The sequence below is a fragment of the Burkholderia crassaminum genome, assembly GCF_964265005.1.
Classification (GTDB): Bacteria; Pseudomonadota; Gammaproteobacteria; order Burkholderiales; family Burkholderiaceae; genus Burkholderia.
The window spans coordinates 1,488,063-1,601,149 of record NZ_OZ183799.1 but is presented as its reverse complement, the minus strand read 5'-3'; the positions used below and the strand labels follow the sequence as shown (position 1 = coordinate 1,601,149).

General features: G+C 68.9%; 101 protein-coding genes (2 of these 101 cut by a window edge). 36 read left to right on the top strand and 65 right to left on the bottom strand.

Annotated features, from left to right (window positions below; genetic code table 11):
* From ACPTTF_RS07375 to ACPTTF_RS07355, 5 genes are all read left to right on the top strand, one after another.
* Positions 1–1,871, top strand: partial view of a bifunctional 5-dehydro-2-deoxygluconokinase/5-dehydro-2-deoxyphosphogluconate aldolase gene (locus ACPTTF_RS07375; protein ID WP_423370749.1) — the 3' portion only. 88 nt of this gene lie to the left of the window's left edge; the window shows 1,871 of its 1,959 coding nt (coding positions 89–1,959); its start codon lies beyond the left edge, outside the window; the stop codon is at positions 1,869–1,871.
* A 41-nt stretch (positions 1,872–1,912) separates the two neighbouring features.
* The gene (gene iolD / locus ACPTTF_RS07370) at positions 1,913–3,796 is read left to right on the top strand and encodes a 3D-(3,5/4)-trihydroxycyclohexane-1,2-dione acylhydrolase (decyclizing) (RefSeq protein WP_423370748.1); all 1,884 of its coding nucleotides are present in this window, start codon (positions 1,913–1,915) and stop codon (positions 3,794–3,796) included.
* 61 nt (positions 3,797–3,857) lie between these two features.
* On the top strand, positions 3,858–4,787 hold the full coding sequence (gene iolE, locus ACPTTF_RS07365; protein ID WP_423370747.1) for a myo-inosose-2 dehydratase: 930 nt from the start codon (positions 3,858–3,860) through the stop codon (positions 4,785–4,787).
* Between the two features lie 52 nt (positions 4,788–4,839).
* Positions 4,840–5,658 (top strand): 5-deoxy-glucuronate isomerase, encoded by an 819-nt coding sequence (gene iolB, locus ACPTTF_RS07360; RefSeq protein WP_423370746.1) that lies wholly within the window; start codon positions 4,840–4,842, stop codon positions 5,656–5,658.
* 82 nt (positions 5,659–5,740) lie between these two features.
* Complete coding sequence (locus ACPTTF_RS07355; protein ID WP_423370745.1) at positions 5,741–6,235, top strand: heme-degrading domain-containing protein; 495 nt, start codon at positions 5,741–5,743, stop codon at positions 6,233–6,235.
* Between the two features lie 52 nt (positions 6,236–6,287).
* Here the strand turns inward: ACPTTF_RS07355 and ACPTTF_RS07350 are convergent, their stop codons facing one another.
* The 8 genes from ACPTTF_RS07350 to ACPTTF_RS07315 form a co-directional block, all read right to left on the bottom strand.
* Entirely contained in the window at positions 6,288–7,034 is a 747-nt protein-coding gene (locus tag ACPTTF_RS07350; protein WP_423370744.1) for an SDR family NAD(P)-dependent oxidoreductase, read from the bottom strand.
* 166 nt (positions 7,035–7,200) lie between these two features.
* Entirely contained in the window at positions 7,201–7,905 is a 705-nt protein-coding gene (locus ACPTTF_RS07345) for an ABC transporter ATP-binding protein (protein ID WP_423370743.1), read from the bottom strand.
* On the bottom strand, positions 7,902–8,654 hold the full coding sequence (locus ACPTTF_RS07340) for an ABC transporter ATP-binding protein (protein WP_423370742.1): 753 nt from the start codon (positions 8,652–8,654) through the stop codon (positions 7,902–7,904). The genes ACPTTF_RS07345 and ACPTTF_RS07340 overlap by 4 nt, the downstream gene beginning before the upstream one ends.
* Complete coding sequence (locus ACPTTF_RS07335; protein WP_423370741.1) at positions 8,651–9,883, bottom strand: branched-chain amino acid ABC transporter permease; 1,233 nt, start codon at positions 9,881–9,883, stop codon at positions 8,651–8,653. Before ACPTTF_RS07335 ends, ACPTTF_RS07340 begins: the two co-directional genes overlap by 4 nt.
* Positions 9,876–10,811, bottom strand: a complete 936-nt coding sequence (locus ACPTTF_RS07330) for a branched-chain amino acid ABC transporter permease (protein ID WP_423370740.1) — start codon at positions 10,809–10,811, stop codon at positions 9,876–9,878. Before ACPTTF_RS07330 ends, ACPTTF_RS07335 begins: the two co-directional genes overlap by 8 nt.
* A 7-nt stretch (positions 10,812–10,818) precedes the next feature.
* Positions 10,819–11,256, bottom strand: coding sequence for an acyl-CoA thioesterase (locus ACPTTF_RS07325; RefSeq protein WP_423371853.1), 438 nt, complete (start codon positions 11,254–11,256; stop codon positions 10,819–10,821).
* Between the two features lie 139 nt (positions 11,257–11,395).
* Positions 11,396–11,932: an NUDIX domain-containing protein gene (locus tag ACPTTF_RS07320; protein ID WP_423370739.1), complete on the bottom strand. Its 537-nt coding sequence runs from the start codon at positions 11,930–11,932 to the stop codon at positions 11,396–11,398.
* 121 nt (positions 11,933–12,053) lie between these two features.
* Complete coding sequence (locus ACPTTF_RS07315; protein ID WP_423391155.1) at positions 12,054–13,361, bottom strand: YbfB/YjiJ family MFS transporter; 1,308 nt, start codon at positions 13,359–13,361, stop codon at positions 12,054–12,056.
* A 123-nt stretch (positions 13,362–13,484) separates the two neighbouring features.
* Between ACPTTF_RS07315 and ACPTTF_RS07310 the strand changes: the two genes are divergently transcribed.
* Positions 13,485–14,399, top strand: a complete 915-nt coding sequence (locus ACPTTF_RS07310) for a LysR family transcriptional regulator (RefSeq protein WP_423370737.1) — start codon at positions 13,485–13,487, stop codon at positions 14,397–14,399.
* 126 nt (positions 14,400–14,525) lie between these two features.
* Here ACPTTF_RS07310 and alaS read toward each other — a convergent pair whose 3' ends face one another.
* Positions 14,526–17,150, bottom strand: a complete 2,625-nt coding sequence (gene alaS, locus ACPTTF_RS07305; RefSeq protein WP_423370736.1) for an alanine--tRNA ligase — start codon at positions 17,148–17,150, stop codon at positions 14,526–14,528.
* A 250-nt stretch (positions 17,151–17,400) separates the two neighbouring features.
* Between alaS and ACPTTF_RS07300 the strand changes: the two genes are divergently transcribed.
* Positions 17,401–18,621: a CaiB/BaiF CoA transferase family protein gene (locus ACPTTF_RS07300; protein WP_423370735.1), complete on the top strand. Its 1,221-nt coding sequence runs from the start codon at positions 17,401–17,403 to the stop codon at positions 18,619–18,621.
* Between the two features lie 91 nt (positions 18,622–18,712).
* Here ACPTTF_RS07300 and ACPTTF_RS07295 read toward each other — a convergent pair whose 3' ends face one another.
* Entirely contained in the window at positions 18,713–19,267 is a 555-nt protein-coding gene (locus ACPTTF_RS07295) for an RBBP9/YdeN family alpha/beta hydrolase (protein WP_423370734.1), read from the bottom strand.
* A 178-nt stretch (positions 19,268–19,445) separates the two neighbouring features.
* Positions 19,446–19,655 (bottom strand): ornithine acetyltransferase, encoded by a 210-nt coding sequence (locus ACPTTF_RS07290; RefSeq protein WP_011351716.1) that lies wholly within the window; start codon positions 19,653–19,655, stop codon positions 19,446–19,448.
* Positions 19,656–19,899: 244 nt separating this feature from the next.
* On the opposite strand from ACPTTF_RS07290, the gene ACPTTF_RS07285 reads away from it, so the two are divergent.
* On the top strand, positions 19,900–21,609 hold the full coding sequence (locus ACPTTF_RS07285) for a glutamine--tRNA ligase/YqeY domain fusion protein (RefSeq protein WP_423370733.1): 1,710 nt from the start codon (positions 19,900–19,902) through the stop codon (positions 21,607–21,609).
* Positions 21,610–21,745: 136 nt separating this feature from the next.
* Positions 21,746–22,189, top strand: a complete 444-nt coding sequence (locus ACPTTF_RS07280; RefSeq protein WP_423370732.1) for a hypothetical protein — start codon at positions 21,746–21,748, stop codon at positions 22,187–22,189.
* Positions 22,190–22,258: 69 nt separating this feature from the next.
* On the opposite strand, the gene ACPTTF_RS07275 is transcribed toward ACPTTF_RS07280, so the two are convergent.
* The 3 genes from ACPTTF_RS07275 to ACPTTF_RS07265 all read right to left on the bottom strand — a co-directional run bounded on the left by ACPTTF_RS07275 (position 22,259) and on the right by ACPTTF_RS07265 (position 24,641).
* Entirely contained in the window at positions 22,259–22,729 is a 471-nt protein-coding gene (locus ACPTTF_RS07275) for an NUDIX hydrolase (RefSeq protein WP_423371852.1), read from the bottom strand.
* Positions 22,730–22,740: 11 nt separating this feature from the next.
* Positions 22,741–23,127, bottom strand: coding sequence for a hypothetical protein (locus ACPTTF_RS07270; RefSeq protein WP_423370731.1), 387 nt, complete (start codon positions 23,125–23,127; stop codon positions 22,741–22,743).
* A gap of 128 nt (positions 23,128–23,255) precedes the next feature.
* Positions 23,256–24,641: a cytochrome-c peroxidase gene (locus ACPTTF_RS07265; RefSeq protein WP_423370730.1), complete on the bottom strand. Its 1,386-nt coding sequence runs from the start codon at positions 24,639–24,641 to the stop codon at positions 23,256–23,258.
* 225 nt (positions 24,642–24,866) lie between these two features.
* Between ACPTTF_RS07265 and ACPTTF_RS07260 the strand changes: the two genes are divergently transcribed.
* Positions 24,867–26,453, top strand: coding sequence for an acid phosphatase (locus ACPTTF_RS07260; RefSeq protein WP_166962919.1), 1,587 nt, complete (start codon positions 24,867–24,869; stop codon positions 26,451–26,453).
* A gap of 102 nt (positions 26,454–26,555) precedes the next feature.
* On the opposite strand, the gene ACPTTF_RS07255 is transcribed toward ACPTTF_RS07260, so the two are convergent.
* The 6 genes from ACPTTF_RS07255 to ACPTTF_RS07230 all read right to left on the bottom strand — a co-directional run bounded on the left by ACPTTF_RS07255 (position 26,556) and on the right by ACPTTF_RS07230 (position 32,286).
* Entirely contained in the window at positions 26,556–28,037 is a 1,482-nt protein-coding gene (locus ACPTTF_RS07255; protein WP_423371851.1) for an alginate export family protein, read from the bottom strand.
* Positions 28,038–28,111: 74 nt separating this feature from the next.
* A complete protein-coding gene (locus ACPTTF_RS07250; RefSeq protein WP_423370729.1) occupies positions 28,112–28,807 on the bottom strand; it encodes a YoaK family protein in 696 nt (231 codons plus the stop codon).
* The gene (locus ACPTTF_RS07245) at positions 28,804–29,718 is read right to left on the bottom strand and encodes a VOC family protein (protein ID WP_423370728.1); all 915 of its coding nucleotides are present in this window, start codon (positions 29,716–29,718) and stop codon (positions 28,804–28,806) included. The genes ACPTTF_RS07250 and ACPTTF_RS07245 overlap by 4 nt, the downstream gene beginning before the upstream one ends.
* A gap of 25 nt (positions 29,719–29,743) precedes the next feature.
* Positions 29,744–30,205, bottom strand: a complete 462-nt coding sequence (locus ACPTTF_RS07240) for a DoxX family protein (protein WP_423370727.1) — start codon at positions 30,203–30,205, stop codon at positions 29,744–29,746.
* A 1-nt stretch (position 30,206) separates the two neighbouring features.
* Positions 30,207–32,099 (bottom strand): amidohydrolase, encoded by a 1,893-nt coding sequence (locus ACPTTF_RS07235; protein WP_423370726.1) that lies wholly within the window; start codon positions 32,097–32,099, stop codon positions 30,207–30,209.
* A gap of 19 nt (positions 32,100–32,118) precedes the next feature.
* On the bottom strand, positions 32,119–32,286 hold the full coding sequence (locus ACPTTF_RS07230) for a DUF1427 family protein (RefSeq protein WP_166962929.1): 168 nt from the start codon (positions 32,284–32,286) through the stop codon (positions 32,119–32,121).
* Between the two features lie 117 nt (positions 32,287–32,403).
* Between ACPTTF_RS07230 and ACPTTF_RS07225 the strand changes: the two genes are divergently transcribed.
* Entirely contained in the window at positions 32,404–33,327 is a 924-nt protein-coding gene (locus tag ACPTTF_RS07225; RefSeq protein ID WP_166962931.1) for a LysR family transcriptional regulator, read from the top strand.
* 22 nt (positions 33,328–33,349) lie between these two features.
* Here the strand turns inward: ACPTTF_RS07225 and ACPTTF_RS07220 are convergent, their stop codons facing one another.
* Positions 33,350–34,036, bottom strand: coding sequence for a hydrolase (locus ACPTTF_RS07220; protein WP_166962933.1), 687 nt, complete (start codon positions 34,034–34,036; stop codon positions 33,350–33,352).
* A 283-nt stretch (positions 34,037–34,319) separates the two neighbouring features.
* On the opposite strand from ACPTTF_RS07220, the gene ACPTTF_RS07215 reads away from it, so the two are divergent.
* Genes ACPTTF_RS07215 through ACPTTF_RS07200 form a run of 4 tightly spaced genes read left to right on the top strand, consistent with a single transcriptional unit; the run spans position 34,320 to position 37,529 of the window.
* Positions 34,320–34,580: a DUF1427 family protein gene (locus ACPTTF_RS07215; protein ID WP_166962935.1), complete on the top strand. Its 261-nt coding sequence runs from the start codon at positions 34,320–34,322 to the stop codon at positions 34,578–34,580.
* A gap of 10 nt (positions 34,581–34,590) precedes the next feature.
* Positions 34,591–36,171: a Na+/H+ antiporter gene (locus tag ACPTTF_RS07210; RefSeq protein WP_423370725.1), complete on the top strand. Its 1,581-nt coding sequence runs from the start codon at positions 34,591–34,593 to the stop codon at positions 36,169–36,171.
* Positions 36,172–36,218: 47 nt separating this feature from the next.
* Positions 36,219–36,611 carry an OsmC family protein gene (locus ACPTTF_RS07205; RefSeq protein ID WP_423370724.1) on the top strand — a complete coding sequence of 131 codons (393 nt, stop codon included), beginning with the start codon at positions 36,219–36,221 and terminating at the stop codon, positions 36,609–36,611.
* A 33-nt stretch (positions 36,612–36,644) separates the two neighbouring features.
* A complete protein-coding gene (locus tag ACPTTF_RS07200; RefSeq protein WP_423370723.1) occupies positions 36,645–37,529 on the top strand; it encodes a pirin family protein in 885 nt (294 codons plus the stop codon).
* A 54-nt stretch (positions 37,530–37,583) separates the two neighbouring features.
* On the opposite strand, the gene ACPTTF_RS07195 is transcribed toward ACPTTF_RS07200, so the two are convergent.
* Genes ACPTTF_RS07195 through bcsB form a run of 9 tightly spaced genes read right to left on the bottom strand, consistent with a single transcriptional unit; the run spans position 37,584 to position 52,271 of the window.
* Positions 37,584–37,781: a hypothetical protein gene (locus ACPTTF_RS07195; protein ID WP_423370722.1), complete on the bottom strand. Its 198-nt coding sequence runs from the start codon at positions 37,779–37,781 to the stop codon at positions 37,584–37,586.
* The gene (gene bcsG, locus ACPTTF_RS07190; protein WP_423370721.1) at positions 37,763–39,319 is read right to left on the bottom strand and encodes a cellulose biosynthesis protein BcsG; all 1,557 of its coding nucleotides are present in this window, start codon (positions 39,317–39,319) and stop codon (positions 37,763–37,765) included. Before bcsG ends, ACPTTF_RS07195 begins: the two co-directional genes overlap by 19 nt.
* 27 nt (positions 39,320–39,346) lie before the next feature.
* Positions 39,347–41,884 (bottom strand): UDP-forming cellulose synthase catalytic subunit, encoded by a 2,538-nt coding sequence (gene bcsA / locus ACPTTF_RS07185; RefSeq protein WP_166962946.1) that lies wholly within the window; start codon positions 41,882–41,884, stop codon positions 39,347–39,349.
* Positions 41,881–42,660: a cellulose biosynthesis protein BcsQ gene (gene bcsQ, locus ACPTTF_RS07180; RefSeq protein ID WP_423370720.1), complete on the bottom strand. Its 780-nt coding sequence runs from the start codon at positions 42,658–42,660 to the stop codon at positions 41,881–41,883. The genes bcsA and bcsQ overlap by 4 nt, the downstream gene beginning before the upstream one ends.
* Positions 42,657–42,884, bottom strand: coding sequence for a hypothetical protein (locus ACPTTF_RS07175; RefSeq protein WP_423370719.1), 228 nt, complete (start codon positions 42,882–42,884; stop codon positions 42,657–42,659). The genes bcsQ and ACPTTF_RS07175 overlap by 4 nt, the downstream gene beginning before the upstream one ends.
* Positions 42,881–44,848 carry a cellulose biosynthesis protein BcsE gene (gene bcsE, locus ACPTTF_RS07170; protein ID WP_423370718.1) on the bottom strand — a complete coding sequence of 656 codons (1,968 nt, stop codon included), beginning with the start codon at positions 44,846–44,848 and terminating at the stop codon, positions 42,881–42,883. Before bcsE ends, ACPTTF_RS07175 begins: the two co-directional genes overlap by 4 nt.
* Before the next feature lie 11 nt (positions 44,849–44,859).
* Positions 44,860–48,741, bottom strand: coding sequence for a cellulose synthase subunit BcsC-related outer membrane protein (locus ACPTTF_RS07165; protein ID WP_423370717.1), 3,882 nt, complete (start codon positions 48,739–48,741; stop codon positions 44,860–44,862).
* Positions 48,726–49,955 carry a cellulose synthase complex periplasmic endoglucanase BcsZ gene (gene bcsZ, locus ACPTTF_RS07160; RefSeq protein ID WP_423370716.1) on the bottom strand — a complete coding sequence of 410 codons (1,230 nt, stop codon included), beginning with the start codon at positions 49,953–49,955 and terminating at the stop codon, positions 48,726–48,728. The genes ACPTTF_RS07165 and bcsZ overlap by 16 nt, the downstream gene beginning before the upstream one ends.
* A 3-nt stretch (positions 49,956–49,958) precedes the next feature.
* On the bottom strand, positions 49,959–52,271 hold the full coding sequence (gene bcsB, locus ACPTTF_RS07155) for a cellulose biosynthesis cyclic di-GMP-binding regulatory protein BcsB (RefSeq protein WP_423370715.1): 2,313 nt from the start codon (positions 52,269–52,271) through the stop codon (positions 49,959–49,961).
* Between the two features lie 478 nt (positions 52,272–52,749).
* On the opposite strand from bcsB, the gene ACPTTF_RS07150 reads away from it, so the two are divergent.
* Positions 52,750–53,772, top strand: a complete 1,023-nt coding sequence (locus ACPTTF_RS07150) for a sensor domain-containing diguanylate cyclase (RefSeq protein ID WP_166962960.1) — start codon at positions 52,750–52,752, stop codon at positions 53,770–53,772.
* Between the two features lie 86 nt (positions 53,773–53,858).
* Here the strand turns inward: ACPTTF_RS07150 and ACPTTF_RS07145 are convergent, their stop codons facing one another.
* The 4 genes from ACPTTF_RS07145 to ACPTTF_RS07130 form a co-directional block, all read right to left on the bottom strand.
* Complete coding sequence (locus ACPTTF_RS07145) at positions 53,859–54,311, bottom strand: hypothetical protein (protein ID WP_423370714.1); 453 nt, start codon at positions 54,309–54,311, stop codon at positions 53,859–53,861.
* Entirely contained in the window at positions 54,311–55,726 is a 1,416-nt protein-coding gene (locus tag ACPTTF_RS07140) for a phosphatase PAP2/dual specificity phosphatase family protein (RefSeq protein ID WP_423370713.1), read from the bottom strand. The genes ACPTTF_RS07145 and ACPTTF_RS07140 overlap by 1 nt, the downstream gene beginning before the upstream one ends.
* Complete coding sequence (locus ACPTTF_RS07135; protein ID WP_423370712.1) at positions 55,723–57,492, bottom strand: bifunctional alpha/beta hydrolase/class I SAM-dependent methyltransferase; 1,770 nt, start codon at positions 57,490–57,492, stop codon at positions 55,723–55,725. Before ACPTTF_RS07135 ends, ACPTTF_RS07140 begins: the two co-directional genes overlap by 4 nt.
* Before the next feature lie 90 nt (positions 57,493–57,582).
* A complete protein-coding gene (locus tag ACPTTF_RS07130) occupies positions 57,583–58,188 on the bottom strand; it encodes a CDP-alcohol phosphatidyltransferase family protein (RefSeq protein ID WP_166962968.1) in 606 nt (201 codons plus the stop codon).
* A gap of 134 nt (positions 58,189–58,322) precedes the next feature.
* On the opposite strand from ACPTTF_RS07130, the gene ACPTTF_RS07125 reads away from it, so the two are divergent.
* The 3 genes from ACPTTF_RS07125 (at position 58,323) to ACPTTF_RS07115 (ending at position 60,249) form a co-directional block, all read left to right on the top strand.
* Positions 58,323–58,553, top strand: a complete 231-nt coding sequence (locus tag ACPTTF_RS07125) for a hypothetical protein (RefSeq protein ID WP_166962970.1) — start codon at positions 58,323–58,325, stop codon at positions 58,551–58,553.
* A 96-nt stretch (positions 58,554–58,649) separates the two neighbouring features.
* Positions 58,650–59,282, top strand: coding sequence for a lysophospholipid acyltransferase family protein (locus ACPTTF_RS07120; RefSeq protein ID WP_166962972.1), 633 nt, complete (start codon positions 58,650–58,652; stop codon positions 59,280–59,282).
* Positions 59,283–59,319: 37 nt separating this feature from the next.
* Positions 59,320–60,249, top strand: coding sequence for a phosphatidate cytidylyltransferase (locus tag ACPTTF_RS07115; protein ID WP_423370711.1), 930 nt, complete (start codon positions 59,320–59,322; stop codon positions 60,247–60,249).
* Between the two features lie 42 nt (positions 60,250–60,291).
* On the opposite strand, the gene ACPTTF_RS07110 is transcribed toward ACPTTF_RS07115, so the two are convergent.
* From ACPTTF_RS07110 to ACPTTF_RS07095, 4 genes are read right to left on the bottom strand one after another with little or no spacing between them, the layout of a single operon-like run.
* Positions 60,292–61,098, bottom strand: a complete 807-nt coding sequence (locus tag ACPTTF_RS07110; protein ID WP_423370710.1) for a topoisomerase IV — start codon at positions 61,096–61,098, stop codon at positions 60,292–60,294.
* A 60-nt stretch (positions 61,099–61,158) separates the two neighbouring features.
* Entirely contained in the window at positions 61,159–61,830 is a 672-nt protein-coding gene (locus tag ACPTTF_RS07105; RefSeq protein WP_208102165.1) for a DUF1266 domain-containing protein, read from the bottom strand.
* 13 nt (positions 61,831–61,843) lie between these two features.
* Entirely contained in the window at positions 61,844–63,064 is a 1,221-nt protein-coding gene (locus tag ACPTTF_RS07100; RefSeq protein WP_423370709.1) for a hypothetical protein, read from the bottom strand.
* Positions 63,061–65,412 (bottom strand): hypothetical protein, encoded by a 2,352-nt coding sequence (locus ACPTTF_RS07095; protein WP_423370708.1) that lies wholly within the window; start codon positions 65,410–65,412, stop codon positions 63,061–63,063. The genes ACPTTF_RS07100 and ACPTTF_RS07095 overlap by 4 nt, the downstream gene beginning before the upstream one ends.
* A gap of 215 nt (positions 65,413–65,627) precedes the next feature.
* Here ACPTTF_RS07095 and ACPTTF_RS07090 point away from each other — a divergent pair, with 215 nt between their 5' ends.
* Complete coding sequence (locus tag ACPTTF_RS07090) at positions 65,628–66,419, top strand: response regulator transcription factor (protein WP_423370707.1); 792 nt, start codon at positions 65,628–65,630, stop codon at positions 66,417–66,419.
* Between the two features lie 77 nt (positions 66,420–66,496).
* On the opposite strand, the gene ACPTTF_RS07085 is transcribed toward ACPTTF_RS07090, so the two are convergent.
* Entirely contained in the window at positions 66,497–68,326 is a 1,830-nt protein-coding gene (locus tag ACPTTF_RS07085; RefSeq protein WP_166962982.1) for a methyl-accepting chemotaxis protein, read from the bottom strand.
* A gap of 276 nt (positions 68,327–68,602) precedes the next feature.
* On the opposite strand from ACPTTF_RS07085, the gene ACPTTF_RS07080 reads away from it, so the two are divergent.
* A complete protein-coding gene (locus ACPTTF_RS07080; protein ID WP_423370706.1) occupies positions 68,603–69,424 on the top strand; it encodes a carbon-nitrogen hydrolase family protein in 822 nt (273 codons plus the stop codon).
* Positions 69,425–69,454: 30 nt separating this feature from the next.
* On the opposite strand, the gene ACPTTF_RS07075 is transcribed toward ACPTTF_RS07080, so the two are convergent.
* Genes ACPTTF_RS07075 through ACPTTF_RS07065 form a run of 3 tightly spaced genes read right to left on the bottom strand, consistent with a single transcriptional unit; the run spans position 69,455 to position 72,462 of the window.
* Complete coding sequence (locus ACPTTF_RS07075) at positions 69,455–69,766, bottom strand: AtuA-related protein (protein WP_423370705.1); 312 nt, start codon at positions 69,764–69,766, stop codon at positions 69,455–69,457.
* Positions 69,766–71,124, bottom strand: coding sequence for an acyclic terpene utilization AtuA family protein (locus tag ACPTTF_RS07070; protein WP_423370704.1), 1,359 nt, complete (start codon positions 71,122–71,124; stop codon positions 69,766–69,768). Before ACPTTF_RS07070 ends, ACPTTF_RS07075 begins: the two co-directional genes overlap by 1 nt.
* A gap of 39 nt (positions 71,125–71,163) precedes the next feature.
* Positions 71,164–72,462 (bottom strand): CitMHS family transporter, encoded by a 1,299-nt coding sequence (locus tag ACPTTF_RS07065; RefSeq protein ID WP_423370703.1) that lies wholly within the window; start codon positions 72,460–72,462, stop codon positions 71,164–71,166.
* A 97-nt stretch (positions 72,463–72,559) separates the two neighbouring features.
* On the opposite strand from ACPTTF_RS07065, the gene ACPTTF_RS07060 reads away from it, so the two are divergent.
* On the top strand, positions 72,560–73,456 hold the full coding sequence (locus tag ACPTTF_RS07060; RefSeq protein WP_423370702.1) for a LysR family transcriptional regulator: 897 nt from the start codon (positions 72,560–72,562) through the stop codon (positions 73,454–73,456).
* Positions 73,457–73,498: 42 nt separating this feature from the next.
* Here the strand turns inward: ACPTTF_RS07060 and ACPTTF_RS07055 are convergent, their stop codons facing one another.
* The gene (locus tag ACPTTF_RS07055; protein WP_423370701.1) at positions 73,499–74,083 is read right to left on the bottom strand and encodes a flavin reductase family protein; all 585 of its coding nucleotides are present in this window, start codon (positions 74,081–74,083) and stop codon (positions 73,499–73,501) included.
* A 132-nt stretch (positions 74,084–74,215) separates the two neighbouring features.
* Entirely contained in the window at positions 74,216–74,641 is a 426-nt protein-coding gene (locus ACPTTF_RS07050) for a VOC family protein (protein ID WP_059497887.1), read from the bottom strand.
* 112 nt (positions 74,642–74,753) lie between these two features.
* Here ACPTTF_RS07050 and ACPTTF_RS07045 point away from each other — a divergent pair, with 112 nt between their 5' ends.
* The gene (locus tag ACPTTF_RS07045) at positions 74,754–75,644 is read left to right on the top strand and encodes a LysR family transcriptional regulator (protein WP_423370700.1); all 891 of its coding nucleotides are present in this window, start codon (positions 74,754–74,756) and stop codon (positions 75,642–75,644) included.
* Positions 75,645–75,659: 15 nt separating this feature from the next.
* Here the strand turns inward: ACPTTF_RS07045 and ACPTTF_RS07040 are convergent, their stop codons facing one another.
* Genes ACPTTF_RS07040 through ACPTTF_RS07025 form a run of 4 tightly spaced genes read right to left on the bottom strand, consistent with a single transcriptional unit; the run spans position 75,660 to position 80,626 of the window.
* Positions 75,660–76,439 (bottom strand): hypothetical protein, encoded by a 780-nt coding sequence (locus ACPTTF_RS07040; protein ID WP_423370699.1) that lies wholly within the window; start codon positions 76,437–76,439, stop codon positions 75,660–75,662.
* 55 nt (positions 76,440–76,494) lie between these two features.
* Complete coding sequence (locus tag ACPTTF_RS07035) at positions 76,495–79,071, bottom strand: TonB-dependent siderophore receptor (RefSeq protein ID WP_423370698.1); 2,577 nt, start codon at positions 79,069–79,071, stop codon at positions 76,495–76,497.
* A 55-nt stretch (positions 79,072–79,126) separates the two neighbouring features.
* Positions 79,127–80,113 carry a FecR domain-containing protein gene (locus tag ACPTTF_RS07030; protein ID WP_423370697.1) on the bottom strand — a complete coding sequence of 329 codons (987 nt, stop codon included), beginning with the start codon at positions 80,111–80,113 and terminating at the stop codon, positions 79,127–79,129.
* A gap of 3 nt (positions 80,114–80,116) precedes the next feature.
* Positions 80,117–80,626, bottom strand: coding sequence for a sigma-70 family RNA polymerase sigma factor (locus ACPTTF_RS07025; RefSeq protein ID WP_166963004.1), 510 nt, complete (start codon positions 80,624–80,626; stop codon positions 80,117–80,119).
* Positions 80,627–81,190: 564 nt separating this feature from the next.
* On the opposite strand from ACPTTF_RS07025, the gene ACPTTF_RS07020 reads away from it, so the two are divergent.
* From ACPTTF_RS07020 to ACPTTF_RS07010, 3 genes are all read left to right on the top strand, one after another.
* Complete coding sequence (locus tag ACPTTF_RS07020) at positions 81,191–82,351, top strand: porin (protein WP_423370696.1); 1,161 nt, start codon at positions 81,191–81,193, stop codon at positions 82,349–82,351.
* Between the two features lie 25 nt (positions 82,352–82,376).
* Entirely contained in the window at positions 82,377–82,673 is a 297-nt protein-coding gene (locus tag ACPTTF_RS07015) for a hypothetical protein (RefSeq protein WP_423370695.1), read from the top strand.
* 88 nt (positions 82,674–82,761) lie between these two features.
* On the top strand, positions 82,762–83,994 hold the full coding sequence (locus tag ACPTTF_RS07010; RefSeq protein ID WP_423370694.1) for a transglycosylase SLT domain-containing protein: 1,233 nt from the start codon (positions 82,762–82,764) through the stop codon (positions 83,992–83,994).
* A gap of 31 nt (positions 83,995–84,025) precedes the next feature.
* Here ACPTTF_RS07010 and ACPTTF_RS07005 read toward each other — a convergent pair whose 3' ends face one another.
* From ACPTTF_RS07005 to ACPTTF_RS06995, 3 genes are all read right to left on the bottom strand, one after another.
* Complete coding sequence (locus ACPTTF_RS07005) at positions 84,026–84,538, bottom strand: hypothetical protein (RefSeq protein WP_423370693.1); 513 nt, start codon at positions 84,536–84,538, stop codon at positions 84,026–84,028.
* Positions 84,539–84,591: 53 nt separating this feature from the next.
* Positions 84,592–84,921, bottom strand: coding sequence for a hypothetical protein (locus ACPTTF_RS07000; RefSeq protein WP_423370692.1), 330 nt, complete (start codon positions 84,919–84,921; stop codon positions 84,592–84,594).
* Between the two features lie 230 nt (positions 84,922–85,151).
* On the bottom strand, positions 85,152–85,898 hold the full coding sequence (locus ACPTTF_RS06995; protein ID WP_423370691.1) for a MipA/OmpV family protein: 747 nt from the start codon (positions 85,896–85,898) through the stop codon (positions 85,152–85,154).
* Positions 85,899–86,144: 246 nt separating this feature from the next.
* On the opposite strand from ACPTTF_RS06995, the gene ACPTTF_RS06990 reads away from it, so the two are divergent.
* The gene (locus tag ACPTTF_RS06990; RefSeq protein ID WP_166963042.1) at positions 86,145–86,870 is read left to right on the top strand and encodes a response regulator; all 726 of its coding nucleotides are present in this window, start codon (positions 86,145–86,147) and stop codon (positions 86,868–86,870) included.
* Positions 86,871–88,247 carry an ATP-binding protein gene (locus ACPTTF_RS06985; protein WP_166963044.1) on the top strand — a complete coding sequence of 459 codons (1,377 nt, stop codon included), beginning with the start codon at positions 86,871–86,873 and terminating at the stop codon, positions 88,245–88,247.
* Positions 88,248–88,502: 255 nt separating this feature from the next.
* Here the strand turns inward: ACPTTF_RS06985 and ACPTTF_RS06980 are convergent, their stop codons facing one another.
* The 6 genes from ACPTTF_RS06980 to ACPTTF_RS06955 form a co-directional block, all read right to left on the bottom strand.
* Positions 88,503–89,543 (bottom strand): FecCD family ABC transporter permease, encoded by a 1,041-nt coding sequence (locus ACPTTF_RS06980; RefSeq protein WP_423370690.1) that lies wholly within the window; start codon positions 89,541–89,543, stop codon positions 88,503–88,505.
* Positions 89,540–90,568, bottom strand: coding sequence for an ABC transporter substrate-binding protein (locus ACPTTF_RS06975; RefSeq protein ID WP_423370689.1), 1,029 nt, complete (start codon positions 90,566–90,568; stop codon positions 89,540–89,542). Before ACPTTF_RS06975 ends, ACPTTF_RS06980 begins: the two co-directional genes overlap by 4 nt.
* The gene (locus ACPTTF_RS06970; RefSeq protein WP_423370688.1) at positions 90,565–91,362 is read right to left on the bottom strand and encodes an ABC transporter ATP-binding protein; all 798 of its coding nucleotides are present in this window, start codon (positions 91,360–91,362) and stop codon (positions 90,565–90,567) included. The genes ACPTTF_RS06975 and ACPTTF_RS06970 overlap by 4 nt, the downstream gene beginning before the upstream one ends.
* On the bottom strand, positions 91,362–93,446 hold the full coding sequence (locus tag ACPTTF_RS06965) for a TonB-dependent receptor (RefSeq protein WP_423371850.1): 2,085 nt from the start codon (positions 93,444–93,446) through the stop codon (positions 91,362–91,364). The genes ACPTTF_RS06970 and ACPTTF_RS06965 overlap by 1 nt, the downstream gene beginning before the upstream one ends.
* 417 nt (positions 93,447–93,863) lie before the next feature.
* Positions 93,864–94,772, bottom strand: coding sequence for a SphA family protein (locus ACPTTF_RS06960; RefSeq protein WP_423370687.1), 909 nt, complete (start codon positions 94,770–94,772; stop codon positions 93,864–93,866).
* A 162-nt stretch (positions 94,773–94,934) separates the two neighbouring features.
* Positions 94,935–95,858 carry a LysR family transcriptional regulator gene (locus ACPTTF_RS06955; protein WP_166963053.1) on the bottom strand — a complete coding sequence of 308 codons (924 nt, stop codon included), beginning with the start codon at positions 95,856–95,858 and terminating at the stop codon, positions 94,935–94,937.
* A 118-nt stretch (positions 95,859–95,976) separates the two neighbouring features.
* Between ACPTTF_RS06955 and ACPTTF_RS06950 the strand changes: the two genes are divergently transcribed.
* Genes ACPTTF_RS06950 through ACPTTF_RS06930 form a run of 5 tightly spaced genes read left to right on the top strand, consistent with a single transcriptional unit; the run spans position 95,977 to position 101,037 of the window.
* Positions 95,977–96,858: an intradiol ring-cleavage dioxygenase gene (locus ACPTTF_RS06950; protein ID WP_423370686.1), complete on the top strand. Its 882-nt coding sequence runs from the start codon at positions 95,977–95,979 to the stop codon at positions 96,856–96,858.
* On the top strand, positions 96,855–97,157 hold the full coding sequence (locus ACPTTF_RS06945) for a Dabb family protein (protein ID WP_423370685.1): 303 nt from the start codon (positions 96,855–96,857) through the stop codon (positions 97,155–97,157). The genes ACPTTF_RS06950 and ACPTTF_RS06945 overlap by 4 nt, the downstream gene beginning before the upstream one ends.
* A 7-nt stretch (positions 97,158–97,164) precedes the next feature.
* Positions 97,165–98,232, top strand: a complete 1,068-nt coding sequence (locus ACPTTF_RS06940; RefSeq protein ID WP_423370684.1) for a maleylacetate reductase — start codon at positions 97,165–97,167, stop codon at positions 98,230–98,232.
* Positions 98,233–98,282: 50 nt separating this feature from the next.
* Positions 98,283–99,947: a bifunctional 3-(3-hydroxy-phenyl)propionate/3-hydroxycinnamic acid hydroxylase gene (locus ACPTTF_RS06935; protein ID WP_423370683.1), complete on the top strand. Its 1,665-nt coding sequence runs from the start codon at positions 98,283–98,285 to the stop codon at positions 99,945–99,947.
* A gap of 13 nt (positions 99,948–99,960) precedes the next feature.
* Entirely contained in the window at positions 99,961–101,037 is a 1,077-nt protein-coding gene (locus tag ACPTTF_RS06930) for an alpha/beta hydrolase family protein (RefSeq protein WP_423370682.1), read from the top strand.
* A gap of 55 nt (positions 101,038–101,092) precedes the next feature.
* On the opposite strand, the gene ACPTTF_RS06925 is transcribed toward ACPTTF_RS06930, so the two are convergent.
* Both ACPTTF_RS06925 and ACPTTF_RS06920 read right to left on the bottom strand, forming a co-directional pair.
* Entirely contained in the window at positions 101,093–101,824 is a 732-nt protein-coding gene (locus tag ACPTTF_RS06925) for a transporter substrate-binding domain-containing protein (protein ID WP_423370681.1), read from the bottom strand.
* Positions 101,825–101,880: 56 nt separating this feature from the next.
* A complete protein-coding gene (locus ACPTTF_RS06920; protein ID WP_423370680.1) occupies positions 101,881–103,041 on the bottom strand; it encodes a pyridoxal phosphate-dependent aminotransferase in 1,161 nt (386 codons plus the stop codon).
* 167 nt (positions 103,042–103,208) lie between these two features.
* Between ACPTTF_RS06920 and ACPTTF_RS06915 the strand changes: the two genes are divergently transcribed.
* Positions 103,209–104,642 (top strand): PLP-dependent aminotransferase family protein, encoded by a 1,434-nt coding sequence (locus ACPTTF_RS06915; protein WP_423370679.1) that lies wholly within the window; start codon positions 103,209–103,211, stop codon positions 104,640–104,642.
* Positions 104,643–104,680: 38 nt separating this feature from the next.
* On the opposite strand, the gene ACPTTF_RS06910 is transcribed toward ACPTTF_RS06915, so the two are convergent.
* Positions 104,681–105,121: a nuclear transport factor 2 family protein gene (locus ACPTTF_RS06910; protein ID WP_423370678.1), complete on the bottom strand. Its 441-nt coding sequence runs from the start codon at positions 105,119–105,121 to the stop codon at positions 104,681–104,683.
* 43 nt (positions 105,122–105,164) lie between these two features.
* Positions 105,165–107,189, bottom strand: a complete 2,025-nt coding sequence (locus ACPTTF_RS06905; protein ID WP_423370677.1) for an FAD-dependent oxidoreductase — start codon at positions 107,187–107,189, stop codon at positions 105,165–105,167.
* Positions 107,190–107,339: 150 nt separating this feature from the next.
* On the opposite strand from ACPTTF_RS06905, the gene ACPTTF_RS06900 reads away from it, so the two are divergent.
* Positions 107,340–107,876, top strand: a complete 537-nt coding sequence (locus tag ACPTTF_RS06900) for a PadR family transcriptional regulator (protein ID WP_208102168.1) — start codon at positions 107,340–107,342, stop codon at positions 107,874–107,876.
* 105 nt (positions 107,877–107,981) lie between these two features.
* Here ACPTTF_RS06900 and ACPTTF_RS06895 read toward each other — a convergent pair whose 3' ends face one another.
* Both ACPTTF_RS06895 and ACPTTF_RS06890 read right to left on the bottom strand, forming a co-directional pair.
* Positions 107,982–108,398 (bottom strand): DoxX family protein, encoded by a 417-nt coding sequence (locus ACPTTF_RS06895; protein WP_166963074.1) that lies wholly within the window; start codon positions 108,396–108,398, stop codon positions 107,982–107,984.
* A gap of 50 nt (positions 108,399–108,448) precedes the next feature.
* Complete coding sequence (locus ACPTTF_RS06890) at positions 108,449–109,147, bottom strand: pirin family protein (protein ID WP_423370676.1); 699 nt, start codon at positions 109,145–109,147, stop codon at positions 108,449–108,451.
* A 179-nt stretch (positions 109,148–109,326) separates the two neighbouring features.
* Here ACPTTF_RS06890 and ACPTTF_RS06885 point away from each other — a divergent pair, with 179 nt between their 5' ends.
* Complete coding sequence (locus tag ACPTTF_RS06885; protein ID WP_423370675.1) at positions 109,327–110,244, top strand: LysR substrate-binding domain-containing protein; 918 nt, start codon at positions 109,327–109,329, stop codon at positions 110,242–110,244.
* A 78-nt stretch (positions 110,245–110,322) separates the two neighbouring features.
* Here the strand turns inward: ACPTTF_RS06885 and ACPTTF_RS06880 are convergent, their stop codons facing one another.
* Together ACPTTF_RS06880 and ACPTTF_RS06875 are read right to left on the bottom strand one after the other, a co-directional pair.
* Positions 110,323–111,303, bottom strand: a complete 981-nt coding sequence (locus tag ACPTTF_RS06880; RefSeq protein WP_423370674.1) for an NADPH:quinone oxidoreductase family protein — start codon at positions 111,301–111,303, stop codon at positions 110,323–110,325.
* Between the two features lie 148 nt (positions 111,304–111,451).
* A protein-coding gene (locus tag ACPTTF_RS06875; RefSeq protein ID WP_423370673.1) for an acyl-CoA dehydrogenase crosses the window boundary here: on the bottom strand, positions 111,452–113,087 show its 3' portion. 194 nt of this gene lie beyond the right edge of the window; the window shows 1,636 of its 1,830 coding nt (coding positions 195–1,830); the start codon falls outside the window, past its right edge; it ends in the stop codon at positions 111,452–111,454.

Here is a 113,087-nt window from a genome sequence, read left to right as displayed (position 1 = left end):
GCAGCCGCCTGGAAGACGCGCGCAGCTTCCAGATGTATCTCGGCGGCTCGTCCGGCAACGTCGCGTTCGGCGTGGCGCGGCTCGGGCTGAAGACCGCGATGATCTCGCGCGTCGGCGACGAGCAGATGGGGCGCTTCCTGCGCGAGACGCTCGAGCGCGAAGGCTGCGACACGAGCCAGCTGCAGACCGACCGCGAACGCCTCACCGCGCTGGTGCTGCTCGGGCTGAAGGATCGCGACACGTTCCCGCTGCTGTTCGTGCGTGAGAACTGTGCGGACATGGCCGTGCGCGCCGACGAGATCAGCGAGGACTTCATCGCCGGCTGCCGGGCGCTCGCGATCACCGGCACACACCTGTCGACGCCGGGCACGCGCGAGGCGTCGCTGACCGCGCTCGGTTATGCACGCCGCCATGGCGTCGTACGGATACTCGACATCGACTACCGGCCCGTGCTGTGGGGGTTGACCGCGCGTGGCGCGGGCGAGAACCGCTACGTGCCGGACGCGCAGGTGACGCGTCAGCTGCAGCAGGTGCTCGGCGAGTTCGACCTGCTGGTCGGCACCGAGGAGGAATTCCTGATCGCGGGCGGCGTGCCGCACGACGTGATCGGGTCGTTGCAGGCGGTGCGCGCCATCACGAACGCGACGCTGGTCGTCAAGCGCGGCGCGCTGGGCTGCTGCGTGATCGAGGGCGAGATTCCCGCCCGCATCGACGATGCGCCGACCTTCCTCGGCGAACGCGTCGAGGTGCTCAACGTGCTCGGCGCGGGCGACGCGTTCCTGTCGGGCCTGCTGTCGGGGCTGCTGCGCGGGAGCGACTGGGCCGAGTCGACGCGCATCGCGAACGCGTGCGGCGCGATCGTCGTATCGCGCCACGCGTGCTCCGCTGCGATGCCGACGCCGGCCGAGCTCGCACACTGGTTCGACGGCAGCCGCAATCCGGTGGTCGATGCCGATCACACGCTCGCGCACCTGCACCGCGTGACGGTGCCGCGGCGCGAATGGGACGACCTGTGCGTGATGGCGTTCGACCATCGCAGCCAGTTCTACGAACTCGCGGTGCAGGCCGGTGCGGACGAAGCGCGCATCAGGACGCTGAAGCGCCTGCTCGTGCGCGCGGTCGAGCAGGTCGAGCGCGATCGTCATATCGAAGGCCATGTCGGCGTGCTGATCGACGGCGGCGGCTACGGCAGCGATGCGCTTGCGTCGGCCACCGGACGCGGCTGGTGGGTCGGCCGCCCGGTCGAACTGCCGGGCTCGCGGCCGCTGCGTTTCGACGAAACGCGCTCGGTCGGCTCGTCGCTCACGCACTGGCCGACCGAACAGGTCGTGAAGTGCCTCGTTCACTATCACCCCGACGATCAGGTCGACCTGCGCGTCGAACAGGAGCAGCGCGTGCTGGAACTGTGGGAAGCCACGCGCGCCAGCGGCAACGAACTGCTGCTGGAAATGATTCCGCCGCGCGCGGTCACGCCGGCCGGCACCGAGGACGACGCGGTGCTGCGCACGATCGCGCGCTTCTACAACCTCGGCGTGATGCCCGATTGGTGGAAGCTCACGCCGCTGAGCGCCGACGGCTGGGCGCGGCTCGCCGCGCTGATCGCCGAGCGCGACCCGCACTGCCGTGGCGCGGTGATCCTCGGGCTGAACCAGCCGCTGCAATACCTCGTCGACAGCTTCCGCTCGGCGACCAACCCGATCGTCAAGGGTTTCATGGTCGGGCGCACGCTGTGGGCCGATGCATCGCTGAACTGGTTCGCCGGCCGGATCGACGACCAGGCGCTGATCGACGAAGTCGCCGGCAACTTCGCGCAGCTCGTGGATGCGTGGCTCGGCCGCCGTGCGGCCGCGGCCCGCGCCGCCGCGGCATGACGCGACGCGACGATCCACCCGAATCTTCTTCACCGACCGACATGACCTCTACCGTAAGACTGACCGTCAGCCAGGCGCTCGTGCGCTACCTGGCCGCCCTGCGTGCCGAAGTCGTCCAGCCCGACGGCCGCATCGAGATCCTGCCCTACTGCGGCGGCGTGTTCGCGATCTTCGGCCACGGCAACGTGGCCGGGCTCGGCGAGGCGCTGCACGCTGAAAAAGACCGGCTGCCGACGTTCCGCGCGCACAACGAACAAGGGATGGCCAATGCGGCCGTCGCGTTCGCGAAAGCGAATTTCCGTCAGCGGATGATGGCCGCGACGTCGAGCATCGGCCCCGGCGCGACCAACATGCTGACCTCCGCCGCGCTCGCGCACGTCGGCCGGCTGCCGCTGCTGCTGCTGCCCGGCGACGTGTTCGTGTCGCGGCTGCCCGACCCGGTGCTGCAGCAGGTCGAGGATTTCGAACAGGGCGACGTCAGCGCGAACGACTGCTTCCGGCCGGTGACCCGCTACTTCGACCGGATCACGTCGCCCGAGCAGCTGCTCGTCGCGCTGCCGCGTGCGATCCAGGTGATGACCGACCCCGCGCAGTGCGGCCCGGTATGTCTCGCGCTGCCGCAGGACGTGCAGACCTTCGCGTACGACTGGCCCGAGGATTTCTTCGCGCCGCCGGTGATCCGGATGCGCCGGCCGCCGGCCGATGCGCTCGAGCTCGCCGATGCGCTCGACGTGCTGAAGGCCGCGAAGAAGCCGCTGATCGTCGCGGGCGGTGGCGTGCTGTACAGCCAGGCGTGGGACGCGCTGCGGGCATTCGCCGACACGCACGGCGTGCCGGTGGCGGAATCGCAGGCCGGCAAGGGCAGCCTCGCGTGGGACCACCCGCTGAACCTCGGGTCGATCGGCGTGACGGGCTCGCCTGCCGCGAACCGCGCGGCCGCGCAGGCCGACGTGGTGTTCGCGGTCGGCACGCGGCTGCAGGATTTCACGACCGGCTCGCATGCGCTCTACGGCAACGCGACGCTGCTGAGCCTGAACGTGCAGCCGTTCGACGCGGGCAAGAAGCGCGGCCGGCAACTCGTGGCCGACGCGCGCACGGGCCTCGGCCAGCTGTCGGCCGCACTGGCCGGCTGGCACGCCGATCCGGCATGGACGGCAAGCAACCGCGACCAGGCCGCCGCGTGGAACGCGCGCGTGACCGAACTCACGACGCACGTGCCGAACGACACGCTGCCGTACGACGCGGAAGTGATCGGCGCGGTGCGCGACTCCGCGGCCGACGCGGGCCGCGACAGCGCGCGCGACGATCTCGTCGTGTGCGCGGCCGGCACGCTGCCGGCCGAGTTGCACAAGCTGTGGCGCAGCGGCGTGCCGGGCAACTACCACATGGACTATGCGTACTCGTGCATGGGCTACGAGGTCGCGGGCGGCCTCGGCGCGAAGCTCGCGCGGCCCGAGCGCGAAGTGATCGTGATTGTCGGCGACGGTTCGTACATGATGCTCAACGCGGAGCTCGCGACGTCCGTGATGCTCGGCCGCAAGATCATCGTCGTGATCCTCGACAACCGCGGCTACGGCTGCATCGAGCGGCTGCAGCTGAACTGCGGCGGTGCGAGCTTCAACAACATGCTCGACGACTGCGTGCCCGAAGGCGGCGCGCGCTCGACGATCGACTTCGCGATGCATGCACGCGCAATGGGTGCCGACGCCGTGCACGTGCGCGACGTCGGCGAACTGCGCAGCGAAATGACGCGCGCCCGCGCGGCGAAGACGAGCCAGGTACTCGTGATCGACACCACGCACAAGCGCACGACCGACGACGGCGGCGCATGGTGGGAAGTCGCCGTGCCGCAAGTGTCCGAGCGCGCCGGCGTCGAAGGCGCGCACCGCGCGTATCTCGACGCGAAGCTGCGGCAGCGGCGCTGATGGCGCGCGCTGCCCACGAACCCTCCCCACGAAAAACACATTCGAACCAAGGAAGCCCGTCATGAGCTGGAACGTCCGCATCGGTATCAATCCCCTGTCGTGGATGAACGACGACCTGCCGTCGCTCGGCGGCGAGACGCCGCTCGAAACGGCGCTGAAGGAAGGCGCCGAAATCGGCTACGCGGGCTTCGAGCTCGGCAACAAGTTTCCGAAGACGGGCCCCGAGCTGAAGGCGAAGCTCGCCGAGTTCGGACTCGCGTGCGTGTCGGGCTGGTATTCGGGCTTCCTCGCGGAAGTCGCGCCGGGCATGAGCGACGCCGATGCGGTCGCCGCCGAGATCGAGCGCTGCCGCGCGCACATGACGAAGCTGCAGTACAACGACGTGAACGTGGTCGTCTACGGCGAATGCGCGGGCACGATCCAGGGCAACATCGACACGCCGGTCGCGAAGCGGCCGCGCTTCGTCGACGACGCCGCATGGCGGCGCTACGCGGCACGCCTCGACGCATTCGGCGCGCACCTGCTCGACACGTACGGCATCAAGCTCGCCTACCATCACCACATGGGCGCGTACGTCGAGTCGCCCGACGACGTCGACCGGCTGATGGCGCTGACCGATCCGGCGAAGGTGTTCCTGCTGTTCGATACCGGCCACGCGTATTTCGGCGGCGCGGCCGACCCGGTGACGCTGCTGAAGAAGCATGTCTCGCGCGTGGTCCACGTGCATTGCAAGGACGTGCGGCCGCAGGTCGTCACGCAGGCGCGCAACGACGGCTGGAGCTTCCTGAACGGCGTGATCAACGGCACCTTCACGGTGCCCGGCGACGGTGCACTCGACTACGAGGCGACGCTGCACACGCTGAAGGAGGCCGGCTACGAAGGCTGGCTCGTCGTCGAGGCCGAGCAGGACCCGGCCGTCGCGCCGAGCTATGCGTATGCGAAGAAGGGCTATGAATCGCTGCGCGCGATCGTCGACCGGTTGAGCATGTGAGCGCGTGAGCGCCGGAACGCGTGAGCCCTACCCTATTGCGGAGCCCCACCCCATGACGATTTCTCCCCTGCTGGTCAAAGCGTCGCCTGAGCGCGAAATCTGCAACGTCACGCCGGAATCGGCCGGCTGGAAGCACGTCGGCTTCCGTGCGCTGCGCCTGAAGGCCGGCGACACCGAAACGCTCGACACCGGCACGCGCGAGCTGTGCGTCGTCGTGCTCACGGGCACGGTGCGCGCGGACATCGACGGCACAACCTACGATGCGCTCGGCACGCGCGACAGCGTATTCGAGGATGTCTCGCCGGACGCGCTGTACGTGCCGGGCGGCAAGACGCTCACGCTGATCGCGACGCGCGATGCGGAAATCGCGCTGTGCACCGCGCCGTACGCGAGCGGCGACAAGCCCGTGCAACGCCTCGACGGCGAACGGATGCGCCGCTCGGTACGCGGGCAAGGCACCAACACGCGCTACGTGTGCGACATCCTGATGGGCGACAACCCGGCGGCCGAGCGCCTCCTCGTGGTGGAAGTCGTCACGCCGGCCAGCCATTCGAGCAGCTATCCGCCGCACAAGCACGACCGCGACGCGGCGCCCGACGAAACCTCGCTCGAGGAAACCTATTACCACCGGATCGATCCGCCGCAGGGTTTCGCGTTCCAGCGCGTGTACACGGACGACCGCAGCCTCGACGAAGCGTGCGCCGTCGAGAACCACGACGTCGTGATGGTGCCGCGCGGCTACCACCCGGTGGTCGCGCCGCACGGCTACAACCTGTACTACCTGAACGTGATGGCCGGGCCGAGCCGCGCGTGGGCGTTCAAGAACGATCCCGCGCACGAATGGATGCTCGACGCGGCGCCGAAGCGCTGAACGGAAGACGGGCCCGCGCGCGGCCCGTGACGATGCGACGCCCGGCACGCGCACCCAGAGCCGGGAACGCCACGGAGCCGCCATGGTGACGACCCTCTTTCGCCTCGACCCCCATCCCTTCGACGACGACGCGTCGAACCCGGCGCTGCCGCGCTTCGATGCGGCGCTCGCGCGCCGGATGGGTGAGATCGCGGTCAACCTCGCGTCGCGCCGCGGGCTGCCGATCGCGGTAAGCATCGTCGGCGAGCAGGCGCCGCTGTTCTACTGCGCGCTCGACGGCAGCCACGCCAACGACAGTGACGCGATCCGCCGGCGACAGAACACGGTGTTGCGCTTCGGCCTCAGTTCGCTCGCGGTCGGCGAACGCTTTCGTCGCGCCGGCTGGTCGCTGGAGTCGCAGGGGCTGTCGGATGACGACTATGCGCTCGACGGCGGCGGCGTGCCGTTGCGGATCGCCGGGGCCGGCATCGTCGGCGCGATGACGATCGCGGGGCTCGACTCGGAACACAATCACGCGCTCGTGGTCGAGACCCTGCAGTGGCACGTCGGCCGTTACGCGCTGGCGATGCACGCGTAACGGCACGGGCGGCGCGGCCGGCGCGAACGCGCCGATGCACCGCCCCGCACGATCACTTCAACCCGCCGCTCACGACGAGATGCTCGCCGGTGATCCAGCGTGCATCGTCCGACGCGAGGAACACGGCAACCGACGCAATGTCGTCCGGCTCGCCGAGGCGGCCGAGCGGCGTCTCGCTACGCATCTGCTTGTCGATATCCGAACCGATAATGCCCGCGCTGTGCGTGCCCTCGGTCACGATCATCCCCGGGTTGATCGCGTTCACGCGAATCCTGCGCGGGCCGAGTTCGAGCGCGAGCACACCGGTGATCGCGTCGACCGCGCCCTTGGTGCCGCTGTAGACGGCACTGGCCGGCGGCGTGATGCTGGTCACCACCGAGCTGATGTTGACGATGCTTGCGCCTTCGCCGAGATGCTTGACGGCTGCCTGCGTCATCAGCAGCACGCCGAACACGTTCGTGTCGAAGTGCCGGCGATAGTGTTCCTCGGTGATCGCCTCGATCGCCCCGAATTCGTACACGCCGGAATTGTTGACGAGCACGTCGAGACGGCCGTACGTGTCGATCGCCGTATCGACGATGCGCTGCGCGTCAGCTGCCTTCGACACGTCGCCGCCGACCGCGACCGCGCGGCCGCCCGCTTCGACGATTGCGCCGACGACTGCATCGGCGCCCGCCTTGCTGCTCGCGTAGTTGACGACGACCGACGCACCTTCCGCGGCCAGTGCCTTCGCGATCGCCGCGCCGATGCCCTTCGATCCGCCCGTGACGATCGCGACCTTGCCTGCCAGCTTGCTCATGATTTCATTCCTCAGTCTAAGACTCTCGATGGATGGCGCCGGTTGCCACGCGGTGCGTTGATACGGCGACCGGCATGACTGGCAATTTACTGAGCGGTGCGGCAGCGATAAAGCGGCTCGGCACGAATTGACTGGCGGCGTTTTCCGAACAATCGCCCGCGCGCCGTCAGCCGGCGCTGAGCCATGCGTTCGCGACCTCGCCGCCCAGGCCGTCGAGCGCGCCGTCGTAGACGATCCGTCCGCGCCCCATCACCGCGACCCGCCGCGCGAGCCGCGGCGCGAACTGCAGCCGCTGCTCGATCAGCAGGATCGCGACGCCGTCGGCCTGCAGCGCGGCGAGGCACGCGCCGACCTCGTCGACCGCGAGCGGCGCGAGCCCTTCAGCCGGTTCGTCGACGATCAGCACGCGCGGGCGGCCCGCCAGCGCACGCACCAGCGCGAGCACCTGCTGCTCGCCGCCCGACAGCCGCGCCGCCTTCACGTCCGCGCGCGCGGCCAGCAGCGGAAAGCGGTCGAACAGCCGTTCGAGCGCCGCGCGTTCGGCCGCACCGCCGGCACCGCGCAGCCCGAGCCGCAGGTTGTCGCGTACCGTCAGCAGCGGGAACACGTCGCGGCTTTCGGCAACGTAAGCGACACCGCGCCGCGCGATCTCGAACGTGCGCGCGCCCACGCATTCGGCGCCGGCGATGCGCACCGAGCCGGCCGTGCGCACGAGCCCCATCACGGCCTTCGCGAGCGTCGAGCGCCCCGAGCCATTGCGGCCGAGCAGCGCGAGCGTCTCGCCCGGCGCAAGCGCAAGATCGACGCCGTCGAGCACGGGTTGCAGGCCGTACCCCGCGCGCAGGTCGCGAATGTCGAGCAACGCGCTCACCGGCCGCCCTCGCCCAGGTAGGCGGCACGCACGGCCGGATCGGTGCGGATCGCATCGGGTGCGCCGGTCGCGACCACCGTGCCGCGCACGAGCACCGTGATGCGTTCGGCGAAGCCGAACACCGTATCCATGTCGTGCTCGATCAGCAGTACCGTTCGCCCCTGCGTCGTCGCACGAATCAGCGCGATCATCCGCGCCGCCTGCGCACGGCTCATGCCGGCCGTCGGCTCGTCGAGCAGCAGCGTGCGTGCACCGCTCGCGAGGGCGATGCCGAGATCGAGCGCGCGCTGTTCCGCATAGCTCAGCTCGGCGGCCGGCGTGTCGCGGTGCGCGTCGAGGCCGATGTCGTGCAGCACGCGCCCGGCCGCAAGATCGACCGACGCCGATTCGCGCAGCCGGTTCCACCAGCGCCGCCGTTCGGCAGGCGCATGCAGCGCCGCACAACGCAGGTTGTCGAACACGGTCAGCCGCGCGAACGCGCTCGTCTGCTGGAAACTGCGGCCGATGCCGAGCCGGCTCGCGACGACCGGCCCGCGCCCGCGCAGGTCGACGCCGTGCAGCACGACGCGCCCGCGCGTGGGCCGCGCCGCACCGGCGATCACGCCGAACAGCGTCGACTTGCCCGCGCCGTTCGGCCCGATCAGCGCATGGCGCTCGCCGGCCGCGATGCTCAGATCGACGCCGTCGAGCACCGTCTGCGCGCCGAAGCGCTGCACGACGCCATGAAGCGCGATTGCGTTGCCGTTCAACGCCCGTCCTCCCGCTTGCCGGCCTGCCCGCCCGCCACGAACCGCGCGCGCCAGCCCCACAGCAGCGTGCCGATGCCGGCCGCCGAGCACGCGACGGCCCAGCCGGCCGGCGTATCGGTGTCGATGCTCCATGCGCCGAACGCGAAGCCTGCGCCGTCGTCCTGCGCGAAGCGCCACGCATAACCGAGCTCGGCCGCGCAGACGATCGCGACGCCCCAGAACACGCACGCGCCGACCGCGCACAGCATGCGCCAGCGCTCGGCCGCCGGCGCGGCGCGCCGCGATGCATGCGCGAGCGCCTGCACGATCCCGGCGATCCCGCGCGGCGCGGCCACGACGATCGCGACGAACAGCACGCCGAGATACAGCGCCCACGCCCGCGACACGCCCGCGACGACGATGCTCAGCGCGGTCAGCACCGCGGCACCGGCCGCCGGCCCGAAGAACGCACCGGTGCCACCGATCACCGCGGCGATCAGCACGGTCGCCGAACGCGCCATCGACACGCTGTCGGGCGTCGCGATTTCGACGTCGATCAGCGTCAGCGTGCCGGCGACGCCCGCGAAGAACGACGCACAGGTGACCATCGCGAGCCGCACGCGGCGCGGATCGGTGCCGAGCGCGGCGACGCGCGCGGGGTTGTCGCGCACCGCATTCGCGAGCCGCGCGAACGGCGTGCGCGTCAGCGCGTGCATGGCCCACACCGACGCGATGCACCACGCGGCGATCACCGCATAAGCCTGCGCCGGTGCGCCGAAATGCCAGCCGCCCCACGGCGTGCCGCTCGCGCGGTCGATCGGCACGCCGCCGATCCCGCCGAACCAGGCGGGCACGCTCCACGCGGCGGCCGCGACGCATTCGCCGAGCCCGAGCGTGATCATCGCGAACGCGGTGCCCGAACGGCGCGTCGCGAGCAGCCCGGCGGCGAAGCCGAAACCGGCGCCGGCCATGCCGCCGACGAGCGGCAACAGCGGCAGCGGGCCGCCCATATGGTTGAACCAGTGCGCGGCCGCGAACGCGCCGAGGCCCGCGAACGCCGCGTGCCCGAACGACAGCAGCCCGGTCGTGCCGAGCTGCAGGTTGTACGACAGCGCGAGCACGACGAGCGCGGCCGTCTGCGCGAGATAGCCCAGCACCGCGCCATGCGGCCACAGCCACGCGGGCAGCACGACGCACGCGGCGAACAGCGACCAGCGCGCCAGACCGGCGGCGAGCGTGCGGCTACGCATCGGCGCGCTCGCCGAACAGCCCGCGCGGCCGCGCGACCACCACCGCGACGAGCAGCAGGTACGGCACCAGCGGCGCAAGCTGCGCGATCGACACCGCGGCCACGCTGTCGGGCAGCGCGATGCCGGCCCATAGCGCGAGGTCGCGCAGCGACGTATCGCTCGCGGCCGCGAAGGTCTGCGCGAAACCGACCGCGAGCGACGCCGCGAACGCGCCGCCGAGCGAACCGAGCCCGCCGATCACGACGACCGCGAACACGACCGACCCGACGGTTTCGGCGAGCGCGGGTTCGATCACCGCGAGCGGCGCGCCGATCACGCCGGCCAGCGCCGCCAGCGCGGTACCCGCGCCGAACAGCGCCGTCATCACGCGCGGCACGTCGTAGCCGAGCGCCTCGACGGCCGCACGGTGCGTGAGTGCCGCGCGCACCACGAGCCCGATGCGCGACGCGCGCAACAACGCGCCGAGCGCGACCAGCATCGCCGCGGACATCCCCATCATGAACAGCCGGTAGCGCGGCAGCGCGAGGCCGAATACGGTCACGGGTGCGCCGTCGAACAGCGCCGGCACCGGAGCCGGCAGCGGCGCCAGGCCCCACACGAGTTTCGCGCCTTCGCCGATCAGGTACGCGAGGCCGAAGGTCAGCAGCAGTTCGCTCGTATGGCCGCGTGCCTGAACGCGGCGCAGCAGCGTGCGCTCGCAGCCGGCGCCGAGCAGCCCGACCGCGAGCGGCGCGAGGACCAGCGCGGGCCAGAAGCCCGCACTGGCCGCGATGCTGTAGCCGACATACGCGCCCAGCATGTAGAAGCTCGCATGCGCGAAGTTGAGCACGCCCTGCACGCTGAAGATCAGCGTGAGGCCGGCCGACAGCATGAACAGCAGCAGGCCGTAGCTGAGGCCGTTGAAAGCCTGGAGCGCGAATGCGTGCACGGCGAAGTCAGGCCGCGAGCGGCTCGAGCGCGGCGCGCAGCGCGTCGGGCAGCGGCACCGGCCGGCGCGTGCCGCGATCGACGTACACGTGCACGAAATGCCCCTGTGCGGCGGGCGACGCGTCGCCCTGCGCAAACAGCCCGACCTCGTAGCGCACGCTCGACGTGCCGAGCTTCACGACGCGCAACCCCGCGTCGACCGATTGCGGAAACACCAGCGGCGCGAAGTAGTTGCACTGCGTCTCGACCACGAGGCCGATCGTCCGCCCGTGCTCGACGTCGAGCACGCCGGCGCGGATCAGGTATTCGTTCACGACCGTGTCGAAGTAGCTGTAGTAGACGACGTTGTTCACGTGCCCGTAGACGTCGTTGTCCATCCAGCGGGTCGTGATCGGCAGGAAGTGGCGATAGGCGTCGCGCGGACGCGGTTGCGGCTTGTCGGACATGGCGATGGCGGTCAGGACGATGAAAGCGCTGAGGAAGAAGCGCGGCGGCCGCATGACACGGCACACCGGCAAGAAGCCGGGCGCCGTGCCGCGATCGCGCGCGGCACGGCGGGCGGCTGCAACCCTGCCGGCCGGCCCGTCACTGCCCTGGCCGGTCGACGAATTCGAAATCGAGGCCGCGCGCGCGCATCCAGTCGGCGAGCGCGACGCCCGTGCCGGCGCGCCACGGGCGCAGCAGCGGCGGATCGACGAGCTTGTATTCGAGCAGTTCCGGCGACAGCGCGACCGTGCCCGACGCACGCACGTGGTACGCGATGATCAGCTCGTTCTTGCGGATGAACTCGTAGACGCCGACGAGCGACACGTGCTCGGCCTTCAGGGCCGTTTCCTCGAACACCTCGCGCGCGATGCCGTCCTCGGGCGTCTCGCCGTTCTCGAGGAAGCCGGTGATCAGCGCGAACATGCCTTCCGGCCAGGCCGCGTTGCGCGCGAGCAGGATCTTGCCGTCGAGCTCGACGATCGCGGCGACGACGGGCAGCGGGTTGTTCCAGTGGACATAACCGCAGCTGTCGTCGGGGCATGCCTGGCGAATGCGGCCGCCTTCATGGTCGGGATCGGTGCGCTCGGTGAGCGGGCTCGCGCAGCGCGGGCAAAAGCGGTAATCGGCGGTGGTCATCGATGGGGATCTGGCGGACGCCGGACGGCCGCCAGCCGGCTGCCCGCGCACCCGCTCGGCGCGGGAAAGGCTTCATTCTAGCGAGTTTGCCCGTGCCGCAGACGATCCGGCCCCGCCGAAATCAGGGTTGCAGGCGCCCGCGTGCGGCGGTCGCCGCGAAGCCGGCGGCGCCCAGCAGCAGCGCGGCCACCGCGACCCACAGCGCGGGGGAAAACGACCCGAAGCGCGCGGCCAGCGGTGCGGCGACGAGCGGGCCGAGAATCTGCCCGACCCCGTACGACGCGGTCGCATAGCCCATCAGCCCGGCTGCCCGCTCACCGCGCAAACGCCGTGCCTCGCGCATCGCGAACAGCGTGATCGCGGTAAACGGCAGGCCGAGCAGCGCGCTGCCGACCGAGAAGCCGGCCGCGTTCGGCCACACGATCCCGGCGGCAATGCCGAGCGCCTGGGTCGCGCAACCGGCGGCCAGCAGCAGCCGGTTGTCCCAGTGGCCGGGCAGTCGCGCGGCGGTGATCGCGCCGACGATCAGCGCCGCGCCGAACATCGGCCAGAACAGGTCGGGCCACGGCGAACCGGCCGGCAACGCGGCGCGCGCGATCACGGGCAGGAACGTCGCGGTGATGATGTAGCCGAAGCCCGGCATGCCGTACAGCACGACGAGCCATGCGGCGTCCGCGCGATGACGGCGCGAGTCGGCCTGCGCCACGGAGGGTGCGGAAGCTGCGGAAGCTGCGGAAGCTGCGGAAGCTGCGGAAGCTGCGGAAGCTGCGGAAGCTGCGGCGGCAGCATACGGCGCGGCACCGCCCGACGGCACGGCTTGTGCCGGGGCGGTCGCAAACGTGCGCCAGATCGCGATCGACAGCACGGCCGACAGCGCCGCGAAACCGAGCCAGCCCGACGCCGCGCGCTGGCCGGCCAGCGCACTGCCGATCAGCCCCGTCACCACGATGCCGACGCCGGGGCCCGCATAGATCACCCCGCTCCACTCCGGCGCGTACAGTTCGGCCAGCCGCCGCAGCCCCCATTGCGACACGAATACGAAGGTCCATGCGCTGACGACGCCCGCGACGAAGCGCACCGCGAGCCACACGGGCAGCAGGTGGCCGACACCCATCGCGGCAGTGAGCAACACGGTGGCCACGAGCCCGAAGCGCACCATGCGCGCGGGCGCCACACGCAGCGCCGCGCAACTGACCGCGCCGACGAAGTAACCCGCGTAGTTCGCCGAGGCGAGCCAGCCGCCGGCCTTCAGGCCGATCGAGCCGTCCGCGAGCATCAGCGGCAACAGCGGCGTGAACGCGAAGCGGCCGACGCCGAGCACGACCGCGAGGCCGACCATGCAGGCCAGCGCGGCCGCGCGGGCGCGGCGGTCGGCGTCGGCGGCACGAGGCGCGCCGGCGGCGGCGGTCGAGACATCGAAACGGGACATGGCGGCATGGGCCGGCGTTCAACGCGCCGGCCGGATCGGAAATCGGAACGCTTCCATCGTAGCTTGACCAAACGTTCTCGAAAAATGAATAATTGAGAATCCACTCATCGCTCGGAGAGAATCATGGATCTGGCGGCGCTGGCGATTTTCCGGGCCGTGGTGCGCGAGAACGGCGTGACGCGCGCGGCGGCCAAGCTCAATCGCGTGCAGTCGAACGTCACGACGCGCATCAAGCAACTCGAGGAAGAACTCGGTGCGGCGCTGTTCGTGCGCGACGGCCGCCGGCTCGTGCTGACGCCGGCCGGGCACACGCTGCTGCCCTATGCGGAGCGCCTGCTCGCGCTCGCCGACGAGGCGCGCGACGCGGTGCGTGAGGACACGCCGCGCGGGCGGTTGCGGCTCGGCACGATGGAGAGCACGGCCGCGAGCCGCCTGCCGACCGTGCTCGCGCGCTATCACCACGCGTGGCCCGACGTGTCGCTCGAACTGCTGACGGGCACGACGGGCTGGCTGATCGACCGCGTGCGCGACTTCGAGATCGACGCCGCGCTGTTCGCGCGCCCGCCCGCACCGGACACGCTGCCCGACACGTTCGAGACCGTGCCGATCTTCCGCGAGGACCTGGTGCTGCTCACCCCGCGCGGCCATCCGCCGGTGCGCACGCCGCGCGACGTGATCCTGCCGACGCTGATCGCATTCGAGCGCGGCTGCACGTATCGCAAGTACGTCGAACAATGGTACGCGGCGCACGGCGTCAAGCCGGCGCGCGTGCTCGAACTCGGGTCGTATCACGCAATCGTCGCGTGCGTCGCGGCAGGTGCCGGCATCGCGGTCGCGCCGCGTTCGGTGCTCGACCTGCAGCCCCAGACCGGCAACATCGCCGCACACGTGATTCCCGAACTGGAGGGCATCGACACGCTCCTCGCATGGCGGCAAGGTTATGCGTCGGCGGCGTTGGCCGCGTTGCGCGATGCGCTCACCGAGGCCGCACGGCAGCCGGACGGTGCGACGAAGCCGCCGGTAAGCGTGCCCGCCTGAATCGTCGGGCGACCGGCACACGTTGCGCCAGCGTATCAACAAAAAAACCCGACCGGCATGTGCCGATCGGGTCTTTGTCATTTCACGCGATGCCGCAACGGGACGGCATCGCATCGGTCGTGACGATCAGAGCCGCTCTTCGACCCAGCCCTTCACGCCAGCCAGCGCGCCCGGCAGGTTCGCCGGCTCGGTGCCGCCCGCCTGCGCCATGTCCGGACGGCCGCCGCCCTTGCCGCCGACCTGCTGCGCGACGAAGTTCACGAGCTCGCCGGCCTTGACCTTCTTGCTCGCGTCCGGCGTGACGCCCGCGATCAGGCTGACCTTGCCGCCTTCGACAGCCGCCAGCACGATCGCCGCGCTCTTCAGCTTGTCCTTCAGCTTGTCGACCGTTTCGCGCAGCGTCTTCGCGTCGGCACCGTCGAGCGTCGCGGCCAGCACGTACACACCAGCGATTTCGACGGCCTGCTGCGCGAGCTCGTCGCCCTGGCTCGAGGCGAGCTTCGACTTCAGCGCGCCCAGCTCCTTCTCGAGCGACTTCACCTGGTCCTGCACCTGAGCGATACGCTGCGTGAGTTCCGACGGCTGTGCCTTCAGCGCGGCTGCCGCTTCGTTCACGCGGGCGTCGAGATCCTGCACGTAACGCACCGCGTTGTCGCCGGTGATCGCCTCGACGCGACGGATGCCGGCCGCGACGCCGCCTTCGACGACGATCTTGAAGAAGCCGATGTCGCCGCTGCGGCTCACGTGCGTGCCGCCGCACAGTTCGCGCGAGAAGCCGAGGTCGAGCACGCGCACTTCGTCGCCGTACTTCTCGCCGAACAGCGCCATCGCGCCGCCCTTCACCGCTTCGTCGTACGGCATCACGCGCACGATGCCCGGCGCGTTGGCCAAGATCTCGTTGTTGACGATCTGCTCGACGCGACGGATTTCATCGTCGGTCATCGGCGCGTTGTGCGCGAAGTCGAAACGGGTCTTTTCCGCGTCGACCAGCGAACCCTTCTGCTGCACGTGCGCGCCGAGCACTTCGCGCAGCGCCTTGTGCATCAGGTGGGTGGCCGAGTGGTTGCGCTGCGTGCGCGCACGACGGTGCGCGTCGATCTCAGCGCGCAGCACGTCGCCGACCTTCAGCGTGCCTTGTTCCAGCGTGCCGTGGTGGCCGATCACGTCGGCCTGCACCTTCAGCGTATCGGCCACCGCGAAGCGCGTCGCGGCATTCGCGAGCACGCCCTGGTCGCCGACCTGGCCGCCCGATTCCGCGTAGAACGGCGTGTGGTCGAGCACGACGACCGCGTCCTGGCCGGTCTTCACTTCATTGACCGACGAACCGTCGACGTACAGCGCGACGATCTTCGCGTCGTCGAACGCGATTTCCTCGTAACCGTGGAACGTGGTTTTCGCGCCCGTGTATTCGAGGCCCTGCGTGGCCTTGAACTTGCCGGCCGCGCGCGCCTGCTCGCGCTGGCGCGCCATCGCGTCGTCGAATGCCGGCTCGTCGACCGTCATCCCGCGCTCGCGGCACACGTCGGCCGTCAGATCCAGCGGGAAGCCGTACGTATCGTGCAGCTTGAACGCGAGTTCGCCGTCGAGCACCTTGCCGCCCTTCGCTTCGACGTCGGCCAGCGCGCCCTCGAGGATCGACATGCCGTGCTCGATCGTCTCGAAGAAGCGCTCTTCTTCCTGGCGCAGCACGTCGGTCACGCGTTGCTCGGCTTCCTTCAGTTCCGGATATGCGACACCCATCTCGGCGACGAGGTCGGCCACCAGCTTGTGGAAGAACGCGCCCTTGCGGCCGAGCTTGTAGCCGTGGCGGATCGCGCGGCGCACGATCCGGCGCAGCACGTAGCCGCGGCCTTCGTTGCCGGGGATCACGCCGTCGACGATCAGGAACGAACACGCGCGGATGTGATCGGCGATCACCTTCAGCGAGTTGTGGGTGAGGTCGCTGATTTCGGTCACGCGCGCGGCGGCCTTGATCAGGTTCTGGAACAGGTCGATCTCGTAGTTGCTGTGCACGTGCTGCAGCACCGCGGCGAGACGCTCGAGGCCCATGCCGGTGTCGACCGACTGCTTCGGCAGGCGCGTCATGTTGCCCTGCGCGTCGCGGTTGAACTGCATGAACACGAGGTTCCAGATCTCGATGTAGCGGTCGCCGTCTTCTTCAGGCGATCCCGGCGGACCGCCCCACACGTCCGGGCCGTGGTCGTAGAAGATTTCGGTACACGGGCCGCACGGGCCGGTGTCGCCCATCGTCCAGAAGTTGTCCGACGCGTAGCGCGCGCCCTTGTTGTCGCCGATCCGGATGATGCGCTCGGTCGGCACGCCGACTTCCTTCGCCCAGATGTCGTACGCCTCGTCGTCTTCCTGATAGACGGTGACCCACAGCTTGTCCTTCGGCAGCTGGTAGACCGTGGTCAGCAGCTCCCACGCGAACTTGATCGCGTCGTGCTTGAAGTAGTCGCCGAACGAGAAGTTGCCGAGCATCTCGAAGAACGTGTGGTGGCGCGCCGTGTAGCCGACGTTCTCGAGGTCGTTGTGCTTGCCGCCCGCGCGCACGCTGCGCTGCGCCGTCGTGGCGCGCGAATACGGACGCGGGTCCGTGCCGAGGAACACGTCCTTGAACTGGACCATGCCCGAGTTCGTGAACATCAGCGTGGGGTCGTTACCGGGCACGAGGCTCGACGAGCGGACGATCGTGTGGCCCTTCGATTCGAAGAATTTGAGAAATTTCTCGCGGATTTCGGCAGCTTTCATGGCGTGCGGGGACAGTCTGGCAAAGACGGCTTCAAACGCCGGCGCCCCTGGCGGGGCGCACGGCGGCATGGATTCGGAAACGATCGATTATACGGGATCGGGGCCGGCTTCCGGGCAAAGCGCCGGCAAAGCGGCTCGGCCCTCCGGCCGGGCCGGCTGGGCCACTCGCGACGCCGATTCGCCTTAAGATGCTCGGCATGCCAATTCGCCTTGCCCGCCAAGGCCAGCCATGAAAGGAGACGCTTCAACGATGGGTGCCCTGAGCCATATCCGCGTGCTGGATCTCACCCGCGTGCTCGCGGGCCCGTGGTGCGCGCAGACGCTTGCCGATTTCGGCGCAGACGTGATCAAGGTCGAGCGCCCGGGCGCCGGCGACGACACGCGCCACTGGGGGCCGCCGTACCTGAAGGACGCAGACGGCGCGGATACCGCCGAGGCCGCGTACTACCTCGCGGCGAACCGCAACAAGCGCTCGGTGACGATCGACATCGCCACGCCCGAGGGCCAGCAGATCGTGCGCGAACTCGCCGCGCAAAGCGACGTCGTGCTCGAGAACTACAAGGTCGGCCAGTTGAAGAAATACGGGCTCGATTACGACTCGCTGCGCGCGGTGAAGCCCGATCTCGTCTACTGCTCGGTCACCGGCTTCGGCCAGACGGGCCCGTACGCGCACCGCGCGGGCTACGACTTCATCGTCCAGGGGATCGGCGGCTTCATGAGCATCACCGGCGAGCGCGACGGCGAGCCGGGCGGCGGCCCGCAGAAGGCCGGCGTCGCGATCGCCGACCTCGCGACCGGCCTCTACTCGACGATCGCGGTGCTCGCCGCGCTCACACACCGCGACCGGACGGGCGAAGGCCAGTACATCGACATGGCGCTGCTCGACGTGCAGGTCGCGCTGCTCGCGAACATGAACACCAACTTTCTCGCGAGCGGCAAGCCGCCGGTGCGCTGGGGCAACGCACACCCGAACATCGTGCCGTACCAGACGTTCCAGACGAGCGACGGGTGGATCATCGTCGCGGTCGGCAACGACCGGCAGTTCCGCAAGTTCGTCGAGGCCGGCGGCCGGCCCGAGCTGGCCGACGACGAGCGCTTCGCGACGAATCCTTCGCGCGTGCGCCACCGCGACACGCTGGTGCCGATCCTCGCGGAGATGGTGAAGGCGCGCGGCAAGGCCGACTGGATCGATGCGCTCGAAGCGGCCGGCGTGCCATGCGGGCCGATCAACGATCTCGACGAGGTGTTCGACAACGAGCAGGTCGTCGCGCGCGGGATGCAAGTGTCGCTGCCGCACCCGAGCGGCGCGGACGCGAAGCTCGTGCGCAACCCGATCCGGATGAGCGCGACGCCGCCCGAAGCGCGCACCGCCCCGCCGCTGCTCGGCGCACAGACCGACGACGTGCTGCGCGACATGCTCGGCTACGACGACGCGAAGATCGCCGCGCTGCGCGCGAAACAGGCGATCTGATTACGGCGATCGGTGCGGGTGCGGGTGCGGGTGCGGGTGCGGGTGCGGGTGTTCGCAGGCAGGCTGCGGCGGCCGCAACCGCCTCGCGCCGTCAGCCGCCGCGGGCGAGCGCGTCGAGCCAGCCGCGCGCATCGGGCCAGTCGCCGAGCCCGCTGTCCGCATTGACGTGACCACGCGGGCCGATATCGTGGAATGCGCTGCCCCATACGTTCGCGCAGCCGCGCGCGAACGCGAGCGAGCCATACGGATCGTCGCTGCTGGCGACGACGCAGGTCGGAAACGGCAACCGTTCATACGGCACGGGCCCGAAGCCATGCGCATCGGCCGGAAACGCGGGGCCGCCCGGATCGGGCAGCGCGACGAGCAGCGCGCCGCGCACCTTCGCGAGCGCGGCCGGGCGCGCGTAACGCGTCGCCCACCACGCGGTGGTCAGCGTACCGAGACTGTGGCCGGCGATCAGCACCGGCCCGCGCGCGGCTTCGACCGCGCGATCGAGTGCGAGACACCAGCCGTTGCGGAACGCACGATCCCAGTCGGGCATCGCGACGCGCGAGAAACGTGCATCGGCACGCTCCCAGCGGCTCTGCCAGTGAAGCGGGCCCGAATTGGCGTAGCCCGGCAGGACGAGAACGGGGAATGAGCTCATGGAAGGTGCGTCGACGAATGAAATCGTGATGGTGCGTCGGCGCAGTGTCGCACACCCGTTCCTCCCTGATGCTGCCTGTCTGAAACCGGAAGGATGTGCGTGGGGTCGGGACGCGTTCTGGACGGTGCCTCGACCGGACGGCAAGCCGCGTTGCACGCGGCTCGCGTCATGTCATCGATCAGCGCACGTTCGCGCCGACGATACCGCCCGCCGCGGCGCCGGCAACCGTGCCGAGCGGGCCGCCCGTCACCAGGTAGCCGAGCGCGCCGCCCGCGGCCGCGCCGATGCCGGCATTGCGCTGCGTATGCGTCATGGCGCACGCGCCGAGTTGCGACAGCGCCGCGACGATCACGGCGGTACGAACGATAAACGTGGTCTTCTTCATCATGATTGTTGGCTTCCTCTCGCCGCGCGACAACGCGAACGGCGGCATTGAATCGGTGAAGCCATCATAGGCAACGCCAAACGGCCCGGGCAATCCGATTTACGTCGTGTTACAGCCGACACAATATCGAGATAAACCGTCGAAACCCGCCCCTGCCGTGCCGCCAGCCGCGCGGGACGGACCCCGGTCAGGTAGAATCACGGGATTAAACCGGCGCGACGCGCCGACACAACCTGACGCCATCCGCATGAGCACCGAACGCAACGACGCCCCCGCGGCTTCCAATTTCATCCGCAACATCATCGACGACGACAACCGCACCGGCAAATGGAGCGGCCGCGTCGAAACACGCTTCCCGCCCGAGCCGAACGGCTATCTGCACATCGGCCACGCCAAGAGCATCTGCCTGAACTTCAGCGTCGCGCGCGACTACGGCGGCGTGTGCCACCTGCGCTTCGACGATACGAACCCGGAAAAGGAAAGCGTCGAGTACGTCGACTCGATCGTCGACGCGGTGCGCTGGCTCGGTTTCGACTGGCGCAAGGACGCGGTCGATCACCAGTACTTCGCGAGCGACTACTACGACAAGCTGTACGAGTTCGCCGAGCTGCTGATCCAGCGCGGCAAGGCGTATGTCGACAGCCAGAGCGCGGAAGAGATGCGCGCGAACCGCGGCTCGCTGACGGAAGGCGGCAAGCCGTCGCCGTTCCGCGAACGCACGCCGGAAGAAAACCTCGACCTGTTCCGCCGCATGAAGGCCGGCGAGTTCAAGGAAGGCGAGCACGTGCTGCGCGCGAAGATCGACATGGCTTCGCCGAACATGAACATGCGCGACCCGGTGATCTACCGGATCCGCTACGCGCACCACTACCGCACCGGCGACGCATGGTGCGTGTATCCGATGTACGACTACACGCACTGCATCTCGGATGCGCTCGAAGGCATCACGCATTCGCTGTGCACGCTCGAATTCGAGGATCACCGCCCGCTGTACGACTGGGTGCTGAACGAACTCGCGGAAGCCGGCATGTTCACGCGCCCGCTGCCGCAACAGATCGAATTCTCGCGACTGAACCTCACGTACGCGATCACCAGCAAGCGCAAGCTGCTGCAGCTCGTCACCGAAGGCCACGTCGACGGCTGGGACGACCCGCGGATGCCGACGATCGTCGGCGTGCGCCGCCGCGGCTTCACGCCGGAGAGCATCCACCTGTTCTGCGAGCGGATCGGCGTGACGAAGATCGATTCGTGGATCGACATGAGCATCTTCGAAGGCGCGCTGCGCGACGACCTCGACGACAAGGCGGCACGCACGGTCGCCGTGCTCGATCCGCTGAAGCTCGTGATCGACAACTACCCGGAAGATCTCGAGGAAGCATGCACGGCGCCCGTGCATCCGCACCATCCGGATCGCGGCGTGCGCACGTTCCCGATCTCGCGCGAGCTGTGGATCGAGCGCGAGGACTTCGTCGAGAACCCGCCGAAGGGCTATTTCCGCCTGTTCCCGGGCAACAAGGTGCGCCTGCGCTACGGCTACGTGATCGAGTGCACGGGCTTCGACAAGGACGCCGACGGCAACGTGACGGCCGTGCACTGCAACTACTTCCCGGACAGCAAGTCGGGCACCGAAGGCGCGAACACGTACAAGGTCAAGGGCAACATCCACTGGGTCAGCGCGAAGCATGCGCAGCCGGCCGAAGTGCGGATCTACGACCGCCTGTTCAAGGAACCGCATCCGGACGCGGGCGGCGCGAACTTCCTCGAGGCGCTGAACCCCGATTCGAAGAAGATCGTCCAGGCGTACGTCGAGCCAGGCAACAGCGACATCGCACCGGAAACGCGCCTGCAGTTCGAGCGTCACGGCTACTTCGTGGCCGATCGCGTCGATTCGAAGCCGGGCAAGCCCGTGTTCAACCGGATCGTCGGGCTGCGCGACAGCTGGGGCAAGCCGGCGTGATGGCCGGGCAGGCGCGGCGCCGGTCGCCCTCGCCTGCCCCATTCTTCATGCGCACTCAACGGCTGCGCCGATGTGCGGCCCGCTCGGGCAACCGCCCGGGCGGCCTTCCCCGAACGCCACGTCAGGAACCGTCACCATGGCATATTCGCTGCAGGCCATTGTCGCCAGATCCGGCGCATTTTCGTCCGCGCCACTGCCGCAGGGGCTGCGCGTCGTTCGCCTGCGCGGCGACATCGACATGATCCCGCTCGTCACCGCGTACCGGAAAGCTCACGACATCCCGTTCTGCCCGTTGACCGACGGGGACGACACGGCGCTGCCGCCGGCGCTTCTGTCGCTGTGCGAACAGTTGAGTGTGCAATCTGCTCTGGCCTATATCGAAGCCGAAATCTTCGGCGGCAGCGGCACCCAGGCGCATGCGCGCTTCGCGGATGGCCGCGCGAGCGGCCCGCTCGTCGTGTCGATCCATGCGATCAACGAAGCGCTTCGCCATCTCGGCGTCGCCAGGGGCGAGGCGATCGACGAATTCGAAGCGATCGGCCTCGACCAGCATCGCGACACCGACCGATGGCTGACCTGACTCGCTGACAGCGCATCGGACGATCCATAAAAAAACCGGCTTTCGCCGGTTTTTTATTGCTTGCCGAGGCTACGCGCCGGTCAACCGCCGATGCAGATCCACCAGCGACAGCTTCGTGCGAAACAGCCGCGCGAGGCTACGGCTCGCATACGCGTCGATGTCGCCCGGCACGGTCCAGCGATACGCATCCATCTCGGGAATCATCGAGCCGTCGCGACGGCTCGGAAACAGCGACGTGCACGTGCACTGCGCGGGATCGATCTCGCCTTCGGCCACCCGCACCGCGAACAGGTGCAGGTCCTTGTCGTGTCGGTACGCAAAGCGGCCGAGATCGAGCAACCGGGCCGGCGCGAATACGATGCCGGTTTCTTCGAGCAGTTCGCGCAGCGCCGCGTCGACCGGCGATTCGCCCGGCTCGCCCTGCCCCTTCGGGATGTCCCAGTGCGTGGTATCCGTCGCATGCGCGAGGAACACGCGGCCGGCCGCATCGAGGATCACGACGCCGCACGACACCGTGCGCGGCGCGCCGCCCCGCTTCATCACGCGCGTGCTCAGCGCTTCTGCAGCTGCCACTTGCCCGCGTCGGTCTTGCAATAGACGGGCTTGAGCGTCATCGTCTGGCCCTTCGCGGTGATTTCGGCGGCGATTTCACGGCAGGTCTTGCCGTCCGTCTCAGTCGTGGTCGGCGTGAGCTTCGCATCGATCTGCGTGCCACGGCCGCTGCTCTGCCACGTCGTGGTCTCGCCGTCCTTGCCTTCGTCGCGCACTTGCGCAGCGGCCTTCGAGAGCGACGCGCGGTCGGTCTTGCTGAAGTAGCTGAGCGGCGTGTCGTTCAGGAAGTTCAGGTTGTTCTGTGCATGGACGGGCAGCATCGCGGCTGCGCACGCGGCACCGGCCAGCACGCGCGTGATGACGGAAAGGGATGCACGCATCGACATGTTGTTCTCCTTGGATGTTCGATCGAACGGCGCGGCGTGCAGGCCGGCGAACCGGGGGCCGGCCCTCCGGCACGCACACTGCGCCTGTCAGCGAGCGAGGATAGCATGCGTGCCGCCGGCGCCGCCTGCTAGTGGCCGGCCGGCGCGGCCGTTGGCTGATATCCGTCAGTCAGCGTGCCGAGGAATGCGATCACGTCCTTGATCTCGGCCGCGTTCAGCGCCGGCTGCTCGCCGCGCTTGCGGTCGAACGGCGCCTCGCGGTTGATGTTCGGCCAGTAGCGCTTCGGCAGGTCGTCGTAAATCTGCACCTTGCCGTGCACGACCGGGTAGAACTTCTCCGGATGGATGTCGCGCTCGACGTAGAAACGCATCACGTCCTCGAGCGTGTGATACACGCCGTTGTGGAAGAAGGTCTTGCGCAGCGTGACGTTGCGCAGCGACGGCGTGCGGAACAGCCCGCAGAATTCGTCGCGGCCCTTCAGGTCGGTCCGCTCGGGGCCGCACGCGCCGAGATCGTAGAAGCGCGGGTCGCGATTGACGGGCAGCGCGCGATTGCGCGGCACCGCGATCGCGATCAACCCGAAATCGCTGAACTGCGGCGGCGTGCCGTCGAGCGCGCGCTGGCTGATGTGGCAGCTCGCGCAGTTGCCCTTCTTCTCGTCGTTGAACAGTTGCAGACCGCGCATTTCGGCCGGCGTGAGCGGCGCTCGGCCGGCGAGATACGCGTCGTACTTGCTCGTGTACGGCGAGAACAGTTCGGGCGTCTGCTCGAACGTCTCGAGCGCGCGCAGCACGGCCTTGAATGTGGCCGCGTCGTCGTCGAGCACCTTCACGCCGAACACCGCGCGGAACTCCTCCGCATACGGCGCGGCCTTCACGGCCTGCGCGACCTTCGCGGGCGAGCTGTTCATCTCGAACGGCGACGTGAGCGGAATGCGCGCCTGCTCGGCGCCCGTGTCGACGCGGCCGTCCCACGTGAGGCCGCCCGTCGGGCCCGCATCGACGCTCTCGTCGCCTTCGTCGTCGGAATCGTGGAAGTGCTCGGTGAACTGCGGCACGCCCTGCAGGTACTTGAGCGACGGCACCGCACGAAAGCCCTGGCGCTTCATGTCGTCGCCGCCCAACTGCACGGCCAGCGCATTGGGCGGGCCGAATGCGTGATCGGGGCTGTGGCACGACGCACACGCCAGCTTGCCGGAACCTGACAGCGTAGGGTCGAAGAAAAGTTGCTTGCCGAGCGCCGTCATCCGGCGCACGCCTTCGTAAACTTGTGCCCGCGTCTGCGGCTGGTTCGTCTCGACCACCGCGCCGCTGGCGGCAACCGTTGCGGACGCAACCACGTTCGCGGCGCCCGGCGCATTCGCCGCGCTCGCGGCCTGCGCGGGCGGCGCACCCGCACCCGGCTGTCCGTCACAGCCGGCAAGGGTTACAAGCGTGGTGGCCAGCGCGAGCGCGCCGGTCAGGTGCAGCCACGAACGCGCGAACGCGCCGGCTGTCGGTTGGCGAGGCTTCATCGATTCGTCGGAAAGTGGGTTCAGGAGCGGCCGGAGTTTATGTCAGCCGCATGACCGTTACATGACGGCCGATCGACAGCTAATCGAAAGGACGCCTACACCCGGCTGTCAAATCGCACCCTCAAAATGCTTACAGCCGGACATGCCACGGTTACCCTCGCGAACCGGCGGTACACGAATGCTCCGGTTCCCCACGCGACAAGAGAGAGATAGAGAGTACAACGGATGAAAAACCACGCCTGGATTCGCATTACACCGATCGCCTTTGCCGCGGCCGCCGCCCTCACCGCCTGCGGCGGCGACGACGTCCAGCAGCAAGGCCTGTCGACGGTGAAGAACGTCGTCGTGATCTACGCGGAAAACCGCAGCTTCGACAACCTGTACGGCAATTTCCCGGGCGCGAACGGCCTGCAGAACGTGACCGCGGCCAGCGCGCAGCAGAAGGACCGCAACGGCCAGCCGCTCGCGACGCTGCCGAAGGTCTGGGGCGGCCTGACCGCGAAGGGCGTGACGCCTGCCGTGACCGAGGCGATGACGGCCAACCTGCCGAACGCACCGTTCGCGATCGACGATCCGAACGGCTTCAACACGCCGATGAGCGTGACGACGCGCGACCTGTATCACCGTTTCTACGAGAACCAGATGCAGATCAACGGCGGCAAGAACGACATGTTCGCCGCATGGGCCGATTCGGGCGGCCTCGTGATGGGCCACTACACGCCCGACGCGACGAAGCTGCCGCTGTGGAAGATCGCGCAGCAGTTCACGCTGGCCGACAACTTTTTCATGGGCGCGTTCGGCGGCTCGTTCCTGAACCACCAGTACCTGATCTGCGCGTGCGCGCCGTTCTACGCGAACGCGGACAAGAGCCCGGCCGCGGGCTCGATCTCGGCCGTCGGCGCCGACGGCAAGTCGCTGCAGCTCGCGAGCAACTCGCCGGCTTCCGCGCTCGACGGTATTCCGAAGTTCGTGAACTCGGGCAACCTGACGCCGGACTTCTACGCGATCAACACGATGCAGCCGCCGTACCAGCCGAGCGGCAACAAGGCCGCTTCGGGCGGCGACCCGAACCTCGCCGATCCGGGCGCCGCATCGACGCTGCCGCCGCAGACGCAGCAGAACATCGGCGACCTGCTGACCAACGCGGGCGTGTCGTGGGCATGGTACGGCGGTGCGTGGAACCAGGCACTGCAGGCCGCGCAAAGCGGCACGGCGAACGTGATCTACGGCCCGAACATGACGGCGCCGAACTTCCAGCCGCACCACCAGCCGTTCAACTACTACGCGGACCAGGCACCGGGCAGCACGAGCCGCGCGCAGCACTTGCTCGACGGCGGCACCGACGGCAGCGAGTTCATCAAGGCGATCGACGCGGGCACGCTGCCGCAGGTTTCGTTCTACAAGCCGCAGGGCAACCTGAACGAGCACGCAGGCTACACGGACGTGTCGAGCGGCGACCAGCACATCGCGAACCTGATCGCGCACCTGCAGGCGAGCCCGCAGTGGAAGAACATGGTCGTGGTCGTCACGTACGACGAAAACGGCGGCTTCTGGGATCACGTGTCGCCGCCGAAGGGCGATCGCTGGGGCCCGGGCACGCGCATTCCGGCGCTGATCGTGTCGCCGTTCTCGAAGAAGGGCTTCGTCGACCACACGCAGTACGACACCGCGTCGATCCTGCGCTTCATCACGCGCCGCTTCTCGCTGCCGCGCCTCACCGGCCTGCAACAGCGCGACGACGCGCTGAAGGCCAACGGCGGGCAGCCGATGGGCGACCTGACGAACGCGCTCGCGCTGTCGCCGAACCTGTAACGGCATCGCGACGGACGGGCCGGCCGCGCTGCCGGCCCGAACGAACGAAGGGCGGCCTCGCGGCCGCCCTTTTGCATGGATGCGCGTGATTGCGCGCTTTCGTCACCAGCCGTACTTCAGCTCGACCCCGACATAATCGGCGTTGTGCCCGCCCGCCTGACGGATCGCATCGCCGACCTGGAAATGCACGGCCTCGATCGCACCGATCAGGTTCGCGGCGATCGTATAGTCCGCCCGCAGCTGCACGTACATCCCCGTCCACAACCCGCCCTTGCCTGCCGTGCCCGGCACCACCGCGTTGCCCTGCTGGTAGACCGCATCGCCGGTCGTCTCGCGCCACTGGAAGCCGAGCGCACCGAGCAGCGACAGGTTCGGCGACGGCTTCAGCGTCACCGACGGCTTCACGTGGATCAGGTTCGAATACCCGGTGAAGCCGGCCAGCGTGAAGTAATAGCCGTTCGGAAACAGCGGATTGAAGGTCTCGACACGGCCGTCGTGCGGATGCCGGTCGCCCGACGCCGCGTCGAGCTGCAACGCGATGCGCGGCGACCACGGCGCGTCGAGCCGGTAGCCGGCGATCGAGCCGACCGCCCACGCGCGGATCGTGCTGCTGCCGACCGTGCCCGTCTGCAGCATCGTTTCGAGATCCCAGTCGAAGCGATCGTGCGTGCCTGAGTAACGCAGGTCCCACACGTCACGGCGCTCCGCGCCGCTCGCATCGAGAAAACGCGCGTTGCTGCGGTTGTAGCGCGACCAGTAGCCCGACAGGTCGCCGGGCCCCACCGACTGCCGCTCGAAGCGCACGCCGCTGAACGTGAGGTCGCGGTTCGACACGTCGTCGAACGCGGACACGGTGCGGTTCTGCACGGGCTGCGTCGCATACGCGATGAAGCGCCACTTCTGGTACTCGTAGTCGGCCCACACCGCATCGAACGCCTGCCGCACGTTCGGACCGTCACGCGCGGCGATGAAGCGCTGCAAGTCGAACGCCATCTCCTGCCGGCCGACGCGGAACTTGAACGTGCCGCCCCCGAGCGCGCCCGTGTAGGTCGCGAATGCCTGCTCGAGATCGAGCGGGTTCTTGTCGACCGGCGAGATCGTGTTCTTGCCGAACGCACGGTCGTCCTGCAACTGCACGAAGAACTGCCAGTGCTGGCCGAGATGCGCATCGGCGTGCACCTCGACACGCTGTATCAGATACGTATCCGATTGCGCGGAGCCGATGCCGAACAGCGGCGCGTCGTTGGTCTCGAGACGCTCGCGCAGGTTCACGCCGAGCGACAGATAGGACGCCGGATCATTGCCGAGCGGGATGTATTTCAACCCGTCGAGCGGCGCGCGCGGCACGCACGGATTCGCGAGCACCGACCAGTCTTCCTGCCAGCGGTTGAACAGCACGGTCGGCCGCTTCGCCGTGCAGGTCGCGGCGGGCGCGCCGTCGGCGGCCGCCGGTGCGCTCGCCGTATCCGCGCGCACCGCATCGGCACCCGCGAGCAGCAGCCCCGCGACGACCGACGCGCGGGCAACCCGGTCGAGGCGACCGGCTCGCGCCCTCCCCCGATGCTGCCCGCCCGTCGCGGCCATTCGTTCGCGCTCGCTCGCATCCGTGCGGCCCGCTCGCCGTTCGCAGTCGCCCCGCATCCCGCCGCGCCGCCCGTTCATGCATGCTCCTGCGTAGCCGTGCGGGCCGACATCCCCGCGCAGGCCGCCAGCACCACAAGCGCACCGGCCGGTACCAGCAGCGCCCAGAACCCGACATGGCGAAAGCCCAGCGCACCGGCCGTCGCGCCGAGCGCGAACGCGACGATCGCCGGCCACATCTTCGCGAAGCGCGCGCGCGCCGCCGTGCGCACGCTGTCGGGCGTGCCGGCGGACAGCAGGTCGACGACGTCGAGAATCGCCTGCGTGACGTTGCCGGTCATCACCGTGTTCGGCACGCCGGCACGTGCGATCACGCGCGGATGCGCGTTCTGGATGCCCATCGCGAACGTGCCGACGATGCCGGCCAGCAGCACCGGCAGGCTGTCGGATTGCGTGACGGGCGACGCCCACACGCCGGCCGCGCAGAAACCGAGCAGCAGCACGCCCTGGACCGCATGCAGCGCCCGCGCGCCCTGCCACGCGGGCCGCCCGGAAAAGGCGCGTGCGATCAGGCTGCTCGCGACGACGCCGCATACGAACGCGGGGAACACGCTGAGCTTCAGCAGGATGCCCTGGCCGAACCCCGCGGCACCCGCACCGATCAGCACGAAGTTGCCGGTCACGTGCGCGGTGAACAGCCCGAACAGCGCGACGAAGCTCAGCGTGTCGACGAAGCCGGCCACCGCGGCAAGGATCGTATCCTCGTGCTTCATCGTGCCGCGCCCGCGTGAATCTCCGCGATATAACCGCCCGGGAACCGGACCACCGCCGCGTCGCGCCCGTCCGCCGTGTACGGCGGCACGAGCACGTTGACGCCGGCCGCCTTGGCTTTCTCCAGCGTCGCAGCCAGGTCGGACACTTCGTAGCCCGTCATCTCATGCCCGTACGGATAAGGCAGGTGGCCGTCCGTCACGAGCACGGTCATCTTGCCGAAGCCCGACGTGATGCGAATGCGGCGATAGGTGTCGTTCGGCCGGCCGATCTCGATGCCGGGCGCCTTGAGATCATCGGACACCACCTTGCCGTTCGAGAACTTGACGAAGTCGTGAACGAACTTGCGCACACTCTGCGGCGACACGTACACGCGATTCTCGGGAATCGTCTGCAGTGCGTCGTATTTCGGCGCCTGCGTATGCCAGTAGAGCTGCATCTTCACGCCGCCGGTCCATGCGATCACCGCGTCGCGGCCGATCGGATCGGGGAACGTATCGACGATCACGTCCGCGCCGTGCTCGCGCGCGACCTTCATCGCGGCGTCCATGTCGGTGACGAGGTAACCCGTGCGCTCCGCACCGAACGGCCAGGGCACCGGCGTCTTGAAGCCGAACACGGAGATCGTGCCGACCGGCGTGAACACGAGCTGCGACATCGTCTGGCTCGGCGTCGGCGTGACCTGGAATACGCCCTGCTGCGACTTCTTGCCGCCGAACGTCGCGACGAAGCTGTCGGTGAAGCGATCGAAATCCTCGGGCGCCACGTACACGTGCGTCGTGTCGTATTGCGCCCCGACCGCGAGCGTCGGCGTGGCCGCCGGCGGCACGGGCGGCTTCGCGTACACGGCCGGCGCCGCGACGAGGCCGGCGGCGATCGCCAGCGCGAGCAAAGCGGAACGAATCGTATTCATGACTGGATTTCCTTGTTGTTGATCGTCATCGAGTGGTACGGCCGTCGCCGGCCGGATACTTCGCATCGGCGAGCAGCGTCGCGAGCACGAGTGCCGCGATCAGCCCGAGATGCTCGAAAAAGCTGTTGAGCGCCATGAAATGCGCGGCACCCGTCTGGTTCCAGAAGTCGTTCGCCACCCCCATCGCGACGAGCGTCAGCATGCCGAGGCTGCCGGCGCCGAGCCACGTGAAGCGGCGAAACACGATGCACAGCGAACCGCCGATTTCGACCGCGATCGCGAGCGCCGCCCACCACGCGGCCGGATGCAGGCCGAAATGCGCCTGCTCGGCGACCGCGCCATCGAAATCCAGCGCCTTCGCGACGCCGCCGATCAGGTAGGCGGACACCAGCGCGAGCCGCGCGAGCGGCAGGATCCACGGTTGCGCCAGCAGCGCGTGGACCCATGCGGGGTTGTCGAAGCCGCCGTGGCTGCTCGAGGTGGCCATGTCAGACCGCCCAGCAGGAGCAGCCGAATGCGCCCCAGAAGCCCTTCGCGTCCGACGTCGGCAATGCGCTGCCCCACGCGCCCGCATGCGCATGCTGGTGCACGTTGCAGGCATTCGCGCAGCCGCACATCGCGGCGGCCGCCGCCGCGCGTTGCAGCGGTGCGCCGCTGCGCTGCGTCGCGCCCCAGCCGCCGTAGCCGCCGTACTCGCGCACCGGCGACCAGTCCGGCATCGCCGGCGGAATCGGCGCGTCATGCGACGCGAACGGCCCCGCACCCCACACGATCCGGCCGCCGACCACCGTCAGCAGCGCGGTCGTGCCCGCGATGTCGTCCTCCGCGCACGCGAAGAAGTCGCGGTCCGGAACGACCACGTCCGCAAGTTGCCCGACCGCGATGCGCCCTTTCTTGCCGACCTCGTTCGAGAACCACGTCACGTACTCGGTCCACATGCGCAGCGCCGTCTCGCGATCCAGCAGGTTGCGCTGCGGGTACATGCGCAGCCCGCCGATCGTTTTGCCCGTCACGAGCCAGGACAGCGACACCCACGGGTTGTACGACGCCACGCGCGTCGCGTCGGTGCCGGCCGACACCTTGAGGCCCTTCGACAGCATCTTCGCGACCGGCGGCGTCGCTTCGGCCGCCTGCGCGCCGTAGCGCTCGACGAAGTATTCGCCCTGGTACGCCATCCGGTGCTGCACCGCGATGCCGCCGCCCAGCGCCGCGATACGATCCATCGATTTTTCGGTGATGGTTTCCGCGTGATCGAAGAACCAGTTCAGCCCTTCGAGCGGGATGTCCTGGTTCACCTTCTCGAACACGTCGAGTGCGCGGCTGATCGTTTCGTCGTAGGTCGCATGCATGCGCCACGGCCAGCGGTTCTGCGCGAGCACGCGCACGACGCCTTCGAGATCGTCTTCCATCTGCGCCGGCAGGTCCGGACGCGCGACGCGGAAGTCCTCGAAATCGGCGGCCGAGAACACCAGCATCTCGCCCGCGCCGTTGTTGCGGAAGTAGTCGGTGCCGTCGTGATACTTCGTGCTCTTCGTCCAGTTCACGAAGTCTTCCTTCTCCGCGTTCGGCTTCTGCGTGAACAGGTTGTACGCGATCCGGATCGTCATCTCGCCCGCGTCGTGCAGCTTGCGGATCACCTCGTAGTCGTCCGGATAGTTCTGCGAACCGCCGCCCGCGTCGATCACGCCCGTCACGCCGAGACGGTTCAGCTCGCGCATGAAGTGGCGCGTCGAGTTGTACTGGTATTCGAACGGCAGCTTCGGCCCCTTCGCGAGCGTCGCGTACAGGATCGTCGCGTTCGGGTTCGCGAGCAGCAGCCCGGTCGGGTTGCCCGCGGCATCGCGCAGGATCGTGCCGCCCGGCGGCTCGGGCGTGTCCTTCGTATAACCGACCACGCGCAGCGCGGCCGCGTTCAGCAGTGCGCGATCGTACAGGTGCAGGATGAACACCGGCGTATCGGGCGCGGCCGCGTTGAGTTCCTCGATCGTCGGCAGGCGCTTCTCGGCGAACTGGTGCTCGGTGAACCCGCCGACCACGCGCACCCATTGCGGCGCCGGCGTGATCGCCACCTGCCGCTTGAGCATGTCCATCGCGATCGCGAGCGACGGCACGCCGTCCCAGCGCAGTTCCATGTTGTAGTTCAGGCCACCGCGAATCACGTGGCAGTGGTTGTCGATCAGGCCCGGCAGCGCAGCGCGGCCACCGAGGTCGACGACCTTCGTCGCGCGGCCCGCGAGCGGCATCACGTCCGCGTCGTGGCCGACCGCGACGAAGCGGCCGTCCTTGATCGCGACAGCGGTCGCGACGGGGTTCGCACGATCGAGCGTCGTGATGCGTCCGTTATGCAGGATGAGATCGGGTTGAGTGTCGGGTGTGCTCATCAATGTGTCCTCGATGCAATCAGAAACCGAGCCAGTGACGGACCGGTGCGACGGCCGCGACACCGATCAGCATGCCGGCCAGCCCGACCAGGGCAATCAGCGGCGGTGCGGGCGAGCGCACCTTGATCACGCTGTACATGACGCCGACCAGCATGCCGGCACCCAATGAAACGACATACGATTCCATACGCTCCTCCCGACTGGATTAGAATGACCCGCATCGCCGCCCGCCCGGGCGCCATGCGCCCGCGGCGCGATCCGCTGCCGCACCACCCGCTTCGCTTGCCTGTCACGCTTTCCAGCCATGCAACATCTTCCCGATCTCGAAGCCTGGGCCATCTTCGCGCGCGTCGCCGAGACCGGTTCGTTCGCCAAGGCCGCCGACCTGCTCGGCGTCTCGCAACCGACCGTGTCGAAAGCGATCGCCCGCCTCGAAAAGCGCCTTGGCGCGATGCTGCTGTACCGCACGTCGCGCAAGCTGTCGCTTACACCGACCGGCGAACTGCTGCGCGATCGCGCGATCCGCCTGCTTGCCGATGCCGAACTGATCGAAGGCGAAGCATCCGCGCACGCGCTCGAACCGCACGGCCTCGTGCGTGTGAACGCGCCGATGTCCTACGGCCTGTGCAATCTCGCGCCGCTGTTGCCCGCGTTTCTCGAGCGTTATCCGCGCGTCGACGTCGACCTCGTGCTGACCGACAACTTCGTCGACATCGTGTCCGGCGGCTTCGACGTCGCGATCCGGATCGCCGAACTGAACGATTCGTCGCTGCGTGCGCGCCGCCTGTGCGCGGTGCGCCGGCCGCTCGTCGCATCGCCCGCGTATCTCGACCGCCACGGCCGGCCGACCCATCCGAGCGAACTCGACCAGCACGTGTGCCTGACCTACACGAACATCCCGACGCCCGAATACTGGCGCTTTCGCCATACGACGTCGGGCGAGGATTTCGGCGTGCCGGTGCGCGGGCGTATCCGCGCGAACAACGCCGACGTGCTCTGCCCCGCGCTGATCGCCGGCCAGGGCCTCGCACTGCAGCCGTCGTTCCTGGTGTGGAACGAGTTGCAAAGCGGTGTGCTCGAGGAAGTGATGCATGACTGGAAAATTCCCGATATCAACGTCAACCTCGTCACACCGCCCGGCATGCTGCGCGCCGCGCGTGTGACGGCGTTGCTCGACTTTCTCGTCGAAAACCTGTCACACGCGCCGTGGGCACTGCCGCCCGTCTGACCGGGCGGCCGCATGCGGCCGGTTACTTCGCCGGCACGGCCGGAATCGACTCGTGCGGCGTCGCGGTGCGCTGCGCGGCCTTGTGGACCATCGTGTACGCGTAGTCGACGCCCATCCCGTATGCACCCGAGTGTTCCTTCGCGATCGCCATCACCGCGTTGTAGGTGTCGCGGCGCGCCCAGTCGCGCTGCCATTCGAGCGCGACCTGTTGCCAGGTGACGGGCACGACGCCGGCCTGGATCATCCGCTGCATCGCGTAGTCGTGCGCGTCCTTCGACGTGCCGCCCGACGCGTCGGCCACCATGTAGATTTCGTAGTCGCCTTCGAGCATCGCGCAGAGCGCGAACGTCGTGTTGCAGACTTCGGTCCACAGGCCGGAGACGATGACCTTCTTGCGGCCGTTCGCGGCCAGCGCGTCGCGCACCTTCTGGTCGTCCCACGAGTTCATCGACGTGCGCTCGAGCGTCTTCTGGTTCGGGAACACGTCGAGCAGTTCGGGGTAGGTGTAACCCGAGAAGCTGTCGCTTTCGACCGTCGTGATCGTGGTCGGGATGTCGAATGCCTTCGCGGCCTTGGCGAGCCCGACGACGTTGTTCTTCAGCGTCTGGCGATCGATCGACTGCACGCCGAACGCCATCTGCGGCTGCTGGTCGATGAAGATCAACTGGCTGTTCAGGGGAGTGAGGACTTCAAGCTTGGGGTTGCTCATGGCGCGAATCATCCTTTGGACTGGAAACGTTTAAGGCTTGCCTCGACCGGAACGGCAGAGGAGCCGGCTGTGCGTTGCCCCGGACTGGTGTCTTCCGGTTGCAGCCATTTAATCGGAAAAGTCGCGGCTCGAACATCCAAGAAACGGAATCGATCGAATTCCGAAAGAGGGGTGTCTCCGAGGGCTGTCCGCCCTTTTTTTCCGCACGTAAAACCGATACGCTTCCAGCACATTGAAGGCACAGCCTTCGCGCCCGATCAGCCTACCACGAGAGGTTTTCATCATGAAACCGTATTTTCTGTCGCTGCTCGCCGGCCTCCTCGCCGGCGTCATCTACGGTGCGCTCGGCGTGAATTCGCCGGCGCCGCCGATCATCGCGCTCCTCGGCCTGCTCGGCATGCTGGCCGGCGAACAGATCCTCCCGCTCGCGCGCCGCATGCTGTCCGGCTACCGGCTCAATACCGCGTGGCGCGACGCGCAGTGCAGCCAGCACATGTTCGGCACGCTGCCGGGCGGCGCCGCGAACGACCGCAAGCCGTCGTGATGCAAGACTCATGACCAACGTCGAGCTGTTTCATTACCTGCTGCTGTTGATCTGCGGCGCCGGCGCGCTCACGTGGCTCGCCGAGCGGATTTCGATTCCGCCGGCCGTCGTGCTGCTGCTCGGCGGCTGCGTGGTCGCGGTTGCCGGCAAGCGCGTGCCCGACATGGACCCGGCGCTGCTGCTCGCGGCCGTGCTGCCGCCGCTGCTGATGTCGAGCGGGTTCTACACCGCGTGGAAGGAATTCCGGCAGGAGCTGGCATCGATCGCGTCGCTCGCGCTCGGTGCGGTGGTGTTCACGACCGTCGCGGTCGCGCTCGCCGTGCATGCCGCCAACCCGGCGCTGCCATGGGCCGCATGCTTCACGCTCGGTGCGATCGTGTCGCCGCCCGACGCGGTCGCCGCGAAGGCGATCCTGCAACGCCATCCGCTGCCCGCGCGGCTCGTCGCGGTGCTCGAAGGCGAAAGCCTCGTCAACGACGCATCGGGCCTGCTGCTGTACCAGATGGCCGTGTCGGCCGCGCTCGCGGTGTCGATCACGGCCGCGAGCGCCACCGGGCTGTTCTTCTCGCTCACGCTGATCGGCATCGCGGTCGGCCTCGCGTGCGGCCATGCGATGTGCTGGGTGCTGCCGCGCCTGCGCGACCCGATGCTCGGCATCGTCGTGACTTTCGCGATGGCGTGGGGCAGCTACGGGATCGCGGAAGCCGTCGACGGCTCGGGCGTGCTGTCGGTCGTCACCTGCGGCCTCGTGCTCGGCGTGCGTCAGCATCGCGTGTTCGATGCGGACATGCGGATCAAGGCGAAGGCGACCTGGGAAGCGATCGTGTTCGTGCTCGACGCGCTCGTGTTCATCCTGATCGGCCTCGCGCTGCACGCGATCCTCGCGCGCGTGAACCACGAAGGCGCGGTGCTGATGGCCGGCCTGCGCGTCGCGCTGCCCGCCACCGCCGCCGCGATCGCCGCGCGCATCGTGTGGGTGTTCGTCGCGATGTGGCTGCCGGGCCGCCTGCGCGCGCCGCGCGCCGGCCACGCTCCGTGGTCGTGGCGCGAGGCCGTCGTGCTCGGCTGGTCGGGCATGCGCGGTGTCGTGAGCCTCGCGGCCGCGATCGCGCTGCCCGCCAACTTCCCCGGCCGCGACCTGATCCTGTTCAGCACGTTCCTGCTGATCATCGCGACGCTCGTCGTGCAGGGCGGCACGCTCGCGCCGCTGATCCGCGTGCTGAAGCTGCGGCCGGCCGCCCGGCACACGATGTCCGAGCACGCGGTGCGCGCGCATACGTTCGGCGCGGCACTCGCCGAGCTCGACGCGCTCGAACAGCGCGGGTCGAGCCTCGAACGCCCTTCGCTCGACCGCCTGCTCGCCGAATACCGGAACCGCGTCGCCTTCAACGAACGCGCGCATCTCCAGGGCGCCGAACCGGCCAGCATGCGCTCGCGGATGCTGCGCGTCGAGCTCGAACTCGTCGGCGTGTCGCGCGGTGCGCTGCTCGACCTGCATCGCGACGGCAAGGTCGACGACACCGTGCTGCACCGGATCGAATCGGAACTCGATTTCGAGGAACTGCGCCTGCAGCGCCTGCTCGAACCTTGAAGCCCGGCCAAGCTGCCGCCTCTCCCCTTTCTCCTTATGGAACTGCAATGAGCGAACTGTCCGTCGAAGCAAGCATCGGCTCCGTCGATTACCTCGTCCACTTCACCGACGGCGTCCACCAGTGGCGCGCCGACGAGCCTGAATCGCTCGGCGGCGGCGATGCCGCGCCGACGCCCGTCGCGCTGCTGCTGTCGAGCCTCGGCGCATGCACCGCGATCACGCTGAAGATGTATGCGCAACGCAAGGGCTGGCCGCTCACCGAAGTGCACGTGAAGCTCGCGCACGAATCGGGCAGCGCGGGCAGCACGATCGTGCGCCGCATCACGCTCGACGGCGACCTGTCCGCCGAGCAGCGCGAGCGCCTGCTGCAGATCGCGAACGCATGCCCGGTGCACAAGATCCTCACGCATCCGATCACCATCGACACGGCGATCGCCTGATCGCACACCGCATCGACCACGAGAATCCCCACCATGTCCGCCTCGATCAAGACCCTGCTCACGCCGCGCGAAAGCGACATCGGCAACCTCGTCGTGCGCCGCGTGCTGCCCGCGCGTGCCGCACGCCTCGTCGGCCCGTTCATCTTCTTCGACGAGATGGGGCCGGCCGTGCTGCCGGCCGGCCGCGGCATCGACGTGCTACCGCATCCGCACATCGGCCTGGCGACCGTCACCTACCTGTTCGACGGCTCGCTGATGCATCACGACAGCCTCGGCTTCCGGCAGAAGATCGTGCCGGGCGACGTGAACTGGATGACGGCCGGCCGCGGCATCGTGCATTCGGAGCGTTCGCCCGACGAAGACCGGCCGCGCGAGCAGCCGGTGCACGGGATCCAGACCTGGGTCGCGCTGCCGGTCGAGCATGAAGACACCGCGCCCGCGTTCGTCCATCATCCAGCCGACACGCTGCCGTCGTTCACGCGCGACGGCACGAGCGTGCGCGTGATCGCGGGCACCGCGTTCGGGCTCACGTCGCCGGTCGCCGTGTTCTCGCCCACGCTCTATGCGTACGCGGAATTCGCGGCAGGCGGCACGCTCGCGCTCGATGCCGAGCATGAGGAGCGCGGCGTGTACCTCGTCGACGGCGACCTCGCCATCGACGGCACGCCGCTCGCCCCCGCGACGATGGCCGTGCTCGAACCCGGCGCGACCGTGGCGCTCGCCAGCGCGAACGGCGCACGCGTGATGCTGCTCGGCGGTGCGCACCTGCCGGGCGAGCGTTTCATCGAATGGAATTTCGTGTCGAGCGAGCGCGCGAAGATCGACGCGGCCCGCGCGGCGTGGGCCGACCAGACCTTCGGCAAGGTGCCCGGCGAAGAAAACGAATGGACGCGCCAGCCGGAACGCCGGGCGCAATAAGCAGGATCGCCCGCAAGCAAGCGACGGCCGGCACGCATGCCGGCCGTCTTCCGTTTACGGCTTCAATCCCATCAGCTTCGCGAGCGTCGGCCAGCGGTCGAGAGACTCGATGAACGCGCGGCGCGCCTGCTCGTCGACATAACGCTCGGGATCGAGCGCGGGCAGATGCCGTGCGAGGCCGAGCACGTCGTTCGGTTGCGACAGGCGATCGTCGTCGCCGTCACCGTGAAGCATTACTGTTCGTCGATCCATACGCCATCCGGAGTTTTCACCGAGTAGCCCTCGGCCGTCTGCATCGTCACCGTGCCCTCGTTCTCGCCGACCATCCGCGTGCGCGGCAGATCGGCCGCATATTGCGCGAGCGTCGTGCCGGGCTTGAACGGGCTGTTCGACACGAGGTTCGACAGCAGTTGCGCGAGCGCGAGGAAGCTGGTCGGCTGGTCGATCACGGTCGTCGCGCCGTGGTTGCCGGCAAAGCCGACGAGCCGCACACCGACCGGCCCGTGCACGATGCGCGGCGTCGGGATCTCGCGCAGGCCCGCGACCTGGTACTTGTCGCCGCGCAGCGCGGCACCGTGCTCGGGCACGAACACGATCACCGCGCGGCGGCCCGATTGCGCGATCAGGTCGGCGAGGCGGTCGAAGTCGTCCATCAGCTTCGTGGCGCGCTGCGGATACGAATCGATGCTCGTCAGCGAACTGCCGACGATCCGGTTGCCGTCATGCAGGCTGATCGTGTTGTAGTACAACGCGACCGGGCCCGGCACCGACGCGCGCTGCGCATACCAGTTCGCGAGCGTCGTGTAGTCGTCCTTGATCGCCGAGCCGTCGAACGCATGCATCGCAACGGGCGCGGCCGCGTTCGAGATCATCGGCGCATCGGCCACGCCGATGTTGTCGTGGATCACTTGCAGGAAATTGTCGAAGTGGCCGTCGTGGTTCAGCAGCGACTGCACCGAGTAACCGGCGCTCGCCAGTTGCGAGAACAGGTAGCACTGCTGCGGCGTGCTCTTGTACAGGTCGGCGTGCGCTTCCTGCCCGCAGCTCGCGCGCAGCACCCGGATCGCCGCCGGGCCGCTGTAGCTCGCGGCCGTGCTGAAGTTCGAGAACAGGTAGTCGAAATGGCTCAGCATCGGATGGTTGCGCACCTTCGCGGCATCGAGGTCGTCCCATGACAGCGAGCAGATGTGCAGCACGATCACGTCGAACTGTGCGGCCGGATCGTTACCGAGATGGCCGAACGCGACCTGGCGCTGCGATTCCTGCGTGCGGAACGTCGCGAGCGCGGCGTTGTGGTCCTCGGGCTGGCCGGCGAGCGTCGTGCCCGCCACGTTCGCCTGCTGCGGGGCCGGTGCGACGACGCGCGCCATCAGCCCGCTGCCGGCCTGCCACAGCGGCATCACGATCAGCACGGCCAGCACGAACGTCGCGACGCGCAGCCAGCGGTTGACGACGAAGTAGACGATCAGCACGCCGGCCACCGTCAACAGCAGCACCGGCGGCAGCAGGCGCGGCAGCAGCTCCATCCAGTAGTCGAGGCGGAACGTGCTGACTTCCTGCGCGGCCTCGGCGAGACGGGCAAGCGGCGGCGCATGCAGCTCGCGCGCGAGCAGCGGCACCGCGATCCCGATCGCGACGAGCTGCCGGACGATGCGCCACGCACGCCGCCGGATCGGCGCGCTCACCGCGAGCGCCACCGCGAACGCGAGGTTCGCGAGCCAGAACGGCTGCAGGTGCCCGGTCGCGAACAGCCCGAACTTCAGGATGAAATACAGATTCCAGAACGTCATCTAACCCACTCCATGATGAGCGCCGCGTCAGTCGCGCGCCCGATCGAGTTTCGGCGCCAGCATGGCCTGCAGGCCGCGCGCCGCACCCTTCCACATCCGTACATAGCCGTCCAGGCCGATGCGCAACACTTCCTTCAGCCCGCCGAGCGGCGTGTCGAGGCGCTCGCCTTCGTGCCAGTCGAGCCAAGCGTCCGCGCGCCCGAACGTGCATTGCACGAGCTGGCGCTCCTGTTCGAGCGTCAGTTCCTCGAAGCTCACGCCGACATGGGTCGGCGTCACGCGGCTCACGCGCACCGGGAACGGGAACGGCCGGTCGCCGCGCGTCACGCACACCGTCAGCGTGTCGCCGACGGCGAGCGGCAGCCCCGGCACCGCTTCGAGGCCGAGGCCGCCGGTCGAGTAGTCGCTCGTGAAGCAGGCGGCCGTCGACCCGTCGGCCAGCAGCAGCATGGCCGGCACACGCATCGCGATCCGGTGCGTGACGCGCACCTGCTTGGTCTCGCGCGCGACGGCCAGCGCCGCCCCCAGCATCGCGAGGTTGTACACGGTCCAGCCGAGCGTGATCAGGATCGTCGACGCCTCGTCGCCCTGGTCGGACACGAGCCGCCAGACGCCGGCGAGGATCGCGAGCACGTTCAGCCCGAACAGCACGAGATACGGTTTCGACGTCGACCAGTCGACGTAACCTTCGTCGATCTTGCCGCCCTTGTCGGTCACGTTGAACTTGCCGTGCTTCGGGCTGAAGAACGCGACGGTGGTCGGCAGCGCGATGTACCACGCGAGCACCGACTCGTAGACCTCGGCCCAGAACGAATGGCGGTAGCGCCCCTGCATCCGCGAGTTCGCGACGTTCGCGAGCACCAGGTACGGGATCACGTAGCTCGCGAGCGCCAGCGCCGACGCGTTGATGAAGTACAGGTGGAAGAACAGGTACGCGAGCGGGATCGTCAGGAACACGAGCCGCGGAATCCCGTAGAAGAAGTGCAGCATCGCGTTGCCGTAGCAGATCCGCTGGATGAGGCCGAGCCCGCGCCCGAGGAACGGGTTGTCGATGCGGAAGATCTGCGCCATCCCGCGCGCCCAGCGCGTGCGCTGCTTCACGTGGCCCGCGAGGCTTTCGGTCGCGAGGCCGGCCGCCTGCACGGTCGGCAGGTACGCCGACGTATAGCCGCGCCGGTGCAGCTTGAGCGCCGTGTGCGCATCCTCGGTGACGGTCTCGACCGCGACACCGCCCACCTCTTCCAGCGCGCTGCGCTTGAGCACCGCGCACGAACCGCAGAAGAACGTCGCGTTCCACAGGTCGTTGCCCGACTGCACGAGGCCGTAGAACAGGTTGCCCTCGTTCGGGATCTCGCGGAACGTGCCGAGGTTGCGCTCGAACGGATCGGGCGAGAAGAAATGGTGCGGCGTCTGCACCAGCGCGCACTTCGGGTCGCGCAGGAACACGCCCATCGTCGTCTGTAGGAACGAGCGCGTCGGCACGTGATCGCAGTCGAAGATCGCGATGTATTCGCCGTGCGTCTTCGGCAGTGCGCGGTTGATGTTGCCGGCCTTCGCGTGGCGGTTGTCGTCGCGCGTCACGTAGTCGATGCCGGCCTCGCGCGCGAACGCCTCGAATTCGGGGCGCTTGCCGTCGTCGAGCAGGTACACGCGCAGCTTGGCGCTCGGCCAGTCGATGCTCTGCGCGGCGAACACCGTCGGCTTCACGACCGACAGCGGCTCGTTGTAGGTCGGGATGTAGATGTCGACGCTCGGCCAGGTATCGGGATCGTCGGGCAGCGGCGCGATCGGCCGGTCGAGCGGCCACGCGGTCTGCACGAAGCCGAGCAGCAGGATCATCCACGTATAGGCTTCCGCGCCGTACAGCAGGTAGCCTGCGACGGCCTCGACCGGGCCCCGGAAATCGAGTGTCTGCGTGGTGCGCCACCACACGTAGCGCACGGTCGCGAGCAGCGCGAGCGATGCAAGTGCCAGCGTCGGCAGATGGCCCGGCAGGCGGCGCAGCGTGAGCGCCAGCACCGCGACGATCGCGAAGAACGCGAACTGTGCGCCGGGCATCAGCGGCGACATCCCGGCCGCGGCCCACAACAGCGCACCGGCCGTCAGCAGCAGCGGCGCGAGCCAGCGGCGCCGGCCGACGCCGTTGGCGCGCGCATCGAGCCAGCCACCCCAGCGCACCCACGGCAGGCGCTCGAGCAATGCGTTGATGCGCCGGCCGACCGCACGCCCGGCCACGTAGACGGGCACGACATACTTGTCGAACCACGCGAGCGGATCGCGCGCGGGACGGCTGTCGGCCGCGCGCGGCGCCCGCACGATCGCGCGCCACAGCCATTCGCGCGGGCTGAGCGGCTGCAGCACGCCCCACTCCTGCGCCAGCCGCAGGGACGCGACGCGCACCCAGCGGCGCACGTGATCGGGCCGGCCCGGGGGCGGTGCGTGGAAGAACAGCCGCACGAGCCAGTCGACCAGCGTGCGTTGCGCCGGCAACCCGATGCCGCGTGCGAGCCAGTCGGCCGCGCGGCGACCGAATGCGCGCAGGCGCGGCGCGATGCCCGCGTTCATCGCACTGCTCCGCGGCGACCCGCGGCACCCGCCGCCAGCCAGGTATCGACCCAGTTCGCGACGCCGTTCAGGTCGTGCGACGCCTGCGAATACGGCGCGTCGTCGAAGATCCAGCTACCGCGCGCGAGCGCTTCGGGCACGGCCGCATCGACGTGAATGCGCTGCTCGAGCATCGACGCCGGCCCCGCGACCGCGCGCAGCATCGCGAGCGCGTCGCGCTGCATGTCGCGCGCCGGATTCAGCCGGTTCACGACGATCTGCAGTTCGCCGCCGCCTGCCCGGAGCGCGCCGAGGCGCGCGGCCGTCGTCGCGCAGGCGGCCGGCTCGGGCGGCACGACGACGAGCGTCAGGTCCGCGCGGCGAATCGCCTGCTCGGCCTGCGTCGACGGATAGCGCGCGGTGTCGATCAGCACGACGCCGTCGGCCGGCAACGCGATCTCGTCGAGCGCGCGCGACAGCCACGCGGGATCGGCCGCGAGCCGCGCATCGCATGCGGCAGCGCCGGCCGCGTCGACCTGCCCGTACGGCACGAACAGCACGCCATCGGCGTTACGCCACGTATGCGCATGCCACGGCTCGGCGCCGCCGAGCACGCTCTGCGCGAGGCCGTGCTCGGCGAGCGTGTCGAGGCCGAGCGTCGCGCCCATCAGGTTCTGCGCATCGAATTCGACTGCGACGACCGGCCGGCCGCGGCGCGCCAGCAGCACCGCGAGCGCGGCCGTGAGCATCGTGCGGCCCGCGCCCCCGGTCGTCGATGTAATCGCGATCGTCTTCATCGGGCCGCCTCACTGTCACGCTCTCCGCGCCCGCCGTGCTCGGCGCCGGGCAGCAGCCGCCCACGCAGCGCAACCGGCACGAGTTCGCACGGCACCGCGTCGCGCCGGTCGATCCCGCGCGGCGCATGAAAGCCGCGACCGATGCCGAGATGCTGCGCGACGATCCACACCGGCACCGCGATCGCGATGCCGACGACGAATCCGATGACGAGTTCGGCAATCATGCGACCCCCTGCTTGCGCAGCGGCATCGCGCTGCGGATGGCGCTGCGCTTGCGCGCGGCGAGAATGACGGGCTCCGGCGCCGATGCGTCGGCCGCCGCGGCCTCCGGCGTCGCACCGATCGCCTCGAGCGCGACGATCGTGTCGATCGTATCGATCGCACCGCTCACTTCGCCCGCGTCGGGCAACGCTTCGCCGGGACCGGCGCGCACGAGCGGTGGGCGCTTGGCGCCCGCCGGCTGCGTGGCCGCGAACAAATCGCTGTAGTCGGCAATTGGCGCGCGCCGGTTCTCGGCCTTCAGCGCATTGAGTTCGGTATCGATGCTGCCCTGCCCGAGGCACACGACGCGGTCGGACAGCGTGTCGATCGGCACGTCGAAGATGCGCGCGAGCGCGTCCTCCGCGTCCACCGGTTCGCACGCGAACAGGAACACGTACAGGTGCGCGGCATCGGCGGTCACGACGTCGCCCGCGCGGCGCGGCCGGCAATGCCGCAGCGCGTCGACGTGCGACACGCCGGGCAGCAGCGCGATCTTCGCGAGCGTGTGCGGCAGCGCGAGTACGGCGCCGCGATCGAGCACCGCGCGAATCCGCAGGCAGAACGCGCCGACCGGCAGATAGCCGAGTACCGAATCGCCGAGCGCGGCCGCGAGCGCGGCGCGATAGTCGGCCGCGACGGGCCGCGCATAGAGCTGGCCGCGCAGCGCGTGCACGGCAGCCTGCATCCGCGATACCGGCAGGTCGCGCGCGATGACGCGGCTCGCGCCGACGCTCAGCACGAGCATCTCGAACTGCTGGCGCAGCACTTCGCCGCGCTCGACGATCGCGATCTTCAGCGCGCCGCCGCACTGCCGGCGCAGTGCGTGAACGTCCGCGCACAGCGCCTCGAGCTGTGCATGCGAGCGGAACACGAGCACCGCGGTCGCGGCCTGGGCATGCGCGCAGGCGGCGACGACGGCCGCGTTGTCTTCGACGATTTCCCAGCCCTCCGGCGCGCGGTTCGTGCCATCGAGCACCGCGCGGCTGACGACCACGCGATCCTCGTCGCTCGCGAGCTTCATCCGGTGCGCGGGCTCGGTCGCGCCGCCGTCGATGCTCGCCGACAGCCGGCCGCCCGGCGCAAAGCGCAGCGGCCGTACCTCGCCCGCCGCGAGCGTATCGCCCGCGCGCCAGAAATCGACGATCCACAGCAGCTCGCCGTGCGTGCGCTGCAACTGCGCGACGCCCGAGCAGATACCGTGGAAACCGCTGCGCGGCGTGCGATCCGCATCGCGCACGAGCGGTGCATCGTCGGTGCGTGCCGCGTCGCCCGCACGGGTCGCCTCGGGGTCGAGCAGCAGCACGAGCGCGATCCGGCGCGTGCGGCACCAGTCAACGAGTGCGTGCGCCTCGTCGGCGAGCGCGATCGGGTCGTCCCAGCTGAACCAGCGCTGCGCACCCTCGACGAAATACAGCGAGCGAGCGCGAAAGCCGTAACGCTTCATCGCACGCAGGCCGCCGGTCAGCCGCGCGAACGGGCCCGGCGCCGCGCGGCGCGGGGCGTCGGTCGTTGCGCCTGTGCCTGCGCCGTCACCGCCGGCCGGCTCGGCCGCCGGCGGCATCGCCAGCACGTTCAGGTTGCGCGGCCAGCCGGCCGGCTGCGCGCCGTCCGCGAAGCCGCGTGCCTGCATTTGTTCGGCGACGTGTGCCGCGTCGCGCGCGAGCACGACCGTCACGTCGCGCGTGCGCGCCTGTCGCGCGCTCTCCCACACGAGCGCATCGCAGGCCGGTGTACCGCCGGCCGCGTAGATCGCGTACAGGCCGCCGGCTTCCAGCTGTGTCCAGGCGTCGGGCAAGCCGTCGATCGCGAGCCGGCTCGCCGTGCCGGCGCGACCGCCGGCCGGCCCCGCGCCCAGCAGCGCACGCAGGCGGCCCAGCAGGCCGGCGACGCCGAGCGCGGGACGGGTGGCTTCGAATTCCGTATTCACGGCGCGTTCCCCTAGTAATCCGAATAAAGCCGCACCGGCGTCGGCGTGACGAGCCAGCTGCGTGGCGCACGCGCGTCGAACGCATAGCGCAGGTACACGAGCGCCGAACTCGGCGCGTAGTCGTGCGAGCGGTCGACTTGCAGCTGCGCGCCGACACTCAGGTGCGGGTTCACGCGGTACTCGACGATCCCGTTGATGCCGTACGAGAACGACACGCCGCGCGTCGAGCTGCCCGCGTACACGAACCCGGCCGCCACCTGCGCGGCCCGCTGGTCCGAGGACATCGGGTAATACAGCGAATCCTTCTCGTAGCTGTTCGAGATCCCGCCCGTGAAGGTCAGGTCCCACGACAACGCATCGTGCCGCCCCGCCCATTCGATCGGCACGCCGAGCGACAGGTAGCGTTGCGGGCTGTAGTAACCGCCCTGCCCGTACGTGTAATAGCGCAGGTTCTCCGCGTAATGCCACGCATTGCCGACGAGCCCGGTGCTGACCTTCATCGTCGCGCGCTCGTACACGGGCATCGTGAAGCCCGTGCGCAGCGTGACTTCCGCGTTGCGTTCGACGTTGCGGCCGGACAGCACGCCCGCGCCGAGTTCCGCGAACAGGTTCGTGCGGCCGACGTCGACCGACGCGCGCAGGTTCACGCCGTCGCGGCGCACGCCGCCCCAGACCGCGCCCGTCCACGGGTCGCGCATCCCCGAGTACGACAGCACGCTGCTCGTTTCCGGGCGCCGCGACGCGTTCACCGAGAAACTGGCCGGGCCCGCGTCGAAGCGATAGCGCACGCCCCCGACGAGGTAATGCACGGGAAAACCGAGCGGCGACGTGCCGAGATCGAAACGCCATGCGTCCGTCAGATAGCCGGTGCCGAGCGCGACGCCCGTGGCCGTCTGGTGCAGCGAGCCTGGCGGATTCGCGATCGATGCGGGCGTCAGCGCGTTCTGCGCCTTGAGCGCCGCGTAGGTGCCGAATGTCTGGAGCGAATACGCGTTCGGGTCGCTCGTATCGAGTGTGCCCGGGTCGAGATGCACGGTGTCGATCTGGGCGAACACGTGCCCGTCGTAGCGGATCGGCATCTGCACGTAGATCGGCACCTGCTGCGCGCGATACGACGAGATGCCTTCGTCACCCGACTTGTACGCGGGCGTCCAGCCGGTCTCGATCTCGGGATTGCGCCGCTGCGCGAGATCCGCGAACGCGGCCTGCGCGGGCGTCAGGCCGTCGCGGCCCGGGCTCACGCCCGTCGCGCGCTCCTGCGACTGCGACAACCGGTACAGCGACGCCGCGTCGTCATAGCGGCCCTGCACCTCGGCCACGCGTCCGGCCGCGACCGTCACGTCGGCGCGCGCCGGATACGCGGCATGCAGCCGGTCGGTCACCTGCACGGCTTCGTCCGCGCGGCGCAGCGCATTCAGCCGGCGCACGGCCGACAGTTGCGTGTCGACGTCGTCGTCCGGCGTGCGCGCGAGCACCGCCTGCACGCGCGCAAGCGCGGCGGCACGGTTGCCGCTGTCCTCGTCGATGCGTGCCAGTGCGAGCTGCGTATCCGCATCGTCCGGCGTGCGCGCGACGACCGGCGCGAGCGCATCGCGCGCCGCGTCGTAATGGCCTTGCGCGCGTTCGAGATCGGCCAGTTCGAGCGCATAGCGCTTGTCCGCGCGGCCGACCGGGCTCGCACGATCGAGCCGCTTGCGCGCCTGCGCGTAATCCTGCTGCGCGATCGCATCGTCCGTCTGCCGCAACACGAGCCGCAGCGACTGGTCGTCGATCCGCGCCGTCTGCGCGGGCGTCAGCGACGGTTCCCGGCGCAGCGTGTCGAGCCACGCGGCAAGCGCGTCGTCGCGCCCCGCACTGCCGAGCAGGTCGCCATAGCGCAGCCGCACGTCCGTATCGGCTTCGCGCGGGTGGGCGGCGATCCAGTCGTGCAACGGCGCGAGGCCGCGATCCGGCTCGCCTGCGTCGATCCACTGCGCGCCGATCGCGGCGAGCATGTCGGGATCGTCCGGCGCACTCGCCTGCGCCTGTGCGAGCGACGCGGCGAACGCCGTGCGGTCGCCGCGCGCGAGCGCACCGCGTGCGTCGGCGAGCGCGCCTTGCGCATCGAGCTTGCGCGCGAGCGCGCGCATCCCGTCCGAACGGTGCGCGTCGTCGACCGGCGCGAGCGCGGCCTGCGCACCCGCCACGTCGTCGAGCGAATTGCGATACAGCGCGGTCGCGTAGCGCATCTCGGGCGTCGCGCCTTGTGCGAGCCCGTCGTCCATCACAGTACGGCCGAGCTGCGGCAGCCCCATGTCGCGATAAAGGCGCGCGAGCGCGAAGCGCGTCCACGGGGCGTCGGGCGCCACGCGCACGGCCGCCTCGTAGCGCTGCGCGGCTGGCCCGCGTTCGCCCTTGTCCGCCAGCGCGCGCGCCTGGTCCGCGAGCAGATCCGCACGCAGGCCGTCGAGCGCACGTCGGTCGTCGCGGCCCGTCACGCGGCCTTGCAGCGCGTCGAGCAACGGGCCGATCCGGTCCGCGCGGCCGGTGTTCTGATACAGCGTGGCCGTGTCGCGCACGGCCCCGAGGGTCGGCGTACGCGCGGCCAGCAGCTCGCGCAACAACGGCTCCGCGCGCGCCCAGTCGCGCTGCGCGAGCAACGCATCGGCAAGCTGCAGCTTCGCATCCGGGCTGTTCGGCTGCATCGCGAGTGCCGCACGGGCTGCTCGCTCCGCGTCCTGCGCACGTCCCGCGGCGGCCGCCGCGCGGCCTTGCGCGAGCAGCCCCCAGAACTGCGCGGTGCGCGCGAGGCCCTGCCATTTGCCGCGCTGGTCGGGCGCGAGCGCCGCGGCGCGCGTGAACAGCGCGCGCGCTTCGTCGTGCCGCCCTTCGCGCAGGCGCAGCAGGCCGAGCCCGCCGAGCGCGTCGGCGTCGTCCGCGCGCGCTCGCGCGGCGCGTGTCAGCAGCGGATCGGCACCGGCCAGGTCGCCGCGCGCGAGCGCCTGCAGGCCGCGCTGCTGCGCGATGTAGTCGGGGTTGCGTTCGAGCCGGCGCTGCGCGTCGCGCTGGCGATCCAGTGCCGCCACGCGGTCGACGAATTCGGTGTCGTCCGGCACGAGCGCGAGATACGCATGCAGCCCGTCGAGATACGCGGGATCGTTGCCGGCCGACTGCAGCACGCGCCGCCACAGGGCCATCGCCTCGGTATGGTCGGCGTCGGCGCGTTTCGCGAGCGTCCACGCGAGCCGGTTCGCCTCCGGGCGCGTGTCGGCGCGCTGGTTCAGGAGCCGCGCGAGCGCCATCGCCGCACTCGTGTCCTGCGGGTCGGCCGCGATCGCGCGGCGCAGCGCGGCGATCGCCGGCTCGCGCCCGCCCGGCGCATTCGACACGATCTGGTAGTACTCGGCGCCGAGTGCGCCCTCCGGCGCGCCGTTCGGAAACAGCGCGACGATCCGCCGGGCCGCTTCGTCGGAACGGCCGCTGCGCGCGAGCAGACGGATCTGCGCCATCTCGCCGCGCCCGCTCGTCGCAACCTGATATTCGTCGGCGGCCCGCCGCGTGGCGGGCGCATTCGGCGACTGCGCCTGCAGGCGCGCGAGCGAGGCCTGCGCGCCTTTCGCGTCGCCGAGCCGCAGCAGCACACGAACCTGTTCGGCCAGCAGGTCGGGATCGCCCGGCGCGATCAGCAGCCCCTTGCGCAACGCATCGCGCGCGAGGTCGTCGCGATGCTTGACGCCCCACATCCGCGCGGTGTCGAGCTGACGCTGCGCATCGGCGGACGCGGAGGTCGCCGGCGTCGCGCGGGTCGCCATCGTCGCGTCCGGTGCGGTGCCCGGCGCCGCCGCGCACACCGACGACGCGAGCCACGCGAATCCCGCGACGTGCGGCGCGGCGCGCTTCAGCGGGCGGCGCACGAACGGCCTCCCCAACGGGTATCGAGCGTGCCGTCCGCGCCGAACCGGTAAAGGCCATCGCGCCAGCCGAGCCCGAACAGCGTCAGCACGCTCGTGTAGTAACCGGGCGCCGACTGGCGCGCGAGCGTATCGACACGCGCCGCCTGGGCATCCGCGAGCGCGCGCTGGCCGCGCGCGTCGAGGAACGGCACGGCGGCCGCCGAAAACCCGCCGTTGCCGTCGTTCGGCCCCGCGACGCCCGTCGTCGTATCGACCTTCTCCGGCGGCGCGCCATGCGCGGCGATGTAGTCGGCGAACGGCGCAAAACGCGCGAGCAGCGGCGCGGCGAGCGGATCGGCGCGGTCGAGCATGCCGGCCCACAGATACACGCGGATCGCGTTGTACGCGCTCTCCGCATGTGTCTCGCGATCGGGCCCGAAACCCGTGCCCGCGCGATACAACGCCCAGTCGGGTGAAAAGCCTTTCGGTGCGGTGTCGAGCAGCACGCGCCCGGTGCTGGAGGCGAGCGCGGCCCAGCGCCGGTCGTCGGGCAGCCGCGCACCGAGCGCGCGGATCACCTGCGGCGGCGAATAGCTCGGGTTCACGCGCCACTGGCCGTCGGCCAGCTTGAACCCCGTCGGCCCCGGCAGCAGCGTGAGGCCGAGGCCCGGCACGCTCGCCGTCTCGACGTCGAGCACGCGCTTCGCGAGCAACGCGCCGCGCGCCGTGTAGCTGCGCTCGTGCCACAGCCGCCCGGCCTCGACGAGTGCATACGCGATCCACAAGTCGGCGTCCGACGCCGCGTTCGCGTCGAGCACGCGCCACGCGCCGTCGGGCGCACGGCCCCACAGCCACGCCGGCAGGTGCGCGCTCAGGTCGCCCTGCGCGAGATTGTTCTCGGTCCATGCGAGGATCGTGTCGAACATGCGCCTGTCGTTCGCGACCAGCGCGAAGAAAAGTCCATACGCCTGCCCCTCCGACACCGTGCGTGAATCGGCCGAACCGACGTCGATCACGCGGCCGTCGGCCGAGATGAAATCGCGCTTGAACGCGTCCCAGCGCGGCCACGCCGCGCCGCATCCCGCGTCGGTCGCGTCGGCAGCACGGGCCCCCGCGGCCTGCGCGCGCGTGGCCATGCCGGCTCCCGCGCACGTGAGCGCCACCGCCAGCGCGAGTGCCGCGCCGACGCGCCGCGCCGGCCGCGTTGCCCGTCGCTTCGCCATAACCCGCGCCATCCGTTACATCCCCCGTCGACGCGCGGCGATTCTCTGCAGCACGCTGAACACGCCGAGCGCGAGCAGCAGCCCGGCGACGACGCCGACCGCGCCGAGCACGACCGGATGCCGCGCCGCCTGCGTCCACACGCGCGCATACCACGGCACGAAGCCGACCACGTAAGGCTCACCGACGCGCAGGCTGTCGACCTGCCCCGGCCGCACCAGCGCGAGGTCGCCCTGCAGCTGCGACACGAGCCCGGCGCTCTCGAACACGTCGAGCAGATCGCCGAGACGCGGCTGGTCGGTCGCGGTCAGCGCGACCACGCTGCGCCCCCGGCTGCCCGGCAACTCGAACCCGGCGAGCGCCGCGAGCGAGCCCGTCTGTTCGATATGCGCGCCGCCTTCGGCGAGGCCGACGCCGTTGCGCCAGCGCTCCTTCACCGAGAACGCGATGCGCGCGGCGCCTTCGCCGCCCGCGCTGCCTTGCTCGCCGATCACGAGCGGCAACGCCGAGCGCCAGTGCGCGAGCAGCGGCGACGTGGGCGAACCGTCGATCACGAGCAGATCCTTGCTGCCCGACAGCGCGGCGACGTCGCCGGGCCGCGCGACCTGCACGCGCAGGGCCGGAAACCCGGTCCATTCGCCCATGTGGCCGAGCATCGTCAGGTAGGCCTCGAGCTCCTGCGGCGACGGCCGGTCAGGCATCACGACGGCCGTCTGCGACAGGTCGGCGAAGCGCGTGAACGGGAAGCCGCTGTTGGCGAAGAACGCGAGGTTCGGCAATTGCGCGTAATGGACGAAGTGCGAGAAGTCGATCGTCGAATCGGGATCGATCGCCGCGCGCTGCGGCTCGCTCGCCGTGCTCGAGCACAGGCCCGTCTTCTGCGAGTCGAGCGTGAAGCGGAACTGCAGCTGGTTGCCGCTGCCGACCCGGAACGCCGGGATGTCGACGTCGCTCGTCACGCGCCCTTCCGGCACCGACAGCAGCGGCAGCTGCATGCGGCCGTGCGCGTCCTCGGCATGGGCCGGCCCGAGCCGGTACGACTTCACGAGCTGCTCGTTGATCTCGACGGCGAGCGTCGAGTTGTCCTGCACGGTCGGGGCCGTGTAGCGGTAGCGCAGCGTGATCGGCACGCCCGCGCCGTTCCACGAATGCAGATCGGACGGCACGCGCAGGTTCAGGCGGATTGCGTCGGGCGTCGTGCCGCGCACTTCCAGGTCGCGCGTATCGGATACGAGCTCGCGGAACGCGATCGGCCGGTTCACGGGCAGCCAGCGCGGCGCGTCGTACGGCTTGCGCGGCGCGCCGAGATCGACGTGCGCGACCGTCGCCGCCGGCCCCGACAGCGCCACGCGGCCCAGCACGAGCGTCGCGACCGCATCGTCGACCTCGGCCGCCGTGCGGCCCGTGACGACCAGCAGCTTGCGCCCCGGCGCGGCCGGGTTGTCGGCCACCGCGAGCAGCGGGCCGTTGATCGACGGCAGCGCAAGGCCGGCCGGCAGCGTCGCGGCCGTGCCGATCACCACCGCCTGGTCGTCCGCCGGCAGCCCGGACGACACCGGGAACCGCGCATGCCGGTAGTCGGCCAGCGCGCCGAACCACGACGCGAGCACGCCCGCGCTGCGCAGCGTGGCCGAATCCGGCGACGCCGGCAGCACGAACGGCAGCCGCACGCGGCCGTTGTCGCGCCGGTCGAAGAACGGCGCAGGCAGCAGCGCGAGATCGTTCGGCAGGCGCACCGGCGACTCGTCGAGGATCAGCTCGCTCTTCGGGCTCACGTCGGCCCACAGCGCCGAGTTCGTCGGGTCCTCGCAATGGTCGAGCGTGTAGTGCGCGATCAGGCGCAGGCCGATCTGGTTGAAATCCGAGAAATAGCGCGGATCGATCGGGATTTCCTGCGTGACCGTGCGACCCGCCTGTGCGGCGTCGAACGGGACGGTCGCGATCACCTCGCCGTTCACCGACACCTTCAGGTGCGACATCGGGAACACCAGCGACGGCGAATACGCGTAGGTCAGGCGCAGCCGCGCGCCGGTGACCACGCGGTCGAGCCGCACGCCCGCGTTGATCGTGCGCGCGTCGTCGGCGCCGCGCAGGCGCAGCGGATCGAACGCGCCGAGCGACGCGAACGGCAGGTGCACCGTAGTCGCCGGCTGGCCGGCGGACGGCGCGCTGGCCGCCGCAGGCGCGGCCGCGAGCACCGGCGCCGGCGCTGTGCCGGAGGCCGCAGCGGCGGCCGGCACGGCCGGGATCGGCGCGGCCGACAGCGCGGCCGCGTGAAGCGCGCCGACCATCGCGGCCGACAGGACGAGCAACGACACGGCCGGCTTCATGCGCCGCTCCGTTTCATCAGGATCATCCGGTCATCCGTCGCATCGAATCCGATGCGCGCAAAGCAGCTATGCCCGTGAGTGAACATCCCCACTGCTTCCCCTCATATCTAACTGGCCTGATTCATTTATCGAAACGATGCGGCGATTTCTTTAATCGCCTGTCACCGTGCTGCACGCGCGCCTGGCACCGGCACACGCCCATTCGTCACACTATCTCAAAAATAGGACAAAACTTACCCCGATTCGCGACGATGAAGCGAAAAAAGCCTCAATCCAGTCGGAAATGCTGCGCGAGAGGGACGAATGGTAAGAATTGCGCCGTTGTCGCCCGACGGGCCGAACGGCATACTGCTGGCGCGATACGGCTGGCCGGCGGGCGGTCCGTTGCAGACCGCCCCGGAGCGCGCTGCCGCGAAGCGGCGCGTATGCTACCGCAATCCCGCGCCGCCGGACGTGCTTTCTTTCATGGAAAACTGACTTGAATCAAATCGCCGACTCCGCCACCCCGTCCCCCGACACGCTGCTGCGCATCATCGCCGCGCAGACCGAGATCGCGAAGCTCGGCCTCGACCTCGGCAGCGTGATGGCTTATGTGGCCGAGCAGGTGCCGCAGCTCACCGGCGCGAGCGCCGCCGCGGTCGAATTCGCCGAGGGCGACGACATGGTGTACCGCGCAGCATCGGGCACCGCGGCCGGGATGCTCGGCCTGCGGCTGCGGCGCTCGGGCAGCCTGTCGGGACTGTGCGTGCAGCAAGGCGAGTTGCTGCACTGCATCGACTCGGAAACCGACCCGCGCGTCGATCGCGACGCATGCCGGCGTGTCGGCCTGCGCTCGATGCTCGTGATGCCGCTCACCCATGCGGACACGACGGTCGGCGTGCTGAAGGTGATGTCGCCGGAAGTCGACGGCTTTTCGCAAGCCGACGCCGGCACGCTGCGGCTGACGGCCGACCTGATCGCCGCCGCGATGTTCCACGCGGCGCGCAACGAGGCGAACGAACTCTACCTGCGCGCGACACACGACGCGCTCACGGGCCTGCCGAACCGCGCGCTGTTCTACGACCGCCTGCGGCAGTCGATGCACACGACGCTGCGCGCGAACGGCCGGCTCGGCATCCTCAACATCGACATGGACGGGCTGAAGCCGATCAACGACGGGTTCGGCCATCGCGCGGGCGATGCGGCGCTGCGCGAGATCGCCACGCGGATGCAGGGGGCGGTGCGGCGCTCGGACACGGTCGCGCGCATCGGCGGCGACGAATTCGCGGTGATCCTGCCGAACATCGGCAACCGCGACGATGCGCATGCGCAAAGCGCGCGGCTCGCGCGCCAGGTCGGCGAACCGTTCGAATTCGAGGGACGCCCGCTGCGGCTCGGCGTCAGCGTCGGGATCGCGCTGCTGCCCGACGACGGCACCGACATGACCGCGCTGATCGAGCATGCGGACCAGGCGATGTATGAAGTGAAGCGCACGCGGTCGCAGCGGACGGCTCACGCGTAACGCGTACTCGACGTGCTGCTGCCTTGACGGGCCGGCGGGCAGAACAACGTCCTCAACCGCCCGCGGCGGGCTTGAACGTTCGCTGACTAGCCGATCTGCGGAACGGCGATCGCGAGCCCGACCACGAGCCACTGCACGATCGCGACGAGCACAGCGGCCCGGCACAGCCCGACCGCGCCGCGCACGCGGGCGTCGAGCGCACGTCCGGCCTTCGAAGCGTCGATCCAGCCGAGATCGGTGAGCGCGCGGTCGAGCGCCGCGAGCCCGTCGTCGATCGATGCGTCGCCTGCCGCCGCGCGCGCGAGCGCGGCGAACAGCCGGCGGTCGATCTCGATCCGCACCGCATACCACAGCGCCGCGATCCCCGACCCGGTGCTGACGACGGCCAGCAGCACGCGCGCGACCGTCGCCGGCGCCCAGCCCGACGCGATCCACCCGCCCGCACCGGCCGCGGCCAGCGCGGCCGCGATCGCCCACGCGCCCGCATCGAGCGCGCCGCGCGCGGCGGCAATCCTGAATGGCGCGGACGGGTCGCGCATCACACGCCTCCCGCGCTGCGACGGCGATCGATCCAGTGCTGCAGCACGGCCACGCCGTCGTCCGACCACACCGCATGCGGCCGCACCGCGCGCACCGCGGCCAGCGCGTCGCGCGCATCGCCGAACCCGCGTCGCACCGCCAGCCACGCGGCCGCGCACAGCACACTGCGCCCGTAGCCGAGCGCGCAGCAGACGAGCACGTCGCGCCCTTCCCCGTGCAGGCGTTCGAGCGCCGCGACGGCCTGCGCGAGCTGCGCGGCCGTCGGCGCGACGAGGTCGAGCTGCGGCACGGCCGCATAGGCGAGCGACGCATCGGCCGCCGCCCAGCGGGGCATTTCGGCCGTCAGGTCGACCAGTGCCGTGAAACCGTGGCGGCGTACGTCGCGCGTGGTCGGCGTGCGGCCGATCGACACGCGTTCGTCGATCCGCACCGGCGCCGGCTGCCGGAACGTCCACAGCCGCGAATTGACGAATGCGCCGGCGATCGTCGGCGCGAGCAGCCAGCGGATGACGACCGGGAAACGCCCGTGCGCGTCCTTCTGGAATGCGCCGGGTGCGCCGCGCCGGTAGATCCACGCGACACACGCGAGCGCCAGCGCGACCCACCCGGCCGCCAGCGCCCAGCCGGGCGCGCGCGGCACGCACCAGAGCGCCACGAGCGCGACCGCCGCCGCACCGAGCGCATAGCGGCGCGCGAGCGCACGGCCGGCCGCGCCCGGTGCCCCCGGCAACGCATCGGCGAGCGGCAACCGGCCCGCGGCATCGCGCAGCGGAAACAGGAACAGCGCGAGACAGCCGACGGCCGCACCGGTCGGCACGTCGATTGCGTGATGCTGGTAGGTCGTCAGCACCGACACGCCGATCGCCACGAACCACAGGTGCAGCACGACGCGCGCGAGCCTGCCGCGCAGATGCTTCGCATAAACGGCCCACAGCACGACGAGCAGCCCGATGTGCAGCGACGGCGCCTGGTTGAACGGCTTGTCGAACCCCATCAGCAGCGTGAACAGCGCACCGGCCACGCCGCCCGCGTCGGGCCGCTCGAACCCGAAGCGCAGCGGCCACACGATGAAGCACGCGACCGATATCAGTTGCACGGTCAACAGCCGCTTCACGTGATCGAGCAGGTCGACGCGGCGCGTCCAGAAGAAGAACGACAGCGCATACAGCAGGTCGATCGACCAGTACGGCACGATCGTCCACGGCACGAACGGGATCGCGTGCTCCCAGCCGAACGCGAAGGTCGGCACCGCTGCGCGACGCGCGGCGAGCCAGTTCGCGAAGCCGTAGGTCGAGAAGAACACGGCCCCCATCACCGCGAGCCAGCCGAGGCGCAGCGCGAACGACGCGTCGCGCTCGCCGGCGGCGGCGGCCGGCTCGGCGAGGCCGCTCGCGCCGCCGTCGAGCGCGCTCATGACGCGTCGACCCGCTGCGCGAGGCTGACCGTGAAGATGCCCATTTCGTCGATCCGCTGGTCGAGCTTGCGGAAACCCGCGCGCGCGACGAGTTCGTCCATCTCGGCCTGCGAGCGGCGGCGCATCACCCAGGTCGCCTCGCCGCGGTGATTGTTCAGTGCGCGCGCGATGAATTCGAGCTGCGGATGCCACGGCTGCCCCGTATAGACGAGATAACCGCCCGGCGGCACGGCCTGCGCGAGCCCGCGCAGCGAGCGCTCGATCAGCGCGTTCTCGCCGAACAGCTCGTAGAGGCCCGACACGATCGCGAGCGTCGGACGCGGCTCGAGCGTCGCGAGCGACGCCTCGTCGAACGCGTCGCCGCGCTCGAAGCGCGCGATCGGCTCGAGCCCGCGCTGCGCGATCAGCACGCGCCCGGCCTCGACGTTCGGCGGGCTGTAGTCGCGCAGCGTGATGTCGTCGGGCGCCGCGCCGTCGCGCTCGGCGGCCGTCGCGATCGCATCCAGCACGTAGCGCCCGTGGCCGGCCGCGATGTCGACGATCCGCACCGGCGTGCCGTGGCCGCGCAAGCGGCCGATCGCCGCGCCGATCAGTTCCTGCAGATGCACCTTGCGCTGGCGGATGCCGATCCAGCCCGGCGAATCGAGATAGGTGCGGTCGATCAGCGCGCCGACGCCGAGGCGCCCCTGCGCGCGGTTGCGGTACACGTAGTCGAGCGTCGAGCCCGAATCGAAGCCGAGCCGCAGCCCGAGCGCGATACCGTCCGACAGCACGCCGCCCGCCTTCAGGCCGGCCCGCGTGAGCGCCCAGTACGCACGCGCGAACGCATTCGCGGGCGGCCGGCCGAGCGCCGCGTATTCGTCGTGGAACGCGCCGCGCCGGTCGGCTTCGGCGAGCGACACGCGCGGGCTCGGCGCATCGAATTCGCGCAGCACGAACGCACGCAGCGGCGCGAGCGCCTGCGCGCGGTCGCGTTCGCCGAGCGTGTCGTGATAGAAGCCCGGCAGCACGATGCGCTCCTTGCGCGCGGAGCCGAGGCGTTCGAAGAAGCGGTCCTGCGGGCCGCGATGCACGACCCAGTCGGCGCCCGAGATCAGCAGCTGCGTCGGCACGGTGATCGCGGCCGCATCGGCGACGATCCGCTGCGCGGTGTCGTGCAGGTCGAGCAGCATGTTGACCGCGATCGGCCGCGTGATCAGCGGATCGGACGCATAGCTCGCGATCCGCTCGGGATCGTGCGTGAGGAATTTCGGCTTCACGTAGCTGTTCACGTAGAACAGCCCGCGCAGCTTGTGCATCAGCCGCAGGCCCGGCCGCGCGAACGGCACGTAGAGCTTGATGTGGAACGCCGGCGATGCGACGACGAGCGCGCGGATCGGCGGCGCGTAGTCGTGCGCCCAGGTGGCCGCGAGCACCGCGCCGACGCTCTGGCCGACCACGGCCATGTCCTCGATCGCGATGCCGTGCGTGTCGCGGATATGTTCGACGAAGGTCTGCAGGTCGCGCACCGACGCGGCCGCGCTCGGGCTGTAGCCGCGCGCGCCGGGCGAGCGGCCGTGGCCGCGCGCATCCCACGCGAAGAACGCGAAATCGGGCAGGTCGAGCTCGTCGACGAGGTGTGCGACGCGCGCCGAATGTTCGTGGCCGCGATGCAGCAGCACGATGGCGCCGCGGCAACGCGGGCCCGTTGCGGGCCAGTGACGATAGAACAGCGTTTCGCCGTCGTGCGTGATGAAGTCGGCCTCGCGGGCCATGCGTGCGCTCATGCGTTTTCTCTCGTTTCGTTATGCGTATCTTGGTGCGCCGCCCTCCGGCGCCCGGTACCGCAACTGCCTGTCACTGCCTTTACTGCCCTTTCAACCGCCCTTTTCCGCGATGCCGGCCTGCACGCGCCGCACCACGGTCACGATCGACAGCACGATCAGCAACCGCCACAGCCAGGCGGCGAGCCCGCCGACCGGAAACCCGAGCCCGATCCACAGCGCGAACGCGCCGAGGGCGAGCGCGCGGTCGCTCTTGCCGAACGGGCCGTCGTAGCGGCGGCTCACGCCGACCAGCGGGCCGATCAGCCCCGCGCATTCGACGATTACCGCCGTCAGCGCGAACAGCCAGACGTCTGCCGGAGCGAACGCCGGGATCGCGAGAAACGGCAATACCAGGGCGACGTCGGACACGACGTCGCCGAGTTCGTTCAGGTACGCGCCAAGCGTGCTCTTCTGGTTGTGCTCGCGCGCGAGCATCCCGTCGATCGCATTGAGCGCCATCCGCGCGAACAGCCACAGCGGGATCAGCAGGAACAGCGCGCGGGCGAACACGCCGAGCCCGGCGAGCGCGCCGACGACGATCGAGCCGCCGGCCGCGAACAGCGTGACCTGGTTGGCCGTGACGCCGCGCTCGGCGAGCGAGTTCGCGAACGGGCGCAGACGGTTCTGGAATTTGGGTTTGAGTGCGTAGAGGCTCATCGTTTCGTATTCGTTCTATTCGCGCGGCACAGTCGGACACTTTTCCCGCCGCCATGCCCCAGGCGGCGAAACGGCCCTGGACGGCCTTCCATGGACGGCCCTAATCGTCGCCGAGCGGCCCCGATGCGTCAAGCATGCGCCCGGCCCGCAAGCGTGGCGCCAATCTGGCGTTTTTGACGGAAACTCGCGATAATCCGCTGGCCCGATCGCAGCACGATCCATTCGAACTGCAAACGGGCACTCGTGCAACAGCCGATTATCACGCCGCCGACCGGCGCATTCGCCGGGACGCAACAGCGTGTGGCGGCGAATCGTCCGATTATCGCGGACCTGCGACAGGCAGCCACGAATTTGAAAAAATTTAAACAAGGACCGTCCGGCGCGCATCCTGCCGCACCGGCATTCCGGGGTCCCGCCCGCCGCGCAGCGGGCCATGCAGGCAGGCAGGGGGCGCTGCGCCGATGAACATTCTCAATGTCTGGCAGCGCGATTTCCTGCTGTCCATCGTGCGGCTCGTCGCCGGCGCGTATCCGGTCTGGCATCAGGCGCCGCCATCCCCGACGCAGAAGATCTACTTCTCGAACCACACGAGCCACATCGACACGCTCGCGATTCTCGCCGCGCTGCCGCGCAACGTGCGCGCGGTCGTGCGCCCGGTCGCCGCGCGCGACTACTGGGACAGCAGCGACATGAAGCGCCACATCGCGCAGAAGCTGCTGAACGTCGTGCTGATCGATCGCCATCGCGAATCCGGTGGGGACCCGCTCGACCCGGTGCGCGACGCGCTCAAGCAGGGCCATTCGATCATCATCTTCCCGGAAGGCACGCGTGGCGCGGAGATCCTGCCGCAGCCGTTCAAGAGCGGGCTGTTCCACCTCGCGACCGAGTTTCCGGACGTCGCGCTCGCGCCCGTCTATCTCGAGAACCTGCAACGGATCATGCCGAAGGGTGCGATCTGGCCGGTGCCGCTGATCTGCAAGGTGCACTTCGGCGCGAACGATGCGCTCGGCGCCCAGGAAGACAAGCCGACGTTCCTCGCCCGCATGCGCGACGCGATCGTCGCGCTCGCGCCGCCGCAGCGGCCGGCCGGCTGAACCCCGCCCCCTCCTCTCCCTTTTTGCGGATATCCCCATGCGAACTCTTTTCTGGGAACTGGTCGCGGGCGTCACGGGCGTGCTCGTCATCGCCACCGTGATCGGCGCGATCCTCGGCGCGCGCAGCGGCGGCACGAGCGCGACCATCGTCAACCTGAACCAGCGCATCCGTGCGTGGTGGGCGATGATCGCGATCATGGTCATCGCGATCAGCCTCGGCAACAACATCACGTATCTCGTGTTCGCGGTGCTGTCCTACCTGACGCTGCGCGAATTCATCACGCTCACGCCGACGACCGCGAGCGACCACACGACGCTGTTCATCGCGTTCTTCGTCGCGATCCCCGTGCAGTACCTGCTGCTCGGGATCGACTGGTACGGGATGTATTCGATCTTCGTGCCCGTGCACCTGTTCTTCGCGATGTCGCTCGTGTCGGCGCTCACGCAGGACACGCGCGAATTCCTGAGCCGCAACGCGAAGATCAACTGGGCGCTGATGGTGTGCGTGTACGGGCTGAGCCACGCGCCGGCCGTGCTGATCCTCGACATTCCACACTACGCGGGGCAGAACGCGCTGCTGCTGTTCTTCTTCCTGTTCGTCGTGCAGGTCAGCGACGTGCTGCAGTATGTCGTCGGCAAACTGTTCGGGAAGCGCAAGATCGCACCGCAGCTGTCGCCGTCCAAGACGATCGAGGGTTTCGTCGGCGGCGGACTGCTCGCGACGCTGTGCGGCGCGTCGCTGTATCGCGTGACGCCGTTCAGTTTCGGCGCCGCGTTCGGGATCTCGCTCGCGATCGTGATCGCGGGCTTCGTCGGCGGCCTCGTGCTGTCGGCCGTCAAGCGCTCGCTCGGCACCAAGGACTGGGGTTCGATGATCGCGGGCCACGGCGGCATGCTCGATCGCGTCGACTCGGTCTGCTTCGCCGCGCCGGTGTTCTTCCACCTCGTGCGGTATCTGTACGTGTGACGCGCGGGCGGCATCGCGCCGTCCGCTCCTTCGCGCGGACGATCAGTATCCTTCGCGCAATACCTTCGGCACGACGTAGCGGCCGCGCGCCGCGTCGAACTTCACCGTGTAGCGCGCGTGGAGGTCCTTGTCGCCGCGCGAGCCCGTTTCCGTGACGGTCAACAGATAGACGTCGCCGGTGCCGGTCGTGTCGGGCACGATCGTGAACGTCCGGCTCTCGCAATGCGGTTTCGCGTTCCCGCAATCGAGCGACCCCGTGTTGTCGAGCGCTTCGTTGATGCGCGGCGCCGCTTCGACGATCGCGTTGCCGACCGGCAGCCAGATCGACCGCATCGCCATCGTATAGCCCTGCAGCGTGACGCCGTCGCCGATCGTGAAGCCGAACAGGTGCGGGCCGTACCGCTCGATGTGCACCGTACCCGGCTCGCCGCGCTTGCCGGACGCGATATCCGTCTTCTTCACCACCGGTTCGAGCGTCTTGCCGTCCGCCGCGGGCTTCAGCACGTACAGGTCGATGGTGCCCGTCGTGCCTTCCGAATCCATCCCCGGCATCCCGTTCTGCATGGCCGCCTCGGTTTCGCCGCACACCGCGAGCAGATACCGCGGGCCGTCGGCGGTCGCGACGCGCAGCGACCCACACGGCGAATAGATGAAATCGCCCGCGTCCGACTGCCAGCCCTTGCGGTCCGCGCGCCAGTTGCCGTAGCTGTCGTGGAGAAACGTGCGCAGCAGGCGGTCGGCCGCGGCCGGCTCGCCCGCGTGCGCCGCCGCGGGCAACACCGACGCCGGCACCGCGCACGCAACGGACAGCGCCAGACGTCGCAACAGGGGATGAACGGATGAAATCATGTCGGCGTCGATCGGGATGAAAAGCGGTGCAGGAAACAAACGGCAGGCGGCATCAACGCATCACCGTGGCTGCGCGACCGGCTCGGGATCGAACGCCGCCAGCCCCGGCCACGCCGCCTGCCCCCACGCACCGTCACCCGGGGCGAGCCAGCGCTGCAGCGTGGCGTCGTCGAACGCCTTGCCGAACGGATCGGCGCGAAACCCGGCCACCCACTGCTTGCGGCCCGCGACGTATGCGCTACCGAAATCCGTCCAGCTGTCGAAACAATCCTGCGCGCGCTGCGCGTTGAGCAACAACACGCGCCATGCGGTGTCCGGCTCGGTCCAGCCCATCAGCATCGCCACGCGCGCGAGGAACGCCATCCGCGCACCGGCGAACGCGAGTGCCGCGCGCGGGTCGTCGGTCGGCTGCAGCGCATGCAGGTCGGCGCGAAACCACTGCGTCTCGAGCACGCGTGCCAGGTGCGCGCGCGCATCGTCGTCCGTCGCGTCGGTGCGCAACTCCATCTGGTGCAGCATCTGCGCGCGCAGGAACTTGCGCGACGTGTCGTTCAGGTGGCTCGTATCCGCATCGTCGAAACCCGCGAACCCCGTCGCTTCCACGTACGGATGCGCGAGCAGCAGCGCCCAGCGCTTGCGGGCGGACAAGGTCGAATGGCGCGCCCCGCGCCGGCGGAAGTAGCGGACGATACGCCACAGGACGAACAAGGCAACGATCAGTTTGAATATCATGGTCTTCGCCCTGTCATTCGCCGGCACTGGCGCCACGCGGCGCGTCGTAGCCGGGCCAGCGCACGTTCTCGGTTGCAAAGGCGGGCCGTGCGCCGTCCGGTGGTGTGGACGGCACCGCGGGCGCCAGCGTCGCGCGCACCGCGTAACGCACCGAACCGGCACGCGGCGGCCGCGCCTGCAACAGTTCGGGCTGCCGCGCGGCAACCAGCCACTCGACGGTCGGCGTCGGCTCGGCGAGCCGCCCGAACAATTGCGGATGGCGTGCGACGAGCCGTGCTTGCGACGCGGCATCCGCCACGTCCTCGATCCTGCACCACCCCGATGCCGTATGGACGACACCGAGCGCGATGCAATCGGGCGGCGTGCGATCCGTCGTCCCCAGCGCATTCAGGCAGGCCAGCACGTCGTCGACATAGCGCTCGACCGGCGGCCGGTTCTGCTTGCCCTTGACCTGATCGACGTCGAGACCCCCGTCGGCACGCACCGCGACACTGATCGTGATGTGCGGCTGGCCGCTCGCATCCCGGAAGCTCAGCAGCCGCAGCGTGCGCGCCTCGATCGCTTCCGCGTAGCGCCCGCCGTAGCCGCCCGCCAGCGCTTGCCGGTCGGCGAACTGGCCGAGGCAATGGCGCATCACGTAACTCTCGAACGCCATTTCGGCGCGCAGCAGTGCGCTGTCGGGCAGGAATTCGACGAAGCGCCCGTTCGCGGTTTCACACCACGTGCGCAGCGCATCGGGCTGGCTCTCGCGCCAGCCGCGCGCGATCCGGGTCGCCATCTCGGCATGCTCGCGCTCCCACATCGCGAGCGCCTGCGGGCAATTGACGCGGTCGAGCTTGCCCTCGAGCCCGGTCCCATTGCGCGATTCGAGAAACTCGACGAGCGTGGTTTCGAGCGCGAGGAGCTGCGGATCGCCCGGGTCGACCCATACGACGGGTGCCTGCCTGCCGGCGTCGGCCTCGCCGATCGTCTTCGCGTCCGCACCGAAGCGCCGCGCGACCCACGCCGGCGGCGCGGCCTGGCCGAGTGCCTGCCGCGCATCGTCGAGCGACCCGATCGTGCGCACGGGCTCGAAGTTCGCGACGACATGCCGGTAGAAATGGTTGAGCAGCCACGCGCGCACCGCGTCGGCATCGCCTCGCGCGGTGCTGCGCGCAGCGATTGCCGCTTTCAGCGCATCGGCGTTCAACGCGTTGCGCGGCGCATAACCGACCTGCCGACCGGCGGCCGTCATTGCCAGAACTTCCACCAGCGCTTGTTCGGCGCGGCCGCCGTCGGGCCCGGCGCCGGAGGCGGCGCGCCGGCCTCGCGGATCCGCCGCTCGATCACGTCCACCTTCAGGTCGAGCGGTTCGGCGGCGTGCCGGTTGCCAGCCAGCACACGTTCGTAGAAATATTTCACGTCCGGCTGGCGGCCCAGTTCGTACGCCGCGTCGGCGACCCGGATCAGCACGTCCAGATCGCGCGACGCGTCGGCCTGCGCACGCGCGGCGTCGTACAGCGCCGACGCCTGGTCCGGGTGCGACTCCGCCATGTGGGCCGCGAACACGAGGCGGGCAACCAGTGCCTCGTCGGGCAGGCTGCCGTCGAACTGGTTGTGCTCGCGCTGCCAGCCGACGAGGCGTTCGAGCCAGATCGGCAATTCGTTGCAGCGCTCGACACGGTACAGCGCGCGTACCACGTCGCGTACGTACCAGTTCGGCTCGTGCCGGCTGTAGCCGTATTCGGCGGCGTAGTGCCACAACTGCTCGGCGGCCTCGAGCATCTCTTCGTCCTTGCCCTGACTGGCGAGCACATAGCGGACCCCGTCGTAATGCTCGGCAAACGAACTCGCCGCGATCCCGTTGCGATGCAGGACCAGCGCGTCGTCGTAACGCTCGACGCCGCGATAGAGGATCGCGAGGTTGTTGCAGAGCATCGAATACAGGTGCGCACACGCATCGTAAGGATGCCCTTTGCCCGTCTCGAAGAAGCGCTCCATGCACGCGCGGCCCTGCTCGTAGGCGGCGATCCGCAGGCGCTCGAGATCGGCGCGCACCGCCGCCTGTTCCGCGGCCGGCAGCGCGTCGATCGCCTCCTCGGCCTTGTCCTCGATGGCGCCGGAGAATACGTAGCTCCACAATCCGCTGCGCAGCGACGGCGGTGGCAGTTTCATCGCGGCAGCAACGCCCAGCGCCCGAATGCGCGCCTCGGTCAGCGTGAACGCGGTGCGGTTGTCGTGCATCTCGCCTTCCTGCGCGGCCGCGAGCAGGCGCGCGGCCTGGGTCGTCGCGTCGATGCGGCCGGTTTCGCCGTCGTACACCGCCGCGAGCCGGGCGATCCACGGATGGCCGGGCGCGCGCCGCAGTGCGACCTCGCGCGCGGCGTCGGCGATCGCGTAGCGCAACGCGTCGCCCTCGAGCGAGCCGAGCGCGGCAAAGATCTCGCCATGCGCCGGCGAACGCGCGGCCAGCGCGTCAGGCCGTTCTGCGCCGAGTTCGACGAGCCGCTCGAGCGTCGGCTGGAAACCGGCCGCGCGCATCGCGCACAACGGCCACCAGACCGACGTGTCGGTCGGCTCGGCCAGGCGCGCATGGATGATCTGCCCCACCCGGTCGAGCATGCTGCTTTCGATCTGGTACACGTGGAAGAACGCCCGGCGCCCAGCTTCGTCGAAGCGGCCCGCCTCGAGCAGCCACGGCAGTTCGTATTCGATGAAGTCGTCTGAGCCGCCCGACTCGAGGCTGTGGCTCGCCATCTCGCAACGGGCGAGCGCGCCCGCGAGATCGCCTTGCGCGTGCGCCGCCCGCGCGGCAAGCCGCGCCAGCCTCACCTCGGCTTCGCGGCGCGGCGGCAGCGCCCAGTCGGCAATGCGCGACTCGACGGCCTGGCGAATCGTGTCGTACTGCAGCGGTGCGATCTCGATCATCGCCCGGCCGATCCGCAGCCAGTCGTCGGCGTCGATGTCCTGGTCCGCGGCTGCCGACGCGATGGCAGCCACCGCGGCCTCGGCCGCCGCACGCGCGTCGTCGGCGCGGTCGAGACGCTGCAGTGCCCACGCACGCAGGCATTGCCGGTTCGCCTCGTCCCATGCGCGAAACGTGGCCCGTTCGGCAATCGCGCCGTTCAGCGCATACCGCAGTTCGATCGCGTCGAGCGCGTGCTCCGCATGGTCGTATTCCAGCGTATCGAAAATGTCTGCGCGGACGAAGTGATCGGCATCGAGCGTCGGCGACGTGCGCACGATGTCGTGCATCTGGCCGATCGCGTGCGTGACGGCGTCGTTTTCGCCCAGGTGCCGGGCGACCCGCAGCCGGTATAGCGCGAGTTGCATGCGGATATCGGCTCGCGCCTCCGGTGGCGCCGCGTCGTGCACGCCCGCGCCGTCGTCGTCGAGCACGGCGCGGGCGGCGGCCGGATCGCCGGCGTGCATCCACAGCGAATGCAGGCGCGCGATCGCATCGAGCGAATCGGCACGCAACGGCTGGGCACGCAGCCTTGCCGCAAGGTCGCTCTCGCGGCTCGAATCGCTTTCTTCGAGATCGGCTTCGAGCCGGTTCATCAGCGTGTCGAGCGGCTGGCCCGTCAGGGTCATCGTTGTCATATCGATATGGGTGTTTGTAGTTGTATTGGCGCTGGGGGTCATCGACTTCCCCATCTCGGAATCGCGATAGCTTATCAGGAGACGGTGGCCGTGCGTGGCCTCGCCATTCGGGTCGAGCGGCGTTACGATCTCGTTCTTCATTCCCGGATCCGTTCGATGCGCACGGTGCGCCAGCGCGATGCGCATCGAACGGTCCTGCCCGCCCCGGAATACGCATGAACCTCACCTTGCAGGATGTCGCATGGCACCGTTCGGTCGGGCGGCTCATCGAGTCGCTCGACCAGCCGGGCTTCTGGCTGGCGCTGATCCGGCTGATCGAGGAATACGTCGTGGTCGACAGCTGGGTCGCGCTGACGTTCGGCGACGGCCGCCCGCAGGTGTTCGCCGAATGCCCGTACGAAGGCGGCGGCCCCGACCCGCTGTTCCGCGACTACGTGCAGGGGCTGTACCAGCTCGACCCGTTCTACATCGCGAACCGCGACGCGCCGAAGAGCGGCCTGTTCCGGCTATCGGACGTCGCGCCCGAATGCTTTCGCGATACCGAGTACTACACCCGCTATTTCACGCACAACGTCGTCGAGGACGAGGTGCAGTTCAACGTCGTGCTCGACGATGCGCGCACGCTGTGCCTGTCGCTCGGCAGCAAGCGGCGCTTCAGCCCCGGGCAGGTTGCACTGCTCGACCTGATCCGGCCGTGGGTGGCCGGGCTGATGCGGCAGCGGCTCGCGTTCGAGCCCGCGTCCGCGGAACATGCGCCGCCGCGCCGGCCCGGCGCGCACGACGGCTTCGAGCAGGCGATGGCGCGGCTCGGCACGCCGCTGACCGCGCGCGAACTCGACGTGATCCGGCTGATCCTGAGCGGCCGCTCGAACAAGGAAATCGCGAACAAGCTGTCGATTTCCGCCGAAACGGTCAAGGTGCATCGCCGCAACCTCTACGGGAAGCTCGCGATCAATTCGCAATCGGAGCTGTTTTCACTGTTCCTGAAGGCGCAGACCGACGGATAGCGCGCGACGCACGTTCCGCCGGCGCGCGCTCGGCCCTGTGTGCCGCTTTCCGGCCGCCGTCGGCGGCCGCGGCCGGGTCATGCCGATGCCGTCGCGGCGCGGTGCGAACCCGCGAGCTTGAATTCGCCGACCGTCTGCGCGAGCTGCGCCGCCTGCTCGCGCAACAGCGCAGCGGCCGCGGCCGATTCCTCGACGAGGGCCGCGTTCTGCTGCGTGGAGTGATCGAGCTGCGACACGGCCTGGTTCACCTGCGCGAGCCCGGTGCTCTGCTCGTTCGCCGCGACCGTCATTTCCGCGATCACGCTGGTGATGCCGCGCACACCCTCGACGATCTCGTCCATCGTCGCGCCGGCCGTCTGCACGAGCCCCGAACCGCCTTCGATCTTCTCGACGGACGACTGGATCAACTGCTTGATTTCCCGGGCGGCCACCGCGCTGCGTTGCGCGAGCGTGCGCACCTCGCCCGCGACGACCGCGAAGCCGCGCCCGTGCTCGTGCGCGCGCGCCGCCTCGACGGCCGCATTCAGCGCGAGGATGTTGGTCTGGAACGCGATGCCGTCGATCACGCCGATGATGTTCGAGATCTCGGCCGACGCCTTCGTGATCTCGCCCATCGTCGCGACCACCTCGCTCACCACCGCGCCGCCGCGCACGGCAACGCCCGACGCCGATTCCGCCAGCCGGCTCACCTGCGTGGCCGAATCGGCCGAGTTGCGCGCCGTGCCGGCGATCTCCTCGAGCGCCGCCGCCGTCTCCTGCAGGCTCGATGCCGCATGTTCGGTGCGGCTCGACAGATCCTGGTTACCCTGCGCGATCTCCGCGCTCGCCACGCTCACGGATTCGCTGAATCCGCGTATCTGCAGCAGGATCGCACTGATCTTTTCGGCGAACAGGTTGAAGGCGCGCGCGATCTGCGCGGCCTCGTCGCCGCCGTCGGCCGGCAGCCGCTTCGTCAGGTCGCCGCTCCCGCTCGCGACGTCGGTCAGCGCGTCGCGCACGAGCAGCACGCGCTTGAATGCCGCGTTCGTCAGCGCGCCGACGAGCGCTGCCGCGATGCAGGCGACGACGAGGATCGCAATGAGCGTCGTCGTCGCGACGGCCCGCATGCCGGCCGTCACGTCCGACCGGTCGAGCGCGATGACGAGCGACCAGTCCGTCCCGGCGATCGGGCGCGCGCGGAGCAGCTTGGTCACGCCGTCCACGTCGATCGCCACCGGTTCGGTCACCGTCTGCAAGCTGGCGAGCCGCTCCGGCGTCAGTTCGGGCGACAGCTCGGCGGCCGGCTTCATGATCAGATCGGTCTTCGCGCCCGCGATCAGGCGCCCGCCCTTGTCGACGAGGAACGCGAAGCTCGACGGCGTCGGGTGCATCGATGCGACGATCGCGCTCGCGCGCTCCATGTAGAGGCTCGCCGCGAGCACGCCCTTCAGCGTGCCGCCGCGTACGATCGGTGCGGCGAACGCGAAGGCGGGCTTGCCGGTCGATGCGTCGCGGTACAACGCCGTGACGACGAGCCGGCCGGCCTCGACCGCCTGCTTGAACCACGGGCGCGCGGTCGGATCGTAGCCGGCCGCGAGCGGGACGTTCGAGTACGCCGTGCGATCCGGCAAGCCGAGCGTGAGCACCTGGAAACCACCCGATTTGCCGAGCAGCGTCAGCGCCGGCAGCGGGTCGCCTTCGCCCGGCGCCAGCGTGTCGGCGAGCGCCTGGGTCTGCTGCGCGCGGCTCGCGACCCACTCGTCGAGCGCGAGCGCGTGGCCGGTCAGCACGGATTGCAGGTTCTGGTCGATGGTCGTGTCGTTGTGTTGCTTGACGACGTAGTACACAAGGCCGCCCGTCACGGCCAAAGCCGTGACCACGATGGCGACGCAGGTCGCCAGAATCCGGGCGCGAATCGATGACAGCATGATGACAGTGGTCTCCGGTTGCCGCGTTGTTCTCGATGGGTCAAATGGGCACTCAACCGTCCTTAACGACCACCCGCGACACAACTTGAGGTTCGACTGGTCAGACCGCCCAAAAAAAGTGGCGAACCCATGCCGGCGACGGCACGCGAGATGGATACCCCCGACGGGTTAACACGCCGGCGGGATGGGAAAACCGGCGGTTCGGCGCATACTCGGGCGTTCCGACATCCATTGTTGCGGAGCCGGCCGCGCCGGTCCCACTTACCGAAACCGCCCATGAAACTGAAGCTCGACATCGTCCAGCTCGCCGGTCGCGACGGCGACACGCCCTACAACCTGCAGCGCACGCTCGACGCGATCGCGACCTGCGCACCGGGCACCGACATCGTGATGTTCCCGGAAGCGCAGCTCACCGGCTTCCTCGATCCGTCGAATCTCGCCGAATGCGCCGAGCCGCTCGACGGCCCGAGCGTCGGCGCGGTCATCGCGGCCGCACGCGCGCGTGACGTTGCCGTCGTGGTCGGGCTGATCGAGAACGACGGCGGCCGCTTCTACAACACCACCGTGTTCGTCACGCCGGGCGGCATCGCGCTGCGCTATCGCAAGACGCATCTGTGGGTGAGCGAGCACGGCGTCGTGCTGCCGGGCGACCGTTACGCGACGATCGAATGGCACGGCGTGCGGATCGGCCTGCTGATCTGCTACGACAACGAATTCCCCGAAACCGGCCGCGCGCTCGCCGAACTCGGCGCCGAGCTGATCCTCATCACCGACGGCAACATGGAGCCGTACCGCCCGGTCCACCGCACGTCGGCAACGGCGCGGGCGATGGAGAACCAGGTGTTCGCGGTGGTCGCCAACCGCGTCGGCGGCAGCACGCACGATGTCGTGTTCGCGGGCGGCAGCCTCGCGGCCGATCCGTTCGGCAACCTGATCTTCGAGGCCGGCAACACCGAATCGCGTCACGCGGTCGAACTCGATTTCGACCAGCTCGCCGCGTCGCGCGCGGTCTACGACTATCGCAGGGATCGGCGCCTGCACCTCGCCGGCGAACGTATCGAGCACGCCAACGGCCTTCGCGAACTGCTGATTCCGTAAGCGCTTGCCCGCCCGGCGCGGCGCCCTCCGTCACGCCGGGTCGGGCACCTCGATCGCCAGCAGCGCCGAACTGACCGACTTGCCGTGTGCGTCGAGCGCGAGCGAGCGCGTGACGCCGCCGCCGAGCGCCTCGCGCAGCACGAAATTGAATGCACCGAGCGCCGGCAGTTCGTAACGCACGACGTCGCCGTGCACGATGCCCGCGAGCCACGCCTTCACCGCGTCGGCATCGAGGTGCGTGCGCAGATGATCGTAATGGCGCGGATCGCGGCAAATCACCGATACGTTCAGCGTATTGCCCTTGTCGCCGGTGCGCGCATGCGCGAGTTCACGCAGTTGCATCATGCCTCCACGAATGAAAACGACGGCGTCACGGCCGTGCGCGGCAACAGCACCGACTGCACGGCGATCACCTCGCGCGTCGACTTGAACGCGCCGCCGCCGCCCGCCGGCCCGTTCGTATAGAGCGTCTCGACTTCGTTGCCGATGCGAGCCGCTTCGGCGGCGCTCGCCGCGCGGCCGGCCACCCGCACACGCACCTCGGCCGGCTCGCCGCGCACGGCCGGCGTCGCGTCGCCATACAGCGCATCGACGCCGATCAGGTCGAAGCGCAATTCGGTCGCGGCGACGCCGGTCAATGCCAGCCGCTCGCGGACGATCTCGAGCGCAAGGCGCGCGCGTTCAAGCGCGCCCGGGCCGCCGTACGAGATCTGGCCTTCGCCGATCCAGCCGTCGACGTACGCCACCGACACCTTCAGCGTGTCGGGCCGCGCCGTGCCGCGCCCGCCCGTCACGCGCACGCGGTCCGGCGCCTCCTCGGCAACGGTGACTCGCGTGAAATCCGCGACGACGTCGGGCTGCAGGTAACGCGCCGGATCGTGGATCTCGTAGAGCAGCTGTTCCTTGCAGGTCGCCGCGCTCACGCGGCCGCCCGCGTGCGGCACCTTCGTGATCACGACCGAGCCGTCGGCCGCGACTTCGCCGATCGGGAAGCCGAGCCGCGCGAGGTTCGGCACGTCCTTGTAGCCGGGGTCGGCGAAATAGCCACCCGTCACCTGCCCTGCGCATTCGAGCAGATGGCCGACGACCGTCGCAGCCCCGAGCGTGTCCCAGTCGTCCATCCGCCAGCCGAACGCGTGGATCAGCGGCGCGGCGAACAGCGACGGATCGGCGACACGCCCGGTCAGCACGACGTCCGCACCGGCCGCGAGCGCGTCGACGATCGGCGCGGCGCCGAGGTACGCGTTCGCGGACACGATGCGGTCGCGATACGCGGCGACGTCGTCGCCCGATTCCTCGAAGCGGAACGTGCCGCGCAGCACCACGTCGAGCACGTCGTCGCCTTCGACCGCCGCGACTTTCAGCCCCGCGATACCGAGCGACTGCGCGATCTGCGCGGTGCGTCGTGCGGCCGCACGCGGGTTCGCCGCGCCCATGTTCGACACGATGCGCACGCCCTTCGCCGCCGCGACCGGCAGCACGGCGCGCATCCGTGCGTCGAGCAGCGGGTCGTAGCCGAGCGACGGATCCTGGCGCCGCGCCTGCTGCGCGATCGCGATCGTGCGCTCGGCCAGGCATTCGAAGACGAGATAGTCGAGCTGCCCGTGTTCGGCCAGTTCGACCGCGGGTTCGATCCGGTCGCCCGAGTAGCCGGCGCCCGCGCCGATGCGCACGCGCCGTTCAGGTTGCTTTGCTGTCATGTCCGTACCGTCGTTTGGCGGGTGCGCCGCCGGGAAAGATCAAAAGATGCCCAGCACGACGCACGCGATCGTCATCACGATCGAGGCGCCGAACAGCAGCGGGAACGTGAATTTCTGGTGCTCGGCCAGCTCGATGCCGCACAGGCCGACGACGAGGAACGTCGCGGGCGTCAGCGGGCTGACCGGGAACCCCGTCGTCATCTGGCCGAGCAGCGCGGCCTGCCCAACCTGTACCGCTGGCACACCCAACTGGCCGGCCACCTCCGCGATCACGGGCAGCACGCCGAAGTAGAACGAATCGGGATCGAACAGCATGCTGAGCGGCATCGACGCGAAGCCGAGCGCGACCGGGATGTGGCCGGCCATCGACGGCGGCACGAAACCGACCGCCGCCTGCGCCATCGCCTTCAGCATGCCGCTGCCCTGCATGATCCCCGTGAACACACCGGCCGCGAGCAGGATGCCGGCCATCATCAGCGCCGCGCGCGCATGCGCGTCGATCCGCTTTCGCTGCATGTCGACGTCCGGATAGTTGACCATCAGCGCGATGCACAGCCCGACCATGAACATGATCGCGGGCGGGATCTTCTCGCCCATCACGACCATCGTGCCGAGCACGACGAGCGTCAGCACGAGGTTGAACCAGAACAGGTGCGGCCGGCGCAGCGCCTGCTCGTCGGGTGTCAGTTCGCGCCTCGGCAACGGAATCGACGCATCGTCGCGCGACAGGCCGAGCCGCTTCTCCTCGCGCCGCCCGAGCCAGTACGCGACGCCGAACACGAACACGAGCCCGATCGCCTGCACCGGGATCAGCGGATTGAACAGCGCCGACACCGGCAGGTGCAGCGACGCCGACGCGCGGATCATCGGCCCCGTCCACGGCAGGAAGTTGATGCCCGCGGCCATCGATACCGCGGCGGCCAGCACGCGCCGGTCCATCTTCAGCCGGTCGTACAGCGGCAGCACGGCCGGAATCGTCACGAGAAAGCAGACCGCGCCCGAGCCGTCGAGATGGATCAGCAGCGCGAGCAGCGTCGTGCCCATCACGATGCGCGTCGGCCGTGTGCCGACCGCGCGCAGGATCCGGTCGATGATCGGGTCGAGCGTGCCGGCATCGGTGATCGTGCCGAAATAGAGAATCGCGAACACGAACATCCCGACCACGGGCGCGAGCCCCTTCAGCCCGTCGATGACGAACTTGCTGGTATGCAGCCCGAAGCCGCCGATCAAAGACGCGGCGATCGGCACGATGATCAGCGCGACGAGCGGCGACATCCGCTTCGACAGAATCGCGGCCAGCAGCACGACGATCGTGCCAAGCCCGAGTAACGGCAGCATCCGTGTCTCCTACCTTGTCTTTTGTTGGAGACGAGCGTAAGGTCGGCGCAGCGATAGCACAATTGAAATGATTTGATCGCAGCAATCACGAACCGTTATGGATCTGAATCTTCGCGACATTCGCGCATTCGTCACCGTCGCGCAGGCCGGCAACTTCACGCGCGCGGCCGCGCGGCTGCACCTGTCGCAGCCGGCGCTGACCGTGCAGATCCGCCGGCTCGAGGAAATCGTCGGCGCGCGCCTGTTCGATCGCAACAGCCGCAGCGTGGCGCTCACGCAGACCGGGCGCGAGCTGCTGCCGCTGCTGCAACGCTCGCTCGACGACATGGAGCGCGTGCTGCGCGATGCGCGCGCGCTCGGCGAAGGCACGAGCGGCACGGTGCGGCTCGCGTGCCTGCCGACCTTCGCGTCCAGCGTGCTGCCGGAGCTGATCCAGTCGTTCCGGCGCGACGTGCCGCGTGCGGGCTTCGAGATCCGCGACGGCGTCGCGAGCCTCGTCACCGCGCTCGTGCGCAACGAGGAGGCCGATCTCGGCTTGACGGGCGGCGATACGTTCGATGCGTCGCTGGAGGTGCTGTATGCGGGCGCCGACCGGCTCGTTGCCGTATGCCCGAAGGATCATCCGCTCGCGCGCAAGCGCCGCGTGAGCACCGCCGACGTCGCGGCCGTGCCGCTCGTGCTCACCGCGCAGGGCACGAGCGTGCGCAGCGTCGTCGACGCCGCGCTGGACGCGGCCGGCTGCACGCCCGACATCGCGTGCGAACCGACCTACATGATGACGGCCGTTGCGATGGTGCGCGGCGGCCTCGGCGTGACGATCCTGCCGGCGACCGCGCGCGAGGTGCGCGCCGAGCCCGAGCTGGTCGCGAGGCCGATCGACGATCCCGCGTTCGTGCGGCCGATCGCGCTCGTCACGAAACGCGGGCGCACGCTGCCGCGCGTCGCGCAGGCGTTCGCCGAAACCATGCTGGCGGAATTGAAAAAGCGCGCGTGAACCGCGCGCCCGGATCGGCGGAACCGATCGCCCGCCCGACGCTTACTTCGCGTCCGGATCGACGTGCAGCGATTCGCCGATCGCATAAAAATTGCCGCCCGCGATGTAGTGCAGGCTGCGCAGCGCGGGATCGGCCGATTCGAAATACCAGTGGCCGTCGCGGAACACGCGCGTGTCGGACCACGCCCCGACCACTTCGCCGATGAACAAATCGTAGGTCTGCTGGTTGTGCGGCTCGGGAATCAGCTTGCACGCGAGCCAGCCCGAGCATCCGGCGACAAACGGCAGGTCGTGGCCGTCGACGTCGAACAGCGTGACGCCCGCTTCGCGCAGCTTGTCGGGCCGCTCGGCGAGACTGTGGCTGCCGACCGCATGCGTGAGCCGCAGCTGCGCGGCCGTCGGCACCTGGATCACGAACGTGCCGCTGCGCTCGACGAGCTCGCGCGTCTTCGCGGACTTGTCGAGCACGACCGTCAGCTTCGGCGGCAGGAAGTCCAGCGCGCACGCCCACGCGGCGGCCATCACGTTGTCGACGCCGCCGTGGCGGGCCGACACGAGCACGGTCGGCCCGTGGTTGAGAAGACGGTAGGCTTTCTTCAGCTCCACCGGAGCGATATGACTGTCCATACGGGTTCCTTGGAGAACGGCGCGCACGGACGAAGGCCATGCGGCGCGGCGCCGGCCGGTGCGCGTGCGCGCGGCCCGGCCGAAGGCCGCATTCTCGCACCCAATTTCAATCGGCGCTGACGGCCCCGTGCGTCACTTCGCGAACAGCTGGCCGATGTCGCGGAACGCCTTGAACTCGAGCGCATTGCCGCATGGATCGAACAGGAACATCGTCGCCTGTTCGCCAACCTGGCCCTGGAACCGCACGTACGGCTCGATCACGAAGGTGACGCCGAACGACCTCAGCCGCTCGGCCAGCGCTTCCCAGCTCGCCCAGTCGAGCACGATCCCGAAATGCGGCACCGGCACGTCGTGACCGTCGACCGCATTCGTATGCGCGCCTTCCTGCGACGCGGTCTTCGGATGCTCGTGGATCACGAGCTGGTGCCCGTAGAAGTCGAAGTCGACCCATTGCGCGCTCGAACGCCCCTCTTCCAGCCCGAACACACGGCCGTAGAAATCGCGCGCGGCCGCCAGATCGTAGACCGGAATCGCCAGGTGAAACGGGGAAAGACTCATGGTTGCCTCGTGAAGGAACGCTCGCGTGACGCGAGGACGGCACCATGGTAGTCAAGGTCAAGCAGAAATTAAATCAATATATAGTTGCGCCATTCACAAACGGAATTGATGAATGATCCGCGAACTGAAAACCCTCGTCGCCGTCGCCCGGGAAGGCACGTTCGCCGCGGCCGGCAACCGCATCGGGCTCACGCAGGCGGCCGTAAGCGCGCAGATGCAGCGCCTCGAAGCCGAACTCGGCTTCGCGCTGTTCGACCGGCAAGGCCGGTCGGCCCGCCTCAACGAAATGGGTCATCACGTGCTCGGTCAGGCGCAAGCGCTGATCGGCCTGTACGAGAACCTGAGCTCGACCGCGCCCGGCTCGCCGGCCGCCGTGCGCGTGACGATCGGCGCGATCGCGTCGGTCCAGAGTGCGCTGCTGCCGGCCGCGCTGGCCGATTTCCATCGCCAGCATCCCGCGTGCCGCACGCGCGTGATACCGGGGCTGTCGATCGAACTGGTCAACCGGGTCGACGCGGGCGAGATCGACATGGCCACGATCATCCGGCCGCCGTTTTCACTGCAGAGCGACCTGCACTGGACGACGCTCGCGCAGGAACCGTTCCGGCTGATCGTGCCGCGCAGCGTGAAGGGCAAGGACTGGGCCGAACTGCTCGCGAGCGAGCCGTTCGTGCGCTACGACCGCGCGTCGTTCGGCGGCCGCCAGGTCGACCGCTTTCTGAGGAAGATGCACATCGCGGTGCGCGAGACCTGTGAACTCGACGAGCTCGACGCGATCGTCAAGCTGGTCGAGCACGGCGTCGGCGTCGCGATCGTCCCGCAGACCGCCGTGTATCGCCGCTGGCCGGCCGGCGTGCGCGCGATCGATCTCGGGCATCACACGTTCCACCGCGATATCGGGCTCGTGCATCGCGCGCGGCGGACGATGTCGGAGCCGGCGCAGCAACTGGCTCAACTGATCGAAGCGGCGTCGCGGCGGCGCTTGCCGCCGCAGGTGGCATAGCGCCGAGGTCGTCGATCAGCGCCGCCCGGCCGCCCAGTCGACCGCCGCATCGAACAGCGCGACACCGGCCGGCGACAGGTTCACGAACGTGTCGTTGTCGAGGAAGAACATCACGCGGCGCGCCGGCGCGAGCGCTTCGTAGTCCATCGTCGCGCCCTTCTCGTACGCGAAGATCGCGGCCTTGTCGGGTTGGCCGTAGACGGTCGCGATCGTGATCGCGCCGAGCCCCGGCTTGCCCCAGCTCATCGGCGCCTGCTTGCCGTACACGTTGGTCGCGCCGGCCGGCAGCCCGGCCGAGATCGGGTGCGGCGCATTGACGAGCCACAGGTAGCGTTCCTTGCCCGTTTCGCCGAAGTCGACGTCATGACGCTTGCCCGTCATCGCGAGATCGTCGAGCAGGTCGTTTTCCCAGGTCACGAGCGGCTTGTCGAGCGTGCGCCAGCCGGGCCGCACGTTCTTCGACGACACCGTGGACGAAATCACGACCAGGTCGGCGTCGCGCGCCGCATCGGGCGTAGAGGACTCGTCGATCAGGCGCACCGCGTAGCCGCGTTCGCCGAGATGCTGGCCGATGCGTTCGTCGACCTTCAGGTTCGGGCCGCGCAGCTGCACGAGCATCGCGACGCGCGTGACGGCCTGCGGTGCATCGGCCGCCCACGCGGGGGCGGCCGCACCCGCGCCGAGGCCCAGGCCCGCGCCGATCGCGAGCACCGAGCCCGCGATCGCGCGCAAGGTGCGACGCCGCGCACCGGCGGCCACGGCGCGCACGGCGCCGGTCTTCATGTTCCGGTTCATCTGGATCTTCTCCGAAGCCGCGCGCCGCCGTGACGGCCGCGCGGCGATTGCGTGGTCAGAACTGCAGCGTGGTGAGCAGCGACACCTGTCGCGCATCGCCGATCGCGACGAAGTAACGGTTCGCGCTCGACGGGTAATAGGTGCGATTGAAGAGGTTCTTCACGTTGAGCTGGAACGACAGCTTCTGCTTGCCGATCCGCGTGTCGTACGTGGCGAACGCATCGGCGAGCACGTACGACGGCAGCGTGAAGCTGTTCGCCGAATCGCCGGGCCGCGCGCCGACGTAGCGCGCCGCCGCGCCGATGCGCAGGTCGTCGCCGCCTGCCACCGTGCCGAAATCGTAGACGGCCGCGAGCGACGCCGTGTGGCGCGCGACGTTCCACAGCTGGTTGCCCGCGTAAAGCGGATCCTCGGTCGTCTTCGCGTCGATGTACGCGTAGCTCGCGATCACGTTCACGCGCTCGCCGATCCTGCCCGACACGTCGAGCTCGATCCCGCGCGAACGCGCCTTGCCCGACGTGCGCCAGTCGGTCAGCTTGGTCGCGTCGTTGTACTGCGACACGAGCACGTTCTTCTTGTCGATGTTGAAGAATGCCAGCGTGCCCGTCATCCCGCCCGGCAGGTCGAGCTTGCCGCCCACTTCCCACGCGGTCGCTTCCTCCGGCGGTGTCGCACCGTCGATGATGTAGCCCGTCATCGGCGCGATCGACGACGACGGCTTCAGCGACTGCGAATAGCTGCCGTACAGCGAGAACGTGTCGGTCCACTTGTAGACGACGCCCGCGCGCGGCAGCCACTTCGAGCCGCTGAGATCGGTGTTCGCCTTGAACGGCCGGCCACGCCCCGCGACCTGGTTGTACGTGATGTAGCGCAACCCGCCCGACACGATCCACTTGTCGGTCAGGTGGATCGTGTCCTGCACGAATGCGGATGCATCGTGCAGCGTGTCGGTCTGGTCGCTGTCGCTCGCGGACACCGTGCTCGACGGCGGCAGCAGCCCGTAGACGGGATCGATATAGCTGAACGGCGTCTTCACGGCCTGCCTCAGCATGTCCTTGCGGTAGATGCGACGGTATTCGGTATCGAAGCCGACGTGCACGTCGTGCCGCATCCCGCCCAGCGTCAGCTTGCCGTTCACGTAACCGATCCCGTAGCTGTCGGTGCTGAGCGAGCCGTGCGTCGCATCGTTGCTGCGCGTCATCGTGCCCTTCACCGGATCGACGCCCGTCGTGCGCAACTGGTTCGCGTCGTAGGTTTCGCGGTTGTAGCTGTAGCCGACATGCGCGCTCCAGTCGGCGTTGAACTGGTGATCGACGCTCAGCTGCGCGAGGTGCGATTCACCGTCCATGTTGTTGAACGGCTCGTCGATGCGCCGCCGCGCGGGAATGTCGAGCGGCGCGTTGGTGCGCGGGTCGAGCGCCGTGCCGCGATCGAACGGCGAATGGAATGTCCGGTACTGGTAGGACACCACGACCTGCGTATCGCGGCCATACCACGCGAGCGACGGTGCGACGAAGGTCTGCCGGTATTCGCCGAAGTTGCGCCAGTACTGCTCGTTCGACTGGTCGACGATCAGCCGGTACGCGAGCCGCGAATCGCCGATCGGCCCGGTCGAATCGAAGGTCGCGCTGCCGCCGTTCTTGCCGTGCCCGAACGTCGACGCGCCGAGCGAGATCGCGTTGTAGCGCACGAGCTGCGGCTGTTTGGTGACGACGTTGACCACGCCGCCCGGGTCCATCAGCCCGTACAGCAGCGAAGTCGGCCCCTTCAGCACCTCGACGCTGTCGACCGCCGCGTTGAACGCGCGCCCCTGCACGAGCGGCATCCCGTTCTGCATGATCGAGCCGTCGCGATTGCCGCCGAAGCCGCGCTTCATGATCGTGTCCTGCGTGCCCGCGAGCGTGTTGCCCTGCGTGATGCCGCTGACGTTGCCGAGCGCGTCGTCCAGATTGCGCGGACGCTGGTCGCGCAGCACCTGCGCGGGCACGATGTTGACGGCCTGCGCGGTGTCGAGCAGCGGGATGTCGGAACGCAGCACGCCCGCCTCCTTCGGCGCGCGATAGCTTTCGGCGCGCAGCGCGCTGGTGCGCACATTGATCGCGGGCAACTCGGCGCCCGCGGCGACGCCGGCCGCCACGGGTCGTGCGACCGTGCCGTCCGCGCGCTTCAGCGTGTAGCCGCCGCCGGGCTGATGCAACGCGACGAGCCCCGTGCCCGTCAGCAGGCGATCGAGCGCGCCGTCGACGTCGAAGCGGCCCTGCACGCCGCCGCTCGTCAGGCCGGCCGTCAGCTCGGCCGGAAACGCGAGCAGGATGCCCGCGTCGCGGCCGAACCGGTTCAGCGCCGCTTCGAGCGGCCCGGCCGGAATGTCGAACGCACGGCGCGCCCCACGTTGCGCGGCCGGTACCGCATCGGTGTCGGTGTCGGCCAGCGCGGGCAGCGGCAGCAGCGCGGACACCAGGACGGCGCCGGCCAGCCGGCGCGCGAGGCGACCCGGCGCGGCAGGTGCGGCCGGGCGCGCGGCGCGCGGCAGATGTCGGTCGGGCGCCGGACGGCGCCGATAGGTGAGACGGATGGAAACCATGATCGGGAAGTCGGTGGACGATGGGCCAGTGCTGCTTTCATTACCCATGTCACGCGAACATCGAGAAACAGCTCAGGTCGGCGGAAATTTTTTTCGACGCGCTTCAGGAACGGGCCGGCACGACCGTCGCCCAATAGCGCGTCAGGTAGCGCACATCGATCGGCAACGTCGCCTTCAGCGTGCCGAGCACGCGCGCGGGATCGTCGAGTGGATAGGTGCCCGATACGCGCAGGTCGGCCACGGCCCCGTCGCAGCGCAGGCTGCCGCGGCGATAGCGGTCGAGCTCGGCGACGAGGTCGGCCAGCCGCATGCGCGACGCGACGAGCATGCCGTCCGTCCACGCGGACGCATACGCATCGAGCGGCGTCGGCTCGCTGATTGCGTCGCGCGTGAAAGCCGTGCCCTCTCCGGCCGCGATCACGCGTGTGCCGGCCGGCGCGTCGGCCGGCTGCACACGCACCGCGCCGGCGAACACCTCGACACGCGTCGCGCCGTCGCGCTGCCGTACCGTGAAGCGCGTGCCGAGCGGCCGCAGCTCGCCCTGCGCAGTCGCGACGACGAGTGGCCGCGCGGGCACGCGCTCGTCGTGGCCGCTCGTCACCATGATCGTGCCGCGCAGCAGGCGCAGGTGACGCGCGGTGTCGTCGAAGCGCACGTCGAGCGCCGTATCGGTGTCGAGCACGATGACCGTGCGATCCGCGAGCGTCACCGTGCGCCGTTCGCCGACCGCCGTTCGCAGGTCCGCCGGCCAGATCACCGCGCGCCGCGCAGGCTCGGCCATCCATGCGGCGCCGCCCGCGAACAGCAGCACGGCCAGCGCCTTCACGGCCGCGCGGCGGCGGCCCGCACGCGGCGGCAGCAGCGCCGCGCGCGCGACCTGCGGGTCGAGCCCGGCCGCCAGCCCGCCGAGCCGGTGCTGCATCGTTTCGATATGGCGCCATGCCGCGTCGTGCGCCGGATCCTCCGCGCGCCAGCGCGCGAGCGCGGCGTCGAACGCTTCGCCGGTGCGGCCGGCCTGCCGGTCGACCCACCATTCGACCGCGCGGCGCGCAACCTGCGGCGGCACCGCCGGCGCTCCCGGGGCGGCCATCGGTCAGGCCGCCATCGCGAAGAAGCACTGCGTGCCGGCCTTCACGAGATAGCGCTTCACCGTCGCCAGCGACACGCCGAGTTCGCGCGCGATCTCGGCCTGCGTGAGCCCGTCGAGCTGCGCGAGCAGAAACGCACGCTTCGCCGCGAGCGGCAGGCCGTCGAGCAGCCGGTCGATTTCGAGCAGCATCTCGAGCACGACGGCCCGCTCCTCCGGCGACGGCGCATACGCTTCAGGCCGCTGCGCAAGCGCATCGAGATACGCGCGCTCGATCTGCTCGCGCCGCCAGTGGTTGCTCAGCACGCGCTGCGCAACCGTCGTCAGGAACGCGCGCGGCTCGTCGGCACCGATCGGCTCGTCGCGCGCGAGCAGGCGCATGAACGTGTCGTGCGCCAGATCGGCCGCACGGTGCGCGCAACCGAGCTTCCGGCTCAACCAGCCGCGCAGCCACGCGTGGTGGCCGGTATAGAGGGCGTCGATTTCTCGATGGAGGGACAGCTGGTCAGCAGACATGGCCGGGTTCCGGGGTGCGCAGGCGTCAACGATCTTGTAAATGAGAATGATTATTATATACAAAACCGGATCGGCGGCCGGGGTTTCGGTGCGCGGTGGCTGCCGCAGCGCGCCAGCGAGCGGCGCGGCGCTGCCGGTCGCGCTGGCGTGGCACCAGCATGGCGTTCCGCACGCGCAGCGCCAATGACGAGGACGGGGTGACCAGCCCGTGAGGCCGTCGCCGGGCGCGCGCGACGCGCGGCTAACACATTCATTACACCCCGGCCAATTCGATTCATTCAATAATTATTTAACGGATCGATAACAATATCCCGACCGTCTTGATTCATCCGTCAATTGCCTGCAATTATCGCGAGATTTGCAAGCCGCAATGGCCAAATCGCGAAATGCCAATCAATTGATACGCAATTTCCAATAATTTAAATCCCTCGATCGCGAAGATCGGAGGACACCTCCGTCTCCCTCAGGCCACAAAAGAGAATTTCATTTTTGCCGTTTTAATCGGGCTCGGTAGTCTCCTGCCATTCCGGATCACGAACACAAGCCAATGCGCAAGGAGATGACATGAAACGCACGACCCTCTCGCTGATTTCCATCGCGTCATTCGCGACGATACCCGTCGCGCACGCGCAGTCGAGCGTCACGCTGTATGGCGTGATCGATACGTCGATCACCTACGTGAACCATGCGCAGGGCAAGGACAACGCGTGGATGCTCGGCAACAGCAGCGCGGGCAACCTGGCCGGCAGCCGCTGGGGCGTGAAAGGCACCGAGGATCTCGGCGGCGGGCTGAAGGCGCTGTTCCAGCTCGAGAACGGCTTCGACCCGAGCAACGGCCGACAGGGCCAGGGCGGCCGCCTGTTCGGCCGGCAGGCGTTCGTCGGACTGACGAGCGACCGCTACGGCACGCTCACGTTCGGCCGCCAGTACGATCCGCTCGTCGATCTCGTGCAGGGCATCACCGCCGACAACTATCTCGGCAGCGTGTTCGCGACGCCGGGCGACGTCGACAACTACGACAACAGCTTCCGCGTCGACAACGCGGTGAAGTACACGTCGGCCGTCTATTCGGGCCTGCAATTCTCGGCGATGTATTCGTTCGGCGGCATCGCGGGCAGCACCGGCGCCGCGAATTCGTATTCGGCCGCCGTGTCGTACAACAACGGGCCGTTCAGCGTCGCGGGCGGCTACCTGCACACGACCAACAGCCCCGCGTCGAACGCCCGGCGCAGCGGCTGGACCAGTTCGTCGGACGGCACGTTCGACGGCCCGATCAACAGCGGCTATGCGAGTGCGCATTCGATCGGCATCGCGCGCATCGCGGGCCAGTACGTCGCCGGCCCGTTCACGTTCGGCCTCGGCTACAGCAACGCGCAGTACCGTCGCGACGCCAGCTCGGTGTTCGGCTCGAACGAGCACTACAACACCGGGCAAGGCTTCGTGAACTACCAGGCAACGAACGCGCTGCTGGTCGGCGTCGGCTACAGCTACACGCGCTCGGGCGGCGACACGTCGGCCACCTATCACCAGGTATCGGCCGGCGCCGACTACAACCTGTCGAAGCGCACCGACGTCTACCTGAGCGCTGCGTACCAGCACGCAAGCGGCCAGACCGGCGACGGCAAGGGCGGCTCGATGGCCGCGCAGGCGTCGATCGGTTCGTACGGCTATGCGGGCACGAGCTCGCAGACGATGGTCAACCTCGGCCTGCGTCACCGCTTCTGATGCAAAACGACCGGCTGCGCGCCGCGTGTCTGGTCAAATCCGCATTCACCGGTACGGCAGCTTTGGCCGCCGTTGTTTTTTGAATCGCCTTTCCAGCGCCCTTTTCATCCCGGATACCGACTGCCGCGCGATTTCATCCGGTTTGATTCAGCACCGATTTCCCGGAATGAATGACGCGACGCGTCAGTATTCCGGCGTCCCCCTGCCCCGGCATTCGCGCGAAAAACCGGCCATTTTTACCGATAATGCGTCGCCAAACCCCGTGATCGGACACGATAAAAATGCGTGGCGAACGCATGGGCAAATGCAAAGGAAAGTTTGACGCGAGCCATTTGCCTGCTCGCTATGGCAAACTTCGCGTCTCGCGTAATTTCCTTGCACCGGGCGGCCGGATTCCGCCCCATCCTGCCATGCCGCGTCAGACAACCCGTTCGATCAGCCGAGAAACGCTGAAAATCGCCTCGACGATTGCGATGTCGTGCGCGCTGCACGGCGTCGCGCGGGCCGATTGCCTCGACGACGCGGCCGCGTTCCAGCACGTGAGCGTCAGCCTGATGCGCGGCATCGCGCAGGTCGAGTCGGGCATGAATCCGAACGCCGTCAACACCAACACGAACGGCACGGTCGACATCGGCCTGATGCAGATCAACAGCACCTGGCTGCCGACGCTCGCGCGCGAAGGCATCACGCGGGAGAGCCTGTTCGATGCGTGCACGAACGCGTATGTCGGCGCGTGGATCCTGTCGCAGAACATTCGCCAGCTCGGCGCCAACTGGAACGCGATCGGCGCGTACAACTCCGCATCACCCGACAAGCGCCTCGCGTATGCGCGCAAGGTCTATGATGCAATCCGGACCATGCCGGATTCGCCGGATACTCCCATGCCTATCCTTCCACCGTCCTTTACGCCGCCCCAACAGGCCCAGGCGTACAACCCGTTCGCGAGCCTGAGCGTGTCCGCACCGCCGCAGGTCACGCGTCCGCGCACGATTTCGTCGGCCCCGCCGTCGCCGCCGCCGCAGGGCGGCCCCGCCGGCCCGGCCGGCTCGTACAACTTCGGATGGACGGTCACGGGTGCGGACCAGGCGAAGCCGACCCAGGTGTTCGACGACGGCGCGCGGATCTACGTGCAGTTCAGCGACATGAAGCACGTGCCGGCGATCTTCACCGAGACGTCGGCCGGGCGCGTGCTGATGTCGTGGGAGCTGCAGTTTCCGTATGCCGTCCTGACACGTCCCGCGCAAACGTTAATCTTCCAGCTCGGGCCGTTCGAGGCGCGCGCGCAACGCGGTGCGGGCAATGGCGCCGGCATGACGGCGCAGGCCGGTACGGGAGGCCCGGCAACGGCTGCGGCCACCGGATCGAAGAAGTCGGCGAATGCAGCGGCGAATACGACAGCCAGTCCGGCGGCAACGACCGCAACGGCGGCAAAACGCACCGCGTCCGCCGATGCGCTGTGGTACGTGAATACGCCTTCGACGTCGGGAACGACGGCGGCCTCGCCATCGACCGCGAACATTCCGGCCACGCTGCCGACGGCCATCACGTCGAACACGCCGCCGCCCGCGCCGGCTCAAGCACCGGCCGCAGCCGCTCCGCCTTCGCGCGCCAGCGCGGATGCGCTGTGGTACATCTCGAAGTAGCGCACCGCCGATCGCACGCGTCGCGCGGCGATCATTTCTCCACGGTCGGCGGCGGTTCGGGCGCGTTCATGTCGTCCACCCATTGCAGTTCGGCCGTGCCGTTCTTCCTGAAATACACACGCAGATAGCGCGACGTCGACGATTCCGGCTGCGGGATCGTCACGTCGATCGTCTTCTGTTCCGCCGCGACGCCACGCTCGATCTCGGCCAGCGGTTGCGCGAACGCCCACGCCAGCTTCACCGTTTGCCCCGGCGTGATCTGGCAGCCGCACGCGAAAGCGCCACCGCCGCCGAATGCCTCGCCTGCCTCCCGCGCGGACGGATTGCCGAAGCATCCCGACTTGTGTTCGTTGTCGAGCCAGAACTCGTGAAGCTTGCGGGTGTACTCGTTATAGCCGGTGATGCATACGGTGCGTGACGCCGGCACTGCGGCGTCGTCATGTCGTCCGCATCCGGCCAGTGCGCCGAGCACCGTCAGTGTCAGCGCGCAGGCCCCTGCCCTGGACAGCTTCGCGAACGCGGCGATGCCGGGCACGGCATGCATGCCGACGACACGCGCTCGCGTACCCGCAGGCACGCCGACGCCGGCACGACCCGTCACCCGCGCCGCACCCAAATTACCTTGCCGTCGCGAATGCCGAGATTGCGGCGTTCCTGCCGGTAATCCATCGTGCCCGGCAGTGCCTTGCCGTCGCGCTCGAGCACGCGCCACAGGCAGCCATCCAGTTGCGCTGCCGCATCCGCTTCGGCCTTGCCGACCAGCGCGTCGTCCGGCCCCGCGTCTGCCTTGCATGCCTGCGACGTGACCGCCGGCTCGCCATTCATCACCATGCCGCCGGCGGTCGCATTCTTCGTTTTCATGTCCGTGCATCCCGCAAACGTTGCGCCCGCAACCAGCGCCATCATCATCGCGATCGTCTTCTTCATCGAATTCTCCCTGTTGCGCCCGGCGGCCCCTCAGCGGCGTTCCCAGGCTGCCGGGCGTTGCATGCCTGATCGGCTCCGCTCGCCCGGACCACGCCGATTCTGCGTGCGCCAGGCCACGGATTCGGCCTGCCGCCAAAGCCGCCTGCATGTTACCGCACGCTGCGTGGCGTGACGGCGTGACGGCACGAGCCCGCCGGCTGCGCCACGCCACACCTACCGCGACGATCCGCTCAGAACTTGTAGGTCGCGCCGGCAATGGCGTAGTAGTTGCTGCGCGACTGGACGATCGGGCTGTCGCCGTAGCGACCGAGCAACCGCGTCACGCCGCCGGTCGCGAGCACCGACCAGTGCTGTGACAGCGTCCAGTTCCACGCAACCGCCATCGACGCGCTGTCGATCCCGCCACTCGTCGAATACGGCCGGAACCGGCTCGTCATCGACTGCGCGTCGGTCACGCCGTAGAACGTCTGCGTATAGCGCCCCGAGCCCGCATGCACGGTTCCCGTCAGGATGATCTCGTGCTGCGAGGTCTTGAACACGGGCACCGCGAGATCCATGTGCCCCGACACGCCGCGCGACGTGTGCGTCACGGGTGTGTCGATCGTGACGCTCAGTTCCGCCGCGTTGAAGAGCGTCACGCCCGCGCGCACGCCGACCAGCACCGAGCCCGGAATCCGGCCCATCCCCTTCAGGTAGTCGGAGCCCGGCATGTCGAAGCGGTTCTCGTCGGCGCGGCCCGCGTCGTAACTCACGGCCGCCGACAGGAACACGCCGTGCGGCAGGTCCAGCCGGTAGCCCGCGCCCTCGGTGCTGTCGATAAAGAAGCCGTTGCCGAACTTCGCGGAAAACCCCGGCGCAACGACGCCGCGATACTGGTTGCTGCCCTGGTAGCGCGGCGCGAAACCGCCGCCAAGCGAAAGCGAATACTGGTTTTCCGCGTGGGCGGCGGCGGCAAGGGTCAGGCCGGCGAGCGGCATGCAATAGCGGTAGCGGCGGAGTATTGGGCGCACAATATTGAGATAAGAGTGACGGAGCCCGCAGTCTAGGTGCCGCGCTGCGCCGAGACTGTCCTGAATCTTCGGAAAATCTGTGCTCAATTGTGTTCGATTGTCCGAGATTGTCGTACCGCTCCCCCGGTCTTCGACGCGCCGGATAGAATTTGCGGGCCGCGCCGCACACCGGCTTGCCGGGGCGTGAGATGGCGCGTGCATCCTGAGGAGACCATGAACGAAGATCCGCTCAAATACCGCGTACTGCTGATCGAGGACGACGACCGCCTCGCGCAGCTCGTCCGTGAATATCTCGACAGCTATGAATTCGCGGTGACGGTCGTCCGGCGCGGCGACCTCGCCGTCGCAGCGGTGCGCGAGCACCAGCCTGCTCTCGTGATACTCGACCTGATGCTGCCGAATCTCGACGGGATGGAAGTCTGCCGGCGCATCCGCGCGTTCACCAACGTCCCCGTGCTGATCCTGACCGCGCGCCTGGACGTCTACGACCAGGTCGCGGGCCTCGAGACGGGCGCCGACGACTACGTGACGAAGCCGATCGAACCTCGCGTGCTGGTCGCGCGCGCCCGTGCGCTGCTGCGCCGTGCGCAGCCGGCCGCTGCCGAAGCGCCCGTGGCCGCGCCCGAAGCGCTCCTGTTCGGCGAGCTGGCGATCTCGCCGCCGAACCGCACCGTCACGTGGCGCGGCGAGCCGGTCGACCTGAAGACTGCCGAATTCAACCTGCTGCTGATTCTCGCGCGCGCGGCCGGCACCGTGCTGAGCCGCGACGACATCCTGAAGCAGCTGCGCGGGATCGAGTTCGACGGACTCGACCGCTCGGTCGATTCCGGCATCTCGAAGCTGCGCCGCCGCTTCGAGGATGCGTCGTCGGAGCCGCACAAGATCAAGACGATCTGGGGCCGCGGCTACCTGTTCAGCCCTTCTGCGTGGGACGAATAAATGCTGCGCCCGTTGATCAGGCTGTACCTCGTCGTGATCCTGTTCGTCGCCGCGTCGATCCTGTTCATCCAGCTGGCGTTCGACCGGATCTTCTACGAGCGCGTTGCGCAGGCGCAGCGCGACTCGTTGACGACTTATGCGTTCGTGCTCAACGACTACCTCGAACGCCATCCGGGCGGGCAGCGCGAACTCGCGCTGCGCGAGCTCGCGAAACACGGCAACGAAGGGTTCGGCTTCCTGTCGATGACCGCCGCCCGTGCGCAATTGAGCGGCGTGCCGCTGCGCGATCTCAATGCCGGCCGGATCGCGATCAGCTACAACGGCAAGGATTACTACATGCCGCTCGCGGACGGTACGGTCCTGCATGCGCGGCCGATCGAAGCCTTCGATCTCGACATCAGGATCTATGCGTACCTGCTGCTCGCGCTCGCCACGCTGTTCGCGGTGGTGCTGTGGGTTCACTATCACTGGCGCGACCTGCGCAGGCTGCAGGAGGCCGCCCGCGCATTCGGCGCCGGCACGCTGGCGACACGCGTGAAGCTGTCCGGCAAGTCGAACATCTATGAACTGTCGCAACAGTTCAACGACATGGCCGAGCGCATCGAGGCGTCGATCAAGCAGCAACGCGAAATGATGCACGGCATTTCGCACGAACTGAAGACGCCGCTCGCGCGGCTCGAGTTCGGGCTCGCGCTGCTCGCCGAGCCCGACGAAACGGAACGCATGCGCGAACGCCGCGACGCGCTGCGGCGCGACGTGCGCGAACTCGACGAGCTCGTCACCGAGCTGCTGACGATCGGCCGGCTCGAACAGGGTGCGAGCCAGCTCGCGCCGATGGAAGTCGTCGTCGATGCGCTGATCGACAGCGTCGCCGGCAACGTCGCGAACGATATCGCCGATCGCGGCATCTCGCTCGACGTGTCGACGCTCGGTGCACCCGCCACCCACGTGTGCGACCCGAAGCTGGTCGCCCGCGCGTTGCTGAACCTGATCCGCAACGGCGCGCGCTATGCATCGCGCACGGTGCTGCTCGCCGCCGCGAGCGACGCGTCCGGCACGCTCGTGCTGAGCGTCGACGACGATGGCCCCGGCATTCCGGCCGCCGAGCGCGCCCGCGTGTTCGAACCGTTCCAGCGGCTCGACTCCAGCCGCGACCGGCAGACCGGCGGCTTCGGGCTCGGGCTCGCGATCGTGCGACGCGTCGCGCAGGTGCATGGCGGCGACGTGCGGCTCGAGGATTCACCGCTCGGCGGCGCACGCTTCGTGATCACGCTGCCCGCGCGAACGCTGCCGGACAACCTGTTCGACGTACCGGATCCCCTCGCGCCTGCCGATGCATTCGGCGCCGGCACGGGCATGGCCATCCCGCGGCGATGAAGCGCGCGGCAGGCGCGCTGGCCGCCCTCGCCTGAGCGCTTGAGCGCTTGAGCGCCTGAGCACCTGCGCGCCTGAGCACCTGAGCGCCTGAGCACCTGAGCGCCTGAGCACCTGAGCACCTGAGCACCTGAGCACCTGAGCACCTGAGCACCTGAGCACCTGAGCACCTGCGCGCCTGAGCACCTGAGCACCTGAGCACCTGCGCGCCTGAGCTCCTGAGCTCCTGACCGCCTACCGCCGATGCATGCGCGTCGCTCAGCGGCGCCGCAACAGCGCGACGAAGAACAGGCTGCCGAACATCGCGGTCACGATCCCGATCGGCAGATCCTCCGGCGCCGCGAGCGTGCGCGCGGCCACATCGGCCCACACGAGCAGGATCGCGCCGGTCAGCGCGGCAACCGGCAGCAGCCTGCCGTGCTCGGCACCGACGACGCGACGGCACAGATGCGGCGTCACGAGCCCGACGAAGCCGATCGCCCCGCTCACCGCCACCATCGCGCCCGTCGCGAACGACGCGACGACGAAGACCTCGCGCCGCATCCGCGCGCTCGGCACCCCGAGCCCGGCTGCGGCGACGTCGCCCGACATCAGCGCATTCAGTTCGCGCCGGCGCGCATACAACGCGCCACCGGCGAGCGCCGCGCAGACGGCCGGCACCGGCAGCAGATCCCAGCGTGCGAGCCCGACGCCGCCGAGCATCCAGAACAGCACCGACGACGCGGCGCGCTGATCGCCGAGATACAGCAGCAGGTTGCCGAACGCGGCCATCATGAACGACACCGATACGCCCGCGAGCAGCAGCCGGTCGGATTCGAGCCGGCCGCGCCGGTAAGCGAGCGCCACGACGCAGGCGGTCGCCGCGAGCGCGCCCGCGAAGGCGGCCGCCGACAGCGTGAACGGGCCGAATGCCGCGCCGGCCAGCACGGTGACCGCGACGGCGCCGAGCATCGCGCCCGCGCTCACGCCGAGCAGGTGCGGATCGGCCAGGCGGTTCGCGGTCGCCGCCTGCAGCGCCACGCCGACCGCCGCCAGCGTCGCGCCGACGATCGCGGCGAGCAGCGCGCGCGGCATCCGGATCAGCCACACGATGCTGTCGTCGCCCACCCCCGCCGCGAGCGCGCCGGCCTCGCCGAACGCCGGCACGAGGTGCATGGCGACGATCCGCACCGCGGCCGGCATCGCGATCGGCGCCGGACCAAATGCAGCCGACGCGACGATCGACACGATCAGCAACAGCGCCAGCACCGGCAGCACCATGCGCATGCCGGGCCGCGCTGCACGCACGGGCACGCTCATCGCGCCGGGCCGGCGAACGCGGCCGGATACAGCGCGCGCGCCAGCGTCTCGACGGCCGCGACATTCTCGGGGCCCGGCGTCGCCGCATCGTATGGAATCACGATGAAGCGCCGGTCGCGGATCGCGGCCACGCGCGCGAGCGCCGGCTGGCTCAGCAGGAACTGCTGCTTCTGCGCTGCCGTCACGGCCGAGTAGTCGACGATCACGATCACCTGCGGATCGCGCGCCACCACGCTTTCCCAGCTCACCTGCGTCCAGCTGCGCGGCAGGTCGGCCATCACGTTGCGCGCCCCGGCCGCCGCAAGCAGCGCGCTCGGCATCGCGAGAGCGCCCGCCGTCATCGGCTTGTCGGTGCCGCTGTCGTAGACGAACACGCGCAGCGGCTCCGGATGCCCGATCGCGCGCGTCACCACCGCGAGACGTGCGCGCATCGCGGCCACAACCTGCGCGGCGCGCGCGTCGACACCGAAGATCCGGCCGAGATTGTTCAGGTCGCGGAACACGTCGTCGAACGACGCGCCCGCCTGCTTCATCACGTGCGAGCACGATTCGGTCAGCTCGTACGTCCGGATGCCGAACGGCGCGAGCGTCGCGGGCGTCACCGGGCCGCCGACATGCATCCCGTAGTTCCAGCCCGCGAGATAGAAGTCGGCGCGCGCGGCCACCAGCACTTCGCGCGACGGATACTGGCTCGCCAGTTCGGGCACGCCGCGCAACGCGTCGCGCACGTGGGCGGTGCCCGTCTTCCACCCGCCGATGCCTGTGTAGCCGACGAGCCGGTCCTTCAGGCCGAGCACGAGCATCATCTCGGTCAGGTTCACGTCGTTGCTCACCGCGCGCGTCGGCGCGCGTTCGAACGTCACGTCGCGATCGCAGCTGCGCACGGTAATGGGATACGCACCCGCATGAGCGGCCGTACAGCCGAGCAGGGTCGCGGCAACCAGCCGGCGGGATACCGACGACAAAGCGGACGACAATTCGGACGACAAGGCGGAGAACGGGACAGGAAACGGCATGGTGGTCATTCCGGATGAAGCGGCGTGATGCGCGGCCGGCCCGTGACGGGATGGCGATCGACGAGCGCGGCGACGCCGAACACGTCGCGCAGCAGCGCTTCGGTCAGCACGTCGGCCGGCGTGCCCGATGCGACGACCCTGCCATGCGCGAGCACGTGGAGCCGGTCGCAATACGCGGCCGCGAGATTGAGGTCGTGAATCGTGGCGAGCGTCGCGATGCCGAGGCGCCGCACGCGCGCGAGCAGTTCGAGCTGATGGCGCAGGTCGAGATGGTTGGTCGGCTCGTCGAGCAGCAGCAGTTCAGGCTGCTGCGCGAGTGCGCGAGCCAGCAGCGCGCGCTGCTTCTCGCCGCCCGACAGCGACGCGAAGCGTTGCGCGCGGCGCTCGACGAGGCCGACGTCGCGCAGCGCGGATTCGACGATCCGCCGATCGTCGGCCGTCTCCGCATCGAACGGCCGCTTGTGCGGCGTGCGCCCCATGTCGACCAGTTCGTCGACCGTCAGCCCGAAATCGTCCGGCGTCTCCTGCTGCAGCACGGCGATACGCTGCGCGACCGCGCGCGGCCGCATGCGCCACACGTCCTGCGCGTCGAGCGCGACACGGCCCGCATCGGGCCGTGCGTAACGGAACACGCAGCGCAGCAGGCTCGTCTTGCCGCTGCCGTTCGGGCCGACCAGCCCGACGAACTCGCCTTCGGCCACGCTCAGCGTCACCGAATCGAGCACGGCGATCGCACCACCGGGAGACCAGCTCACGCGTTCGATGTCGAGCATGTGCGCCACGGGAGGCTCGCCGCGCCGCATTAGAAGCGCATCGTCGCGACGAGCTCCGCCGAGCGCGACGGGCCGAGCAGCCACTGCTCGCCGCCGTTCGACGTCGTCACCGCATACGTGCGGTTCGCGAGATTGCGCAGGTACAGCGCCAGCTCGGTACGCGACGTCGGCTGCCAGCGCAGCGACGCATCGAACACCGTGTACGACGGCACCTGCACACGGTTCGCGTCGTCGCCGTACGTCGCGCCGACGTAACGCACGCCCGCATTCGCCTGCCAGCGTTCGGCGAACGCCCAGCCGAGCCACAGGTTCGCCGTCTGCTGCGGCACGTTGGCCGGCGCATTGCCGGCGCGCGACACCGTCGCACCGCCGACCTTCTGGTTGAACTCGTCATAACGCGCGCGCAGCAGCGCGACGTTCGCGTCGATCGTCCAGCCGTGCGGCAGCCGCGCGCCGCCCGTCAGCTCGATGCCGCGCGACGATTGCCGGCCGACCTGCTGGCGCAGTGCGGGATTGAACGGATCGGTGCTGAGCAGGTTGCGCTTCGTGATGTCGTACACCGCGAAGGTCCAGTACGCGCGGCCGTCGAGCAGCGTCTGCTTGAGCCCGGCCTCCCACTGCTCGCCGGTCGCGAGCCGGTAGTTCGCCTGCGACGCGGACAGCGTCACGAGCGAGCCGAGGCCCTCCGCGCCCGTCGTGTATTGCGCATAGGCGCTGAGCGTCGGCGCGACTTCGAACACGAAGCCCGTGCGCCAGCCGACGTTCGCGAAGCGCTTGTCGAAGCCTGCGCCGCTCGCCGCCTGCTCGCGGCTGAACGCGATGTGGTCGTAGCGCAGGCCGCTCACCCACGCGAGCCGCGGCAGCACTTCGAGCCGGTTCTCGGCGAACACCGCGGCCTGCCGTGCCCGCGTGCTGAACTGCGGCACCGTCGGGTCGGGGCTCGTGAACACGCCGGGATCGAAGCCGTGCGCAGCCACCGTCGATTCGCCGCCGTACGGCGAGTTGTTGGTGCCGTCGAACGTGACCTGGCTGAATTCCGTGCCGACGACGAAGCGGTTCGCGCGACCGAACAGCGAGCCGTCGAAGCGTGCACTCAGCCGGTCGCCGATCTGCCGCTGGTGATGGCCGATGTCGAGATAGTCGCCGCGCGTGACGAGACCCGCCGCGGGATCGAGCGCATACGATTCGGCATTGCGCCAGTGGCGGTTCGACGTCAGGTAGTAGAGCTGGTTGTCGATCGTCACGCCGGCCGTCGGACGGTAGCTGGCCGACAGGCGCGTCCACTGGTCGTAGTAGGCAATCGTCGCATCGCCGACGTTGTAGTTGAGCTTGCGCAGCGACAGATCGAGCACGCCGTTCGGCGCCGGCACGCCATAGTAGGTCGCCGGCATCTGGCGGCCGTAGTCGAAGTCGAGCGTCAGCGTGAGCTTCGGGCTCACGTCGAACTTCAGCGCGCCGCCGACGGCCGTCGTATGCGTATCGGCGCGCTCGGCGAGACCGTTCGCGCGCGCATCGCTCGCATAGAAGCGGTAAGACAGCCGCGGGCCGAGCGCACCCGTCGTATCGAACGCAAAGCGCTTCGCGCCGTCGGCCCCCACGCCGACTTGCAGCGTCGTCTCGCGCGTGCGCTGCGGCCGCTTCGGCACCACGTTGACGACGCCGCCGATCGCCCCTTCACCGTACAGCACCGACGCCGGGCCGCGCAGCACCTCGATGCGCTCGACCGACCACGTATCGAACGGGAACGTGATCGTGCCGGCTGCCGGCATCAGCCGCACGCCGTCGAGCAGGGTCATCACCGATTCCTGCCCGCTGAAGCCGCGCACGCTCAATGCGGTGCCGCCGGTACCGGGCGCCATCGCACTCGCGAACCCCGCGGTGCGCGTGACCGCGTCGAGCACCGTGCGATCGCCGCGTGCGTCGATCGTGTCGGCCGTGACCGACTCGACGCTCGCGGGCGTGTCGAGGCTCGCGAGCCCGAGCCGCGAACCCGTTTTGAGCGGTTGCGTCAGCGGGTCGGCCGGTGCGGATCGCGCGCTGACGTTGATGGTCGGCAGCGCATGCCGATCGTCCGGTGCCGCCGTTTCGGCGGCCAACGCGCCGGAGGTCGCCATCGCACAGCCCACCCAGGTGGCACAACCGAACGCGGCACGCGAGCGCCATCCCCCGTCGTTCCGGCGCGAGCCGGCGGGCAGCCGTGCGTCGCGTGCCCGCATGTGTTTCGTCTTCGTCACTTCGTATCGGTCTTCGTGTGGTTTCGTCGCACGTGGCTTGCCCGACAACCCCGGACGGCCGGCGATCCAAACGTCGGATGATACGTTATATCAATTTATCTCGTCAGGGTTTTGTCAGGATTCGTGGGCCGGTGCGTCCGCGCCTGAGACTGGAGCCCGTGAAGGTTCGCCGCGACAGCATCCCTGGATAAATCGGTCAGCACTCCAGCGCCCATGTCGACGATACGACTGCGTCGGCCGACGGGAAGGCAGTGCGCTCATGACGCGCGCCGCGACCGGCCGGCACAACGGCACTGCCTAGATCGGAAAACTGAACTGCACCCACAGCTTGTCGCCCTGCGGCCGGTTGCGCACCGCGAACTCGTGCTGGTATTTCACGACCACACCCGACGCCGGTCCCCACATGTAACGCAGTTGCGGGCCGATCGCGACCGATTGCCCGCGAAAGCCGTCCGACGCGACCTTGATGCCGTCCTGCGTATCGTCGGTGAACTGCTTCAGGAACGTGCCCTGCACGCCGATCTGCACGCGCCGCTCGATCGAATAGCCGATCAGGTAGTCGAGCACGGCGACCGCCCCCGAGTGGTATCGCGTCGCATGGTTCGGCGAGTTCAACTCGAGCAGCGTGGTCGTCGAGATCTCCCAGTCGCGGCCCGGAAACCAGGTCGTGCTGACATACGGCAGAAACGCAACCGTGTTCAGCCCCGTGTTCGCGATCCGGTTCGCCGCGTACGCGCCGGTCGGCACCGCGAACGACGGCGAGAAGAACGCGAAGAAGGTCTTCGATGCGTTCGCATAGTTGATCATGAACGGCTCGAGGATCACGTCACCGAGCGACGTACGGTTTCCCGTACCGCCCGGCGTCGACAGATGCAGGTGCACGATCGGTACGATCGCGCTGCTCGACAGTGAAAACGGCCCGAACGTTGCGCCCCAGGTGTGGACCACGCGCGGCGTTTCCGCGACGACGCTCAGGTGGAACCCCGGCACCGCGCTGCCGCCGTCCGGCCCGGCAAACCGGTTCGATGCCGAGTACAGCGCGTAGTTGAAGTACTGCGTGTTGCCGGGGGGCGGAAGCAGCCCGTTCAGCACGGTGTTGACGCCGAACGGATAGCTGATCTGCCCGTTCTCCGTGGCCGACGCCGGAACGTGAATGGCGCTGGCGATCAGGAGTGCCAACGGCACCCGTCGCAATGTGAATTTCATGTCGTCTCCAGACCGGATTGTTATCGTGTAATCACGAGCCGGGCATCGCAGGCCCGGGGAGACGCAATGTAAAGCGCACGACAGCGGCGAAAAAGACGACGTTCGGGAGAACAGTTCTCCGTCACACGGAGAAATGCGCGACAGCGCCGCGCGGGCCTGCGATCAGCGGCCGACTTCCTTCCACTTGCGCGCGAGCCCGAGGCGTTCGAAACGCTCGATCAGGAACTCGGTGAAGACGCGGATCTTCGCCGGCTGGTGGCGGCGGCTCTGGTACGCGATGTTGACGGTGAGCGCCGGCAGTTGCCAGTCGGTGAGCACCGGCACCAGCTTCCCCGCGACGATATCGTCGTGGATGATGTAGAGCGGCTGGATCAGGACGCCGAGCCCGGCAAGCGCCGCCGCGCGGATCACCTGCCCTTCGTTCGCATCGAGCACACTCTTGATCGTCACCGACTGCTTCCTCGCGCCGTGGCGGAAATGCAGTACGTACGGATCGTTCGCGAGGTTGTAGACCAGCAACCGGTGGTCGCACAGCGCATCGGGCGTCACCGGCGCACCGTGCTTGGCCAGATACCCGGGCGACGCGGCCAGCACGCGCCGGGTCTCGGCGAGCTTGCGCACGGTAATGCCCGAATCCGCTTCATGCTCGCGCGTGCGGATCGCCACGTCGATGCCGGCCTCGATGAAATCCGGGTAGCGGTTCGCCGCGATGATCTGCACGTTCAGGTTCGGGTAGCGCCGGTGAAACTCCGGCAAGGCCGGTGCGATATAGAGCGACGCGAACGATACCGAAGCCGTCACGCGCAGCGTGCCGGCCGGATTGACGCTCGTTTCGTTGACCGCCGCATCGGCCTCCGACAGTTCCGTCAGGATCGCGACGCAGCGCCGGTGGTACTCGTGCCCCGCGTCGGTCAGCCACAGGCGGCGCGTGGTCCGCTCGACGAGCCGCGCCCCCAGTCGCTCCTCCAGCGCGTTCAGGCAGCGGCTCGCCGCCGCGCTCGACATCCCGAGCCGCTCGGCGGCCTTCGACAGGCTGCCAAGCTCGGCCACCTGCACGAAAAATTCGATCTGCGTCCACTTGTCCATGCGTTCGATTCTTCCACTTGGCGGAGAACAAAACTCCTCCAAACCATCTTTTTTACGATTCAAGGAGGAATTAATGTTACGTCAACGCGCCATCGAACGACATCAGGAGACAACCCCTATGCGCAATCTCAACGAAGACACCATCACGCAGGCCGTGATCGCATCCCTCTCCGGCTGTCGCGACGAGCGGCTGCGCACGGTCATGACCAGTCTCGTCCAGCACCTGCATTCGTTTGCGCGGGAGACGAAGCTCACCGAGGCGGAATGGCAAGCCGCGATCGGCTTCCTGACCGCGGTCGGCCACATCACCGACGACAAGCGCCAGGAGTTCATCCTGCTGTCCGACGTGCTCGGGCTGTCGACCCTCGTCACCGCGCAGAATCATGCGAAACCGGCCGGCTGCACGGAGGCGACCGTATTCGGCCCGTTCTATGTCGACGGCAGCCCCGAATTCGCGATGTTCGACGACATCGCGAACGGCGCATGCGGCGAGCCCTGCTTCGTGTCCGGCCATGTGCGCGGCATCGACGGCACGCCCGTCGCGAACGCGTCGCTGGAAGTCTGGCAGGCCGACGAAGACGGCCACTACGACGTGCAGCAACCGGCCGACGACGGGTCCGTCACGCATCGTGCGCGCGGGCGGCTGCGCAGCGGCGCCGACGGCCGTTACGCATTCCGCTCGATCCTCGCCGAACCGTATCCGATTCCGCACGACGGCCCCGTCGGCGCGATGCTCGACGCGCTCGGCCGTCATCCGTGGCGCCCCGCGCACCTGCATTTCATGATCGAGGCGCGTGGCTACGAAACGCTGATCACGCACGTGTTCCGCGACGGCGACCGCTATCTCGATTCCGATGCGGTGTTCGGTGTACGGTCGACGCTCGTCGCCGACTGGGTGCGACATGCGCCCGGCATCGCACCGGATGGCTCGCGCATGGACACGCCGTTCTACACGCTCGATTACGACTTCGTGCTCAATCCCGCGGAGCGCGGCGCATGATCCGGCACGTCGTGATGTGGAACGTCGCGGGCGAAACCGACAGCGAACGCGCGGCGGCTCGCGCCCGCGTAAAGCACGCATTCGAAAACCTGCGCGGCCGGATTCCGGGCATGACACACCTCGAGGTCGGCGCGGATTTCAGTGCGACCGATTACGCGTGCGACCTGATTCTCGTCGCCGAATTCGAGTCGCGCGAAGCGCTCGACGGATACGCGACACACCCTGAACACGCACGCGTACGCGACACGCTGGCCGGCCTGCGCATCGCGCGCCACCAGGTCGACTACGCAACGGAGTAACGACGACATGGATTTCATTTACCAGGCACGCGCCGCACGCGTGATCTTCGGCGCGGGCAGCCTCGACCATCTCGAACGCGAAGTGCTGGAACTGGGCGCGCAGCGTGCGCTCGTGCTCTGCACGCCGGAGCAGCGCGACCTCGCGCAACACATTGTCGAGCGGCTCGGTGCACGTGCCGCCGGGCTATACGACCGCGCGACGATGCACGTGCCGATCGAAATCGCCCGCGATGCGCAGGCGTTCGCCCGGTCGTGCGATGCGGATTGCGCGATCGCGATCGGCGGCGGCTCGACGATCGGCCTCGGCAAGGCGATCGCGCTCGAAAGCAGCCTGCCGATCCTCGCCATCCCGACGACGTACGCCGGCAGCGAAATGACCCCGATCTACGGCCTGACCGAAGGCGGCATCAAGCGCACGGGCTCCGATGCGCGCGTGCTGCCGAAAACGGTGATCTACGATCCCGCGCTCACCGTCACGCTGCCCGTTGAACTGTCGGTGACGAGCGGCCTCAATGCGATCGCGCACGCAGCGGAAGGCCTCTACGCGAACAATGCGAATCCGGTGATGAGCCTCGTCGCCGAAGAAGGGATTCGCGCGCTGGCGCGCGGCCTGCCCGGCGTGCGTCGCAACCCCGCCGACCTCGGCGCACGCAGCGACGCGCTCTACGGCGCATGGCTGTGCGGCATGGTCCTCGGCAACGTCGGCATGGCGCTGCACCACAAGCTCTGTCATACGCTCGGCGGCAGTTTCAACCTGCCGCACGCGCCGACCCACACGGTCGTGCTGCCCCATGCGCTCGCGTACAACGCCGCACACGCGCCGGACGCGATGCAGCGCATCGCCCGCGCGATAGGCACGAACGACGCGGCGCGCGGCCTCTACGCACTGGCGCTCGACAACGGCGCGCCGGTCTCGTTGAAGGCGATCGGCATGCAGGAAGCCGACCTTGATCGCGCAGCCGATCTCGCGTCCGCCAATCCGTACTGGAACCCGCGCCCGATCGAACGCGACGGCCTGCGCGCGCTGCTGCAGGACGCCTTCGACGGCAACCTGCCCGGCTCGACTGCGCGCTGAATCGAACACACAACAAACCTACAAACGACACCGTCATGGAGACAACCCGCATGAATACCGAACCGAGCGCGCACGGCGACAGCACCGCCGAACACTGTGACGTCGCCATCGTCGGCTACGGGCCGACCGGCCTCGTCGCCGCATCGATGCTGGGCCGCGCCGGCCATCGCGTGATCGTTCTCGAACGCTGGCCGACACCCTACGGCCTGCCGCGCCTCACGCACATCGACGGCGAGACCGCCCGTATCGTGCAGGCCAGTGCCGATGTCGATCACGCGCTGCGCAACGCGAAGGCCGTCGACACCTACCACTACCGCGATGCGAACGGCGACCTGCTGCTCGAACTGAACTGGACCGGCCGCGCATGCGGCTATCCCGCGCACATCTCGATCTACCAGCCCGACATCGAGGACGCGATCGATGCGCGCGCCAACACCTTCCGGAACGTGACGATCCTGCGCGGCTGGGAAGTCGACACGCTGCAGCAGGACGACGACGGCGTGACGCTGACCGCGCATCCGTCGCGCGGCGGCCAGGACGCGCAATGGACTGGCAGGCCGCGCGTCATTCGCGCCCGCTACGTGATCGGCGCCGACGGCGCGAACAGCTTCGTGCGGCGCACGCTCGGCATCGAACGGTCCGACTTCGGCTACAACGAGCGCTGGCTCAATCTCGATTCGGAAAACAAGCGCGATCTCGGCGACGGCTGCGCGCGCACGACGATCTACTGCGATCCGGCACGCGCGTACATGCACATGCCGATCGGCACGAAGCGCACGCGTTTCGAGCTGCGCGTGCTGCCGAACGAATCGACGGACGAATGGGAAACGGAAGCAGCCGGCTGGAAGTGGCTCAACGACCACTACGGCTACGGCCCGGACGACCTGACGCTGCTGCGCCACGTCGTCTACACGTTCGAGACGCGCATGGCCGAACGCTGGCGCGCCGGCCGTGTGCTGCTCGCGGGCGATGCCGCGCACACGATGATGCCGTACATGGGACAAGGCGCGTGCTCCGGCATGCGCGACGGCATCAACCTCGCGTGGAAGCTCGACCTCGTGCTGTCCGGGCGCGCGTCCGCCGACCTGCTCGACACCTATGAAACCGAACGCCGCCCGCACGTGACCGCGATCACGCAGATGTCGCTGTTTCTCGGGCAAGTGGTCAACGAGGACGATCCGCGCAAGGTCGCCGAGCGCGACGCGGCGTTCCGCTCGGGCAACATGCCGCCGATGCCGCCGTTCCCGAAGATCGGCCACGGTATCGTGCACGCGCAAGCCGACGGTACGCTGCTGCCGACGACGGGCGCACCGGCACCGCAAGGCCGCGCACGTCGCGGCGCAGCCGAAGGCCGCTTCGACGACGTGGTCGGACAGGGTTTCCAGCTCGTCACGCGCGAGCACCCTGCCCGCCATCTCGACGACGCGCAGCGCGCATTCCTCGCGCAACTCGGCTGTCACGTGGCCGTGCTGGCCGACGACGTGTGCGCGCCGGATGCCGTGGTCGATCTCGACGGCGAACAGCATGCGTTCATGCATGCGCATGGCATCGCCGCGTATATCAAGCGGCCCGATTTCATCGTGTTCGGTTCGGTCGCCGACCTGCGCGAGCTCGGCGCGCTCGTCGACGCGCTCCGCGACGCATTGCACTGGTCCGCCGTTTCGGGCGAGTCATCTTCATCCTCGGCCTCGGCGGCCCTCACCCACGCATCGTGAAGGAGACGTACGCATGACGACCGAACTGTCACCGTTCGCGCTGTCGCTGCAGCGCGCGATGCCCGTCACGCGCCTGCTCGATTGCGGGGTGGATTACGCGGATGCAACCGCGCTGCACGCCCGCACGTCGGCCGGCGAACCGTGGGATGTCGCTGCCGAAGCGCTGGCCGATGCGCAGCTCGCACGCGCCGCGCAGGCGGCGGATGCCGGCCATCTGGTCACGGCCGCCGACGCGCAGGCAATGGCCATCGCGAACCTGCTGTTCGCGCAGATGGCGTTCAACCACGACGTGCCACGCAAGCGCGCGCTCTATGCGCGGCTCGTCGACGCGTCGCACGGTCTCGTTCGCTGGTCCGACAAGCGCATCGAACGCGTCGAAGTGCCGTTCGGCGATGCGCACCTGATCGGCTGGCTGGTGCGGCCGCCGACCGAGCGCGTACGCGGCACCGTCATCGTGTTCGGCGGCCAGAGCGGCTGGGGCTTCGCGTACTGGCCGATCGCGCGCGCACTCGCGGCGCGCGGGCTCGCCACGCTGCTCGCCGAAGGGCCGGGCCAGGGCGAGACGCGGCTCGAACAGCGGATCTTCGTCGACGTCGACATGAGCGCCGCCTATCGGCGCTTCGTCGACCATGTCGCCGACCGCGTGCCCGGGCCGATCGGCATCTGGGGGAACAGTATCGGCGGGTTGTGGGCGGCGTTGACCGCTGCCAGCGACCCGCGCATCGCGGCCTGTTGCGTGAACGGCGCACTCGCAGCGCCGACGCTGCTGCCGTTCCGCACGTTCGTCGAACAAGCCGCGGCGATGCTCGGCAACGACGACCCCGATGCGGTCGCCGCGAACTTCGCGCGCATGAGCTTTTCGTCCGGGCGCGAGCGCATCGCGTGCCCGCTACTGGTGCTGCACGGCGGAGCAGATCCGCTGATCCGGCTCGACGACCAGCAGCCGTTTCTCGATGCAGCGACGTCCGGCGATGCGACGCTCAGGGTCTGGCCGGACGGCGAGCACACGATCTACAACCACGCGTCCGAGCGCACCACGCTCGTCTGCGACTGGTTCGTCGAGCGGCTGGCGCGGGCGGCGGCTGCGTGACCTCGCATGCGGTGTCGGTCGTGCGGACGGTCGACACCGCGCGCGGCATCAGGCATTACGACGTCGCGCCGCCGTGCTCCACCACGCCGTCGATTTCCGCGTGCGTGAAGCCGTACTTCGCCATTCGCTCGCGATGATCGGCCGAACCGAGATACGCGCGCAGCTTTGCGTTCACGGCCTGCACGAGCGGGTCGTTGTGCTTGCTGAACGAAAATCCGCCAACGGGCACGGCCGCACCCGCGCCACGCTCGTGCGAAACGGCCTCCAGCCGCTCATCCGTGTCGGCGAGTGCGCGGCTCCCGATCGCGGTGCTCGCGAAGGCGTCGACCTGCCCCGCCAGCAACGCGGCCACTGCGTCGGGCTGATCCTTGAAGATCACGATCTGGCCGTCGCTCACGCCGGCCGCCCTTGCCGAATCGATCTGCACCTGGTCGGTCACGCACGCCAGCCGCACATCGCCGCGTGCCGCGACGGCCGCGTAGCTCGTCAGCCGCTTCGGGTTGCCGGCCTGCAACACGAAGCCGTCGCCGATCGCCCACACCGGAACGCTGAATGCCACGTGCCGCGCCCGTTCGGCCGTCACGAAGATCGGCACGTTCATGTCCCAGCGCCCGGCCTGCACGCCCGGCAGCAGCGCATCGAACGATGTCGGGTGATATTCGATTTCCGTCACACCGATCGCGCGCAGCACCACCTCGGCCAGATCGATATCCGCGCCGGTCACGGTGCCGTCGTCTGCCGTCCAGTCGAACGGCGGTTCCTCGATGTACGCAATCCTTACCTTCATGGTGTCGCTCCTGACGTTCAATGTTGTCCGCCGCGCCCGGCCACCGGGCACCCGGCTCAAGCAGCCGCTGTATCCATCGCCCGAGATAGCGCCGCCAACGCAGGCTGCAGGCGCTCCAGCGGAAGATAACCGAACCCGAGCCTGAACACGCGGCTGCTTTCGCCGAACCAGGTGCCCGCCGCGAGTTGCACGTCGTGATCCGGCAACCGCTGCCAGAAACGCGACACGGCCGGCTCGTCGAAAGCATCCTGACGCAACCGCACGCAGCACAACGCGCCGGCGTCGGGCCGCACCCACTCGACCCGCGCGCGTTCACGTTCGCACCAGCCCGACACGATATCGAGCGCGCCCGCCAGCAGCCGGCGCCGCGGCGCGAGCACGTGCTCGCGGTGGCGCAGCACGGTCGCGGCCAGCGTCTCGTCGAGCACCGAACCCGAGATCACGGTATTCAGTTTCGCGACCAGCAGACGCGCCCGCAGCCCCGCGTCGGCCACCGTGAGCCACCCCGTTCGCAGACCGGGCGCGCCCAGCGCCTTCGACACCGACGAACCCGTGACGATGCGTGGATCGACACCCGCGAAACTCGCCGCCACCGCGGCATCGCCATAAGTCGCTTCGCGATAGGTCTCGTCGATGAACAGTACCGCACCCGGACACCGTCGCGCCATCAACGCGAGCAATGCGTCGATCTCCGCGCGCGATGCCTGCACGCCGCCGGGATTCTGCGGCGACGCGATACTGACCAGGCGGGTTTTCGCCGACAGGCAGGCATCGAACCGTGCGAGGTCCAGACGGTAACCGGTCTCGAACGACAGCCGCACTTCCCGCACCGTTGCGCCGGCGCCGACCAGGCAGTCGCGACTCGGCGGAAAACACGGCGTTGCGAGTACGGCCTCGTCGCCGGGCCGGCACACTTCGTAGGCCAGCAGAAACAACCCGAGCGCCGTGCCTTGCGTCGTCACGATCTGCTCGGCGGGCACGTTGCAGGTATCGGCAATCGCCTCGCGCAGCACGGCAGCACCCGCCGACTGGCTGTAGCCGAGCTTCAGGTTGCGGACCGTTTCGACGCCGGCCAGATCCAGCAGCTCGCCGACCGTCAGGTCTTGCGACGTGCTCTCCGCCAGGTTGAAGGTGCGGTTCACGTCGAGCAGCGAGATGATTTCGTTGTACGGAAATCGTCCGCGCCACTCGCTGGAATGTGCTGGTGTCGTCTGCATGTGCAAGCCCCTCGTTGGCCGATCGATGGATCGAAACACCGCCATCGTAGCGCCCGCACAAAAACCATAACAGCCACAATTTTCCGCCGATTGGACCGACACAATTATGCATGGCGGGATATCGTCGAACGGTCGATAATCGGACACTCCCCTGCCGCTGGTGCCACATGGAAACGCAGACGTCATACCGCTACAGGCAACTGGCCGATCTCATCGTCGGCATGATCGAGAACGGTACGCTCGCACCCGGCACCCGGCTGCCGTCCGTGCGCGCCGTCAGCGAACAGCAGCGCATCAGCGTCTCCACCGCGCTGCAGGCATACCGTCTGCTCGAAGATCGCGGCGTGCTCGTCTCGCGCCCGCAGTCGGGTTTCTATGTCGCGGCCGCACGCGGCGGCTCGCTTGCCTTGCCGACAGCGTCGCGCTCGCGCGCCAAGGCATCGACGGTGTCGATCAGCGGCGCGGTCGCCGCGATGCTCGAACATGCGGCCAATTCGGCACTCGTGCCGCTCGGATGTGCGGTGCCCGATGCGGCGCTGCTGCAATCGAAGCGGCTCGACCTCGCCCTCGCGCGCGCGGCGCGCCAGCATGGCATGCGCTACAACGTCTATTGCGCACCCTACGGCGAACCGGCACTGCGCCGCGAAATCGCGCGGCGTGCCATGCGCTTCGGCCATCCGCTGTCGGCCGACGACATCCTCGTCACGAATGGCTGCACCGAGGCGTTGACGCTCGCGCTGAATGCCGTGGCAACGCGCGGCGATACGATCGCGGTGGAATCGCCGACCTACTTCGGCCTGCTTCACACGCTGGAGGCACTGGGACTGAAGGCGCTGGAATTGCCGACCGACCCGCAGCACGGCGTCGACATCGGCCAGCTCGCGCAACGGCTCGAATCGGAATCGATCGCCGCCTGCGTGCTGTCGTCGAGCTTCGGCAATCCGCTCGGCTCCACGATGACCGAGGACGACAAACGGGCACTGCTTGCGCTGCTCGCGCACCATCGGGTGCCGCTGATCGAAGACGACGTCTACGGCGACATCCACTTCGGGCGAGACCGGCCGAGGCCGTTCAGCGCACTCGACGGCGGTGCCGATACGATCTACTGCAGTTCGTTCTCGAAGAGCCTCGCCCCGGGATACCGGATCGGCTGGATCGCGGCGGGTGCCCGCACCCGGCAGGTGATGGAACGCAAGCTTGCGCTCAGCCTGTGCGGCCCCGTGCTGCTGCAGGTCGCGCTGGCCGACTTCCTCGCAAGCGGCGCATACGATGCGCATCTGCGCCGCATCCGGCGCGTGTTCGAGGAAAACCTGGCGCGGATGACGCGCGCGATCGAAGCAAGCTTTCCGGCCGACACGAAAGTGAGCCGGCCCGCCGGCGGCTTCGTGCTCTGGCTCGAACTGCCGAAGCGATTCGATTCACGCGCGCTGTTCGATGCCGCACTCGAACAGGGCGTCTGCTTCGCGCCGGGCGACATCTTCTCCGCCAGCCGGCGCTTTCGCCATTGCCTGCGCCTGAGCGCGGGACATGCGTGGAACGAAACTATCGAGGACGGCGTCCGCCGCCTTGGCCGGCTCGCGCACGCACAACTCGCGCGCTGAGCGCGCGGCGGCCACCCGCCACCGAGCCATCGCCCGACTCAACCGCCAACCTTGAACGCCGGCAACTGCTGCCCGAGCCGCGCGCCCATTTCCGCGCCGAGCGCCTGCAGCGCATTGAACGGCCGGATCATGACTTCGAATTCCACGATCCGCCCTTCGTCGTCGAAGCGGATCATGTCGATCCCCTTGAGCGCCTTGTCGCCGACGCTCGCGTTGAATTCCAGCACCACGCTCAGGCCGTCGTCGGTGACGAACTGGCGGTGATAGGTGAAGTTCTCGAGGATCGTGATCACCGTGCGCAGCGCCATCAACAGCGCGGGCGCCGGCCCGTATGGCTTGAACGCCATCGGCGAACGGAACACGGCATCCGGGTGGACGATCGACTCCAGCGTGGCAAAGTCCTTGTTTTCGATCATCACGTGCCACGCGTCGAGCGACTTCGCGACAGCGGGATGAACATGCGTCGGTGCATTCATCATCGTAAACTCCTGAATCGTCGAACGGAAAGAAAACCAATCGGCCTCAAAGGGTCGCAGCCAGCGTCGTGCCCTGGTGAATCGCGCGCTTCGCATCGAGCTCGGCAGCCTCGTATGCGCCGCCGATCAGGTGCACGCGGCATCCGGCGGCCTGCAGTTGCTCCGCCAGTTCGCGCGCCGGCTCCTGCCCCGCGCAGATCACCACGTTGTCCACCGGCAGCGTCTGTTCGGCGCCGTCGATCGTCACGTGCAATCCTTCGTCGTCGATGCGCCGGTACGTCACCGCCGACGACATGCCGACACCGCGCGCCTTCAGCGCGGTGCGGTGGATCCACCCGGTGGTCTTGCCGAGCCCGTCGCCGATCTTCGACGCCTTGCGCTGCAGCAGATACACCTGCCGCGCGGCCGGCTCGGGTTGCGCACGGCCGAGGCCGCCGGCATTCGCATACGATCGATCGATGCCCCATTCGGTGAAGAACCGGTCCGCGTCGCCCCGCTCGCCGCCATCGCGATGAACGAGATATTCCGCGACGTCGAAGCCGATGCCGCCGGCGCCGACGATCGCGACGCTGCGGCCCACGGCCTTGTCGTCGCGCAGCACGTCGAGATAGCCGAGCGTCTTCGGATGCCCGATGCCGTCGATCGGAGGCGTGCGCGGCACGATGCCCGTCGCGATCACCACCTCGTCGAATTCGCCTTGCAGCAGCATCTCGGCGCTCGCGCGCGTATTGACGTGCAGCGTGATGCCGCGCAACTCGATCTGCCGGCGGAAGTAGCGCAGCGTTTCGTTGAACTCTTCCTTGCCGGGCACCTTCTTCGCGATGTTGAACTGGCCGCCGATCTCGGCGCCCGCTTCGTACAGCGTCACCGCGTGGCCGCGCTCGGCTGCCGTGACCGCGAAACCGAGGCCCGCCGGACCGGCGCCGACCACCGCGATGCGCTTGCGCTGCTGTGCGGGGCGGATCACGAGTTCCGTTTCATGACAGGCGCGCGGATTCACGAGACAGGACGTGATCCTGCCGCTGAACGTATGGTCGAGGCACGCCTGGTTGCAACCGATGCACGTGTTGATTTCGTCCGCGCGCCCTTCCCGCGCCTTGCGGACGAATTCGGCGTCGGCGAGGAAGGGCCGCGCCATCGACACCATGTCGCAATAGCCGTCGGCGAGCAGCTGCTCGGCGACTTCCGGCGTGTTGATCCGGTTGGTCGCCACGAGCGGGATGCCGACCTTGCCCATCAATTGCCGCGTGACCCATGCGTACGCAGCGCGCGGTACCTTGGTCGCGATGGTAGGAATGCGCGCCTCATGCCAGCCGATGCCCGTATTGAGGATCGTCGCACCGGCCGCCTCGATCGCCTGCGCGAGCCGGATCACCTCGTCGAGCGTCGAGCCGCCTTCGACGAGATCGAGCATCGACAGCCGGTAGATGACGATGAAGTTCGTGCCGACCCGCTCGCGCACGCGACGCACGATCTCGACCGGGAAGCGGATGCGGTTCTCGTAGGCACCGCCCCACGCGTCGTCGCGATGGTTCGTGCGCGCGGCAATGAATTCGTTGATCAGGTAGCCTTCGGACCCCATGATCTCGACGCCGTCGTAACCCGCATGCTGCGCAAGCGCCGCGCATCGCACGAAATCGGCGATCGTCTCGTCGACTTCGTCGCTGCTCAGCGCATGCGGCGTGAACGGGTTGATCGGCGCCTTCAGCGCGCTGGGCGCGGCGAGCGCCGGGTGATACGCATAGCGCCCGAAGTGCAGGATCTGCAGCGCGATCCTGCCGCCCTCCGCATGCACCGCACGCGTCACGACACGATGGCGTTCGGCTTCCGCTTCGGTCGTCAGCATCGCGCCGCCCGGCGCCGGGCGGCCGCGCTCGTTCGGCGCGAAGCCACCCGTGACGATCAGGCCGGCCTCGCCTCGCGCGCGCTCCGCGTAGAACGCCGCCATCCGCTCGAAGCCGTGCGGCGCTTCCTCGAGACCGACGTGCATCGACCCCATCAGTACGCGGTTCCTGAGCGACGTGAAGCCCAGTTCGAGCGGGGTCGTCAAATGCGGATAACGGGGTGTCATCGGGTGTCTCCATTTTTATGCAACAAGTTGCACAGATGGTAGTTCACCGATTTCGTTTATGCAACATGTTGCACAAACATGCCCCTTGGCTTGTACTGTGGCCCCGATATGGCAAGATGCGGTTCAATCCGCGGCCTCCTCCGATCCGACATGTCCCTGCCTCACGCACTCCTCACCGCACTCGCCGAACGCCCCGGTTCGGGGTCCGAGCTTGCCGACCGCTTCGATCGCTCGATCGGCTATTTCTGGCAGGCAACGCACCAGCAGATCTACCGCGAACTGGGGCGCCTCGAGGAAACGGGCTGGATCGAATCGCTGCCCGCCGAATCGGGGCGCGGCCGCAAGCGCGCGTACCGGATCCTGCCGGCCGGCAAAAAGGAGCTGAGGCGCTGGATCGCCGAACAGGAAGATCCGACGCCGCTGCGCGAAGCGTTGATGGTGCGCCTGCGCGCGGAAGCGGTGCTCGGCCCGGCCGGCCTCGAGGAGGAAATCAGGCGGCGCATCGCGCTTCACCAGGAAAAGCTCGACCTGTACCTGCAGATCGAGGCGCGCGATTTTTCGGCGCCCGACGATTCACGCACGAAGCGTCTACAGCATCTGGTGCTGCAGGCCGGTATTGCGAACGAGCGGTTCTGGGTCGAGTTTTCGCAGGATGCGCTCGACACGCTGCGCCTGCCGAAGGATTGAACCCGGTTCGTGCCTGCCGCGCGCGGCTGCCGACGTTCAACCGGACAGCCTGTTCGCCCTGCGCGCGATCGGTGCGCGTCGATGGCGCGCACCGGCCGGCCCGGCTCACGCTGCCGGGGCGATACGCAACGCGGTGCGTGCGCTCCGCGCGTCGAGGCTGAACGCGCCCGCGCCGAAGTACGCGATCTGCAGCAGGCCGCCGGCCATCATCACGTTCTTCAGGAAGTGAATCATCTGGTTCTGGTCGGCAAAGTTGTGGTGGAAGAACACGGCGGTCACGAGGCTGAACAGCGCCATCGCCAGCGCCACGGGGCGAGCCCGATAACCCGACATCAGCAGCAACCCGCCCCCCGCCTCCACGAGCACCGCGACCACGAAAGCGAGCGATGGCGCCGGCAGGCCGACGGATGCGATGTAGCCGACGGTGGTGGCGTGCGCGGCCAGCTTGCTCAAGCCGCTCATCAGAAACGGCGCGCCGATCAGAACGCGGCCGAGCAGCGGAAGATACTTGTAACGATCCATGATGTACTCCTGAAATGAAATGATTCGGTGGACTGAAAAAATAAAGGCATTCAGCCGGCGTCCACCATCACCAGCTCGGAATCTTCGACCGCGACGATGTCGAGCGCGGCCTCGTTCGTGATCGCGACGCCGTCGAGCGGCCCCACGCGTTCTCCGTTCACTTCGATGCGCCCCGAAGCCGCGACGAGATAGGCGCGGCGCGTGGCGCCCAATGCCTGCCTGACCTGCTCGCCCGCCTTCAGCGTGGCACCGAGCACGCGTGCATCGGCACGGATCGGCAACGCGCCGTCGTCGCCGGCATAACCGCTCGCCAGCACGACGAAACGCCCGGACCGGTCGCCCTTCGGAAACTGCTTGGTGCCCCACCCGGGCGCGCCGCCGTTGGCGCGGGGCATCAGCCAGATCTGGTAGAGCTTGAGCGGCGTATCGCTCCGGTTGAACTCCGCATGCCGAATGCCCGTGCCTGCGCTCATGACCTGCACGTCGCCCGCGTTGATCGTGCCTTCCGACCCGAGCGTGTCGCGATGACCGAGCACGCCCTGCCGCACGTACGTGATGATTTCGATGTCGCGGTGCCCGTGCATCGGGAACCCGCTGCCGACGGCGATCTCGTCGTCGTTCCACACGATCAGCGGGCCCAGCGGCACATGCCCGGACGTGCTGTCGGCCGTTACCGCGAAGTGGTACTTCGCGCGCAGCCAGCCGTGATTCGCGTGGTCCAGTGATGCCCAGCGCCGATGCGTCAACATATCCACCTCCTGTTCCTGCAGCCCGAACGACGGGCGGTTGCCTGGCGGTGCCTTGCCGTCTTCTGCGCGGCACCGAACGTTGGATGAATGCTAATTTCGCAAAGATCGGTCGCATATCTCCTGAACGGCAACGTATCATTGCCACCAATAGAACGATCTGACCGAACGGAGCCGCCGCCATGAACCCCATCGCCGATCTGAACGATCTCCGGCTGTTCGCGGAAGTGGTCGAACACGGGAGCTTCACGGCCGCCGCCCGTAGCCTCGGCGTGCAAACGTCGAAGCTCAGCCGGCGCATCCGCGCACTCGAGGAGGAGCTCGGCGTGCGGCTGCTCAATCGCACCAGCCGCAGCCTGTCGCTGACGGAAACCGGGCGGCAGTTCCATCAGCATTGCGTCGCACTGGTCGCCGAATCCAAAGCCGCGAAGGACATCGTGGATCGCACGCGCACGCAGCCGCAGGGCACCGTGCGCATCAGTTGCCCGGTCGGTTTGCTGAGTTCGGGTGTCGCCGCGATCGTCGCGCGCTATATCGAGCACAATCCGCAGGTGCAGGTACGGCTCGATGCGACCAACCGGCGGGTCGACGTCGTCGAGGAAGGGCTGGATTTCGCGATCCGCGTCAGGGTGCCGCCGCTGGAGAACACCGATCTTGCGGTTCGGCAACTCGGGCTCTCGTACCGGATTCTCGTGGCGAGCCCGGCGCTGGCCGCGCGGTTTCCGGCGCCCGAGTCGATCGACAGCCTGAAGGACTGGCCGACGGTGTCAACGGCCGGCAGCGGCGACCGGTTCGTGTGGAGCCTGACGGACACCGACGGGCACGCGCGGTCCTTCACCCATCGGCCACGGCTGGCGACCGACGATCTGGCGACCCTGCGGCTTGCCGCGCTCGACGGTATCGGCGTGGCCGAATTGCCGCGCGAACTGGTGAACGCCGACCTTCAGGCCGGCCGGCTGCTGCACCTGCTGCCCGCGCTGTCGGCACCGACGGCGCTCGTCCACGCGATCTTCCCGACTCGACGCGGGATGGTGCCCGCCGTGCGCCATTTGCTGGACGCGCTCGTGGCGGGCTTCGAGGAACTGAACCGGGTCGCGTAGCGGCCGCCGGTACGGCCGCATCGGCGGCGCAACCGCGCACGACGCCGTCGCAGGAAGCGCGGCGCGCCGCGGCCCCGATCATGCATCCGGCAGGATCACCACCTTGCCCTTCACCTGCCGGTTCGCCATCCGCGCGATCGCATCGGCCGCACCGGCCAGCGGCACGCGCTCGGTGATCGCGGGTCGCACCTTGCCGGCCGCGAACCATTCGGCCAGCAAGCGCATGTTCGCGACATGCTGCGCGGGGTCGCGGCGCACCGCGTCGCCCCAGAACACGCCGAGGATGTCGCGCTCCTTGAGCAGCGCGAGGTTCAGCGCGATCTTCGGGATCTCGCCGGCCGCGAACCCGACGATGAGGAACCGGCCGCGCCACGCAGTCGCGCGCAGCGCCGCCTCGGTGTATGCGCCGCCCACCGGATCGTAGACGACGTCGGCGCCGCGCCCGCCGGTCAGTTCGTCCACGCGGCGGCGCAGGTCTTCGGTCGCATAGTCGATCGTCTCGTCCGCACCGGCTTCACGGCACAGCGCGAGCTTGTCCGCGCTCGACGCCGCGGCAATCACGCGCGCGCCGAGCGCCTTCGCGATCTCGATCGCGGCGAGCCCGACGCCGCCCGCCGCGCCCAGCACGAGCAACGTCTCGCCCGCCTGCAGCCGTGCGCGCTGCTGCAATGCGTGCAGCGACGTGCCGTACGCGAGCACGAGCGCCGCGCCCTGCTCGAACGTCATCCCCGGCGGCAACGGAGCGATCTGGTGCACATCGGCCACGCACTGCTGCGCGAACCCGCCGTGGCCCGTGAACGCCACCACCGAATCGCCGGGCCGCCATGCGGTGACGCCCTCGCCGACCGCATCGATCACACCGGCAAACTCGGCGCCCGGCGAAAACGGCAACGCGGGCTTCACCTGATACAAGCCCTGGACGATCAGCGCGTCGGGGAAATTGAGCGACGCGGCCTTCACCTGGATCCGGACCTGGCCGGCCGCCGGTTCGGGAATCGCGACGTCCTCGATGCGCAAGTGGTCGATCGGGCCGAATGCGGTACACAACAGGGCTTTCATGCGCTTCTCTCTCCTTGCGCGGCGTGGCCGCGCATCGATGCGGTATGCGGGAGACTCCCGCGCGGCCGGTTCACGACGCGTGTGCGATGGCCATCGGAACCGGCCGTCGCGACATCGTCAGCATTCCGGAATGTCAGTGCGACGGCGTTCAGAACCATGCGTCGCGCATGTCGAGCGTCGTCGTGTCGACGCTCGACAGCAGATCGAGCTGCGCATCCACTTTCGGCAATTCCCAGCGGAAGAAATAGCGGGCGGCCGCACGCTTGCCGTCGTAAAAATCGCCAGCTTGCCCGTGCGCGGCGAACGTCACGTCGAGCCACAGCCACGCGACGACGAGATGGCCGAACGCTTCCAGATAGACACTCGCGTTCGCGAGCCGCGTCTGCTGATCGCCGATCGCGCCGAGCTGTCGCGTGACGTCGGCCAGCCGCGCCCAGCGCCGTGCCAGCGCATCGGCCTGCTCGCGCAGGCCGGCATCGAGCGTCCGCGCGCGTTCGACGCTCGCGCCGATTCGTGCGTCGAGCGCGTGCAGCAACGCGCCATCGTCCTGTGCGACCTTGCGGCCCAGCAGGTCGAGCGCCTGGATCCCGTGCGTGCCTTCGTGTATCGGATTGAGCCGATTGTCGCGATAGAGCCGCTCGACTGCGTAATCGCGCGTATAGCCATAGCCGCCGTGCACCTGGATCGCGAGGTCGTTCGCCGCGAGACACCACTGCGACGGCCAGCTTTTCGCGATCGGCGTCAGGATGTCGAGCAGGCCCGCGGCCTGGGCGCGCACGTTCGCGTCGTCGTGCGCGCGTGCTTCGTCGACCAGCTTCGCGCAGTACAGGATCAGCGCGAGACCGCCTTCGACATAGGCCTTCTGCGCGAGCAGCATGCGCCGCACGTCCGGATGCTCGACGATCGGCGCCTGCGGCGCGGCGGCATCCTTGCCCGCCGGCCCCAGCGGGCGCCCTTGCGGCCGGTTCCGCGCGTAGTCGAGCGCGTGCAGATAACCCGTGTAGCCGAGCGCCACCGCGCCCGCACCGACCCCGATGCGCGCCTCGTTCATCATGTGGAACATATACGCGAGGCCGTGGTTCGGCTGGCCGACCAGATAGCCGATCGCGCCCGCTCGCCCTTCCGGGCGGTAGCGCGTGCCTTCGCCGAAGTTCAGCAGGCAGTTGGTGGTGCCGCGATAGCCCATCTTGTGGTTCAACCCTGCGAGCACCACGTCGTTGTGTTCGCCCTGCGCCGCGCCGTCGGTGCCCGGCAGGTACTTGGGCACGATGAACAGCGAGATGCCGCGCGTGCCGGGCAGCAGCCGGCCGTGTTCGTCGGGAATCTTCGCGAGCACGAGGTGGACGATGTTCTCCGTCAACTCGTGTTCGCCGCCTGAGATCCACATCTTGTTGCCGGTCAGCCGGTAGCGCGGGCCGAGCGGCGAATCGCCCTCGAAATCCGCGCGTGTCGCGATGTCGGACAGCGACGAACCGGCTTGCGGCTCGGACAGGCACATCGTGCCGAGGTAGCGCCCTTCCAGTTCCGGGCGCGCGAACGCGTCGATCTGCGCGGCAGTGCCGTGCGCGACGAGCAGGTTCGCGTTGGCGACGGTGAGGAACGGATAGGCGGCAGTCGCGATGTTCGCGGCCTGGAAGAACAGGAACGACGCGGCTTCGACCAGCTTCGGCAAGCGCATGCCGCCGAGCGCCTCATCGTGGCCCGCGGCGATCAGCCCGGCGTCCGCAAAGGCGCGCACGGCCGGTTCGACGTCAGGGATCAGCGTCACGCGCTCGCCGTCGAAA

What these genes read in the sequence shown, in the direction of transcription:
- iolD (WP_423370748.1), top strand. Translation starts at nt 1,913, where the DNA reads ATGACCTCTACCGTAAGACTGACCGTCAGCCAGGCGCTCGTGCGCTAC.
- iolE (WP_423370747.1), top strand. Translation starts at nt 3,858, where the DNA reads ATGAGCTGGAACGTCCGCATCGGTATCAATCCCCTGTCGTGGATGAAC.
- iolB (WP_423370746.1), top strand. Translation starts at nt 4,840, where the DNA reads ATGACGATTTCTCCCCTGCTGGTCAAAGCGTCGCCTGAGCGCGAAATC.
- ACPTTF_RS07355 (WP_423370745.1), top strand. Translation starts at nt 5,741, where the DNA reads ATGGTGACGACCCTCTTTCGCCTCGACCCCCATCCCTTCGACGACGAC.
- ACPTTF_RS07350 (WP_423370744.1), bottom strand. Translation starts at nt 7,034, where the DNA reads ATGAGCAAGCTGGCAGGCAAGGTCGCGATCGTCACGGGCGGATCGAAG.
- ACPTTF_RS07335 (WP_423370741.1), bottom strand. Translation starts at nt 9,883, where the DNA reads ATGCGTAGCCGCACGCTCGCCGCCGGTCTGGCGCGCTGGTCGCTGTTC.
- ACPTTF_RS07325 (WP_423371853.1), bottom strand. Translation starts at nt 11,256, where the DNA reads ATGTCCGACAAGCCGCAACCGCGTCCGCGCGACGCCTATCGCCACTTC.
- ACPTTF_RS07320 (WP_423370739.1), bottom strand. Translation starts at nt 11,932, where the DNA reads ATGACCACCGCCGATTACCGCTTTTGCCCGCGCTGCGCGAGCCCGCTC.
- ACPTTF_RS07315 (WP_423391155.1), bottom strand. Translation starts at nt 13,361, where the DNA reads ATGTCCCGTTTCGATGTCTCGACCGCCGCCGCCGGCGCGCCTCGTGCC.
- ACPTTF_RS07310 (WP_423370737.1), top strand. Translation starts at nt 13,485, where the DNA reads ATGGATCTGGCGGCGCTGGCGATTTTCCGGGCCGTGGTGCGCGAGAAC.
- alaS (WP_423370736.1), bottom strand. Translation starts at nt 17,150, where the DNA reads ATGAAAGCTGCCGAAATCCGCGAGAAATTTCTCAAATTCTTCGAATCG.
- ACPTTF_RS07300 (WP_423370735.1), top strand. Translation starts at nt 17,401, where the DNA reads ATGGGTGCCCTGAGCCATATCCGCGTGCTGGATCTCACCCGCGTGCTC.
- ACPTTF_RS07295 (WP_423370734.1), bottom strand. Translation starts at nt 19,267, where the DNA reads ATGAGCTCATTCCCCGTTCTCGTCCTGCCGGGCTACGCCAATTCGGGC.
- ACPTTF_RS07290 (WP_011351716.1), bottom strand. Translation starts at nt 19,655, where the DNA reads ATGATGAAGAAGACCACGTTTATCGTTCGTACCGCCGTGATCGTCGCG.
- ACPTTF_RS07285 (WP_423370733.1), top strand. Translation starts at nt 19,900, where the DNA reads ATGAGCACCGAACGCAACGACGCCCCCGCGGCTTCCAATTTCATCCGC.
- ACPTTF_RS07280 (WP_423370732.1), top strand. Translation starts at nt 21,746, where the DNA reads ATGGCATATTCGCTGCAGGCCATTGTCGCCAGATCCGGCGCATTTTCG.
- ACPTTF_RS07275 (WP_423371852.1), bottom strand. Translation starts at nt 22,729, where the DNA reads ATGAAGCGGGGCGGCGCGCCGCGCACGGTGTCGTGCGGCGTCGTGATC.
- ACPTTF_RS07270 (WP_423370731.1), bottom strand. Translation starts at nt 23,127, where the DNA reads ATGTCGATGCGTGCATCCCTTTCCGTCATCACGCGCGTGCTGGCCGGT.
- ACPTTF_RS07265 (WP_423370730.1), bottom strand. Translation starts at nt 24,641, where the DNA reads ATGAAGCCTCGCCAACCGACAGCCGGCGCGTTCGCGCGTTCGTGGCTG.
- ACPTTF_RS07260 (WP_166962919.1), top strand. Translation starts at nt 24,867, where the DNA reads ATGAAAAACCACGCCTGGATTCGCATTACACCGATCGCCTTTGCCGCG.
- ACPTTF_RS07255 (WP_423371851.1), bottom strand. Translation starts at nt 28,037, where the DNA reads ATGGCCGCGACGGGCGGGCAGCATCGGGGGAGGGCGCGAGCCGGTCGC.
- ACPTTF_RS07250 (WP_423370729.1), bottom strand. Translation starts at nt 28,807, where the DNA reads ATGAAGCACGAGGATACGATCCTTGCCGCGGTGGCCGGCTTCGTCGAC.
- ACPTTF_RS07245 (WP_423370728.1), bottom strand. Translation starts at nt 29,718, where the DNA reads ATGAATACGATTCGTTCCGCTTTGCTCGCGCTGGCGATCGCCGCCGGC.
- ACPTTF_RS07240 (WP_423370727.1), bottom strand. Translation starts at nt 30,205, where the DNA reads ATGGCCACCTCGAGCAGCCACGGCGGCTTCGACAACCCCGCATGGGTC.
- ACPTTF_RS07235 (WP_423370726.1), bottom strand. Translation starts at nt 32,099, where the DNA reads ATGAGCACACCCGACACTCAACCCGATCTCATCCTGCATAACGGACGC.
- ACPTTF_RS07230 (WP_166962929.1), bottom strand. Translation starts at nt 32,286, where the DNA reads ATGGAATCGTATGTCGTTTCATTGGGTGCCGGCATGCTGGTCGGCGTC.
- ACPTTF_RS07225 (WP_166962931.1), top strand. Translation starts at nt 32,404, where the DNA reads ATGCAACATCTTCCCGATCTCGAAGCCTGGGCCATCTTCGCGCGCGTC.
- ACPTTF_RS07220 (WP_166962933.1), bottom strand. Translation starts at nt 34,036, where the DNA reads ATGAGCAACCCCAAGCTTGAAGTCCTCACTCCCCTGAACAGCCAGTTG.
- ACPTTF_RS07215 (WP_166962935.1), top strand. Translation starts at nt 34,320, where the DNA reads ATGAAACCGTATTTTCTGTCGCTGCTCGCCGGCCTCCTCGCCGGCGTC.
- ACPTTF_RS07210 (WP_423370725.1), top strand. Translation starts at nt 34,591, where the DNA reads ATGACCAACGTCGAGCTGTTTCATTACCTGCTGCTGTTGATCTGCGGC.
- ACPTTF_RS07205 (WP_423370724.1), top strand. Translation starts at nt 36,219, where the DNA reads ATGAGCGAACTGTCCGTCGAAGCAAGCATCGGCTCCGTCGATTACCTC.
- ACPTTF_RS07200 (WP_423370723.1), top strand. Translation starts at nt 36,645, where the DNA reads ATGTCCGCCTCGATCAAGACCCTGCTCACGCCGCGCGAAAGCGACATC.
- ACPTTF_RS07195 (WP_423370722.1), bottom strand. Translation starts at nt 37,781, where the DNA reads ATGGATCGACGAACAGTAATGCTTCACGGTGACGGCGACGACGATCGC.
- bcsG (WP_423370721.1), bottom strand. Translation starts at nt 39,319, where the DNA reads ATGACGTTCTGGAATCTGTATTTCATCCTGAAGTTCGGGCTGTTCGCG.
- bcsA (WP_166962946.1), bottom strand. Translation starts at nt 41,884, where the DNA reads ATGAACGCGGGCATCGCGCCGCGCCTGCGCGCATTCGGTCGCCGCGCG.
- bcsQ (WP_423370720.1), bottom strand. Translation starts at nt 42,660, where the DNA reads ATGAAGACGATCGCGATTACATCGACGACCGGGGGCGCGGGCCGCACG.
- ACPTTF_RS07175 (WP_423370719.1), bottom strand. Translation starts at nt 42,884, where the DNA reads ATGATTGCCGAACTCGTCATCGGATTCGTCGTCGGCATCGCGATCGCG.
- bcsZ (WP_423370716.1), bottom strand. Translation starts at nt 49,955, where the DNA reads ATGGCGCGGGTTATGGCGAAGCGACGGGCAACGCGGCCGGCGCGGCGC.
- bcsB (WP_423370715.1), bottom strand. Translation starts at nt 52,271, where the DNA reads ATGAAGCCGGCCGTGTCGTTGCTCGTCCTGTCGGCCGCGATGGTCGGC.
- ACPTTF_RS07145 (WP_423370714.1), bottom strand. Translation starts at nt 54,311, where the DNA reads ATGCGCGACCCGTCCGCGCCATTCAGGATTGCCGCCGCGCGCGGCGCG.
- ACPTTF_RS07140 (WP_423370713.1), bottom strand. Translation starts at nt 55,726, where the DNA reads ATGAGCGCGCTCGACGGCGGCGCGAGCGGCCTCGCCGAGCCGGCCGCC.
- ACPTTF_RS07135 (WP_423370712.1), bottom strand. Translation starts at nt 57,492, where the DNA reads ATGAGCGCACGCATGGCCCGCGAGGCCGACTTCATCACGCACGACGGC.
- ACPTTF_RS07130 (WP_166962968.1), bottom strand. Translation starts at nt 58,188, where the DNA reads ATGAGCCTCTACGCACTCAAACCCAAATTCCAGAACCGTCTGCGCCCG.
- ACPTTF_RS07125 (WP_166962970.1), top strand. Translation starts at nt 58,323, where the DNA reads ATGCGCCCGGCCCGCAAGCGTGGCGCCAATCTGGCGTTTTTGACGGAA.
- ACPTTF_RS07120 (WP_166962972.1), top strand. Translation starts at nt 58,650, where the DNA reads ATGAACATTCTCAATGTCTGGCAGCGCGATTTCCTGCTGTCCATCGTG.
- ACPTTF_RS07115 (WP_423370711.1), top strand. Translation starts at nt 59,320, where the DNA reads ATGCGAACTCTTTTCTGGGAACTGGTCGCGGGCGTCACGGGCGTGCTC.
- ACPTTF_RS07110 (WP_423370710.1), bottom strand. Translation starts at nt 61,098, where the DNA reads ATGATTTCATCCGTTCATCCCCTGTTGCGACGTCTGGCGCTGTCCGTT.
- ACPTTF_RS07105 (WP_208102165.1), bottom strand. Translation starts at nt 61,830, where the DNA reads ATGATATTCAAACTGATCGTTGCCTTGTTCGTCCTGTGGCGTATCGTC.
- ACPTTF_RS07100 (WP_423370709.1), bottom strand. Translation starts at nt 63,064, where the DNA reads ATGACGGCCGCCGGTCGGCAGGTCGGTTATGCGCCGCGCAACGCGTTG.
- ACPTTF_RS07095 (WP_423370708.1), bottom strand. Translation starts at nt 65,412, where the DNA reads ATGACAACGATGACCCTGACGGGCCAGCCGCTCGACACGCTGATGAAC.
- ACPTTF_RS07090 (WP_423370707.1), top strand. Translation starts at nt 65,628, where the DNA reads ATGAACCTCACCTTGCAGGATGTCGCATGGCACCGTTCGGTCGGGCGG.
- ACPTTF_RS07085 (WP_166962982.1), bottom strand. Translation starts at nt 68,326, where the DNA reads ATGCTGTCATCGATTCGCGCCCGGATTCTGGCGACCTGCGTCGCCATC.
- ACPTTF_RS07080 (WP_423370706.1), top strand. Translation starts at nt 68,603, where the DNA reads ATGAAACTGAAGCTCGACATCGTCCAGCTCGCCGGTCGCGACGGCGAC.
- ACPTTF_RS07075 (WP_423370705.1), bottom strand. Translation starts at nt 69,766, where the DNA reads ATGCAACTGCGTGAACTCGCGCATGCGCGCACCGGCGACAAGGGCAAT.
- ACPTTF_RS07070 (WP_423370704.1), bottom strand. Translation starts at nt 71,124, where the DNA reads ATGACAGCAAAGCAACCTGAACGGCGCGTGCGCATCGGCGCGGGCGCC.
- ACPTTF_RS07065 (WP_423370703.1), bottom strand. Translation starts at nt 72,462, where the DNA reads ATGCTGCCGTTACTCGGGCTTGGCACGATCGTCGTGCTGCTGGCCGCG.
- ACPTTF_RS07060 (WP_423370702.1), top strand. Translation starts at nt 72,560, where the DNA reads ATGGATCTGAATCTTCGCGACATTCGCGCATTCGTCACCGTCGCGCAG.
- ACPTTF_RS07055 (WP_423370701.1), bottom strand. Translation starts at nt 74,083, where the DNA reads ATGGACAGTCATATCGCTCCGGTGGAGCTGAAGAAAGCCTACCGTCTT.
- ACPTTF_RS07050 (WP_059497887.1), bottom strand. Translation starts at nt 74,641, where the DNA reads ATGAGTCTTTCCCCGTTTCACCTGGCGATTCCGGTCTACGATCTGGCG.
- ACPTTF_RS07045 (WP_423370700.1), top strand. Translation starts at nt 74,754, where the DNA reads ATGATCCGCGAACTGAAAACCCTCGTCGCCGTCGCCCGGGAAGGCACG.
- ACPTTF_RS07040 (WP_423370699.1), bottom strand. Translation starts at nt 76,439, where the DNA reads ATGAACCGGAACATGAAGACCGGCGCCGTGCGCGCCGTGGCCGCCGGT.
- ACPTTF_RS07035 (WP_423370698.1), bottom strand. Translation starts at nt 79,071, where the DNA reads ATGGGTAATGAAAGCAGCACTGGCCCATCGTCCACCGACTTCCCGATC.
- ACPTTF_RS07030 (WP_423370697.1), bottom strand. Translation starts at nt 80,113, where the DNA reads ATGGCCGCCCCGGGAGCGCCGGCGGTGCCGCCGCAGGTTGCGCGCCGC.
- ACPTTF_RS07025 (WP_166963004.1), bottom strand. Translation starts at nt 80,626, where the DNA reads ATGTCTGCTGACCAGCTGTCCCTCCATCGAGAAATCGACGCCCTCTAT.
- ACPTTF_RS07020 (WP_423370696.1), top strand. Translation starts at nt 81,191, where the DNA reads ATGAAACGCACGACCCTCTCGCTGATTTCCATCGCGTCATTCGCGACG.
- ACPTTF_RS07010 (WP_423370694.1), top strand. Translation starts at nt 82,762, where the DNA reads ATGCCGCGTCAGACAACCCGTTCGATCAGCCGAGAAACGCTGAAAATC.
- ACPTTF_RS07005 (WP_423370693.1), bottom strand. Translation starts at nt 84,538, where the DNA reads ATGCATGCCGTGCCCGGCATCGCCGCGTTCGCGAAGCTGTCCAGGGCA.
- ACPTTF_RS07000 (WP_423370692.1), bottom strand. Translation starts at nt 84,921, where the DNA reads ATGAAGAAGACGATCGCGATGATGATGGCGCTGGTTGCGGGCGCAACG.
- ACPTTF_RS06995 (WP_423370691.1), bottom strand. Translation starts at nt 85,898, where the DNA reads ATGCCGCTCGCCGGCCTGACCCTTGCCGCCGCCGCCCACGCGGAAAAC.
- ACPTTF_RS06990 (WP_166963042.1), top strand. Translation starts at nt 86,145, where the DNA reads ATGAACGAAGATCCGCTCAAATACCGCGTACTGCTGATCGAGGACGAC.
- ACPTTF_RS06985 (WP_166963044.1), top strand. Translation starts at nt 86,871, where the DNA reads ATGCTGCGCCCGTTGATCAGGCTGTACCTCGTCGTGATCCTGTTCGTC.
- ACPTTF_RS06980 (WP_423370690.1), bottom strand. Translation starts at nt 89,543, where the DNA reads ATGAGCGTGCCCGTGCGTGCAGCGCGGCCCGGCATGCGCATGGTGCTG.
- ACPTTF_RS06975 (WP_423370689.1), bottom strand. Translation starts at nt 90,568, where the DNA reads ATGACCACCATGCCGTTTCCTGTCCCGTTCTCCGCCTTGTCGTCCGAA.
- ACPTTF_RS06970 (WP_423370688.1), bottom strand. Translation starts at nt 91,362, where the DNA reads ATGCGGCGCGGCGAGCCTCCCGTGGCGCACATGCTCGACATCGAACGC.
- ACPTTF_RS06965 (WP_423371850.1), bottom strand. Translation starts at nt 93,446, where the DNA reads ATGGCGACCTCCGGCGCGTTGGCCGCCGAAACGGCGGCACCGGACGAT.
- ACPTTF_RS06960 (WP_423370687.1), bottom strand. Translation starts at nt 94,772, where the DNA reads ATGAAATTCACATTGCGACGGGTGCCGTTGGCACTCCTGATCGCCAGC.
- ACPTTF_RS06955 (WP_166963053.1), bottom strand. Translation starts at nt 95,858, where the DNA reads ATGGACAAGTGGACGCAGATCGAATTTTTCGTGCAGGTGGCCGAGCTT.
- ACPTTF_RS06950 (WP_423370686.1), top strand. Translation starts at nt 95,977, where the DNA reads ATGCGCAATCTCAACGAAGACACCATCACGCAGGCCGTGATCGCATCC.
- ACPTTF_RS06945 (WP_423370685.1), top strand. Translation starts at nt 96,855, where the DNA reads ATGATCCGGCACGTCGTGATGTGGAACGTCGCGGGCGAAACCGACAGC.
- ACPTTF_RS06940 (WP_423370684.1), top strand. Translation starts at nt 97,165, where the DNA reads ATGGATTTCATTTACCAGGCACGCGCCGCACGCGTGATCTTCGGCGCG.
- ACPTTF_RS06935 (WP_423370683.1), top strand. Translation starts at nt 98,283, where the DNA reads ATGAATACCGAACCGAGCGCGCACGGCGACAGCACCGCCGAACACTGT.
- ACPTTF_RS06930 (WP_423370682.1), top strand. Translation starts at nt 99,961, where the DNA reads ATGACGACCGAACTGTCACCGTTCGCGCTGTCGCTGCAGCGCGCGATG.
- ACPTTF_RS06925 (WP_423370681.1), bottom strand. Translation starts at nt 101,824, where the DNA reads ATGAAGGTAAGGATTGCGTACATCGAGGAACCGCCGTTCGACTGGACG.
- ACPTTF_RS06920 (WP_423370680.1), bottom strand. Translation starts at nt 103,041, where the DNA reads ATGCAGACGACACCAGCACATTCCAGCGAGTGGCGCGGACGATTTCCG.
- ACPTTF_RS06915 (WP_423370679.1), top strand. Translation starts at nt 103,209, where the DNA reads ATGGAAACGCAGACGTCATACCGCTACAGGCAACTGGCCGATCTCATC.
- ACPTTF_RS06910 (WP_423370678.1), bottom strand. Translation starts at nt 105,121, where the DNA reads ATGATGAATGCACCGACGCATGTTCATCCCGCTGTCGCGAAGTCGCTC.
- ACPTTF_RS06905 (WP_423370677.1), bottom strand. Translation starts at nt 107,189, where the DNA reads ATGACACCCCGTTATCCGCATTTGACGACCCCGCTCGAACTGGGCTTC.
- ACPTTF_RS06900 (WP_208102168.1), top strand. Translation starts at nt 107,340, where the DNA reads ATGTCCCTGCCTCACGCACTCCTCACCGCACTCGCCGAACGCCCCGGT.
- ACPTTF_RS06895 (WP_166963074.1), bottom strand. Translation starts at nt 108,398, where the DNA reads ATGGATCGTTACAAGTATCTTCCGCTGCTCGGCCGCGTTCTGATCGGC.
- ACPTTF_RS06890 (WP_423370676.1), bottom strand. Translation starts at nt 109,147, where the DNA reads ATGTTGACGCATCGGCGCTGGGCATCACTGGACCACGCGAATCACGGC.
- ACPTTF_RS06885 (WP_423370675.1), top strand. Translation starts at nt 109,327, where the DNA reads ATGAACCCCATCGCCGATCTGAACGATCTCCGGCTGTTCGCGGAAGTG.
- ACPTTF_RS06880 (WP_423370674.1), bottom strand. Translation starts at nt 111,303, where the DNA reads ATGAAAGCCCTGTTGTGTACCGCATTCGGCCCGATCGACCACTTGCGC.